The 113,037-nt window shown below is 69.6% G+C and carries 97 protein-coding genes and 12 pseudogenes (2 of these 109 only partly in view); 52 read left to right on the top strand and 57 right to left on the bottom strand.

What is annotated here, in order from left to right; translation table 11 throughout:
* The 4 genes and pseudogenes from Q3Y56_RS05120 to Q3Y56_RS05105 form a co-directional block, all read right to left on the bottom strand.
* Positions 1-264, bottom strand: a pseudogene (locus Q3Y56_RS05120) (FAD-dependent oxidoreductase); its annotated part reaches 87 nt to the left of the window's first position; the annotation flags it as partial.
* A 123-nt stretch (positions 265-387) separates the two neighbouring features.
* A complete protein-coding gene (locus tag Q3Y56_RS05115; protein WP_304465475.1) occupies positions 388-657 on the bottom strand; it encodes an alpha/beta hydrolase in 270 nt (89 codons plus the stop codon).
* A 248-nt stretch (positions 658-905) separates the two neighbouring features.
* Positions 906-1,238, bottom strand: a pseudogene (locus tag Q3Y56_RS05110) (IS5/IS1182 family transposase); the annotation flags it as partial.
* Between the two features lie 35 nt (positions 1,239-1,273).
* Complete coding sequence (locus tag Q3Y56_RS05105; RefSeq protein ID WP_304460774.1) at positions 1,274-2,608, bottom strand: glycosyltransferase family 2 protein; 1,335 nt, start codon at positions 2,606-2,608, stop codon at positions 1,274-1,276.
* 317 nt (positions 2,609-2,925) lie between these two features.
* Here Q3Y56_RS05105 and wecB point away from each other — a divergent pair, with 317 nt between their 5' ends.
* Positions 2,926-4,095, top strand: a complete 1,170-nt coding sequence (wecB, locus tag Q3Y56_RS05100) for a non-hydrolyzing UDP-N-acetylglucosamine 2-epimerase (RefSeq protein ID WP_304460773.1) — start codon at positions 2,926-2,928, stop codon at positions 4,093-4,095.
* 230 nt (positions 4,096-4,325) lie between these two features.
* Here wecB and Q3Y56_RS05095 read toward each other — a convergent pair whose 3' ends face one another.
* On the bottom strand, positions 4,326-4,496 hold the full coding sequence (locus tag Q3Y56_RS05095; protein ID WP_304460772.1) for a hypothetical protein: 171 nt from the start codon (positions 4,494-4,496) through the stop codon (positions 4,326-4,328).
* Between the two features lie 658 nt (positions 4,497-5,154).
* Between Q3Y56_RS05095 and Q3Y56_RS05090 the strand changes: the two genes are divergently transcribed.
* Positions 5,155-6,183, top strand: a complete 1,029-nt coding sequence (locus Q3Y56_RS05090; RefSeq protein ID WP_304460771.1) for a hypothetical protein — start codon at positions 5,155-5,157, stop codon at positions 6,181-6,183.
* Positions 6,184-6,758: 575 nt separating this feature from the next.
* Positions 6,759-7,232 carry a hypothetical protein gene (locus Q3Y56_RS05085; RefSeq protein ID WP_304460770.1) on the top strand — a complete coding sequence of 158 codons (474 nt, stop codon included), beginning with the start codon at positions 6,759-6,761 and terminating at the stop codon, positions 7,230-7,232.
* On the opposite strand, the gene Q3Y56_RS05080 is transcribed toward Q3Y56_RS05085, so the two are convergent.
* Positions 7,147-7,758 (bottom strand): RICIN domain-containing protein, encoded by a 612-nt coding sequence (locus Q3Y56_RS05080; protein WP_304460769.1) that lies wholly within the window; start codon positions 7,756-7,758, stop codon positions 7,147-7,149. The genes Q3Y56_RS05085 and Q3Y56_RS05080 overlap by 86 nt on opposite strands.
* 296 nt (positions 7,759-8,054) lie before the next feature.
* On the opposite strand from Q3Y56_RS05080, the pseudogene Q3Y56_RS05075 reads away from it, so the two are divergent.
* From Q3Y56_RS05075 to kdsA, 5 genes and pseudogenes are all read left to right on the top strand, one after another.
* Positions 8,055-8,710 (top strand): annotated as a pseudogene (locus tag Q3Y56_RS05075) (putative RNA methyltransferase).
* A pseudogene (locus Q3Y56_RS05070) lies at positions 8,707-9,206 on the top strand (IS5 family transposase); the annotation flags it as partial. The pseudogenes Q3Y56_RS05075 and Q3Y56_RS05070, both read left to right, overlap by 4 nt.
* Before the next feature lie 289 nt (positions 9,207-9,495).
* Positions 9,496-11,349 carry an asparagine synthase (glutamine-hydrolyzing) gene (gene asnB / locus Q3Y56_RS05065; RefSeq protein ID WP_304460768.1) on the top strand — a complete coding sequence of 618 codons (1,854 nt, stop codon included), beginning with the start codon at positions 9,496-9,498 and terminating at the stop codon, positions 11,347-11,349.
* 512 nt (positions 11,350-11,861) lie between these two features.
* The gene (gene kdsB, locus Q3Y56_RS05060) at positions 11,862-12,608 is read left to right on the top strand and encodes a 3-deoxy-manno-octulosonate cytidylyltransferase (RefSeq protein WP_304460767.1); all 747 of its coding nucleotides are present in this window, start codon (positions 11,862-11,864) and stop codon (positions 12,606-12,608) included.
* 26 nt (positions 12,609-12,634) lie between these two features.
* Positions 12,635-13,480 (top strand): 3-deoxy-8-phosphooctulonate synthase, encoded by an 846-nt coding sequence (gene kdsA, locus Q3Y56_RS05055; RefSeq protein ID WP_369696846.1) that lies wholly within the window; start codon positions 12,635-12,637, stop codon positions 13,478-13,480.
* 830 nt (positions 13,481-14,310) lie between these two features.
* Here the strand turns inward: kdsA and Q3Y56_RS05050 are convergent.
* The 4 genes from Q3Y56_RS05050 to Q3Y56_RS05035 all read right to left on the bottom strand — a co-directional run bounded on the left by Q3Y56_RS05050 (position 14,311) and on the right by Q3Y56_RS05035 (position 17,988).
* The gene (locus tag Q3Y56_RS05050) at positions 14,311-14,565 is read right to left on the bottom strand and encodes a helix-turn-helix transcriptional regulator (protein WP_304460765.1); all 255 of its coding nucleotides are present in this window, start codon (positions 14,563-14,565) and stop codon (positions 14,311-14,313) included.
* Positions 14,566-15,022: 457 nt separating this feature from the next.
* Positions 15,023-15,853 carry a glycerophosphodiester phosphodiesterase family protein gene (locus Q3Y56_RS05045; protein WP_304460764.1) on the bottom strand — a complete coding sequence of 277 codons (831 nt, stop codon included), beginning with the start codon at positions 15,851-15,853 and terminating at the stop codon, positions 15,023-15,025.
* Between the two features lie 418 nt (positions 15,854-16,271).
* Positions 16,272-17,111 carry a glycosyltransferase family 2 protein gene (locus tag Q3Y56_RS05040; RefSeq protein ID WP_304460763.1) on the bottom strand — a complete coding sequence of 280 codons (840 nt, stop codon included), beginning with the start codon at positions 17,109-17,111 and terminating at the stop codon, positions 16,272-16,274.
* Between the two features lie 79 nt (positions 17,112-17,190).
* The gene (locus Q3Y56_RS05035; protein WP_304465474.1) at positions 17,191-17,988 is read right to left on the bottom strand and encodes an NAD(P)-dependent oxidoreductase; all 798 of its coding nucleotides are present in this window, start codon (positions 17,986-17,988) and stop codon (positions 17,191-17,193) included.
* 152 nt (positions 17,989-18,140) lie between these two features.
* Here Q3Y56_RS05035 and Q3Y56_RS05030 point away from each other — a divergent pair, with 152 nt between their 5' ends.
* The gene (locus Q3Y56_RS05030) at positions 18,141-19,115 is read left to right on the top strand and encodes a UDP-glucuronic acid decarboxylase family protein (RefSeq protein WP_304460762.1); all 975 of its coding nucleotides are present in this window, start codon (positions 18,141-18,143) and stop codon (positions 19,113-19,115) included.
* A 36-nt stretch (positions 19,116-19,151) separates the two neighbouring features.
* On the opposite strand, the gene Q3Y56_RS05025 is transcribed toward Q3Y56_RS05030, so the two are convergent.
* Genes Q3Y56_RS05025 through Q3Y56_RS05015 form a run of 3 tightly spaced genes read right to left on the bottom strand, consistent with a single transcriptional unit; the run spans position 19,152 to position 22,847 of the window.
* Positions 19,152-20,147 (bottom strand): NAD(P)-dependent oxidoreductase, encoded by a 996-nt coding sequence (locus Q3Y56_RS05025; protein ID WP_304460761.1) that lies wholly within the window; start codon positions 20,145-20,147, stop codon positions 19,152-19,154.
* Between the two features lie 32 nt (positions 20,148-20,179).
* The gene (locus Q3Y56_RS05020; RefSeq protein WP_304460760.1) at positions 20,180-21,670 is read right to left on the bottom strand and encodes a sulfotransferase family protein; all 1,491 of its coding nucleotides are present in this window, start codon (positions 21,668-21,670) and stop codon (positions 20,180-20,182) included.
* Positions 21,660-22,847: a UDP-galactopyranose mutase gene (locus Q3Y56_RS05015; RefSeq protein WP_304460759.1), complete on the bottom strand. Its 1,188-nt coding sequence runs from the start codon at positions 22,845-22,847 to the stop codon at positions 21,660-21,662. The genes Q3Y56_RS05020 and Q3Y56_RS05015 overlap by 11 nt, the downstream gene beginning before the upstream one ends.
* Positions 22,848-23,878: 1,031 nt before the next feature.
* On the opposite strand from Q3Y56_RS05015, the gene Q3Y56_RS05010 reads away from it, so the two are divergent.
* Positions 23,879-24,724: a cyclopropane-fatty-acyl-phospholipid synthase family protein gene (locus Q3Y56_RS05010; protein ID WP_304460758.1), complete on the top strand. Its 846-nt coding sequence runs from the start codon at positions 23,879-23,881 to the stop codon at positions 24,722-24,724.
* Between the two features lie 983 nt (positions 24,725-25,707).
* Complete coding sequence (locus Q3Y56_RS05005; RefSeq protein ID WP_304465473.1) at positions 25,708-26,475, top strand: nicotianamine synthase family protein; 768 nt, start codon at positions 25,708-25,710, stop codon at positions 26,473-26,475.
* On the opposite strand, the gene Q3Y56_RS05000 is transcribed toward Q3Y56_RS05005, so the two are convergent.
* Both Q3Y56_RS05000 and Q3Y56_RS04995 read right to left on the bottom strand, forming a co-directional pair.
* The gene (locus Q3Y56_RS05000) at positions 26,456-27,433 is read right to left on the bottom strand and encodes an asparagine synthase C-terminal domain-containing protein (protein ID WP_304460757.1); all 978 of its coding nucleotides are present in this window, start codon (positions 27,431-27,433) and stop codon (positions 26,456-26,458) included. The two genes, Q3Y56_RS05005 and Q3Y56_RS05000, sit on opposite strands and share 20 nt — an antisense overlap.
* Before the next feature lie 145 nt (positions 27,434-27,578).
* The gene (locus tag Q3Y56_RS04995) at positions 27,579-28,214 is read right to left on the bottom strand and encodes an HAD family hydrolase (protein ID WP_304460756.1); all 636 of its coding nucleotides are present in this window, start codon (positions 28,212-28,214) and stop codon (positions 27,579-27,581) included.
* 64 nt (positions 28,215-28,278) lie between these two features.
* Between Q3Y56_RS04995 and rfaE2 the strand changes: the two genes are divergently transcribed.
* The 3 genes from rfaE2 to Q3Y56_RS04975 all read left to right on the top strand — a co-directional run bounded on the left by rfaE2 (position 28,279) and on the right by Q3Y56_RS04975 (position 32,660).
* Positions 28,279-30,381, top strand: a complete 2,103-nt coding sequence (rfaE2, locus tag Q3Y56_RS04985; RefSeq protein WP_369696710.1) for a D-glycero-beta-D-manno-heptose 1-phosphate adenylyltransferase — start codon at positions 28,279-28,281, stop codon at positions 30,379-30,381.
* Positions 30,378-31,373 (top strand): NAD-dependent epimerase/dehydratase family protein, encoded by a 996-nt coding sequence (locus tag Q3Y56_RS04980; RefSeq protein WP_304460755.1) that lies wholly within the window; start codon positions 30,378-30,380, stop codon positions 31,371-31,373. The genes rfaE2 and Q3Y56_RS04980 overlap by 4 nt, the downstream gene beginning before the upstream one ends.
* A gap of 96 nt (positions 31,374-31,469) precedes the next feature.
* Complete coding sequence (locus Q3Y56_RS04975) at positions 31,470-32,660, top strand: Gfo/Idh/MocA family protein (protein ID WP_304460754.1); 1,191 nt, start codon at positions 31,470-31,472, stop codon at positions 32,658-32,660.
* Positions 32,661-35,488: 2,828 nt separating this feature from the next.
* Here Q3Y56_RS04975 and Q3Y56_RS04970 read toward each other — a convergent pair.
* Entirely contained in the window at positions 35,489-36,430 is a 942-nt protein-coding gene (locus Q3Y56_RS04970; protein WP_304460753.1) for a hypothetical protein, read from the bottom strand.
* Positions 36,431-36,722: 292 nt separating this feature from the next.
* Here Q3Y56_RS04970 and Q3Y56_RS04965 point away from each other — a divergent pair.
* The 6 genes and pseudogenes from Q3Y56_RS04965 to Q3Y56_RS04940 all read left to right on the top strand — a co-directional run.
* Positions 36,723-37,136: pseudogene (locus Q3Y56_RS04965) on the top strand (SGNH/GDSL hydrolase family protein); the annotation flags it as partial.
* Positions 37,094-37,813 carry an acyltransferase family protein gene (locus tag Q3Y56_RS04960; protein WP_369696845.1) on the top strand — a complete coding sequence of 240 codons (720 nt, stop codon included), beginning with the start codon at positions 37,094-37,096 and terminating at the stop codon, positions 37,811-37,813. The pseudogene Q3Y56_RS04965 and the gene Q3Y56_RS04960, both read left to right, overlap by 43 nt.
* 101 nt (positions 37,814-37,914) lie before the next feature.
* Positions 37,915-38,463 carry a hypothetical protein gene (locus tag Q3Y56_RS04955; protein ID WP_304460751.1) on the top strand — a complete coding sequence of 183 codons (549 nt, stop codon included), beginning with the start codon at positions 37,915-37,917 and terminating at the stop codon, positions 38,461-38,463.
* A gap of 94 nt (positions 38,464-38,557) precedes the next feature.
* The gene (locus Q3Y56_RS04950; RefSeq protein WP_304460750.1) at positions 38,558-39,250 is read left to right on the top strand and encodes a response regulator transcription factor; all 693 of its coding nucleotides are present in this window, start codon (positions 38,558-38,560) and stop codon (positions 39,248-39,250) included.
* Positions 39,247-40,698, top strand: a complete 1,452-nt coding sequence (locus tag Q3Y56_RS04945) for an ATP-binding protein (protein ID WP_304460749.1) — start codon at positions 39,247-39,249, stop codon at positions 40,696-40,698. The genes Q3Y56_RS04950 and Q3Y56_RS04945 overlap by 4 nt, the downstream gene beginning before the upstream one ends.
* Complete coding sequence (locus Q3Y56_RS04940; protein WP_304460748.1) at positions 40,695-41,207, top strand: GerMN domain-containing protein; 513 nt, start codon at positions 40,695-40,697, stop codon at positions 41,205-41,207. Before Q3Y56_RS04945 ends, Q3Y56_RS04940 begins: the two co-directional genes overlap by 4 nt.
* Before the next feature lie 36 nt (positions 41,208-41,243).
* On the opposite strand, the gene Q3Y56_RS04935 is transcribed toward Q3Y56_RS04940, so the two are convergent.
* Positions 41,244-41,351, bottom strand: coding sequence for a PLDc N-terminal domain-containing protein (locus Q3Y56_RS04935; RefSeq protein WP_304460747.1), 108 nt, complete (start codon positions 41,349-41,351; stop codon positions 41,244-41,246).
* Between the two features lie 119 nt (positions 41,352-41,470).
* Between Q3Y56_RS04935 and Q3Y56_RS04930 the strand changes: the two genes are divergently transcribed.
* Positions 41,471-41,704, top strand: a complete 234-nt coding sequence (locus Q3Y56_RS04930; RefSeq protein WP_369696709.1) for an aldo/keto reductase — start codon at positions 41,471-41,473, stop codon at positions 41,702-41,704.
* 85 nt (positions 41,705-41,789) lie between these two features.
* Here Q3Y56_RS04930 and Q3Y56_RS04925 read toward each other — a convergent pair whose 3' ends face one another.
* Positions 41,790-43,190, bottom strand: a complete 1,401-nt coding sequence (locus Q3Y56_RS04925; protein ID WP_304460746.1) for an FAD-binding oxidoreductase — start codon at positions 43,188-43,190, stop codon at positions 41,790-41,792.
* 728 nt (positions 43,191-43,918) lie between these two features.
* Between Q3Y56_RS04925 and Q3Y56_RS04920 the strand changes: the two genes are divergently transcribed.
* A complete protein-coding gene (locus tag Q3Y56_RS04920) occupies positions 43,919-44,845 on the top strand; it encodes a hypothetical protein (protein WP_304460745.1) in 927 nt (308 codons plus the stop codon).
* A 113-nt stretch (positions 44,846-44,958) separates the two neighbouring features.
* Here the strand turns inward: Q3Y56_RS04920 and Q3Y56_RS04915 are convergent, their stop codons facing one another.
* Both Q3Y56_RS04915 and Q3Y56_RS04910 read right to left on the bottom strand, forming a co-directional pair.
* Positions 44,959-45,171, bottom strand: coding sequence for a hypothetical protein (locus tag Q3Y56_RS04915; RefSeq protein WP_304460744.1), 213 nt, complete (start codon positions 45,169-45,171; stop codon positions 44,959-44,961).
* A pseudogene (locus tag Q3Y56_RS04910) lies at positions 45,168-45,329 on the bottom strand (DUF4158 domain-containing protein); the annotation flags it as partial. The gene Q3Y56_RS04915 and the pseudogene Q3Y56_RS04910, both read right to left, overlap by 4 nt.
* A 525-nt stretch (positions 45,330-45,854) precedes the next feature.
* Between Q3Y56_RS04910 and Q3Y56_RS04905 the strand changes: the two are divergent.
* Positions 45,855-46,094 (top strand): hypothetical protein, encoded by a 240-nt coding sequence (locus Q3Y56_RS04905; protein WP_304460742.1) that lies wholly within the window; start codon positions 45,855-45,857, stop codon positions 46,092-46,094.
* Between the two features lie 120 nt (positions 46,095-46,214).
* On the opposite strand, the gene Q3Y56_RS04900 is transcribed toward Q3Y56_RS04905, so the two are convergent.
* The 4 genes and pseudogenes from Q3Y56_RS04900 to Q3Y56_RS04885 all read right to left on the bottom strand — a co-directional run bounded on the left by Q3Y56_RS04900 (position 46,215) and on the right by Q3Y56_RS04885 (position 49,926).
* Positions 46,215-47,513 (bottom strand): RNA polymerase sigma factor, encoded by a 1,299-nt coding sequence (locus Q3Y56_RS04900; protein ID WP_304460741.1) that lies wholly within the window; start codon positions 47,511-47,513, stop codon positions 46,215-46,217.
* Positions 47,514-47,545: 32 nt separating this feature from the next.
* Positions 47,546-47,896, bottom strand: coding sequence for a YciI family protein (locus tag Q3Y56_RS04895; RefSeq protein WP_304460740.1), 351 nt, complete (start codon positions 47,894-47,896; stop codon positions 47,546-47,548).
* Positions 47,897-48,726: 830 nt separating this feature from the next.
* Positions 48,727-49,335: pseudogene (locus tag Q3Y56_RS04890) on the bottom strand (LacI family DNA-binding transcriptional regulator); the annotation flags it as partial.
* Between the two features lie 288 nt (positions 49,336-49,623).
* Positions 49,624-49,926, bottom strand: a complete 303-nt coding sequence (locus Q3Y56_RS04885) for a hypothetical protein (protein WP_304460739.1) — start codon at positions 49,924-49,926, stop codon at positions 49,624-49,626.
* Between the two features lie 900 nt (positions 49,927-50,826).
* On the opposite strand from Q3Y56_RS04885, the gene Q3Y56_RS04880 reads away from it, so the two are divergent.
* Complete coding sequence (locus Q3Y56_RS04880) at positions 50,827-51,234, top strand: DUF4352 domain-containing protein (RefSeq protein WP_304460738.1); 408 nt, start codon at positions 50,827-50,829, stop codon at positions 51,232-51,234.
* 178 nt (positions 51,235-51,412) lie between these two features.
* On the opposite strand, the gene Q3Y56_RS04875 is transcribed toward Q3Y56_RS04880, so the two are convergent.
* Together Q3Y56_RS04875 and Q3Y56_RS04870 are read right to left on the bottom strand one after the other, a co-directional pair.
* The gene (locus tag Q3Y56_RS04875; RefSeq protein ID WP_304465471.1) at positions 51,413-51,769 is read right to left on the bottom strand and encodes a DUF2511 domain-containing protein; all 357 of its coding nucleotides are present in this window, start codon (positions 51,767-51,769) and stop codon (positions 51,413-51,415) included.
* 240 nt (positions 51,770-52,009) lie between these two features.
* Positions 52,010-52,468, bottom strand: a pseudogene (locus tag Q3Y56_RS04870) (transposase family protein).
* A 698-nt stretch (positions 52,469-53,166) separates the two neighbouring features.
* Here Q3Y56_RS04870 and Q3Y56_RS04865 point away from each other — a divergent pair.
* From Q3Y56_RS04865 to xdhC, 5 genes are all read left to right on the top strand, one after another.
* Positions 53,167-53,664: a nucleoside deaminase gene (locus Q3Y56_RS04865; protein WP_304460737.1), complete on the top strand. Its 498-nt coding sequence runs from the start codon at positions 53,167-53,169 to the stop codon at positions 53,662-53,664.
* Between the two features lie 293 nt (positions 53,665-53,957).
* The gene (locus tag Q3Y56_RS04860; protein ID WP_369696844.1) at positions 53,958-54,182 is read left to right on the top strand and encodes a helix-turn-helix domain-containing protein; all 225 of its coding nucleotides are present in this window, start codon (positions 53,958-53,960) and stop codon (positions 54,180-54,182) included.
* A gap of 526 nt (positions 54,183-54,708) precedes the next feature.
* Positions 54,709-56,190 (top strand): xanthine dehydrogenase small subunit, encoded by a 1,482-nt coding sequence (locus tag Q3Y56_RS04855; RefSeq protein WP_304465469.1) that lies wholly within the window; start codon positions 54,709-54,711, stop codon positions 56,188-56,190.
* Positions 56,187-58,604 (top strand): xanthine dehydrogenase molybdopterin binding subunit, encoded by a 2,418-nt coding sequence (gene xdhB, locus Q3Y56_RS04850; RefSeq protein ID WP_304460736.1) that lies wholly within the window; start codon positions 56,187-56,189, stop codon positions 58,602-58,604. The genes Q3Y56_RS04855 and xdhB overlap by 4 nt, the downstream gene beginning before the upstream one ends.
* A 1-nt stretch (position 58,605) precedes the next feature.
* Positions 58,606-59,415 carry a xanthine dehydrogenase accessory protein XdhC gene (gene xdhC, locus Q3Y56_RS04845; protein WP_304465468.1) on the top strand — a complete coding sequence of 270 codons (810 nt, stop codon included), beginning with the start codon at positions 58,606-58,608 and terminating at the stop codon, positions 59,413-59,415.
* 387 nt (positions 59,416-59,802) lie between these two features.
* Here xdhC and Q3Y56_RS04840 read toward each other — a convergent pair whose 3' ends face one another.
* A complete protein-coding gene (locus tag Q3Y56_RS04840) occupies positions 59,803-60,399 on the bottom strand; it encodes a TetR/AcrR family transcriptional regulator (RefSeq protein WP_304460735.1) in 597 nt (198 codons plus the stop codon).
* 123 nt (positions 60,400-60,522) lie between these two features.
* Here Q3Y56_RS04840 and Q3Y56_RS04835 point away from each other — a divergent pair, with 123 nt between their 5' ends.
* Positions 60,523-61,443 carry a TIGR03620 family F420-dependent LLM class oxidoreductase gene (locus Q3Y56_RS04835; protein ID WP_304460734.1) on the top strand — a complete coding sequence of 307 codons (921 nt, stop codon included), beginning with the start codon at positions 60,523-60,525 and terminating at the stop codon, positions 61,441-61,443.
* 79 nt (positions 61,444-61,522) lie between these two features.
* Here Q3Y56_RS04835 and Q3Y56_RS04830 read toward each other — a convergent pair whose 3' ends face one another.
* Both Q3Y56_RS04830 and Q3Y56_RS04825 read right to left on the bottom strand, forming a co-directional pair.
* A complete protein-coding gene (locus tag Q3Y56_RS04830; protein WP_304460733.1) occupies positions 61,523-61,984 on the bottom strand; it encodes a hypothetical protein in 462 nt (153 codons plus the stop codon).
* A gap of 768 nt (positions 61,985-62,752) precedes the next feature.
* A complete protein-coding gene (locus Q3Y56_RS04825) occupies positions 62,753-63,355 on the bottom strand; it encodes a hypothetical protein (protein WP_304460732.1) in 603 nt (200 codons plus the stop codon).
* A gap of 254 nt (positions 63,356-63,609) precedes the next feature.
* Here Q3Y56_RS04825 and Q3Y56_RS04820 point away from each other — a divergent pair, with 254 nt between their 5' ends.
* The 6 genes from Q3Y56_RS04820 to Q3Y56_RS04800 all read left to right on the top strand — a co-directional run bounded on the left by Q3Y56_RS04820 (position 63,610) and on the right by Q3Y56_RS04800 (position 68,752).
* On the top strand, positions 63,610-63,987 hold the full coding sequence (locus Q3Y56_RS04820; RefSeq protein ID WP_304460731.1) for a hypothetical protein: 378 nt from the start codon (positions 63,610-63,612) through the stop codon (positions 63,985-63,987).
* Positions 63,988-64,156: 169 nt separating this feature from the next.
* Positions 64,157-65,089, top strand: a complete 933-nt coding sequence (locus tag Q3Y56_RS04815; protein WP_304460730.1) for an aminoglycoside phosphotransferase family protein — start codon at positions 64,157-64,159, stop codon at positions 65,087-65,089.
* 23 nt (positions 65,090-65,112) lie between these two features.
* Entirely contained in the window at positions 65,113-65,361 is a 249-nt protein-coding gene (locus Q3Y56_RS04810) for a (2Fe-2S)-binding protein (RefSeq protein WP_369696708.1), read from the top strand.
* An 18-nt stretch (positions 65,362-65,379) separates the two neighbouring features.
* Positions 65,380-66,126, top strand: coding sequence for a xanthine dehydrogenase family protein subunit M (locus Q3Y56_RS04805; protein ID WP_369696707.1), 747 nt, complete (start codon positions 65,380-65,382; stop codon positions 66,124-66,126).
* Positions 66,126-66,365: a hypothetical protein gene (locus Q3Y56_RS33355; protein WP_369696706.1), complete on the top strand. Its 240-nt coding sequence runs from the start codon at positions 66,126-66,128 to the stop codon at positions 66,363-66,365. The genes Q3Y56_RS04805 and Q3Y56_RS33355 overlap by 1 nt, the downstream gene beginning before the upstream one ends.
* The gene (locus Q3Y56_RS04800) at positions 66,362-68,752 is read left to right on the top strand and encodes a xanthine dehydrogenase family protein molybdopterin-binding subunit (RefSeq protein WP_304460729.1); all 2,391 of its coding nucleotides are present in this window, start codon (positions 66,362-66,364) and stop codon (positions 68,750-68,752) included. Before Q3Y56_RS33355 ends, Q3Y56_RS04800 begins: the two co-directional genes overlap by 4 nt.
* Here Q3Y56_RS04800 and Q3Y56_RS04795 read toward each other — a convergent pair.
* From Q3Y56_RS04795 to Q3Y56_RS04785, 3 genes are all read right to left on the bottom strand, one after another.
* The gene (locus Q3Y56_RS04795; RefSeq protein ID WP_304460728.1) at positions 68,679-69,422 is read right to left on the bottom strand and encodes a hypothetical protein; all 744 of its coding nucleotides are present in this window, start codon (positions 69,420-69,422) and stop codon (positions 68,679-68,681) included. The genes Q3Y56_RS04800 and Q3Y56_RS04795 overlap by 74 nt on opposite strands.
* A 289-nt stretch (positions 69,423-69,711) precedes the next feature.
* Complete coding sequence (locus Q3Y56_RS04790; RefSeq protein ID WP_304460727.1) at positions 69,712-70,380, bottom strand: response regulator transcription factor; 669 nt, start codon at positions 70,378-70,380, stop codon at positions 69,712-69,714.
* Positions 70,313-71,671 (bottom strand): sensor histidine kinase, encoded by a 1,359-nt coding sequence (locus Q3Y56_RS04785; protein WP_304465467.1) that lies wholly within the window; start codon positions 71,669-71,671, stop codon positions 70,313-70,315. The genes Q3Y56_RS04790 and Q3Y56_RS04785 overlap by 68 nt, the downstream gene beginning before the upstream one ends.
* 288 nt (positions 71,672-71,959) lie before the next feature.
* On the opposite strand from Q3Y56_RS04785, the gene Q3Y56_RS04780 reads away from it, so the two are divergent.
* Positions 71,960-72,523, top strand: coding sequence for a heme-binding protein (locus Q3Y56_RS04780; RefSeq protein ID WP_304460726.1), 564 nt, complete (start codon positions 71,960-71,962; stop codon positions 72,521-72,523).
* Between the two features lie 209 nt (positions 72,524-72,732).
* Here Q3Y56_RS04780 and Q3Y56_RS04775 read toward each other — a convergent pair whose 3' ends face one another.
* Positions 72,733-73,710, bottom strand: a complete 978-nt coding sequence (locus tag Q3Y56_RS04775; protein ID WP_304460725.1) for a DUF5937 family protein — start codon at positions 73,708-73,710, stop codon at positions 72,733-72,735.
* A gap of 105 nt (positions 73,711-73,815) precedes the next feature.
* On the opposite strand from Q3Y56_RS04775, the gene Q3Y56_RS04770 reads away from it, so the two are divergent.
* The 4 genes from Q3Y56_RS04770 to Q3Y56_RS04755 all read left to right on the top strand — a co-directional run bounded on the left by Q3Y56_RS04770 (position 73,816) and on the right by Q3Y56_RS04755 (position 75,797).
* The gene (locus tag Q3Y56_RS04770; RefSeq protein WP_304460724.1) at positions 73,816-74,064 is read left to right on the top strand and encodes a hypothetical protein; all 249 of its coding nucleotides are present in this window, start codon (positions 73,816-73,818) and stop codon (positions 74,062-74,064) included.
* Positions 74,010-74,432: an isochorismatase family protein gene (locus Q3Y56_RS04765; RefSeq protein ID WP_304460723.1), complete on the top strand. Its 423-nt coding sequence runs from the start codon at positions 74,010-74,012 to the stop codon at positions 74,430-74,432. Before Q3Y56_RS04770 ends, Q3Y56_RS04765 begins: the two co-directional genes overlap by 55 nt.
* Positions 74,433-74,497: 65 nt before the next feature.
* Entirely contained in the window at positions 74,498-75,268 is a 771-nt protein-coding gene (locus Q3Y56_RS04760) for a hypothetical protein (RefSeq protein ID WP_304465466.1), read from the top strand.
* A gap of 97 nt (positions 75,269-75,365) precedes the next feature.
* Entirely contained in the window at positions 75,366-75,797 is a 432-nt protein-coding gene (locus Q3Y56_RS04755) for a RodZ family helix-turn-helix domain-containing protein (protein WP_304460722.1), read from the top strand.
* Positions 75,798-75,887: 90 nt separating this feature from the next.
* Here the strand turns inward: Q3Y56_RS04755 and Q3Y56_RS04750 are convergent, their stop codons facing one another.
* The 11 genes from Q3Y56_RS04750 to Q3Y56_RS04700 all read right to left on the bottom strand — a co-directional run bounded on the left by Q3Y56_RS04750 (position 75,888) and on the right by Q3Y56_RS04700 (position 87,322).
* Positions 75,888-76,490, bottom strand: coding sequence for a ClpP family protease (locus Q3Y56_RS04750; protein WP_014172690.1), 603 nt, complete (start codon positions 76,488-76,490; stop codon positions 75,888-75,890).
* Position 76,491: 1 nt separating this feature from the next.
* Positions 76,492-77,130: an ATP-dependent Clp protease proteolytic subunit gene (locus Q3Y56_RS04745; RefSeq protein ID WP_304460721.1), complete on the bottom strand. Its 639-nt coding sequence runs from the start codon at positions 77,128-77,130 to the stop codon at positions 76,492-76,494.
* Between the two features lie 357 nt (positions 77,131-77,487).
* Positions 77,488-79,299, bottom strand: coding sequence for an ABC transporter ATP-binding protein (locus tag Q3Y56_RS04740; protein ID WP_304460720.1), 1,812 nt, complete (start codon positions 79,297-79,299; stop codon positions 77,488-77,490).
* 33 nt (positions 79,300-79,332) lie between these two features.
* Positions 79,333-80,292, bottom strand: a complete 960-nt coding sequence (locus tag Q3Y56_RS04735) for a dimethylarginine dimethylaminohydrolase family protein (protein ID WP_304460719.1) — start codon at positions 80,290-80,292, stop codon at positions 79,333-79,335.
* 24 nt (positions 80,293-80,316) lie between these two features.
* Positions 80,317-81,081, bottom strand: coding sequence for a phosphatidylserine decarboxylase (locus Q3Y56_RS04730; protein WP_304460718.1), 765 nt, complete (start codon positions 81,079-81,081; stop codon positions 80,317-80,319).
* 195 nt (positions 81,082-81,276) lie between these two features.
* Complete coding sequence (locus tag Q3Y56_RS04725) at positions 81,277-82,326, bottom strand: amidinotransferase (RefSeq protein ID WP_304460717.1); 1,050 nt, start codon at positions 82,324-82,326, stop codon at positions 81,277-81,279.
* Between the two features lie 162 nt (positions 82,327-82,488).
* Positions 82,489-83,436: an AraC family transcriptional regulator gene (locus tag Q3Y56_RS04720; protein WP_304460716.1), complete on the bottom strand. Its 948-nt coding sequence runs from the start codon at positions 83,434-83,436 to the stop codon at positions 82,489-82,491.
* Positions 83,437-83,507: 71 nt separating this feature from the next.
* A complete protein-coding gene (locus Q3Y56_RS04715; protein ID WP_304460715.1) occupies positions 83,508-84,434 on the bottom strand; it encodes an NADP-dependent oxidoreductase in 927 nt (308 codons plus the stop codon).
* A gap of 391 nt (positions 84,435-84,825) precedes the next feature.
* Positions 84,826-86,097, bottom strand: coding sequence for an SGNH/GDSL hydrolase family protein (locus Q3Y56_RS04710; protein ID WP_304460714.1), 1,272 nt, complete (start codon positions 86,095-86,097; stop codon positions 84,826-84,828).
* 363 nt (positions 86,098-86,460) lie between these two features.
* Positions 86,461-86,865, bottom strand: a complete 405-nt coding sequence (locus tag Q3Y56_RS04705) for a hypothetical protein (protein WP_304460713.1) — start codon at positions 86,863-86,865, stop codon at positions 86,461-86,463.
* Positions 86,855-87,322, bottom strand: coding sequence for a copper-binding protein (locus tag Q3Y56_RS04700; protein ID WP_304460712.1), 468 nt, complete (start codon positions 87,320-87,322; stop codon positions 86,855-86,857). The genes Q3Y56_RS04705 and Q3Y56_RS04700 overlap by 11 nt, the downstream gene beginning before the upstream one ends.
* Before the next feature lie 160 nt (positions 87,323-87,482).
* On the opposite strand from Q3Y56_RS04700, the gene Q3Y56_RS04695 reads away from it, so the two are divergent.
* Together Q3Y56_RS04695 and Q3Y56_RS04690 are read left to right on the top strand one after the other, a co-directional pair.
* Positions 87,483-88,064 (top strand): RNA polymerase sigma factor, encoded by a 582-nt coding sequence (locus Q3Y56_RS04695; protein WP_304460711.1) that lies wholly within the window; start codon positions 87,483-87,485, stop codon positions 88,062-88,064.
* Entirely contained in the window at positions 88,057-88,746 is a 690-nt protein-coding gene (locus tag Q3Y56_RS04690) for a hypothetical protein (protein WP_304460710.1), read from the top strand. The genes Q3Y56_RS04695 and Q3Y56_RS04690 overlap by 8 nt, the downstream gene beginning before the upstream one ends.
* A 72-nt stretch (positions 88,747-88,818) precedes the next feature.
* Here Q3Y56_RS04690 and Q3Y56_RS04685 read toward each other — a convergent pair whose 3' ends face one another.
* Both Q3Y56_RS04685 and folE read right to left on the bottom strand, forming a co-directional pair.
* Positions 88,819-89,682, bottom strand: coding sequence for a dihydrofolate reductase family protein (locus Q3Y56_RS04685; protein WP_304460709.1), 864 nt, complete (start codon positions 89,680-89,682; stop codon positions 88,819-88,821).
* Entirely contained in the window at positions 89,669-90,379 is a 711-nt protein-coding gene (folE, locus tag Q3Y56_RS04680) for a GTP cyclohydrolase I (RefSeq protein WP_304460708.1), read from the bottom strand. The genes Q3Y56_RS04685 and folE overlap by 14 nt, the downstream gene beginning before the upstream one ends.
* A gap of 177 nt (positions 90,380-90,556) precedes the next feature.
* Between folE and Q3Y56_RS04675 the strand changes: the two genes are divergently transcribed.
* On the top strand, positions 90,557-91,795 hold the full coding sequence (locus Q3Y56_RS04675) for an NAD(P)/FAD-dependent oxidoreductase (RefSeq protein WP_304460707.1): 1,239 nt from the start codon (positions 90,557-90,559) through the stop codon (positions 91,793-91,795).
* A 90-nt stretch (positions 91,796-91,885) separates the two neighbouring features.
* Positions 91,886-93,172, top strand: a complete 1,287-nt coding sequence (locus Q3Y56_RS04670; protein WP_304460706.1) for a DUF418 domain-containing protein — start codon at positions 91,886-91,888, stop codon at positions 93,170-93,172.
* Positions 93,173-93,674: 502 nt separating this feature from the next.
* Here Q3Y56_RS04670 and Q3Y56_RS04660 read toward each other — a convergent pair.
* A complete protein-coding gene (locus Q3Y56_RS04660; RefSeq protein WP_304460705.1) occupies positions 93,675-94,520 on the bottom strand; it encodes a calcium-binding protein in 846 nt (281 codons plus the stop codon).
* A gap of 182 nt (positions 94,521-94,702) precedes the next feature.
* The gene (locus Q3Y56_RS04655) at positions 94,703-96,091 is read right to left on the bottom strand and encodes an MFS transporter (protein ID WP_304460704.1); all 1,389 of its coding nucleotides are present in this window, start codon (positions 96,089-96,091) and stop codon (positions 94,703-94,705) included.
* A 126-nt stretch (positions 96,092-96,217) separates the two neighbouring features.
* Between Q3Y56_RS04655 and Q3Y56_RS04650 the strand changes: the two genes are divergently transcribed.
* A complete protein-coding gene (locus tag Q3Y56_RS04650) occupies positions 96,218-96,874 on the top strand; it encodes a helix-turn-helix domain-containing protein (RefSeq protein WP_304460703.1) in 657 nt (218 codons plus the stop codon).
* Between the two features lie 119 nt (positions 96,875-96,993).
* On the top strand, positions 96,994-98,106 hold the full coding sequence (locus tag Q3Y56_RS04645; protein ID WP_304460702.1) for an ABC transporter substrate-binding protein: 1,113 nt from the start codon (positions 96,994-96,996) through the stop codon (positions 98,104-98,106).
* A 141-nt stretch (positions 98,107-98,247) separates the two neighbouring features.
* Here Q3Y56_RS04645 and Q3Y56_RS04640 read toward each other — a convergent pair whose 3' ends face one another.
* Positions 98,248-98,652, bottom strand: coding sequence for a RidA family protein (locus tag Q3Y56_RS04640; RefSeq protein ID WP_304460701.1), 405 nt, complete (start codon positions 98,650-98,652; stop codon positions 98,248-98,250).
* A gap of 170 nt (positions 98,653-98,822) precedes the next feature.
* Positions 98,823-100,832 carry a BTAD domain-containing putative transcriptional regulator gene (locus tag Q3Y56_RS04635; protein WP_304460700.1) on the bottom strand — a complete coding sequence of 670 codons (2,010 nt, stop codon included), beginning with the start codon at positions 100,830-100,832 and terminating at the stop codon, positions 98,823-98,825.
* A 143-nt stretch (positions 100,833-100,975) separates the two neighbouring features.
* On the opposite strand from Q3Y56_RS04635, the pseudogene Q3Y56_RS04630 reads away from it, so the two are divergent.
* A pseudogene (locus Q3Y56_RS04630) lies at positions 100,976-101,856 on the top strand (alpha/beta fold hydrolase).
* A 229-nt stretch (positions 101,857-102,085) separates the two neighbouring features.
* The gene (locus Q3Y56_RS04625; protein ID WP_304460699.1) at positions 102,086-102,760 is read left to right on the top strand and encodes a hypothetical protein; all 675 of its coding nucleotides are present in this window, start codon (positions 102,086-102,088) and stop codon (positions 102,758-102,760) included.
* A 92-nt stretch (positions 102,761-102,852) separates the two neighbouring features.
* Here the strand turns inward: Q3Y56_RS04625 and Q3Y56_RS04620 are convergent, their stop codons facing one another.
* Positions 102,853-103,440: a TetR/AcrR family transcriptional regulator gene (locus Q3Y56_RS04620; RefSeq protein ID WP_304460698.1), complete on the bottom strand. Its 588-nt coding sequence runs from the start codon at positions 103,438-103,440 to the stop codon at positions 102,853-102,855.
* Positions 103,441-103,623: 183 nt separating this feature from the next.
* Here Q3Y56_RS04620 and Q3Y56_RS04615 point away from each other — a divergent pair, with 183 nt between their 5' ends.
* On the top strand, positions 103,624-103,917 hold the full coding sequence (locus Q3Y56_RS04615; RefSeq protein WP_304460697.1) for a DUF6463 family protein: 294 nt from the start codon (positions 103,624-103,626) through the stop codon (positions 103,915-103,917).
* 292 nt (positions 103,918-104,209) lie between these two features.
* On the opposite strand, the gene Q3Y56_RS04610 is transcribed toward Q3Y56_RS04615, so the two are convergent.
* Together Q3Y56_RS04610 and Q3Y56_RS04605 are read right to left on the bottom strand one after the other, a co-directional pair.
* On the bottom strand, positions 104,210-105,682 hold the full coding sequence (locus Q3Y56_RS04610; protein WP_304460696.1) for an FG-GAP and VCBS repeat-containing protein: 1,473 nt from the start codon (positions 105,680-105,682) through the stop codon (positions 104,210-104,212).
* Between the two features lie 140 nt (positions 105,683-105,822).
* Positions 105,823-106,797: an aldo/keto reductase gene (locus tag Q3Y56_RS04605; RefSeq protein ID WP_304460695.1), complete on the bottom strand. Its 975-nt coding sequence runs from the start codon at positions 106,795-106,797 to the stop codon at positions 105,823-105,825.
* A gap of 133 nt (positions 106,798-106,930) precedes the next feature.
* On the opposite strand from Q3Y56_RS04605, the gene Q3Y56_RS04600 reads away from it, so the two are divergent.
* Positions 106,931-107,818, top strand: a complete 888-nt coding sequence (locus Q3Y56_RS04600; protein ID WP_304460694.1) for a TauD/TfdA family dioxygenase — start codon at positions 106,931-106,933, stop codon at positions 107,816-107,818.
* 175 nt (positions 107,819-107,993) lie between these two features.
* Here Q3Y56_RS04600 and Q3Y56_RS04595 read toward each other — a convergent pair.
* A pseudogene (locus tag Q3Y56_RS04595) lies at positions 107,994-108,784 on the bottom strand (ABC transporter ATP-binding protein).
* Positions 108,768-110,532: pseudogene (gene leuA, locus Q3Y56_RS04590) on the bottom strand (2-isopropylmalate synthase). The pseudogenes Q3Y56_RS04595 and leuA overlap by 17 nt, the downstream one beginning before the upstream one ends.
* A gap of 184 nt (positions 110,533-110,716) precedes the next feature.
* Here leuA and Q3Y56_RS04585 point away from each other — a divergent pair.
* Positions 110,717-111,466 carry a FadR/GntR family transcriptional regulator gene (locus Q3Y56_RS04585; RefSeq protein ID WP_304460693.1) on the top strand — a complete coding sequence of 250 codons (750 nt, stop codon included), beginning with the start codon at positions 110,717-110,719 and terminating at the stop codon, positions 111,464-111,466.
* Here Q3Y56_RS04585 and Q3Y56_RS04580 read toward each other — a convergent pair.
* Both Q3Y56_RS04580 and Q3Y56_RS04575 read right to left on the bottom strand, forming a co-directional pair.
* Positions 111,399-112,297 (bottom strand): annotated as a pseudogene (locus Q3Y56_RS04580) (aldo/keto reductase). The gene Q3Y56_RS04585 and the pseudogene Q3Y56_RS04580 overlap by 68 nt on opposite strands.
* Before the next feature lie 14 nt (positions 112,298-112,311).
* A protein-coding gene (locus Q3Y56_RS04575) for an NAD-dependent epimerase/dehydratase family protein (RefSeq protein ID WP_304460692.1) crosses the window boundary here: on the bottom strand, positions 112,312-113,037 show its 3' portion. 216 nt of this gene lie beyond the right edge of the window; 726 of the gene's 942 nt are visible here — the last part of the coding sequence; its start codon lies off the right edge, out of view; its stop codon occupies positions 112,312-112,314.

The following is a 113,037-nucleotide window of genomic DNA, read 5'->3' as shown; positions in this document are numbered from 1 at the left end:
GGCGCCGCCGTGTCCGTAGTTGTGGATCAGCGGGATGCCGTCTCCGCGGCGGTCCGATTCGACCTGTACCTGGGAGCGCGTGGGCCGGGCTCCTACCCGATGCTCGATGCCCCTCGCCTCCGCCAGCCGGGGATCGATCGCGGCGCAGCGTTCGATGATTCCCTTCGCCGCCTCCTCGTCATCCGACAAGTCTCCTTCGCCGTCGATCGCGGTGCCGCCCAGGACGACCGTGTCGCCGTGCGGGTAGAAGCAGACGAGGGGGCGACAGCCCCGTGTCCTCGGAGAAGAACTGCCTGATGCCGGGGTTCTCCACGACCACGTGCTGGCCGCGGATCGGACGCAGCATGGTGTCCTCGGCCAGCGCGGCCGCGCCCATGCCGGTGCAGTTCACGACGGCGGCCGCGTCCTCGAACTCGTCGAGTCGGCGATGCGGTCGCTGACGTGGCGAGCCACGGCCAGGCAGTCGTCGTACGCGGCGGGGAACGGGTGCTCGGGGGCGAGCCGGTAGCCGGGGCTGACCACCACCGCGTCCAGGTCCCGGCACAGGCGGCGGCAGACCCCGTTGTGGGTGTCGAGATCGCCGACGATGAAGCCGCCCCCGTGGATGAACACGATCGCTGGCGCCGTCCTCGTGCCCTGGGGCCGGTAGACCCGCACCGGCACCCGGCCAGGGTGCTGTCGTCCACCGAACTGACTGCGACGGGCGGCTGCGGCGCGACGGCAGCGACAGCATCCTGTTGCCCGCGCGTATCTCCTCAACTGTCGGGACGGCAGTGGGCGACGTGCCGTCCAGCCCGAACCGCTTCAGCGGCAACCACTTCGCCATCGCTCGGGCGCGCGTCTACCGCTGGTGCGGCTGGTGTGGCTGGTGTGTGGGCTGGCGGGCGGAGACGGACGAGGGTGCTTTGCCGCCTCGGCGGTCTGCGCGGCTGATCCCGGTGCCCGGGCATCGTGTGTTGGATGTGTCGTCGCCGCAAGTAGTGACGATTTCGGCGGGAGCTGTACGCCTCGTCGCCGCAGAGACGGTCCGGGCGCATCCGCGGGTGACCTCCAGCCAGGCGCGGGACGCGGATGCGGTCCAGGGCCGGGATCAGATGCGGGCATCACCTCACTGTCCGGGTGTGATGATCAGGATGGCCAGCGGGCGGCCGCCGCCGTCACTGGGCGGATGAACTGTCGTCGTGCCCCCGCCGTGAACGTCCGATCGCTTCGTCGGCACGATGCCGGGAAGGAAGACGGCACTCGGCGGTGGTGCGGGGGCGCCGCTGGCCGGTTACGGGGCCGCGGGCGCCCCATTCGTGACGGGCGTCTCCACGGCGCGTTCGGTTTTGGTCCAGTGCGTGCGCCGGGTGACGATCTGCCACAGGGCGCACCAGCTGGCTGCGAAGCTGAGGTAGACGCTCACCATGACGGCGGGAAAGCAGCAGACCGCCTTCCAGGCCGGCAGGTCGTCGGTGCGGCGCCAGTAGAGCAACGCTGAAACCAGGCAGCCGGTGAAGGCCAGGAACTGCCAGACCACGACGTTCAGCCACGAGGGGCCGGGGACGAGGTGGAGCATCCCGGTGCCGTCCCCTGACAGGGCGTTCAGGATCAGGTACTGCTGGAGGACTGAGCTGGGCAGGGTGATGAGGTACGGGACGAGCAGGTAGCCGGTGAGTTCCATGCGGCCTAGGACGCCGACGGACGGGCGGGCCCAGAGTTCCGGCAGGCGTGTGATGGCGCTCATGTGTCCGTGGTGCCATCGGGTGCGCTGGCGCAGCAGGCGACGGGGGTTGGTCAGTCCCTGCTGGGAGACGAAGGCTCCGGTAGTGGAGGTGACCGTCCAACCGCGGGCTGCCAGGCTGATGCCCAGGTCGAGGTCTTCGGTCAGGGAGTCCGACCAGGGGTACGTCCCGACGCTGTCGAGGGCGGAGAGCCGGCTGAACTGGCCGTTGCCACCCATGCTCACCGTGCCGGTGGCGATTCGGCCGAACTGGGTCAGCGCGCTCAGCGCCCAGAATTCGAAGTCCTGCAACCGCAGCGCCCAGCGGTGTCGGCCGCGGATGCGCACCGCCAGCTGTGCACCGCCTACCGTCGGCTCCTCGAAGAGCAGCGTCACCCGGCTCACGGCGCCCGGCGTCATCCGGCCGTCTGCGTCCAGCACGCACACCAGCACCTGTCCGGGATCCAAGCCCTCTTCCTTGGCGCGCTCGCGGACGGCGCCCAGCCCGGCGTTGAGGGCGGCGCCCTTGCCCTGTCGGGCGGCGGGCGGTGTCCTGCGGACCAAGGTGACGCGGTCGCCGTATTCGGCGCGCACGATGCGAGCGGTGGCGTCGTCGCTGCCGTCGTCGACGACGATGATGCGCACCCCGGGCTGCCCGTCGAGCAGGCAGTGCAGCGTGTTGCCGATGACGCGCTCCTCGTTCAGGCAGGGGACCAGGACGAAGACGCTCCAGTCGGCGGGCAGCTCGACGGGCCGCCCGTGCGCCGACCTCAGCTGCGCGCGCAGCGAGCCCTCGGCGCAGCGGGCGAAGACGATGCCCAGGATGAGGAGCGAGATGTTGTAGACGCCCGCGAACACGGTGACGACGACAGCAACATGCTGGATGATCGTGTCCACTGCGGCCACCGGGAGCCTCCCTGCAGGCGCCGCCCGGCCTGGAGAAGATCTCGCACTCGGCACCGCCTTCGTCGCTCTTGCCAGGCTGTCCGGCTACCCAGGACAGGTGCTGGATCCACTCCGGTGCAGCCTAGTTCGGCGCCCGACACGGACACCACCGACGCGCGTGTGCGTGCCCCGGCGCACGGTGTGCGCCCCGGGCGCGGCAGCCCTGTCGTACGCGGTGACACCACGTACGAGTGAACGTGCCCGGTCCCCGCTGTGCCTGGCGTGGGACCGGGGCAAGCTGACGGCACTGCCCGAAGTGGGCGGGGGGAGCGTGCGGCGTGAACGGTACTGGCAGCGCGAGGCGCATCGCCCTGGTCGTCGGCACCCGGCCCGAGGCAGTGAAACTCGCCCCGCTCATCCTGGAGTTGCGCCGGTGTGCCTGGTCCCGGCCGATGGTCATCACCACCGGCCAGCACGGCCCGGTGGTGCGCGAGACGCTGTCCTGCTTCGGCATCGGCCCGGATGTGACGCTGTCCGCGCCGCGCGGCGCGGACAGCGTCACGGAACTGACCGCCGGCCTGCTGAGCACGCTCGGCCCGCAGCTACGCAGACCGGGCACCCACGCGGTCGTTGTCCAGGGCGATACTTCCTCCGCCCTCGCCGGGGCGATGGCAGGGTTCTTCTCCTCCGTCCCCGTGGTGCACGTTGAGGCCGGGCTGCGCTCCGGCGACCTGCGCACCCCGTTCCCGGAAGAGGCACATCGCCGGATGATCTCCGAGGTCTGCGACCTGCACCTGGCACCGACGCACACGGCCCTGAAGAACCTGCTGGCGGAGGGCATCAGCGCCGAGCGCATCCTGGTCACCGGCAACACCGTCGTCGACGCGGTCGTCACCGCGAGCCAGCGCACCGCGGACAGCCGCGACATCCTGCCCGGCGACACCACGTCGCCGCTCGTGCTCGTGACGGCGCACCGCAGGGAGAACTGGGGTAAGCCGATCCGCCGCATCGGCGAAGCCGTCGCCGAGATCAGCCGCCGGCACCCGCGGACGACCTTTGTCGTGGCCGCTCACATGAATCCGGCGGTGCGGGCGGAGATCGAGGACTCGCTGCACGGACTGCCCAACATGCGGCTGCCGGGCCCCGTGCCGTACGGGACCTTCGCGCGGATCCTGGCCCGCTCCGCTCTCGCGATCACCGACTCGGGGGGAATCCAGGAAGAGGCCATCGCCCTCGGAGTACCAGTGCTGGTCACCCGGGACACCACCGAGCGCGTGGAAGGCATCAGCTCCGGCCTCGCCCGCCTGGTCGGCACGCACGGACCAGACATCGTGGCAGCGGCGGACAGAGAGCTCGCCCGCGCGAGGCCCCTTCCGCTCGGTGTCCGCCTGCGGGCGGTGGTGCGCGGCACCCCCTACGGCGACGGGCGGGCGGCGGCTCGCTGCGCGGCGGCCTGCGGCTGGCTGCTCGGAGAGTGCCCGCGGCCGCGAGGTCTGCCGGAACGGTAAAAGGCAAGGATTCGTCCTCGCTGGCCGGCGGCGTCTCAAGAAGCCACCATCGCCCGCTCTGGGCCCACTGCTGCGGGCACGATGACCAACTCATTGGCCACGGCTGTCTTGCCGGCCTCCAGGGCGACCGCTTCCACGGTCAGCGCGCCCGCCTGCAAGTACAGCGGCGCAGACTACGAGGGTGCGAAGACACCCGACGCCGGAGATGATGTCCAGGCGCCCGGTGGGCGTCACTGCTGCGGGCGGTCGGAGCCATTCGGAGCTTCCTCGGGCCCGGCCCGCAGATCACGGGCGGCCACGTCGTCGCCGAAGCGGACGAAGGGCCGGTAGCGTGCGGCCCGGAGGTGACACATCAGCCGCAGCGAGGCGCTCGCGGTCTCCCCGCCGGTCGGCGGCTGCACCAGCGACCACGCATCGCCGATGGCCGACTCGGCCAGGATTACATGACGTTCGGCCTCGATGTGATCGGCTTCCAGTAGGGCACATCGAGCAGGGCAGTGCTCCCCGTGTGACCGGATAGATAGCGGCGGACCACCAGCTGATCCAGGACCCCGAACTGCTGCCACGCTGCCGCGGCTGGCTGAAAACGCCAGGCGCCGGATGCCTCGGGGCCGCCGGGTCCCGGGCCTCCGGGTGTACTGCCCGAGCTCGTGTAGCACCCTCTGCCGGTCCGCCACGTACCGGCCGGGGAGGGGAGGGGGGAAGTGCTCAACCGCGGCGACGAGTATCCGCCGCCGCTCGGCGTGCCGTTCCCGGCCTAGCCCGTAGACCTTGTCGTGGAGGGTTACGGTGGGGGCCGCCGAGGTGTGCCGGCGCAACCGGACTTGCAGCAGCTCAAGGACGGCTTCAGCGCGTGCAGCGGCAGACGGGCAGACCAGCCCCATGGACGGGGTGGGTTGGGCGGGCGCGTCCGTGCCTTCGTCACTGGTCCTGGTGGTTTGGATCTCCTTCTCGGACACCGGCAGGTGCCCCGGGCAGGTCGCGTACTCCAAGGTGCGCGAAGAGAGGGGCGCGATGTCTGGACGTCGGTTCTCCGGGGGCGTGATCGGGGGCAGCGCCATGGATCTGGCGGCCTCGCTGCGTCCGCGGGAGCGGCCGGTGGTGGCCTTGTGGTGTCCGTTGCCGTCGCGGATGCATCCGGCGGTCGAAGTGCTCCAGGCCGAGTCGGACCGGTGGGCCGCGAAGTGGGGGCTGGCCCGCGATGAGGAGGAAGCGGCCCGGTTCTCCGCCATTGGCGCCGGCGAGTTGGCAGCCCGCATCGCGCCGTGGGGGACAGCCGTGCAGGCTCAGCTCGGGGCGGACATGCTGATGTGGCTGTTCGCGTTCGACGACGTGTTCTGCGACGAGGGGCAACTGAGCCATGACCCGGCGGGATTGGGGGTACTGATCGCCGACCTGATGCGGACGGCACAGACGGGAGTGGCGCGAGCCGACGAGCCGTTCATGAACGCTTTGGCCGACTTGCGGGAGCGGTTGGCCGGTCTGGGCTCAGGAGTGCAGGTGGGGCGCTGGATTACGACGCTGCGGGATTACCTGGCCTATCAGGTGTGGGAGGCAGGGCATCGCGTGCGGGGGACGTTTCCCTCCTTGGGCGCGTATCTGGTGGCTCGTATCTCCAACGGGTCGATGCCGGTGTGCGTGAACATGCTGGACGTGACCAACGGCTACGAGGCCCCATTACCGGAGCTGGAAGTACCGGCGGTTCGGGCGCTGTCGGAGATGTGCGCGGCCTTGGTGGGCTATGACAACGATCTGATCTCGCATGCGAAGGAATCGCAGCGCTGTGGTGACGGATTGAACTTGGTGGACGCGGTGGCCAGAGAGGGCGGGGGCTTGGCGGAGACCGTCGCGCTGCGGGACCGGGTGATGGTGCGCTACATGGACCTGCGGGAAGAGACCCTGGCCGGGGCGTCGCCGACGGTGGCGTCGTGGGTACGGGACCTGGACGGGTGGATTCGGGGAAACCTGGACTGGGGCATCGGCTCCGCCCGGTATTCGGGGTCCTCGGCGGTGGTGGGGACCGCGCCGACGTGCACGGATCGGACGCCGGTCGCGGGCGTGGAAGAGTGGTGGGTACTGCGGGGATGACCACGGCACACCGGGAGCGGGAAGTGGGCCGACCTCACGCTGGCCGCCGCCGGCGTCAGAGCCGCTGCCCCTCGCCCGGCCAGCAGCGTCGGCTCCTCCCACCGCGGGCAGAAGGCCGCTGACCGCCTCACCGCGGCGTTCCCGAACGCCGTCGTGGTCCACCTCCTGGGTGTGAGCAGTTGCGGTACGGGAAGTAGCGCTGAGATTGATCATGATCGTGGGCTGGGGTTCCTTGACGCTTCTGGCCCGGGATGCGTCCAGTAGTCCGGAGGGCGCGCGAAGCCGGTGTGCGCCGCTGTGACGGCCTCGCGGGTACGCCACCGGCTTCTCGTGCTGGGCGAGAGGCCGGTAGAGGCTGGACAGGCTCGGGTTCTGTCCCTTGTGCTTGCCGATGGGGATGATCAGGTCGGGCTGGATCTGAGCGTGACCAGGCCGAACACGATGTCGCTGTTTATGTGGACAGTTCAAGTTGATCTTCCTTCGGTGTGTCGCTCGGATCGCTGGCGGTGCGGTGTCGACCAGAGAAACCGCCCGCATAGAGTGAGATCTTCGATGGAATGGCAGGGGTAGCGACCGTGGAAATCACCGTCCAGTGGATACGGACGTCCTGGACGAAGCAGTCCCGGGGAGGAGAGGCTGCCGCACGTAGGAACGCGGCTCCGGTCGGCTTCGCTCTCCCCTGCGCGATGCCTTCTTTCGCACACGTGGTTCGCATGCATGAGCGGGACGGTTTTGAGCCGTATGACGGCCAGGAAGATGTGCGCAGGGTCAACGTCCAGATCCGGGAAGCCGAGGGCCGGCTACGAGTCCAGCCCCGGGTGGAGCCCCTGCTTGCCATTCCGCCTCGGCCGCGCAGGCCCCCAGCTGTTCACCTCGTCCCCGGCCAGTGGGTCCGCTGGCAGCTCAACTACCGCTTCAGCAGTACTTCGGGGATGCAGGACTGGTCGTACTGGATGGACACCTTCAACATCGCCTACGGCCCGGTGGACGCCAACGTGTTCTTGTCGGAGCCCACTGTGTACGTCGACGAGCGAGGACCGCTTCGGTAGCGCCACCATCGGATGAAGGCAGCACGCACTGGATGAACTCGCCTCCGCGGTACCCCTCGAACCGCACGTACGGCTGCCTCGGATCAGCGATGCCCTTGGCCGCGGCCTCGAACACACCACCCCCATCCAAAGCGCCCTTGAACGCGTCTGAGAACGCCCCGTCAGCGATCCAAGCACTGCGCCCCTGCTGGTCGGTGCGCGAACTGGCCTGCTCCAGGGCGGTGCCCGGGGCCGTGCTGTCCTCGCGCACGCTTGGCAGCAGGTCACTGTTGACCTTGGCCACCTGGAACTGGCCCTTGCCGGTCTCGGTCAGCTGCCACAACTGCGTCACCAGCAGATCGTCCCGGGACTCGGCCTGGCACTGCGGCACCGGAGAACCACTGCGCCGCCGGTTGACCATGATGTCCATCCGCAGACCGCTGCGCAGATTCCGCAGTACCCGGGCGTCCGGGCGGGCGGTGTGCGGCCGCGCATGCCACAGCTGGTGGTGCCGCTCCTGTCCTTCGCCCAGTTCCTCCTGCACCACCGCGTCATTGGCGTGTCTCCTAACTTGGCGGCGGCGCGAGGGGCTTTCGCGGAATCTCTAGAATCGTGGCGTGGCATTCATGAGCACCCCGCACTGCTGCTTCCTGTGATTGGGAGGCTTTGAGGGCGATGCCGGGCGGCGTCGCCCTCCTTGGTGTGCCTGCTGCGTGAACCACGTTCCCGGCGCTGCCCGTACCGAGGTGGCCGGACGCTGAGCCCGTTCCTTCCGGGGGCGGCGACTTTCGAAGCACGCGTGCAGGCACGGTCCCTTCCCTTCACCGTTGCTAGGAGTGCCTTGTGCCCGTGTCGCTTTGCCCTGCCCTCGAACTACTCCTCGACCTGCTGCGCTGCCCGAGGTGCCGCGCCCGTCTTCATCCCGACCGCGGCGCACTGCGCTGCCCGGCGGGCCACACCTTCAATATCGCCCGCCACGGCTATGCCAGCCTCCTGACGGGCACCCGCGCCACCAGCGGCGACGATGCTGCCATGGCCCGGGCCCGGGATCGATTCCTGGCCACTGGCAAGTACGGGCCCGTCTGCCAGGTCGTGGCCCGTCTGGCGGCCGACGCCGTGCCCGAGCAGGGCACAGTCGTGGACGTCGGGTGCGGCACGGGCTACTACTTGGCCGGCGTACTCGACCAGCTGTCTGGCGCCCGTGGTCTGGGCCTGGACACCTCGGTGCGCGCGCTGCGCTCGGCGGCCCGAGCCCATGAGCGAGCCGCCGCGGCGACCTGGGACGTCTTCCGTCCCTTCCCGCTGGCCGATGGGATGGCCGACGTCGTGCTGGACGTGTTCGCCCCGCGCAACCCCTCCGAGTTTCAGCGGGTGTTGCGCCCGTCCGGCTGGTGACGCCGAGCGCACGCCACCTGAGCCCTGCAGACCTGGACGATGACGGCCTCCTGCCCGACCAGGTCACCGTCTCCGTGCTGGCCACCGTCTACCGGCCTCGGTGACCACGAGCGGGCGCACGCGCCTGCTGACCGACGAGCAGTGGACACGCCTGGCGCCCTATCTTCCCCACGACACGGGGAAGGTAGGGCGTCCCTTCGCCGACCACCGCTGCATCATCGAGGGGATCATCTACCGGTACCGCACCGGCATCCCCTGGCGAGATCTGCCCGTGAGGCGTTCGGCCCGTGGCAGACGGTGTGGAAACGCCATCGCAGGTGGGCTGCTGACGGCACCTGGGACACGGCTCTGGCGCAGCTGACCGCCCAGGCGGACTCGATCGGCGGGATCGACTGAACGGTCTCGGTGGACTCGACGATCGACCGGGCTCACCAGCACGCGACGAACACGACCCGGCCGGAGACGGACGCTGGCGCCGCTACCTGCCGCGGCGAGAGCGAAGCTGCTGTGATCGAGCATGAGCCAGTGGGGCACGGAGTAGGCCGATCCCGCGGGGGCCTGACAACCAAGATCCATCACGCCGTGGACGGGACCGGCCGCGGCGCAGACGCCCGGCCTGCGCATCGGCCCTCAGGGGGACACAGCATCGTCCTGCAGGCGCTGGTCGCGACGTATCGCGAAGATCAGGAGACCGAAACGGGGCCACGAGCGCCGACACATGACGCAGCAGCCACAAGAGCCGTCCATAGCCTCAGCAACGTACGCCGGGCATCGCTGCATAGATAGGGGCTCAAGTTTCGGCAGACCGACTGCGTCTGGGGCGAAGCCGGTGGCCGGGGCGTGGAGGGTGATCTAGTGTCCCGCCCAGGGCCGGTGCGGGGAGGCGACGATGTGCGGTGTGGCGGGCTGGGTGGACTTCTCTCGGAGGCATGCCGGTCCGTCGTGGCCTGAAGTGGTGTCGATGACGGCGACGTTGGTACCCCGCGGTCCGGATGCGGTGGGGATGTGGTGCCGGGCCCATGTTGCGCTGGGGCATCGGCGGCTCGCGGTGGTCGATGTGGAGGCGAGTGCGCAGCCGATGGCCGTGGCCGTGGAAGGCGGCGAGGTCGCGCTGACGTACAGCGGCGAGGTCTATAACTACCGTGCCTTACGGGAAGAGTTGACTGTTCTTGGTCATAGCTTCACCACCCGTGGGGATACGGAGGTGGTGCTGCGCGCCTATCTGGAGTGGGGCGAGCGGTTGGTCGACCGCCTGGTGGGGATGTACGCGTTCGCCATCTGGGACGGCCGCGTCGAGCGGCTGCTGCTGGTCCGCGATCGCCTTGGGATCAAGCCGCTGTACTACCACTGCCTGGACGGCGGGCTGCTGTTCGCCTCAGAGACCAAGGCGCTGCTGGCGCATCCGCAGGTCGAAGCGGTCGTGGACGCGGACGGGCTGCGGGAGTTGCTGACGTTCTCCCGGACCCCGGGGCATGCCGTCTACCAGGGCGTCGAAGAGCTGCGGCCCGGCACGTCGCTCTGGGTGGACCGCTCAGGGCTCCGGGAGCGGACGTATTGGAGTCTCCCGGCATACGAGCACGCCGACGACGCCTCCGCCACAACCGCCACGGTCCGCCGCCTGCTGGCCCAGGCCGTCGGCGAGCAGCTGGACGCCGACGTACCGCTGGGCACGCTGCTGTCGGGAGGACTCGACTCCAGTGCCGTCACCGCTCTTGCTACGCGCCAGCAGCCACCTGGCGACGCGGGACTGTTCAGTTTCGCCACCGGCTACCAGGAGCAGGACGCCTTCCGCCCCACTGCGACCCGGCACAGCACAGACGCCCCCTACGCCCGCCTGGTCTCCGCCCACCTGGGCACCCGCCACCACGAGATCCTGCACCCGCCCGCCATGCTGGCCGACCCCCACCTGCGCGAGCGGCTGGTCCATGCCCAGGATCTGCCGCGCGGAATGGGAGACATCGACGGCGGACTGCTCCTGCTGCTCCAGTGGCTGCGCCCGCAGGCGACCGTCGTGCTCACCGGCGAGGGAGCCGATGAACTCTTCGGCGGCTACCGCTGGTTTCACCAGCCCGCGATCGCCGACACCCCCACCTTCCCCTGGGCCGCCGGCAACCGCGGCCGCTGGGCCCACACCGCCCCGCTGTACACACCGGATGTACGCCGTCTGCTCCAAGGAGACGCCTACCTGGCCGACAGCCATGCCACGGCCTGCGCCGAAGTCCCCCGCCCCGGCGGCGGGCCGGGCACGTGCACCGACGCCGAGCGCGCCGAGCACCGTATGCGCACCGTCACCTACCTGCACCTGACCCGGTTCCTGCCGATGATGCTGGAGCGCAAGGACCGCATCAGCATGGCCGTGGGCGTCGAGGCCCGGGTCCCGCTGTGCGACCACCGCCTTGTCGAGTACGTCTACAACGTCCCCTGGCGCATGAAGGCAACCGCGGGCCGGGACAAGGTCCTGTTGCGGGACGCCGTCACCGATCTCCTGCCCGCGGCCGTGGTCCAGCGGGCCAAGAGCCACTTCCCCTCCACCCAGTCCGCCGCCTACACCACCGCCCTGCAGGCCCAGGCGCGTACGCTGCTCGCTGACCCGGACCACGAGGTGTTCACGCTCTTCGACCATGCAGCCGTAGGCCGGGTCGCCGCGTGGCGACCGGGCCCCCACCCTCACACCGCACTGGAACGGTTCCTGGACACCGCCACCTGGCTCACCACCGTCCAGCCGCTCATCAAAACCGCCTGAGGCGTGGGCGAGAGCAAAGGGGCTCCGGAGCAATCGCGGCGGTCAGATCGATGAGCAGGCTCGCCAGCCGTACCACCACCTTGCATGCGGGCGTCGCGGACCGCGTTGACGGACATGGCGCGGGGTCGGTGGGTGTCGGCCTGCTCGGCCTCGCTGACGTACTGTCAGTCGCTGCCTCCCGGAAATCACTCGTCTGAAACCCGGCTGGGCACCGGCGACAGGCTGAAGCCCGACCGGAGGCCCTCGGCATGATGACCCGTCGCGTGGGGAGGGATGGTGCACGGGCCGACCCGGCGTGGATCTCCGCCAATGAGGGTGGCGACATCCGCGCCAGGGGGCGGCGTCGCGGCTGGGTGGCAGGGAAGGGTGGGAACGATCGTGCAGGAGTGTGGCCGCCATGTGGTTGCGTCGGATGCTCCCCCGACCCGGGTTTGGGCAGCGAGGCCGGCCTCTGGGCGGCCAAGGGCGGTGTGGCGGGCCGCAGGGCTGCAACGCGCTACCGGGGAGGCGGCATGACCGTGATCGTCATCCCGGCCCGGGCTGGCTCGACCCGCTTTCCCGGTAAGGCCACAGCGCCGCTCGGTGGCCGACCGATCGTGCAGTGGACCTACGAGGCCGCCACACGAGCACACAGCGCCAGGCGGGTCGTGGTCGCGACGGACTGCGACCGTATTGCCGAGGTGTGCCGGTCGTTCGGCGCCGAGGTGGTGGTCTCCCAGGGGGCGTATACCACCGGTACGGACCGGATCGCGGCCGTGGTGGCGCGGTGGGACACCGACTGCGTGGTCAACCTGCAGGGGGACGAACCCTTCATGGACCCGGATGTCATCGACCGGGTCGTCGAGGCGGTACGGGCCGGTCATCCGGTGGCCACGGCGGCGGGCCCCCTGGACGAGGCGTGCGGGAGGGACCCGAACCAGGTCACTGTCCTCACCGACCAGAGCCACCGCGCCCTGTACTTCTCCCGCGCCGACATCCCGTACCGGCAATCCGGTGTCGAATTCGAAGAGCTACGCGGCACTGGCCGGGTCGGCGCCCACCTGGGTATCTACGGCTTCACTCCAGCGGCGCTGGCCCACATCGCTGCCACACCACCCGGCATTCTCGAACGCAGTGAGGGACTGGAGCAGCTGCGGTTCCTCGAACTGGGTCTGCCCATCAAGGTGGTGCGTGCCCCGCGGACCCCGGTCAGTATCAACGTGCCAGCTGACCTGGCCGCTGCCGAGGAGACCGAAGTCGTTCGGAGGAGGTCGTGTTGACGGAGCTGGCCGCGCTGCGCCGGTGCATGGTGGCGGGGATCGAGTTCGGGAATGACCGGTCGGCGGTGATCCTGGGCGGGGTCAATGTCCTGGAGGACCTGGAGACCAGTCTGCGGGTGGGCGAGGTGTTCCGCACCGCCACCGACGAGCTCGGCCTCCCGTACGTTTTCAAGGCGTCCTTCGACAAGGCCAACCGGTCCTCGGCGCACAGCTTCCGGGGGCCCGGGCTCGATGAGGGCCTGGCGATGCTCGCTCGGATCAAGCGGGAGCTGGACGTGCCGGTGGTCACCGACGTGCACGCCGCCGAACAGTGCGCCCCGGCCGCCGAAGTCGCCGACCTCCTCCAGATTCCCGCCTTCCTGGTGCGGCAGACCGACTTGATCCACGCCGCAGCGGCCACCGGCCGTCCACTGCACCTGAAGAAGATGCAGATGATGGCGCCCGAGGACATGCGGACGGCCGCCGAAAAGTGCGCCCGAGTCGGGGCAGCGGGCGTCGTACTGTGCGAGCGCGGCACAGCCTTCGGCTACCACCACCTGATCGTGGACATCGTCGGACTCGCCCGCATGCGGGAGATCGGCCCACCGGTCACCCTCGACGTCACCCACGCACTCCAGCTACCGGGCGCCCTGGGCGATGCGGCGGGCGGGCGCGGCGGATACGCCGCGGAGTTGGCCCGCGCCGGCGTCGCCGTCGGCCTGGCCGGCGTGTTCATCGAGGCCCACCCCGACCCGACCCGCGCCCCGTGCGACGGCCCCTCGGCAACGGCCCTCGCCGATGTCCCCGGACTTCTCCGTCAGATCAAGCAGCTGGACGACCTGACCAAGGCAATGGATATATCAAGATCCAACAACTCCCAGAAGTACCGGTAGACCGTGGTGCCCACGGGGCGCTCGCCCCGGGTACAGCGCGCGGGCGTCAGCCCGATATGTCGGGTGCCAGAGGGCCGCAGCACTTTGCGGCCCAGGTAGCGGTGGCAACAGCGCCTCAGGCCGCTCCCACTGCGCGTCCGTCAGATCGCCACGGTCCATCCCGAGATCGTTCCACGACCTTGATCAACACCTCCCGCGCCTTCGGGTTGCCGGTGGTGTCGCCGGATGGGGCGGGCCGGCCGGGGAGCGGGGCTCCCCATGCCGGGATCAGTGTGTGCGGGGTGTTCGGTCAGGGTGTCGATGAGGTCTCGCACGGCGGGTTCGGTGGAGTGGGGGCGAATCGTTGCCGGAACTGATGGGCGAGGCCGGGAGGCAGGCTGCCGACGAGAGCGACGGCGCGACGGCACTGGGCGGCCAGTGTGCTGGTGGCCCGATCCAGCCATTCGCACAGCGCGGCGGGTGCGTGCGGCAAGGAGGAGCAGCCAGGTCCCGGTCTGCTGGTCGTAGCCGTGGGTGGTCAGGAGTCTGGCGACCAGCTGGTGTTCTGCGCGGGCGGCGAAGTACAGGGTCATCGGGGGTGGCCGATGTCGCTATCTCCTGGAGTTCGAGTGTTTCGATACGGGCTTCGATCCCGGCCAGGGTGTCGGGGGTGACGGGGCGTCCGTCGCGGGTGGGTGGCGGCTGGGGGTCGGCCAGGACGGCGAGTGACTTCCTGATCTGGGAGTCGAGGACGGGGCCGGTGACGGTGAGGTAGGCCCGGGGTCGCGCCTCGGCGAGCCGGGCCGTGCTGTGCAGGGCATCGATGGCGCCCTGGGGTGTCCACAGCGGCCTCAGCAACGCGGCGTCGTCGGTGGCCAGGTGCAGCCAGTGCGGCCAGCCGAGTCGCACACCTCCTCCTCGGGGACGTGGTGGATGCGGGCGATGGCGAGCTGTGCGGTGAGTTCGGGTTCGTTCCGCCCGGCCTCCCAATGCGAGACCGTATGGCGGGTCTTGACCATCCGTGAGCCGAAGCCGAGTTCGTCGTGGGCCCTGGCGATCAGCCTCGCGTAGCCGAGCTGGGAGAGGCCGAGCGACTCCCGTGCCACCTTCAACGGATACCGTGCTATGCCCGAGTTGTCAGGTCTCTGGCACCTTCCTTACCCATGAGTAATTGAATGGTCGTCGAATCGTAGAGATCCATTCCACGGAGACGTGCCAAGTAGGGCCAGTAGGACGCGCCTTAGGCGCCACTGAGTCCCTTGAGGTGTGGCGCAGCTCACATCTTCCTGGGTCTTGCGGGGTCGTTCCTACCGCCTGCCGCGGAAGGAACGGCCCCGCACCGGCAGACGCGACGTAGTGCCGTTGGACCTTGGGGCGGGAACAGCACTACGTCTTCTCCAACTGATCAGGAGGCTGCGACGGGTCTTTCGTGCACGATGCAGACGGCACGGTCAACGACCTGTGCAGCCACCTCGTCCCCGACACCTGACCGCTGCGCCAGCGCCCGCACGCCTCATCGTTCACGGTGTTCCAGATGGCCCGCCAGCCAGAGAGACTGTACGGCTACTGGCTGGGCCGGAGCATGGTACGGGGAGAGTCGACGACGACGGCGGTGGCGCCGAGACGAGTGCCGTTGCGCAGGTCGGTGGGGGTGTTGACGCCGAGCATGACGATCGGTGTGCGGCCGTGGGAGCGGAAGCAGCGCACGGATTCGGGTGTCCACAGCTGCGCGGTGACGGTTGCGTCGCCGGTGCCGAGGGTGAACTTCTCCTGAAGGCTCATCTGGCGTTTGAGTTCGAATCCTGCCCAGGCGCCGGCCGCGGGTGCGCTCCTGCAGGTGTGTTCCAGGGCGACTTCGGCCAGCCGCTGCCGTGTGGCGTCGCGAGACTCCGCCACCTGCGCCCCGGGGATCCGCTCAAGCAGCGAGGTGACCTGGGCATCGGTGGAGTACAGCCTGACGCGGTCCCACGCCTTCGTCGCGTCGAGCACGCGTGTCACGGCGTCGACGACATGCCAGGCGGGTGCCTGCTTGAGGTCCAGGTAGACCTGCTTGCCCGCAGGGACGGCCTCCAGAGCGGCCTCTAGTGTGGGAATGCGGACCGGGCGGGAGCGGTAGGGATAGGTGCCGTCGGGGCTTTTGAACGCGTAGCCGGCATTGAGGTCGGCCAGTTCCGCAAGGGTCTTACTGGAGACGGCACCGGATCCGTCGGTCAGGGCGGAGAGGTCAGCGGGCCGGTACAGGACGGGAACACCGTCCTTGGTCGCCTGCACACTCAGCCACTCGCCGTCCACTCCGGCCTTCAAGGATTCCTCGATGGCCAGCAGGGTGTTCTCGGGATAGTCGCTGGTGCCCGCACGGTGCGCGATGATCCACGGCTTCTTCTGCGCCCGCACGGCATCGGCGTCGTCAGCAGGTGCCGAAGCCCGAACGCTCCCCGTGAGTGTGGGAACGGCACAGACCACAGCCATGGCCGCAACGGCCAGGGCGGATCCGCGAGACATGAGCGACTGTGACCGGAGGAGGCGGGGCCCGGCCCCTTGCGTGTGGCCCACCGGCCTGGCGGGCCCGGGCTCGCTATCTGCCATGCGCGGATCATAGGGAGGGGCCGCGACGGCCGTCGACGGCGACATGCTCGCTGCGGCCACGCACCACCCTCGGGCTCCCGACCGCATTTTCGGCCGGGAACCTCAGCGTCCGGCCTCAGCACGAGCGGACGGCACGATGCGCGCATGGCGGATACCCCCCCCAGCTCCGAGCTTGGCTTCCAGTCGGAGGTGCGACTCCTCGTACGTGCGCTTCCTGATAGCGGGATCAGCTCGGTGGAATGTGCAACCGGGCGTCCCGCAGCTCAACGAACGGCTTGCTGTTGGAATGACCACCCATGAAGTAGTCAACGGTGGCTTGCTGACTGCACAGTACCGGCACGTCCTGTCGAACCAGTTCCTGGCTGAAGGCCAGATCCTCTGTGTAGCCCAATTGCTTCTGCTGCTGCGAGAAGCGCGTGGGGAACGGAATCTGTTCATGAAGGCTGGCTCGCACGAGGCACTCGCTCGTATCGACCCCGCGGATTTGGTCACCGACCCGGAGCGTGTCACGCATGACACAGGATCCTGGCTCGAATATCCCTAGGGCTCGCAAGCGCTCGTAGGAATGTGCGCGCTTGGCCGGCTCGCCGTACCACGGGTCTTCGCCATCCGGAACAAGCTCCACGCCTTCCTGGGTGAGCAGGCGACGCCAACTGTGTGCAACTTGCGCGGCCGGGTTCGCCCGGAGCAGGTCGACGAGGGATCTGAGGTGAGTGGGGTGGAAGACGTTGTCGTCGTCGAGGTGGGCCACATACTCCGCATCGGCCATCTTGATGCCCAGGTTGCGTAGGTGTGCCAAGCGCCCAGGGATGTACTCCAGCTCCTCCTGGGATACGCCGCCGAAATGAGATCGGCGCACATTGCGTATGGTGGCTCCAGGGAACCTGTTGGACAGCTCTTCGAGGTTTCCGGCATCGGCCAGGAAGGGACAGTCATCGCCCAGCACAATATGATGGACGGTGACTCCGACTTGGGCCTCGACCGACGTCATGGCTCGCAATAAGCGGTCCGGACGGTTCTTGGTTGGCGTGACAACGCAGACTCGTGGAAACTCTTCCCGGCCCATGAAGCCACCATATAGAGCAGGGTTGATCGAGTTTGAGTGGTGTTTGCGCCATTCGTCGCCGGGGTCGACGGGCCACGCTTCACGTGTGCCGAAGGGTCTGCTCCGTAGTGGCACGGTCGCCTCCCTGAAGCGTGCTCCCGGCCGAGGCTCCGTTCACCGCGCTGCCCGACACACAGGACTCGGCGTTGTCCAGGGGCACATATCCCAGGTCCGCACCGGCGGCGATATCCCAGAAACGGTGGGTGTTGGCAGAGACGGCATACGCGATCACGAAGCGCGCATCACCGGCGGTGAGAGCCGCCCGGATGAAGCCGAGACCGTCGCGTGGACTCAGCCACGTGGAGAGGTGCCGTGGCTCACTCGGTTTGTCCGTGAAACTTCCGATGCGCAGACACACCACGGACAGGCCGAACTTGTCCGCATACAGGCTCCCCAGTGCCTCCACCGCAACCTTGCTCACTCCGTAGAGCCCGTCCGGGCGCACGGGCATTTCCGGTGTCACGGTCTCCCCGACGGGATAGAAGCCGGTCACATGATTGCTGCTGGCGAGAACCACCCGCCGTAGTCCTTGTCGGCGGGCACCCTCCAGCACGTTGTGCGTTCCTCGGACATTCTCGTCCAGCAAATCCGGCAGCGGAGCCTCGTCGGGGATCCCACCGAGATGCACTACCGCATCCGCGCCGGCCAGGGCAGCTGTCACCGCTTCGCCGTCACGTAGATCAAGTTGGTGGATTTCCTCCCTCGGTGACTGCGCGGTGAGTTCCGCGCGGTCGATGAGTACCAAGCGCGACACCTCGTCGCGCAGACCGGCCCGCACAGCCGAACCGATCCTCCCGGCAGCGCCCGTGACTGCCACAGTCCCAAGTCTCACGCCCATGGCGGTCACTCTCCCGTACCGCACGGCCGTTTCCGAGCCAAGGGCCGATTCTGCCCTCTGGCTTGGCGAGGATATGGCGGTCATCCTGAGGGCCGAAGGCATCTCCTTCATCTTCGACATCGGAAGTGCGGGCATGAGCGAGGGGGGAGAGCATGTCGCAGCCGTGCGCGATCGTGGCGGGTGGGGCGGGATTCGTGGGGTCTCATCTGTGCCGTCGGCTCCTGCGCGAGGGCTACGCAGTTGTGTGCATGGACAATCTCCTGACCGGAAGACACCGGAACATCGCCGCACTCGAGTCTCTGGGCCCGTTCCGGTTCGTTCACTGGGACGTGACTCGGCGGATACGGCTTCCCGGCGAAGCGGAGGTGGTGTTTCACCTCGCCTCTCCCGCTTCCCCTGCCGACTATCTGCGCTATCCCCTGGAGACACTCGCCGCTGGATCGGCGGGCACACAGAACACCCTGGAGCTTGCGCGGGAGAAAGGCGCCCGATACATCCTGGCATCCACCTCGGAAGTCTATGGAACTCCCCAGGTCCACCCCCAGCCCGAGACCTACTGGGGCCATGTCAATCCCGTTGGCCCCCGCAGCGTCTACGACGAGGCGAAACGCTTCTCAGAGGCGCTGGTCACCGCTCACCGCGAGAGCTGTGGCATCGACACGGCCATAGCCCGCATCTTCAACACCTACGGCCCGCGGATGCGGAACACCGATGGCCGCGCCGTGCCCACCTTCATCGCGCAGGCCCTCAGCGGTCGGCCCCTCACGGTCACAGGCACCGGAGCGCAGACCCGTTCGCTGTGTTACATCGATGACTTGATCGAAGGGCTGCTGGCGCTGCGCGCGTCCTCGGTCGCCGGTCCGGTCAACCTCGGCAATCCCCACGAGATCACCATGCTCGGCCTGGCCCGCATGATCCTGCACGCGACCGGCTCGGCCTCCTCCATCACCTTCTCCGAACGGCCCGAGGACGACCCTGACATCCGCTGCCCCGACATCACCCGCGCCCGCAGGGAACTCGCCTGGGCTCCGAAGATCGGCCTCAGTGAAGGACTGGACCGCACGATCGCCTGGTTCCGGACTCATGCCGGCACGAGAGATGCCGTCGTGCGGACCACCATGTTGTAAGGACATGGGCTGTGCCGGTCCGGCCACCAGAGGGGCTCAGCGTGGAGGCTCGGCCAGGGTGGTGAGCGTGTGCTGTTCCATCCACTCCAGGTGGCGGGTCACTCCGGTGGTCAGGTCCACGCGGGGGCGCCAGGCCAGGAGGCGTCGCGCCTTGTGCGGGTCGGCCAGGGTCGTGCTCATGTCTCCGGGCTGCGGGGGCGCCGCAATGGTCGGTACCCTCGCTGCGGCAACCCGTTCGACGGTCGCCAGGAGCCTGGTGATGGATGTGCTGGAGCCGCCCCCGACGTTGATGACCTCGGCCCGGGCGGGGGCTGTGGCAGCGGCCAGCGTCGCTGAGACCACGTCGTCGATGTAGGTGAAGTCACGGCGGTTCGTTCCGTCACCGAATATGTGTATCGGGGCTCCGTTCAGCGCTGCCCGTAGCGCTCTGCTGATCAGCATGTCGGTGCGCTGGCGCGGTCCGTAGACGGTGAAGTAGCGCAGGGCCGTCACGCTGGTCGAGGCGTTGGGGCGCTGTGCATAGGCCAGACACAGTTGTTCGGCGGCGAGTTTGGTGATTCCGTAGGGCGACACGGGTTGGGCCGGTGCGTCTTCGCGACATAGGCCGTCGCCGACCTCGCCGTACACGCTGGAGGACGAGGCGAGGACCAGGCGGGGAACGTGCTGTCTGTCGCATTCCGCCATCAGCCGCTGGGTAGCTAGCACGTTGCAGGCGAGGTAGTCCGGAAAGGCCACCCCCCAGGACGGCCGGACGCCGGGCAACCCGGCCAGATGAAAGACGACATCGGCCCCTTCGACGGCGGGGGCCAGATCGTGGCACAACAGGTCCGCGTGAAGGTAGCTGAACCCAGGGTGCCGCAGACTCGTCCGGAGATTGACGGCGGCGGCGCCAAGGTCAGGGGGATACCGGTCGAGTCCGATGACCTGCGTGCCCTGGCGGAGCAGGGCGTCGGACACATGAGAAGCGATGAAGCCGGCGACGCCCGTGACCAGGGCACGGCGGGGCGCCTCAAGTGGTCGGGGAGAGTCCATCTGTCCTCCGGTGGTGGTGTACGAGGGTTCGCTCACAGCCGCTGACCCGGATGGCCGGGCGCGAGTTCGTGCTTCTCATCGGCTGTCTGCGGCTGCAGGCCGACACGGGGGAAAGAGTCGGCTGGCGCCCCGCTGTCGAGGAAGGGGGCGAGTTCGTCCCACCCTTCTCCGCCGGCAATGTCGAGTTCAAGGAGGTCGCCGGGGCGGCCGTGAAAGTGATCGCGGACGGCGGCGAGATGTTCGTCGTAGACGCGTGACAGGCGCTCGGCGTCGAATTCGTGGCAGCCGTAGACGGCGGCTTGCACATAGCGCTGGATCTCCATGAGGGCGGCCCCGCGACCGTCTCGCTCACGACCGGGCGATACCGACGCGGAGTGGTCCCGCCAGTGCTTCTCGATGGATGTGAGCCAGCTCTTCTTGTCCCGAACGGTCAGGACGAACTTTGCGCCGGCGTGGAGAGCGTCCAGTTCACGAAAACAGGGGACGGTGATCACGTCGGCAAGGCCGTCGTAATGGTCCAGCAGCGGGAAGCGCCCGTCTCCTCTGGCCAACGTGTCCCATGAGGACTGGTCGATGGGATAGTGCGCGACGTCGTAGCCGATCAGGTGCAACGCCATCCGCAGACTGCGGGTACCGGTGCGGGGCAGCCCCAGGCCGAACACCTTGCGCTTGCCCACCCCCTCACCTCGCACACCGCGGATACGTTCACCGGCTCGCCGGACCTCCCGCATGGTCAGTGCGGGGCGTTTCGGCAGGTTCATTGCCCGGACCTCGCGGTATGCCAGGTCCGGAAGACTCTCGATGTACTGCTGGACCGCGGGAGGCGGGGCGCCATGGGGGACGTGCGCCCGCGCGTGGGCGACGGCGGTGCGGGCGATGTCGTAGTCCGCGCCCTCGCCCCACCGCGCCATGGCGGCCTCGAATGCCGGACGCGTAGCCTCGGTGCGGCTCCGCAGTTCCCTGAGGGCGATCTTGGCGAAGATGTGGTCGTAGTGCTGGAAATGATCGTGCAGGATGTGGGCGCCCCTGTACTGCACGCTGTCCTGAATGCCGCGGAGTGCGAGGGATCGGCGGGTGCTCTCGGGACGCAGCATCCATGGGATGTGATCTCTTGGCGGTTCCATCCGCCGCATGCGCTCGACCACATCCGTCCGCGTGATGTGCACCCCACACGCGACGCGGCCCCGAAAAGGGTCCTGGACAAGGCAGTCGACAAAGGCGAGTTCATTGGCGTCGAGGAACGGGCGCAGGTCTTCCAGGATGAGGCAGTCGGCGTCGAGGTATACGACGTGCGAGGCCCTCTCGTGCCCGATCCTCAGCATCTCGTCGACGGCGAACCAGAACGGTCTCACGTTGTCGACGATGTACACCCGGTTCGGACGCAGATGCTTGATGGCCAGTTCCAGCGCCACGTCGGTGGTGCGTTCTCCCACGGTGCGCAGCACGAGATCGACGCAGCGCCCGCCGCGTGGCGAGAAGTCGCCATCCATGGCCCGTATGGCGCCTGTCGTATCACCGTTCATATGCTCTTCCTTCCCGGGTGTTCCGTCCCTTCGCACGCAGCTCCCGGATGACGTCGTTCGCACAGGACATGCCCTGGTCGAGCGCCACATCCTGGTTGATGTACTCGTAGTTCGCGAGCCGACCGCAGAAGAAGACGCTCATCCGGGTCATTTTCCTGATCTCTTCCTGGAGTCGTACGTTCTCGCGCTCGTTCCGTGAGTCGGTGGTCAGGACCGGATAGTGACGGGCCGGCGCACCTGGATACTCCTCCGTGACCACGGTGGCCGGAATCGACTGACCGGAGGCGTGCTTCGACTCCACAGTCCGCGTATAGGGAACACGCAGCGACGGGTGGTTCACGATGTAGCCCGGGGTCACGGTAGCGTCAGGATCCTCGAGAGGGATGTATCTGCTGACCGTTCTGATACCGCGCCATTCGAGTCGCCCCGGCCGCCCGGCGAACGTGTCCAAGGGCACGGTCAGCACGACGGCGTCATACGCCCGTTCCAGTTCCGGAAGATCGGCGGCGGCGATCTCCTGGCCGAAAGTGGCAGGTATCGGTCTGGTCATGCTCTCCATCACCTCCTGCGCATTGGGCAGTGGGAAGAACTCCCAGGTGTCCCGGAACAAGCGTCGATTCCCGTCCGTACGCAGTCCGAGACGGCTGGGGGCGAACGTGCTCGACAGATCGGATGGATGGCATCCCCACTGCTTGATGGTGTATCCCTCGATGAACAGCCGGTACAACGTCCGCCCCATGATGCTGACGCAATGGGACTCGAAGTCACGAGTGCACGGCGTCGGCGGAAGACCGGACAGTTCCTTCTCGATGGCCGGCCATACAGGGAGTACGTGAAGCTCTGCCACTTGTGGTGGCCAGGAGAGTGTGTACGGGTGCTCGTCGGCATCGTCCAGAAAGATCTGGGTCAGCCCCTTGTGCTCGTAGCTGTGACGCATGCCATGGCGCACCGCGAAGTCCTTCACCGCGGGTTTCGACGTGTGGAAGATGTGCGGTCCCTCGGGCTCGAACAGGACTCCGTTGACCGTGGCGCTACGCGAGTGCCCTCCCACCGCCATCGTGCGTTCGAAGATATGGACCCGCAGACCCGCGTCGTGGAGCAGGCGAGCTGCCGTCGCTCCCGACCACCCCGCCCCGACGACTGCCACCTGTGGACTTGCCGTCCCGGATGCGGACATGAATCTCCTCGATGTCGTCGGTTTGATTGCGACGGTGGACAGACCCGGCCCTCACCGTGACGGCAGGCAGTAGCGGCAAACCGGCGGGAAGCTACGCCGAGTTGTCCGTGCGGCGTCAGGCCGGTGGGGTAGCCCGGGTACATGACCTCCTGGTAAGGGTCCATCCGGGATGCCACCGTCTCCCACCCCCTCGGTCGTCAAACGCATGCCGATCCGGCGTTCGCCTGGTTGTCTACCGCGACACCGTCGGCGGCGGAAGGGCGGGCGGGCTCGGCGGCGTGTTATCCAGCCGTCTCCGGTAAGGCGCGTACGAGGAGGCCCTCATTTACGTCCTCTCCCCAGAGGCTGGCGAGCCTTTGCGGGTCAGGGCCGCTCGGCGGGTGTGAGGACGGAGAGCCGGGCCGTGTCCCTGTAACTGGACGAGGAGGGTGAAGCAAGCGTGACCGGGGGGAAGCCACGGGATGGCCACGATATCCCTGATCGGCATTCCAAAGGCGGATAGGGAGTCTCTCACTCGGAAATTGGAAGCGGTCAGGGACGACTTGCGGGGATCGGTGATGCGTTGCATGGCCCATTTCGCCACCCATTCGGGGTGTTGTGAGTGAGTGTGCGCAGTGCACGTCTGTGCCTGGTGACGCGATGCCGACTGCTGGACGTCATTGCGGCTTCCAAACGCTGAGACGGACTCGGGAGCGCGCAAGGGGGGACACGCATCAGTCCGATCCTGTTGCCGAGCTCGTTCTCCCGTTCCCTGTCCTGCGGCAGCCGCGTGTCGATGGGTATCAGCGCGTGTGGGCCGCGCCCTGGCCGCCATGGGGAAGGGGCCCCCGCAGCCCCCAGCGCCTCAGTGTGGCCTCGTGAGTCAGAGGGACGAGGCCACCGCGTGGCGACCGTCAGGTCGTCGCGCGACGTCTGTGCCTGATGCGCAGTGAAGGCGACGGGTGACTTGTTTGCGCTCTGTGGTGGGGGCGCCGAGTGGGGTGAGGCTGATCGCTGAACCGGACGAGCATCACCGAGTGAGGGAGACACCCATGCCGCACGACAGCACACCGGCCTCTGAGGACGCGACGCGCAGCTACTACGACAACGACGACGTCGACGCGTTCTACGACGCCGTGTGGGGCGGCGAGGACATCCACACCGGGATCTACGCCCATGAACACGAGGCGATAGCAGACGCCTCCCGCCGCACCGTCGAGCAGGTGGCGGACAAGGTGACCGACGTGCTCACAACGGAGAGCACCGTGCTGGACCTCGGGTCCGGATACGGCGGCCCCACCCGCTACCTGGCCGAGCGCTTCGGCTGCCGCGTCATCGCCCTCAACCTCAGCGAAGCCCAGAACCAACGCCACCGTGCTACCAATGCCAAGCGCGGACTGGACGGTCTCATCGAGGTCGTTACCGGATCCTTCCAGGACATCCCTTACAAGGACCGCCGCTTCGACGTCGTCTGGTCCCAGGAAGCCTTCTGCCACAGTGGCGACCGGGCACGCGTCCTCAGCGAAGCCGTACGCGTCCTCAAGCCGGAAGGCGCCTTGGTTTTCACCGACTTGATGGCCGCCGAGGACACCCCTGCCGAGGTACTGCGCCCCGCCGTGTCCCGCCTGGGCGTGGACGCGCTGGCCACGCCGGACTTCTACCGCCGCACCCTCACCGGACTCGGCCTGTCCCGCATCGACTTCGACGACCAAAGCAGCCAACTGGTCCACCACTATGTGCGCCTCACCGAGGAGACCCACCAGCGCGAGAAGGAACTGCGCGACATCATCAGCCCCGCCTACCTCGACCGCCTGCTCGGTAACCTGCCCCTCTGGGCGGCCGCGGCCCACCGCGAGCAGCTGCGCTGGGGCGTCTTCCACTGCCGCCGCGCCTGGTAGGGCCTTGTTACATGTCTGGTCAGGTCGGGGAGGCCCGTGTAGCCGTCTGTACTCGTACCCTCAAGCGGTTCGAGGAGGTTGGGCTTGCTCAGGCCGGGGCAGGTGGGGCCGGAGCAGCGCCGATACGCGCGGCCCCGGCGCCCGGCTGGTGCACGTCCTGCGCCTACGCGAAGCCTTAGCTGGAACGAGGCACCCGAGTACGCCAGAACTGATCGGTGTACGGGCCGAGCTCCTCTTGGTCGACTGCTCGGCGTGGCGGGCTGATCCTGACCGCGGGCCGCGGGCCAGGCAAGAGGGCCCGGGGGGAATCCGGCCAAGGGCTTCCTCTCATCTGTCCGCGCGCGCCCGGCCAGGGTGAGGCCGCCCGGAGACCGACCAGCTCGCCACAGAACTCGGCGTCTACGCGGAAGTGGCCGACGTGCACCCGCGGGTGCATAGCCGGGAACCATCGCCGGCGAGCCGGCACAGCGAGGGCGTGGTCCTGCACCGGCCTGTACGGCCTGTCGCCGGCATCGCGTGCGCCGGCCGGTGAAGCCGGGGAACTGGGAGAGGAGCATCTGCTCGATAGCCAGGTTCGGCCGCTCCACCTTGCCGTTGCGGTGCGGGGGTGAGTCCCGGCAGCGGTGCAGCACGACAGACGAACCGGGCCCGCCACTTCGAGGCCGTCTCCGTTGTGATCCCCAGCTCGCGGCCCCGCACACCAACTCGGCCAGCTTCGGCCCCGGACGCCCCATGCCCAACCGACGACGGATCAAGGACTCAGGACATCAGGGAGTGCCCGATGGGTCGCGTGGCCGCGGACAGCGCTCGCATCGTTCCGCGGGAGTGGAAGGCGGTGCGTGCTTGCCGCCGCGCTCCTGTCGGGTGACCATGCTGGTGTGGGTATCTCCCCTGACGGTCACGAGCCGGTCCGGCGAACGAGTGATGCAGCCGGCGTTTTCGTCGCACTCCGGGCTGTGGGCGAGCGCCTTGCTGCCACCGGGATGCGGCCCTCGCCTGATATGGAGTCGGCATTTGGCGCGTTAGTCCGATACTGCAGCTCAATGGAGGGCAAGATTTCCGCGGCAGATCTGAAGAGCCCTCACGCCGACCGGCTTTTCCGCTGGATGCGCTCCTTGTACGCGAGAAGTGAGGCCGAGCTGGAACGGCTCTGGGCACATCGCATCATCGCCGCCCGCGACCCCTGGGATGAACTGGGCGGATTCCCCTACCTGACGTACTACCGCAAGCTCGCCCGAGCTGAGCTGGCCGGAGCCGTCACAGTCGGTGCCATACGTCCCAAGGTCGCCATTGTCCTTGGCTCCGGACCCTTGCCGCTGACCGGCATTCTCCTTGCCCGCTACGGTCTGCGTGTCCTCCAAGTGGACCGGAATGCCGAGGCATGCGCGCTCGGCACCGAAGTCGTCAAAGCACTCGGTCACGATTCCATGGTGAGCACCACGCAGGCGGACGCAGTCGCCATTGACCGCCTGGCCGGTACGAACGACACCGACCTCGTTGTCCTCGTTTCACTGGCCGGTGTCGAGGTGGAAGAAAAGCGCGCCATCGCCCGCGCTCTCGCCCCTGTCCTGCGTCCGGACGCAGTCCTTTCGGCGCGGGGTGCGCGTGGTTTGCAGACAGCTCTGCGTCTTCCCGTCGAATCGGCCGACCTTGAGGGCTTCAGGGTGCTGCGGGAAATGCGCGCAGAGACGGGAGGAGTCAACTCCGTCCTGCTGGCCCAACCCTCCCGTATCACTGGGCAGCGGACGTGAGGTGAGCAGCCAGCCAGAACTGGATGGCAGCTACTTCCGATGCCTCCTGGCTCGTACGCGGGGCCCAACCCGCACTGGGACGCGGACCCCACTCCGTACCGGGAAGTCCACGCGCCTGCTCGCAGGCGGCGGCGAGCATGGCGTCGAGGATTCCGGCGGACCTCTGGATAGGGGACTTGGGTCGCCATGCCACATCCTCTGGAACGCCGAGTGCTGCCGCGGCCATCCGCAAGGGCACTTTGTCCCACGTGCGGCCCGCACTGTCCGTGCGCCACATCGCGCGGTAGTCGATCCGGCGGGTGATGGCGAGCAGGCCCGAATGCTGCATGGTGCGGCACCAACGGGCCGGTGCTCCAGAGTCCACGACTTCGCCGATGTTGACGGCCGGCCGGCGGTCGGTCCAGTATTTGCCCGCTTCCGCGAGGATGCCGTTGTCGAATTCCTCCTGGGAGCGTGCCGGCGGGTGACCGCCCATGGTTGCCGTATCCGCCCCTTCACCGGTGAGCACAGTCCCACGCCCCCGCAGGAAGGGGCCGAGCGCCATCATCGCCACTGCCATTCCGACAGACCAGGGGTCTGCTACGCCCAGCACTCTGGCAGCAGTTGCGGCGTGCCTGCCGGCGTCCTTGACGGAGAGCTGGACCGCCTCGTGGGCTACGTTGAAATGTCTGGCCACGTTCGCGGCAGCGGAGTCCGCCGGTGTGTCGCCGATCAGCACCGTCACAGCCACCGGGTTGCGTTCTGCGGCAGCGGCGAGCACCGCGGAGGAATCAGCTCCGCCGGAGAGCAGCACCACAGGGCGGCCAGTCGCCCTGGACACCGCGTCGTCGACCCGCGCTTGCAGCCATTGCGCGATCAGCTTGGCTGCGACGTCAGGAGCGCTGACATCCGCCTGCGGACGAGGCGGTGGCCAGGATGGGTCGTCGGCCGGGAACTCGGTCAGTCCTGCGTTGGCCAAACCAGTAGGCATACAGATCCCGCCATGGTGTGCGGAGTTGTGGTAAGCGACTTTGCCGCCGGTGCACGAGGATGCCAGGACCGGCTGACGCCCACAACGGGGAGAGGGCGTCAGCGGCCGTGCGGGGTGAGGTAGGCGATCTGGGTCAAGGCTTGGGAATGGAGGGCCTTGGCTCGCCAGTGCCCTGGGCACGCAGCGCGTGGTGAACGTGGGTGAGCGCGCCGGCTGTCGTAGTGCCGCATACGTCCGGAAGGCAGCCAGGGAGCGGGTCGGGTGCTGCGAGCGCGGTACGGGTGCCGGCCCGGCGGCCGGCTTGGATGTCGCAGGTGGAGTCGCCGATCATCCAGGATCCGGTGAGGTCGAGGTGGAGGTCGGCGGCGGCTCGCTGGAGCATCCCGGGCTGGGGCTTGCGGCAGCGGCAGACGGTTCGCAGGTGCCGAACCGTGCCTTCGGGATGGTGGGGGCAGGCATAGATCCCGGCGAGGTGAACACCGAGTCCGGCGAGGAGGTCGCGGAGACGGTGGTGCATCGCGGCCAGGGTGGGCTCGTCGAAGAGTCCTCGCGCGAGGCCGCTTTGGTTGGTGACGACGACCAGAGCCAGTCCTTGGTCTTGCAGGGCGTGCAGCGGTGGTCCGATGCCGGGCTGGAGGACGAGGTCTTCGGGGCGGCGGGGATAGTGGCGCGGCTCGGTGAGGGTGCCGTCGCGGTCGAGGAAGACCGCCCGTCGGGTGTGTCCGGCCCGGTCGCCGGTCAGGGGTGTGAGGGTGCCTGTCAGATCCACGAAGTCCCCTCCAAGAGCCCTGCGTGAAGGCTAGGTTGCTGATCGTAGTCGTTCTCGTCTGTTCTTGAGGGAGCTGTACGTGGTCGATCTCGGTCGTTCGCACACTCAGGCGCTCGCTGAGGCGTTGCCTCGCCTCGACACCGGCCGGCTGGGGGAGTGGGGGCAAGGGCTGGCGCGTCGGTTGTCGCAGGGCGCGCGCTTGCTGGCCGCGGGCAACGGCGGCTCGGCGGCCGAGGTGCAGCACTTGACCGCGGAGCTGGTGGGCCGCTTCCGGGAGGAGCGCGCGCCGCTGTCCGCGCTCGCGCTGAGTGCGGACTCCTCGTCGGTGACGGCCATCGCGAACGACTACGGCATCGAGGAGGTCTTCGCCCGCCAGGTCCGTGCGCACGGCAGGCGCGGCGATGCTCTGCTGCTGGTCTCGGCATCGGGCCGGAGCCCGAACCTGCTGAAGGCGGCCGAGGCCGGGCGCGAGCTGGGATTGGAGACATGGGCCCTGACGGGCCGGGGGCCGAATCCGTTGGCCGAGGTGTGCGACGCCGCGCTCTGTGTGGACGCGGAGGCGGTCGCGACCGTCCAGGAGTGCCACCTGGTGGCCGTCCATGTGCTGTGTGCGGCGGTCGACGCCGAGCTGGCGGCTCTTGCCGCCGGCCCCGGGCCGGGCCAGGCTGACCCCGGGCCGGATCAGGTCGACCCCGGGCCGGACCGACGGCCCGACCGCGGCGGCGCCGTTGAGGAAGCCGCGACGGCTGTGGCCATGGGCCGCGGCGGGGAGGGCCCTGTGCGGCGGCTGGTTGTGGTGGGTGATGTGCTGCTGGACCGGGACGTAGCCGGGGTTGCGGAAAGGTTGTCGCCGGAAGCGCCGGTGCCGGTGGTCAGCGGTGCACAGACCATCGAGCGTCCGGGCGGGGCGGGGCTGGCCGCGCTCATGGCGGCGCGGGAGCCCGGGTGGCGGGTGTCGCTGGTGTGCGGGATCGGCCGGGACGAGTCCGGGGCCCGGGTGCGTGCGCTGCTCGCGGAGGCCGGGGTCGAGATCCTGGATATGGCGGCGGACGGCGCCACCCCGATCAAGACCCGGATACGGGCGCGGGGTCGCACCATCGTCCGGATCGACGACGAACACGAGCCGGTGCGGCTCGGCCGGTTGCCGGACGCGGCACGGAGGCGGCTCGGCGCGGCCGCGGCGGTGCTGGTGTGCGACTACGGGCGCGGGGTCGCGGCCCACGCCGAAGTCCGCCAGGCGCTCGAGGCGGCGGCCGGGCTCTGCCCCGTGGTGTGGGATCCACACCCGAAGGGACCTGCGCCGGTGGACGGGGTGGCGCTGGCCGTGCCGAACGGGGACGAGGCCCGCGCCCTGAGCGCGGTCGCCGGTGGCCGGAGCCTCGTCGAGGACGTCCAGCGGGCCCGGGCACTGCTGGAGACGTGGCCGGTCAAGCAGGTGGCAGTGACCCGGGGCGGGGGCGGGGCTGTCCTGGTGGCGAGCGCCACGGGCCATCCGCTGGCGATCCCGGGCCGGCCGGCGGTCGGCGATACGTGCGGTGCGGGCGACCTGCTGGCCGTCACCGCGGCGATGATGCTCGGCGCGGGCAGGCTGCCGTCCCACGCCGTGGCAGCGGGCGTGGAGGCCGCGACCGCGTACGTCGCCGGCGGCGGCCCGGACAGCCTGACCCGCCCCACCGCCCCGACGTTCACCGCCCCGATGACCGAGAAGGGCGCTCTGGCGATGGCGCGACGGATCCGGGAAAGGGGCGGGAAGGTCGTAGCGGCGGGCGGCTGCTTCGATCTGCTGCACGGCGGGCACGTGTCGCTGCTCCAGCAGGCCCGGCAGCTCGGCGACGTCCTGGTGGTGTGCGTCAACAGCGACGCCTCCGTCGCCCGTCTCAAGGGGCCGTCCCGGCCGGTGGTCGGCGAACGGGAACGGGCCGCGCTCCTGGAGGCTTTGGCCTGCGTGGACGGGGTGCTGATCTTCGGCGAGGACACCCCCGAGAGCGTCCTCGCCGAGCTGCGGCCGGACGTGTGGGTCAAGGGCGGCGACTACGCCGGCCAGCGCATTCCCGAGAGCGATCTGGTGGAGAGCTGGGGCGGGCAGGTCGTCGTGGTGCCCTACCTGGAGGGCCGCTCCACCACCTCGCTGATCGCACGAGCGGCGCAGAAGGAGGGAGCCCGGTGACGGCGGCAGGGGAGGTGCTGGTGACCGGCGCGGCGGGTTTCATCGGCCGGCACACGGTGGCCGCGCTCCACCGGGCCGGATACGGCGTCACCGCCGTCGACCTGCGCCCGGCCCCTGGCCATCTGGTCCGCTCCGCGCGGTGGCGGCGCGGCGACTTCGCCGATCCCGCGCTGCTCTCCGAGGTCGCGGCGGGCCGGTACGAGGCGGTGCTGCACCAGGGCGGTATCAGTGATACCCGCGCGGTGGCGGGCCCGGAACTGGAGGAGACCAACACACTGGGCCCGCTGCGACTCGCGGAGGCATGCCGCAGCGGCGGGACACGGCTGGTGTACGCCTCCTCGCACTCTGTCTACGGGACACTGCGCCACCGCGCTCCGGTGGCCGAGGAGGCTGACGAGGACCGCGACCGCTGCTCGGGCCCGTTGAACCCGTACGCGTGGTCCAAGCTGGCGCTTGACCGGCAGATGCGGGAGCGGTTCGGGGACGGGCTGGACTGGGTGGGCCTGCGCTACACCAACGTGTTCGGCCCGGACGAGGACGACAAGGGCCCGATGGCGTCGATCCTGTCCCAGCTGCTGCGCCAAGCTGCCGACCGGGGCCGGGTGCGGGTGTTCGACGATTCGCTGACGGCCGCCCGGGACTACATCCCGGTGGAGACCGTCGCCGCCACGCTCGTACTGCTCGCCCGCCGGGGGGTGCCCGCCGCGGTCTACAACCTCGGGGCCGGACACGCGGTGTCCTTCGCCGAGGTGGTGCAGTGGTGCGCGCGGTTGTACCGCGAGGCGGGCGGCGGGCCGCTTCAGGTGCGGCTGGTGCCCAACCCGGTGACCGCGGCCTACCAGTACTACACCTGCGCTGACATGACAGCCTTCGACAAGGCCCTGCCCGACCGCCCCACGGTCGCCCCGCCGGATGTCGAGGCAAGGGCGACCGAACTGTTCGAGGTGCTCCGGCGAACGGAGCCGGGGACGATGCCCGCGTCGACCAGCTGACCGACGCCCGGCCCCGGGAGGTGTGGCGGAGCCTGTCCCGCGGGGCGTGCGTGTACGACTGCGACTCTTCAGTGAACTGGAAGGACGGGTCCGCCTGTGACCGACCTGCGTATCGGTGTCCTCGGCTTCGGCTTGCGAGCCGGTCTCGCCGTCACGGCCCACCGGCCAGGAGAGGGGCATCGGGTCACCGTCGTCGCCGATCCGGACCCGGCCGCCCGGGATCGTGCCGCCCAGTTGCTCCCCGGCGTGCCCCAGGTCACCGACCACCGCAAGGTCATCGAGGCCGATGACGTCGACGCCGTACTCGTGCTCACTCCCGACCACACCCACGCAGACCTCTCGTGCGAGGCGCTGCGTGCCGGTAAACCGGTGTTCGTGGAGAAGCCCCTGGAGGTGACCCTCGATGGGTGCGACCGGATCCTCCGTACGGCACGGGAAACCGGCACCCGGCTGTACGTCGGCCACAACATGCGGCACATGCCGGTCGTGACCCTGATGCGCGAGATCATCGCGCGCGGCGACATCGGCGAGGTCAAGACCGTATGGATACGGCACTTCGTCGGGCACGGCGGCGACTTCTACTTCAAGGACTGGCACGCGGAGCGGAAGTACACCACCGGACTGCTGCTCCAGAAGGCCGCTCACGACCTCGACGTGCTGCACTGGCTGGCGGGCGGCTGGACCCGGCAGGTCCAGGCCCTCGGCGACCTGATGGTCTACGGCTCGCTGCCCGACGCCCGGCGCGCACCAGGAGCCCCCAAGGGAACCGGCTGGCTGGCCTACGACGCCAACTGGCCGCCGCGCGGGCAGACCGGCCTCAACCCCGTCATCGATGTGGAGGACGTGTCGCTGGTCAACATGCGCCTCGACAACGGTGTGCTGGCCGCCTACCAGCAGTGCCACTTCACCCCCGACTACTGGCGCAACTACACCGTCATCGGAGACGGCGGCCGGTTGGAGAACTTCGGCGACGGGCCGGGCGGCGTCGTCAAGGTCTGGAACTCCCGCCGCTCGGAACACCGTACGGACGCCGATGCCGTCCACAAGATCCCGGACACCCAGGACCTGGGCGGCCACGGCGGCGCCGATCCCCTCATCATGACGGAATTCGTGCGATTCGCCCGGGACGGCGGCCTCACCCACACGTCGCCGATCGCGGCCCGGATGGCGGTGGCCGCCGGCATCGCGGCCACCGACTCGCTGAGAGACGGCGGTACTCCGCGCGAGGTCGCACCACCGGATGCCGGGCTGGCCGCATACTTCGCGGGAGGGCAGAAGCGGGAATGAGGGATCGGAGTGGGCAGGTGCCGGACATGGACGTGATGAGGGGCTTGAGGCACGGTGCCGGCGGCCCGTCACCCGCTGCCCGGCGCGGCCGACTGTTCATGGCTACTCGGGCGAGGTCCGGGGAGGTTTCCGCGCTGGGGATCAGGGCCTGTCCGATGGGTCGCTGCCGGATCGGTCACAGGACCTATCGGAGCTGACCGTGTACCTCGACGGCATGCCGACCACCGGGGGCCGCTTGATCGGGCTGGCTTGGCGTGGCTATGCGTAGAGCGTTCACGACGGGGCGTCACCGGCTCGGACCAGCGATGCGGTGTACGCCTCCGTGTAGCAACGGCTTCTGCCACATGGCGAGGGACCTGTTCCATCGCTGCGGACGATGGGGCAAATTCTTGCTCCGCTTCTCCGCCGCGTGATGTTCCATCCCGCCATGGAGGAGCTCAAGGTCATCGACTGAAGCGCCATCCGGACCGGCCCCGCAGCGGGTGCAGCCTGTTGGGTAGCTCCGGGAGTGCCTTCGGCGAGGGGGTCCCCGGACCGTGTTCCGCACCGCGGGCTGTGCAGTTCTCGCCTGCGCCCTTACCCATCAGTGCACAGGTCATCGCCGGCGCCCTGCTGGCCACCAGGTCGCTCCAGGAATAGGGCGTCGGCGCTGACCCATCTCGAAGCGGATGCGGAGGGTCGGCTTGCCGGCGCCCTTCTCCAGGTGTGAGGCGATCACGAGCGTGTAGTTGTCGCCCTCAGATCAGGCCCTTACAAACTCCGAACGCGTCAGGGTCAGCTCGCCCGGAACAGTACGCCCGTGGGCCTTGATCTCGTAATAGCGCCCGGTCGAGTCGTATGCGTCGGCGCCCACCCCCGACGCACCCCGCTGGTCGTACAGCTCGACACCCTGCTTTTGCAGGATCCGGCGGAGCGCCTGGATGACGAGCTCCTCCTTGTGGTGGTCTGCGTAGCCGAGCGGTGAGGCATGGCTGCGGGGCGGGGCCCCTCCGGGCCTGGGTTGGGGGAGTGAGATCCCGTGTCGGCGGGGCGAAGGCCCCGCCGTCCCCGGCGTACGGGCAGGGGCGCTGCCCGGTGTGGACGGCGTTCCAGTGCGGGTGACCTTGCCGGGCAGCACGTCGAAGTCGACCGCGTCTACCAGGGGCGCACGACCGGCGCGTGCTGCGGGCCGGACTGGGTGCCAGGTCCGGGGCTTCCGGGCGAGGGCGCGGCAGCGGGAGCTGAACCAGTGCGGGGCGGCGGGATGATGCCGGTCGAGTCAACGGGGATAGCCGGGCGGGAGCCCGTGCCCCCGCTGAGGGGCCGGCTTCCCGTTCGGCATCGGCGGGGCGGGAGCCCGCTGAGCACGTCGGCGCAGTTCTTCGGCGAGCCGCTGCCGTTCCTCGCGGTCCCGCTGCCCTGCCGATGTGAGCGCGGTTCCGGCCCCTGTCTCCACCAGGTGTTCCTCCCAAACGTCCCGCCAGCTGTGGCCTGCGCGAGACCGTTCTTCCGCGAAGTGGGCGGCGATGGCCGCGCCCGCACCCGCCTTGGTGGTCAGCGCCGTGTGCGAGTGCAGGAACAGCGTGTTGCGGCCGCGGTCGATCTGCGCGTCGACGGGGAGCTCGATGAGCTCGTAACGTGTCTCCCGGATCGAGGCGGATCCGCAGGCCGGGGAGCAGCCGGACCTCCAGTCCCGCCAGCCAGGTCCAGCCGGTGAAAGCCTCCGCCGTCCCGGGCTCGTCGCGTACCAGGAGGTCCTGGAGAGCGGCGACTCCCCGCCGGAAGTCCTCCGTGAGGCTCGCGTCGGCCGGCTGGTCCAGGGCTGCGTCCCCGGCCCCGTCTACGCCTCCGGTCCCGTACGTGACCTGGGCGCCCGCAACGTCCAGGGGCGTGACGTGCATCCGTGCGAACAGTGCCGTGAACTGCTGCACGTTCCCTCCTGGCTTCCACAGGGGCAGACGGCCCGCCAAGACCCGCGCGACCCCGGAGTCGGCCACGGCGAACACCGATCGGCCCTTGCCTTTGACCCAGCCGGTCGTGGTCCACAACGGCAGACTCCGCAGCCTGCTCCGCAGCCCCGGCGACATTGGCTTGTCGTCGGAGGAGATCACGTCCCGCAGGCGGCGTAGAGCGTCGAGCATGACTCTTTCGTGCTCGGCGTCAGGTGCCGCACCGGTCGCGGAGATCTCCTTCAGTACGTCGATGAGGTCGTCGAGCCCGGGTTCGGAGATACCCAGCACCTGCCACAGAGGGTCGACGTCCGCGCCGGTCAGGGTGAAGGGACGGAACCCGCGCAGGATCGCAGGTCCCTGAAAGCACTTGCCGGACTCCTTCCAGCCCTGGTCGGTCAGGACGAGGTCCTCGTACCGGAACTCGTTGCGGATCTGCTTCTCCACCGCCGTCTGGGTTGCGTCTGCCGAACGGTGCGTCAGACGCCGCGCCAGGGACTGGTAGACCAGTAGCGCCTCCGCCCTCAGGCTGTCCGGCACGTCGGTGTCGGTATCGGTGTCGTCGTCAGTGTGACGGTCCCGGAGCTCCCGCAGCCGTGCCATCAGACGCGGTACGTCGGGATCGCCGGAGACACCGAGAGCGGTGAGGACCTCCGTTCGGGCGTCGAGCGCGTGCCATGGGTGGTGCCGCCACCCACGGAAGCGTTTCGGTTCGCGCCGCACGGACGAGGACGCGTTCGGCGCCGCCAACGCGGTGAGCTGCGCTGTCCTGGCCGGGCCGCGTGGCCGAGACGTGCGGGACTTGTCGGCCGGCCCCGGCCCCGGCCCCGGCCGCGTGCGCGCTGCGCGCCGCCGGGGCCCCAGGTGGTGGCAGGGGATTGTGCGCTGCTCTATCCCTGTTTATCCCTGGCGTTTGACGAACGTCATCGGAACCGAGTTGCCGGGTGCCTGGATCAGGACGCGTGCCGGTATGAGGACCATCTTCTGCTTCTCGTTGCCGTTGCCGTCGACGAAGTCGAGCTTGTAGACGGTGTACCCGATGTACCAGCCGCCGTTGGCGCGTCCCTCGACCCACCCTGATACGCCGTCCGGGACGTCGTACTTGTTGGTCTGCTGGGTCATGGTCGTCCACTTGTTGGTGGTGGTGGTCGACTCGCTGTAGGTGAAGTTGAGCTCCGTGCCGGCCTTGTCGGCGCCCTCCGTCAGTTCTGAGCTGACCTTTCCGCCGACGGACCAGCCGCTGGTCTGGCTGGTGTCCTGGCCGACCGTGGCCTGGGTCGTGTAGTCGAACTGCGCCTTACCCATGACCGCCGACCCGCCCAGCATCTTCGGGTACGCCGTGTCGAGTACGCCGACGAAGCCGCAGGGCATCGGCTCGCCGTCGGGCTTCTCGCTGGGCTGGCCGCACATCGCCTTGGCGTCCTGGTTGCTCAGCCAGGGTTCCTTGTCGTCGCTGCTGCTGTTGCGGATGTCGGGCCCCTCGGTGGGGATGCTCCCCGGGAGGTCGAACCCGGTGCCCAGCACGGTCGGCACGTCCTTGAGCGCCTGGTCGTGCGGGTAGACCTTCTCGACGTCGGCGAGCTTGATCTTCTGCGAGTCCTGGCCGCTGGCCGGGTAGCCCTTGATGGCTTCCTTCTGGTTCAGGGGCGCACTCCTGCTGATGAAGTCGAAGACTTCCTGTTCGGTCTTGAGGTAGGTGTTGCCGTCCTCGGCCATGGCAGGCGCCGCCGTGCCGGCCAGCAGCGGCGCGGCGATGAGGGTGGATGCCACAAGTACGGCGGCGAGCCTTCCCGTTCGGCGCGGCGCCTTGTGTGCAGGGGTGGTGGTGACGGGTATGGTCATGTCCGTCTTCGCTTTCTTTGAGCAGGAGTTGTGTGGGGGAGGCCGCGCCCGTCCGCCTTTCAGACGCGCAGGAGCTCGACCGCTGCAGATGCGGGTAGCCGAAGAAGGGAGGCGGAATCGCGCCTCGCTTCGTTCCCCCGGATGTGTGCCGGCTGTGTGGAACGCCTCAGCAGTGGGTGCGGCCGTGGTGGAAAACTAGCGGCTGGGGGGCCGTCGCTGTGTGACTGCTCGTGGCTCATTGTGTGACCGGTAGATGACCGCCCGGTCGATCGTCTCTGTGCGCTGTTTGCCTGAGGACCTCGCGAAGAACATCAAGTCCTTCCGCCCGGACGTGATCGCTTACCAGGTCACCACCTACGACTGGGGCAGCGCTGACCAGCAGCGGGCCTCGTACGAGAAGCTTGTGAGGACCGCGCAGCGGGCGGGCGCCGAGCTGGTGATCGTTTCGGCCCCGCCGTTCAAGATCGACGATTTTTACAAGAAGTACGAGAGCGCGATTGCGAGCGCGCCGAAGGCAGCCAAGCAGGTTGCCGACCGCAGTGGCGGCAAGGTCCGGTTCGTCGACGCCTCCGCGCTGTGGGGCACCGACCCCAAGGCCGGGAAGGCCCAGCGCGCCTCCGACGGCATCCACTCCTGCCAGCAGGGTTCGGCCGCCTTCGCCAAGTGGTTCACGGAACAGCTCGGCAAAACCTACGGCTTCCCCCCCGGCTGTTCGGGGCGGCGTCCGTGCTGCTCTTCGCGCTTGAAGACGCGCCGTGGGTCGCGGCGCAGGCGCGCGCTTACGAGGGCACCGATACCCGGGCGTTCGCCCTACTGCTCGGTGCGCTGGCGGCTACGGCGTCGGTCCGGCGTATGGTCGCCCGCGTATCGGGGCGCACTGCGGACGGAGTGTGCGCTGTGCTGGCGTGCGGCATCGGCGCCGCATGCGTTCTGGCGGATGGTCAGAACGCGCCCGGCCTTTTCCGGGGCGGGCTGTTCGCGCACTCCTTGGCCGCCGCCGTACTGATCGCCCTTCTCGCCCATGCGCCGGACGGACACGCCGGCCGGCTCGCCGGCAGCGCCGTCCCTCGCCGGCTCGGGGAGCTGTCCTACAGCCTGTACCTGTGGCGCTGGCCGGTGTACCTGTTGCTGCCGCAGACGGTGTTCGGGATCGGCGGGTGGTGGCGCACCGCCGTGGCCATCGGGGTGTCGCTGCTGGCCGCCCGGCTGACGAAGGCCGGGGTGGAGGACCTGGTTCGGTTCCGGGCGAGGTGGGCGACCGGGCGCCGGGGCCTGCTGGCGCTCGCCGCCGCCCTCGCCGTGGCGGCGGGCGTGTGGGTGGCCGTACCGCGACCGCAGCCCGGTGCGGGGACGGTGGACATCGAGCGGCTGACGGCGCCGTAAGACCCGGGGTGTGCGGAGCCCGGGCGGCGTGCGGGGAGACTGGGCGCATGCCGATGAAGGGTGCACACGGGCCGAGCGGGCCGGGAAGGGCGCGGAGGGGCGTGGTGCGGAAGGCGCGGCCCGTGGCGGTGCTGCTCGCCTCCTGGGCGCTCGCCTGCTGCGGTGTCCCCGACACCCGGCCGGAGTCGTCGGGCGCGCCGGCCGGCGGAGGGCGTACGGTCGGCGCCGCCCGCTGGGTGCGGGTGTACTTCGTCGCCCCGAACGGGGCCTGGCCCGTCGCCCGCGCCGCGTCCGCCGGAGCGGGGCCGCAGGCAGCGCTGGACGAGCTGCTGGCCGGGCCGACCCGCAACGAGCGGAACCGCGGGCTCGTCACCGCGCTGCCGGCCGGGAGGCATAAGGTCCGGGCCACAGCAGCGGGCCCCGGAGCGGTGGACCTGTACCTGCCGTGGCTCGTGGTGGAGCTGGACGGCGTGGCGGTGAACCAGCTGGTGTGCACGGGCGCCGCGGCACCGGGGATCCCGGGCGGAAGACGGCCTGCCGATGTTGTCGTGCGCGTCTACGAGTCGGGAGAGCCCGGAGAGCCATGGAGGGTCAGGTGCGACGAGACCGGCACGGCTATCCCAGTGGAGGCGCCGCCGACGACCGGCTGACGCGCCGTCTGCGTGTGCACGTTCAGCTGGTATTCGCCATTTTGAGGTGCTATAGGGGGTGGATTTATCGACGAGTGAGAGGAGAGGCCGGCCCATGACGCGCGTCCTGTTGATCGAGGACGATCCCGGCGTGCGCCGTGGCGTCACGCTGGGATTGCACCGCTACGGTCACGAGACGGAGGGAGTCGCCACGGGCGAGGACGGTCTGGCATCGCTCGCACCGTTCGCGCCGGACATCGTGCTGCTCGATCTGATGCTGCCCGGCATGAGCGGCCTGGAGGTGTGCCGGCGCATCCGTGAGACCAGCCAGGTGCCCATCGTGATCCTCTCGGCCCGCGGTGACGACATCGACGTCGTGGTGGGCCTGGAGGCGGGCGCCGACGACTACATCGTCAAACCCGCGAGCAGCGAGGTCATCGAAGCGCGCATGCGCGCGGTGATGCGCCGCCTGGCACCCTCGCAGCCCCGCCCCGGCCACCGCGACCAGCCCCTGGTCTACGGTGATCTGGAGATCGACGGGATCGCGGTGCGCGTGTGCAAGCACGGCAGGCAACTCACCCTCGCCCCCTCCGAGCTGAAGCTCCTGCTCTTCCTGTCGGCCTCCCCAGGGCAGACCTACAGCCGTCAGCAACTCCTCGAACAGGTCTGGGAACACAGCTACTACGGCGACGCGCGACTCGTCGACGCGTGCGTGAAACGGCTGCGCGCCAAGATCGAGGACGACCAGCGCAAGCCACGCTACATCCAGACCGTGCGCGGCTTCGGCTACCGCTTCGGGCCGCTGTGAGACGCCTCCTCCCGCGGGGCCTGCGCACCCGCCTCGTCGTCGTCTTCCTCCTGGTGTCAGCCCTCAGCGCGCTCACGGCCGCCGCCCTCACCTTCCGCCAGGCACGGGCGGCCATCCTGGACCGCACCCGGGACAGCGCCATGCACGAACTACGCGCCCAGATCGGCTCCCTGGCCCCCGATCTGCCGTTCGCGCCCGCCGAGACGGACCTGCGCACCCTTGCGCTCCAGCTCGACCGGGGCGGCGGCTTCCGGGAGGACTGGCGCACCGCGGCCGCCTACCGCGGCGGCGCCCTCGTCTCCGCCGCGGGGCCCGCCCCCGTCCTTCCCGCCCCCGTCCTTCCCGCGCCCTTGCGGCACGCCGCCTCCTCGGCGCACACCGCCGTCGTCCAGCGTTTCCACCATGCCGGGGAACCCTGGCTGGCACTCGCTCTGCCGGTCACCCGCGAGGACCGCCCCTCCGAGCCGTCTGGGCTGGTCGTCTACGCGTCCTTCTCGCTCACCGAAGAGGAACGGGACGTCGCCACCCTCCTCTCCGCCGCACGTGCCGGCGCACTGCCCGTCGTACTGCTGGCCCTCGTCCCGGCGCTGCTCGCGGCCCGCCGCGTCCTGCGCCCGGTACGGCAGCTGCGCTCGGCCGCCGAGAACATGACCGCCGGCGCCCTCGACACCCGGATCCGCGTCACCGGCGACGACGAACTCGCCGACCTCGGCCGTACGTTCAACACCATGGCCGCCACACTCCAGGCCGACGCGGCCACGCTGCGTGCCATGGAGAGCAGAGCGCGCCGTTTCGCCGCGGACGTCTCCCACGAACTGCGCACACCCCTCGCCGCGATGACCGCCGTCACCGGCGTCCTGAACGAGGACGCCGGCTCGGGGCGGCTGGCCCCGGAGACCGCCGAGGCGCTGGAACTGGTCGCCGACGAGACGAACAAGCTCGGCCGCATGGTCGAGGACCTCATGGAGATCTCCCGGTTCGACGCGGGTGCCGCCGCCCTGGACCTCGACGAGATCGACATCGGCGAACTCGTCCGCAAGACGCTCGGCCTGCGGCACTGGCAGGACCGGGTCGGCGTCGACGTGCCGCAGGGGCTGCGCGCCCGTCTCGACCCCCGGCGCATCGATGTCGTCCTCGCCAACCTCATCGGCAACGCCCTGCGCCACGGCGGCCCGTCCGTACCGGTGGACGTCCGGGCCCGGACCCAGGATGACCGCCTCATCCTCACCGTCACCGACGGCGGCCCCGGCATCCCGGAGGACACCCTGCCCCACGTCTTCGACCGCTTCACCAAGGGTGACGCGGCCCGCACCCGCAGCGAGGGCAGCGGCCTGGGCCTCGCCATCGCCGCCGAGAACGCGCGCCTGCACGGCGGCACCCTCACCGCCGCCAACGCGCCAGGCGGAGGAGCGGTCTTCACCCTCACGCTGCCTCAGGAGCCGGCGTGAGGCCCCGCGCGGCGTGCGCGCCGCTACTCGCCCTGTGCCTGGCGTCCCTGACCGCCTGCGGCATCGACGACACGGGCCCCGCCCGTGCAGGAGCTCCCGCCTCCGGACTGCGCCGGACGCAAGGCCGCCCGGCCGCCACCGTGCACGTCTACTTCTCCTCGCCCCTCGGCCTCGAACGCGTCTCCCGCCTCGACAAACGCCCCAGCACCCTCCAGGCGGCCATGGACCGGCTCGTGGCCGGCCCCGACCGGGCCGAGCGCACCCGCGGCCTGGTCAGCCTCATCCCACCAGGCACCCCCGCACCGGCCGCCGTCACACCGCAACCGAGCACGGCCGACGTGCACCTACCGCCCGGCTGGACAGCCAACCGCACCGCCCTCCACCAGCTCGTCTGCACCGCCGCCGACGCCGCCGCCACCACACACGGCACCAAGCCGCAGGACACACGAGTCAGACTGCACCGCCCAGAAGGCGGGGAACCCACCACGGAAGTGTGCCCGCGCCCCTGACCTACGGCCCAGGCACCGTCGATGGCACTTTTGGAATCAGGCGATGCCTGCCCGGCGCTGGGCGTCGCGGCGACCGACGAGGAACCAGAGCAGGCTCCCGAAGAAGGGGGCCATCACGGCGAACGCGAGCCAGACCAGCTTCATCCCGCCGGTGACGTCGGACGGCCGGGGGCAGCAGCAGGACGAGTCCGTACGTCGGGTCGGCCGCGAGGCTGTACGCCGTATCCCTCATCCCGCCCGCGATCTCGGTCAGGAGGGAGGGGGTGGCGGTCGCCCTCGCCTGGACCCTGCAGAACCCCGACGTGACGGCACCGATCGTCGGCGCCCGGACCTCGGCGCAGCTGGAGGACAACCTCGGTGCCCTGGACGTCGCATTCGATGCCGCTCACCTGGCCCGCCTGGACGAGGCCAGCGCCATCGACCTCGGCTTCCCCCACGAGTTCCTGGCCCGCAACCGCAGCGCCATGTTCGGCGGCCTGAAGGTCGAAACCCGCTGAGCCGCGAGTATGCGCGCAAGGGCACCGAGATCAGTGGCCCGGCCCGAGTGGCGTTCGCCGTGGCGTTTGCTGGTGTGGCCGCCGGTCAGGTGGGTGGTTGGATCGACAGGGAGTGGTGGAACACGTTGCCCGGGTCCCAGTGGGCCTTGATCTGTTGGAGGCGTGGGTAGTTGTCCTTGTAGTAGAGGGTGTGCCAGGGCACGCCGGAGGTGTTCCATTTGGGGTCGGCCAGGTCGGTGTCGGGGTAGTTGATGTAGGAGCCGTCGCTGACTTCGCCGGGCACCGGAACGCCGCCGGTGTCGGCGTACACGTCGCGGTAGAAGTCGCGGATCCAGGCCAGATGGGCTGCGTCGTCGGATTCCTCGGTCCAGGTCGTCAGGAAGATGACCTTCATGACCGCGTCGCGTTGGGCGATGGCAGTGGCCTGTGGCGGTACCGCGTTGACCTGGCCGCCGTACCCGGCGAGCATCATGAGGCCGGTCGGGCTGGCGGTGGGGTCGGTCAGGTGCCGGTAGATCGTGGTGAGTTGGGTGTCGGTGTAGGAGCGGCGCAGGTAGCCGGCCTTGTTCTTGAACCGACGGGTGATCGCGTCGCCGGTCTGACCGGTGCCCGGCCAGGTCGTCGGGTGCAGCCACGGCATCGTGCGCCGGGTGTCGGTCGGCATGGTGCCGGTGCCCGCGGTCACCGCGGTCACCAGGTCGTTCACCAGGCCGTCGGCGTTTGGAATGTCGGCATCGACCCACACATTCATCATGAAGCTGCCCGCGCCGCGGTTCATGAGCTGGAGGACCGCGCACAGGGGCGCGTACGGCGAGCCGGGCTGGCTGTTGCGCTCGTGCCAGGTGCCGAAGTTGCGTAGCAGCGTGGTGAACGCCTGCTCGGTCATCTGCTGGTCCCAGGCCCAGACGAGCTGGCAGTCCAGTCGCCGGCGTGGGGCGGGCGGCAGCAGGTGGGAGGGGTCGCTGCCGGTGGCATCCGGCGTGCGCAGCCAGTATCGGGTGACCACGCCGAAGTTCCCGCCCCCACCGCCGGTGTGCGCCCACCACAGGTCGTGATGCGGGTCATCGGGCTCGCGGGTGGCCACCACCGCGCGGGCGGTGCCGTCGGCGTCGGCCACCACCACTTCCACGCCATACAGGTAATCCACTACCGAGCCGTACAGGCGCGAGAGCGGTCCGTACCCGCCACCGGCCAGATGCCCGCCGGCGCCCACCTCCGGGCAAGCGCCTGCCGGGATCGTCACCCCCCACCCCGTGAACAAGGTCCGGCCCACGTGCCCGAGCGTGGCTCCCGGCTGCACCGCGAACGCGCGCCGCTCGGCGTCGTAGCCGACCGCGTCCATCGGTGACAGGTCCAAGAGCATTCCACCCGCGGGGTCGGTGGTGAAGTTCTCAAAACAATGCCCGCCGCTGCGCGGCGCGACCCGCCACCTTGACCGCACCGCATCCGCCACCGCCCGCACCACCTGCCCGGTCGATCCGACCACGCGAATCTCCTCCGGCCGGCCCACGAACCGAAAGTTGTTGCCGCGCTGCAAGCTGTCATACCGAACATCACCCGGCCGGATCGTCACCGGCCCGAACGCGGCCGGCTCCGGCGCGGCGGCGCCGCCGGTCCTCTCGATCACCGACATGCAGCTTCTCCCATCGAAGGAGTGGGCGCCCCACAGATCACTTGTGACCAATGCTCACATACAGGGAGAGAGCCCACTCATTCAGACGGCTCCTGTGAAGCGGGTCAGGTAGCGGGTTCAGCACCGTCGGGACGACAGGATTTGAACCTGCGACCCCTTGCCCCAGAGACTGAAACCCAGTCCACTTCGCGCGGTCAGTCCACAGGGTCCGGAAAACATCCAGGTCAGAGGCTTGCCTGCGGCTGCGGTACGCCGGGTGGGTGACAAATGGGTGACACGTCGGGCCTGGTCTGTGAGGTCACCAGAGAGCCCGGGAAGGTCGGCTGCGGCCAGATGGGCGACCTGGTCGTTGAGGCGCGAAGCGCGTGCCTACTGTGACGGCGTTATGGAGTTCCGTCGAGGTCGGCACGGCGTCGTACTTTGGATTCTTGTGAGACCCTTCTGGCCGCCTAAAAAATGCGCTTCTCGCATTCAACGTCAACACTGGGTCGCAAGAGTGGCATTGTTGGAATCGGCATCCGAAAATTGCCCCGAGAAGGGGGTAAGACGGATTGTGGGAGATTAATCGATCGGAGTCCAGGATGCGTAAATTGTTCACGCGGCGCTGGATCTTTTTTGGGCTCATTGCGGGTGCCGTCGTCTGCTTCATCCTGGAACGCGTGGCATTCAAAAGTGAAGGGCTTTCTCATGACTTGTCGCATGCGGTAGGGGAAGCCCTTTTTGTTGCCTTCATCCTCGGTATTGCTGGGGACTTTTACCTGCGAGACAAATTCGGTGAAGATGTGATGCGACGCGCTGTTCAAGGCGTCATGAATGAGACGCTTGGCTTCCTTCGAGGAGAGCAGCCAGTCGAACTACGTAAAGCTGTTTACGGTTTCGCCGATCAAAGTGTCTACATTAACCGCACGCGCCTGCGCCTTAATTTCTCCTGGGCTGACAGGGGAAAAGTAGTTCGCCTCGATATCTCTGCCAGAGTTACGGGGACGTGCCTTGACGGTACTGGGTACCTTCCGAGGAGAACTCTTTGGGCATTATCTTCCGTTAACGGGTATCACACGAGTTACCTGCATTATTCCCTTCAATGCCCTGCCGCAGGCATCGATGTTGAAGAGTCTGGCGCCGATCTTCTTCCTTTCACCTCGACTTCGCTTCACAGGCTGGGTCTCAATCAGCAGGATCTGCTTACGGCGCACATCCCTCTCGGTGCAAAAATTCCTTTTGGTGAGTCGTTTGAGCACGGTCGCAGCTTCCAAACATTTCTTAATGCTGCTGGATTCATTCCCCTTATGCACTCAGACTTCGCGATTCTCTTCAGGCTTGAGTTGGCCGGTGAGGCCCTGCCTGATCTTGAGATTTCTGTATTTCACCCCGTGAGTGAGTCGGGGGAGCAGGAATGGCATTACGAGGAAGGGGACCCTGTTCCTGTTAGGGAATGGTCTGCTGTGACGCCCGGTCAAGCAACCATTGTCGCCTGGCGTCCCGAGGCGCCCATGGGAGCAGACTTGTAACTTTTCTTACATCTTTCGCAGCTCCTGTCCCTTATGGCCCCTCCTCATGTGACGGCAGAACGGCAACCCGCTACCGGTATCAGTGTGCACATGCCGAGGAACAGCTGAGGTGATCAGACGCCTTGCAGGTCCTGCCGCCGCTGTCGCGGTGATCGCATGACCACCGAGCTGAGCGGCGTCGACCTCGCGCGCCAGGCCCTGCTCGCCGCCCGGGAGGCGGCCAAGAAGAACGGCGCCACCCGCAAGGAGAAGCCGAAGCGGCGCGGCGGCACGGTCGTACGCCGCGACGGCCGCGAACCGCTCGGGCTCGGCAGCGCGATCAGCATGATGATGGGTCCTCGATCCCCATCTGCTCGGCCAGGTGCTCCACCACCGGCCACGGCACATTCAGCGGGTCCTCGCCCAGAAACAGGCCCACGTACCGCACCGTGCACATCTGGAGCGCGAACCCGAGCTGGTGATGCTGCGTACGCCGCAGCGCTAGATACTGGCTGTTCCGCTGGTCCCCAACGCCGGACCTCGCCGCTGGCCACGTCCAGGGCGGTCATCAGGGAAGCGGTGCCGTGGCGGCCGTATCCGAACTCCTGCCGCACAGCCTGCCCAGGGTGGGCGGGCCGCCCCGGATAGCGCCGGGAGCGGGCCTGGATCGCGGTCTTTTCGTCGATGGACAGCACGACACTGCCGTTGGGCGGGTCGCGGTACAGATCGCAGATGTCCTTGATCCGGTCCCAGAGGTCCGGGGTGTCGCGGCAGGTGAGCCAGCCGCGGACCTTGTGCGGTTGAGATCCAGCCCGGCAAGGATCCGTCCGACCTGGGAAGCGGAGATCGGCGCGAAGACAGTGTTGGCGATCTGGGCGGCGACGGTCCTGTGCGACCAGGTCGCCTCCGGGTGGGGCGCGGTGATGGTTGCCGTGGCCACCACCGCCACTCGCACCGCGGGCCCGGTAGGTGCGGGGCCTGCCCGAACGCCGTGTGTCACGCCCGCACTCACTGGCCTCAGCTGGCCGGGGTGACGGTCCGCTACCGGACCGGATTCGCCTACGTGGTCGGCGAGTTGAAGGACGGGGAGGCGCTTCCCTTGTGCCGCCTTCGCTTCACCGGCGCCCTGCATACCTGGGGCTTCGCCTTCTACCTTGCCAGCCGTGGCGGCTACGAGGGCAATGTCCTGCCCACCGGCCTGCCGACAGGCTCTCCCGAAGAGGCCCTGGACTGCGCTTGCGACCTCTACCTCGCCAACCCCACCACCTGATCACTGGGACTGCCCACTGAGGGCGACAGTCTTCAATGCTTCAGTTGGCGAGCCGCACCCGCCGCCGCATGAGCGGCCTCACCATGCCCGGGCAGGGTGAGGCCAACACCCCGTCGCTGCTCACCTGGAGGGTTCCATGCCGCTACTCGTCTCACCGGTGCGGCTGACCGTGTTCAGCCTGCGCCTCAGGTGGGTCCGTTCGGGTTCGGTGCCGGCCAGGTCGAGCGCTTCCCGGTAGGCCGCGGCTGCCTCGGGCAGTCGGCCGAGCCGGTGCAGCAGGTCCGCCCGGGCGGCCGGGTAGGGGTGGTAGCGGCGCAGTGGCGGCTCGTCGGCCAGCTCGTCGAGCAGCGCCAGGCCCGCCTGCGGGCCGTCGCGCATCGCCACCGCCACCGCCCGGTTCAGCGCGACGACGGGGGACGGAGTGAGCACGAGCAACACGTCGTAGAGGGCTACGATCTGTGGCCAGTCGGTGGACGCAAGGTCGACGGCCTCGTCATGGAGGGCGGCGATGGCGGCCTGCACACCGTACGGGCCGGGCGGTCCGCCAGTCAGCGCGGAGACCACCAAGCCGCGCCCCTCCTCGATCATCGTGCGGTCCCAGCGGCCGCGATCCTGGTCCTCGAGCAACACGAGCTCGCTGTCCGGACCGGTCCGGGCCTCGCGTCGCGCGTGGATCAGCAGCATGAGCCCGAGCAGGCCGGTGACCTCCCGCTCGGCGGGCATCAACCGGCGCAGTATCCGCGCCAGCCGGACGGCCTCCTCCGCGAGATCGAGCCGCTGCAACTGCGGGCCCGAGCTGGCCGCGTACCCCTCGGTGAAGATCGCATAGATGACCTGGAGCACCCCGGGCAGGCGCTCCGGCAGCTCATCGGCGCCGGGCACGCGAAACGGGATACGAGCCTCGCGAATCTTCTTCTTCGCCCGCACGATCCGCTGCGCCATCGTCGCGGCAGGGACGAGAAAAGCCCGCGCCACCTCGGGCGTCGTCAGCCCGGCCAGGCAGCGCAGGGTCAGCGCCGTGCGGTCCTCGGCCGCGAGGGCGGGGTGGGCGCAGGTGAAGAACATCTGCAACCGCTCGTCGGGCAAGCCGCCGTCGGCGTTCACGGTCGGGACGGGGTTGGCCCGGTCCGCCTCCACCTGCAGGACGGCGAGGCGGGCCGCGTATGCCTGGTCCCGCCGCAGGCGGTCGACGGCCTTGCGTCGCGCAGTGGTCAGCAGCCAGGCCCCGGGCCTGGCCGGAACACCCTCGGCCGGCCAGTGCACCAGTGACGCCTCGACGGCCTCGGAGGCGGCCTCCTCGGCCAGGTCGAGATCGCCGAAGCGGCGGACGAGGGAGGCCAGCAGCCGACCACGCTCCTCACGGAACACCCACTCCACGGACGCCTGGACAGACAACTGGTGGGATGACTCGATGGGCATGTCGGTTCCGGTATCTCCCTCGCCCTCCACTGTCAGGCCCCGAACTCGGCGATCGGACGCACTACGACCGTCCCGCTGCCGCGCGCGCCGGGACAGCGGGCAGCCCAGTCGAGCGCGACATCCAGGTCCGGCACGTCGATCACATAGAAGCCGCCGAGAACCTCGCGCGTCTCGGCGAACGGCCCGTCCATGACGGTCCGCTTGCCGTCCTGGCCGACCCGAACCGTCGTGGCGGTGACCAGGTCGGCCAGCGACTCCCCGGAAACCCAGATCCCCGCGTCCTTCACTTCCTTGTCATAGATCATCCAGTCCTCGACGCTGCACTCGGCGGCCGCGCCATTCTCGTCGATCGCACCAGCGTTGATCAGCAGCATGTACTTCATGGTCCGACTCCTGTCAGGCTCTGTTGATTCCTCGCGCGGCGGGTCGCCGTACATCATGACGACGAACGGGACGCGGTCGGATCGACACCTCCCCGAACAATTTCTCCGGGCCGAGCTCGGCAGCCATGTCCCTCGTTGCTTCCAGAAAGCCACTTGTCACTTGGCGGCAGCATCGGGATGTCGCACAGCACGCAGCACAACGCCGGTTGAGACGCTCAACCACAATCACCCCTCCACGAACTTCTGCGGCGCAGCACTAATAGTGCTTTGTCGGGTGTCGCTGACCTGCGACGATACGGCGGGGTCAGGTAGTGGGGTCTGCTCGGCGACCGCGCCGTTCGCCGCAGGTCGCAGGCGTGCCCCGAGGCCGTCGATCGCCGGGTTCACGGTCAACGGCCCGGACCCGACAAAGCACTACCAGGGTCTGCCGTCAAGTGATGCCCGAATCTTGACACCTTCCTGAAGCCAACCCGGCGCCCATCCGTCGGCGACAGCTTCGGCATGCCATCCGAAACGCCCGGGAACTGGGCACGCTCGCTCGCGCGCGAATGAGCAGAATCTCCGGTACGCCGACACCCGTGGTTGGCACTTGACGACTGCGCTCTGCAGCGCCGTATAGAGCTTGACGGAGGGAGGCGCGGGTCTGCGGGACTCTTAAAGTGGCGCAAAAGAGGAGAATCGGCGCGCGGCCGGGAGTCAAGGGGTCGCAGGTTCAAATCCTGTCGTCCCGACGGTGTTAACGCAGGCCAGGGGCCTGACTCCGAGAAGGAGTCAGGCCCCTGGCTCGTGTTCAGGGCTCCTTGGGAGAGTTCTGGGAGAAGATCTTGGAACTACGTTCCGGCGTATCGCTCGCGCTCCCGCAGAAGCCGCTCCAGCACCGGCACTGCCGAGGTCCGGTACATCGCCAGCCGCGCGTCCAGCGCCTCCTCCCACATCCGGGTGAGCCCCTCGATGAGACGGCGCCGCATCGCCGGCGTGATGTGGGAGTAGCGCGCCGAGACCGAGCCGTCGGTGTGTCCCATGCGCTCGTCCATGAGCACCTTCTCCGTGCCCAGTTCCTCCATGAGCGCCTTGTGGGTGTGCCGTAGGCCGTGCCGGGTCAGCCCGTGCCGGATCGGTACCCAGCACGCCTCCGCGCGGCCTTCGGCGTTCCGGCCGCGCACCGGCATGCCGGGCCACGGACCGGCGGAGACCGGCACGGGCCGTCGCGGGTATGGCGACTTGGGTGGGTACCAGCCCGTCGCGGCGGGTTCGAAGATCCACGTGGCGAATCCGGACCGCCGCCAATGCGCTCCCTCTCCGGTCGTCCCCGTGCGGCGTACGAAGCCCAGCTCGGCGATCGCCTTCTCCACTCGCTCCCGCGTCGCGTCGGCCACGCACCCGGGCCGGTTCAGGACGTTGGACACCGTGCCCGTGGACACTCCGGCGAGCGCCGCCACGACCGCGCCCGCGTCGGCGGGCTGCGGGACTCGAAGAGGGCGACGGCCACCCGCCAACTGTGCGCTGCCAGGGCTGCGGCCGAACGTGGCGAGAGGCCGAAGCAGCTTGAAGGACGCGAGGCTGACCTTCGACCACCACCCGTACCAGTAGTTGGCGCCTCTCTCCTGCCCCCGCCGCGTTCGCTTCCACCATCGCGGCGGGGGAAGAAGGCGTCCCGCTGAGTGGTGTAGCCGGTCGTGGTCCGGGAACACGCGGGTGACGATGGCCTCCGTCGCCCAGGTGATCCGCTACTGGATGACCTCGTAGATCTCCTTGTAGCCGGATACCGCGTTGCTGTTCAACGTATCGATCAGTGATTGGGCGTTCTCATCTGGATTCACGAAGAACGCTCGCTCCATGGTGAAGTACTGGTCGAGGCTGTCGAATTCCCATTGGCAGACGACCGTATCCATGGGACCGGCATAATCGACGTAGATTCGCCGGTTCGCGTACCCGGCCTCTTCAAACACCTTGGTGAGGGTCTTGAACGCCGCCACGATCTCCGGCGCCTTCCCGCGTTCAGCTTGGTAGACCTCGCGCATCATGTACATGACGTGATCCTGCTTTCCTGCTCGAGCAGTAATCGACTGGCCAAGCGCTATTTTTCATGCTAAGTCACCAAAATGCCGCCCGCATGCCGAGCGAGGTCCGGCTATCCGGGGTAATGGCCGGTGCGCGTCGGGTGGCTCCGGCGTGTAACTCGGCTGCCGAAGTCAGGTGCGCTGTGTCCTGTGGACGCACCCCCACGCATCGACGGTGAAGAAGAGCGTGTTTCTCTCGCGCAGTGGTCCCAATGATCAACCAGACGGTGCCCCCACAGGCCGAATGTGAACACTGTCGGCAGCAGGTGGAGTACATGGTTCGGCCGGTGTCCGAACACCAATGCCGCTTGCGTCGCCGTCCGCTCCTCGACCCGCCAGCCATACAGCACGTACTCCGCGACCGCGTTATCGAGAGCGGACGTCCGCTCGGCAGCATCCGCAGGTTTGGCGTTTGGGGGAAGCGGCGAGAGGGGCTGCCCCCACCGTTGCCACGGCAGGTTCATGTTCTTCGCGCTTCAACCACCCATTGTCGCCCATAGCCGCAGAATCACCTCCCCGCGCATCCATACCTCCACAGTGCCACCCAGCCGGCTTAACGGTGCTGCTTGACATTGAACCTTCAATCTCGTGGCGCTCTTATGCACTGCTCCGAGTGCGTGGATCAGCGGCCGGGGGATCGTGGTTCCTACCTCTGCTTCCGCGCTCCGCCGGGCGCTGTAGTCCAGGAGACAGTCGATGCGTCGTGTGCTTGCGCTTGCTGTATTGCTTGCCGCTGCGGTGGCCGCCTGCTCTGAGGATGAGAAGGTCACCGAAACGCCAGCGAGTAGTCCGTCCGAACACAAGACGAGTGGTACGGCGCGGAAGAGTCCAACGCCGACTCCTTCGCCGTCTCGCCCATCCGCTGCCACAGTGGGTGACACTCTCAACCTGACCGGCATCGAAGAAGGAGAAAAGCTTGCCGTTACCGTGGTCAAGGTAGTCGATCCAGCCGGCGCCAAGGATCAATTCTCCAGCCCTGAAGCGGGGATGCGGTTCGTGGCAGTTCAGTTCCGGCTGAAGAACACTGGATCTAAGGTGTACAGCAACACACCGGAAAATGGAGCAAAGGTGGTGGATGTCCAGGGCCAGCAGTTCGACTCGACGTTGACTGAAACAACCGCCGGCCCGAACTTCGCTGGAAGCACTACTATCGCCCTGGGTGACACTGCACTGGGGTTCATCGTCTTCGAGGTTCCGGCCGCTTCAAAGGTCGCCAAGATTCAATTCGCAATGAACAGTGGATTCTCCAATAACACTGGCCAGTGGAGTGTTCCGTGACGTCGAGAGTGCCGTTGCGTCATGTCCTGATGAGGAAGCGACGTAGTCACCGCCAGGCCAGTAGCCCGGCGTAGTTGCAAAGCCGCCGATCATGCCCCATCATAAGTCGCAGATCCGGCGTGCCCGGAAACAGATGCCCAAGGCCCCGCCACCACCTGGCCGGGGCTTTTCGCATGCCTCAACACAACCGTTGGCCGATCTCCAGCACCTCCGAGAGGCTCACCCGCAGCCCACTGCCCAACTCCGGGTCCTCCGCCCAGACCGGTTCCACCGACGGGAATCCAACCTTCTTAGCCGTACCGTTCAGGGCGTACTCCGTGCCGTCCACCATGAACGTCACGGCACCTTCACGACACCTCAAACCACCCTGATCCACGGTGAATGGCCATACCTTCACATCCCCTGCCGTCAGCCAGACCCTGTCCTTGATGGCCCCCTCGGGAGGCACCCCCGCCTGTGCACTGGCCGACGGTGACGGAGGCGGAGCAGTCGACGAATCGTCCTTGCTCTCACCACTACTGCACCCGACGACCATGACGGCTCCGGCCACCGCTAACAGGCCCAGGCCCCCGACACGCATGCCACGTCTGATCCGCTCTGCCATGCGGCACCCCCTCCGATGAGGGACACACCGTACGGGGAGGTGGCACCACATGCCCAGACGCGCAGGTTGGCGCATCTGCTCCACGCCCGGATGCCCCGAATACGCCGCCCGAGGCGGCCGCTGCTCAGACTGTCGACGCGCCGCCGAACGACGCCGAGGCAGTGAGCCTTTTCAGCGCTGCCGCTCCAGGGTGGGGACGGCGGCGGAGACTGACGACATTCGATTCGGGCTGCATCGTGCCCTGCGGAAGATTCGCCACGACTTGAGCCGTGCGACGCCGCGCTCGACCGGTGCCCGTGCCGCGGACAGCGCGCGGTTGACGGTTTGCTGGGTTGGCGTGAGGTCGCGGCCCGGCGGGCGTCTGAGGGGTGTCGTCACCCAGGCCCGGTGCACGGTCAGCAAGTAGGCTGATCACCGCGTTGGTGTAGGCGTGAGCGGTGCCCACCGAGATACCGAAGCCGACGGCGATCTGGGCGAGCGTGTCGTGCTTGCGCAGGTACATCAGGCCGACGAGCGCACGCTGGTGCGGCGGGAGTTTGCATCGTCGGTCACCCTCGCGGGTGACGATGAGCATGGTGACCCACTCGACCAGGGCATGGGCAGGTCGAGTGCGGCAGAATAGGGAACCAACGCGGCTCCTGTGCCTGTGGGTTGAGATTTCGAACACCTCCCCCAACGGCACGGGAGCCTCGTGCGTTGCGTATCCCGTCGGCGTCACCCGATTGGCGGCCGTGCTGAAAAGGCTCATTGACTACACCAGGGCCAGATCGGTTGTTGTAGGAACCTACGAAGCATCGGTCTTGCGCCACCCACATTTCATGTCTTCGGCGCCTGGCTGATTCCCTTCGGACGGCTGTGTACTGCTCGGGCAATCCCGAACGACGAAGAACTGGGAACGCCTTGCTAAAGACGCTGCCCGATGAACACATTGAGATCGCCTGGCCCGACCTCGGCATCACCGTCGCTGCGGAACTCGATGGCCGAAACCTGGCGGACGCGCTGTGGGAGCCCCCCGGCGCCCTGACCGAACCCATGCCCGTCACCCTCGTCGGGCAGATCTGCGAGGAAGACATGCGGGCCCGCTGGAGGCCTGGCGTGCCATCTGGGATGCCGTCCAACGCGGCGTCGGCGAGCCGCCCACCATCTCCGCCACCCCCACCGTCGTCAACGCCACCTGCAACGCCACCGGCCTGAACCTCACCCACACCCCGGTCTCCCCGGAACACATCTACCGCGTCTGACCGGACCCCCTGTTCGTGCGGGTGCCACCGTCTCCTCGACGGCACCCGCACCCCACTCCACCCCACCGTATTCGACAAGGAGCAACCGTGACCGTGAGCACCGCGACCATCGTCCAGGACGAGCAGGCATGGATGCAGCAGGCCATCGCCGTCGCCACCGACAGCGCGAACAGCGGAGGCGGTCCCTTCGGCGCCCTGATCGTCAAGGACGGCACAGTCATCGCGACCGCACACAACCAGGTCACCGCGACGAACGACCCGTCCGCGCACGCCGAAGTCAACGCGATACGCGCCGCCTGTACGGCACTGGGCACCTTCGTCCTCGAAGGCTGCACCCTGATCACCTCGTGCGAGCCGTGCCCGATGTGCCTGTCCACCGCCCTGTGGGCGCGCGTCGACCGGCTCGTGTTCTCCGCCGACCGCAACGACGCCGCGGCGGCTGGCTTCGACGACCGCAAGTTCTACGACCTGTTCGAGAAGAGGCCCCAAGAAGCGTGGCCCATGCAGGTCGTCCACCTGGACTTGCCCACCCGCACCGCGCCGTTCGACGCGTGGCTCGCGAAGTCCGACCGCGTCGACTACTGACAGTCGACTACTGACAAGAGCGGGAACCCGTGCCGATCCAGGGTCAACACACGCTGTACCACTCCACGGTCATCGAAGCCGACCCGGACACAGGACGGGCCGTTCCTCGGTCAGGGGACGGCGTCCCCGATTGACCGAGCGGTCCCGGATCTCGAGGTGCCGGATCGCCAGCATCAACCGCCGGACGCCGCGGCGACGGGGAAGCGGTGGCGTAACGGCCACGTCTCGTCCGGCCGGAACGTCGGGGCGCCACCCAACACAGCGGTGGCGCCCCGCCCGGCCCTTCGAGCCATCTGCGCGAGTCCGACCGGATCCACATCGCCGACCGGCTGCGCGAGGGCGCCACCGTCCGTGCGATCGTCGCCGAGCTGGGCCGCAGCCCCTCCACCGTCTGCCGCGAGATCCGCCGCCACCGGTACCCGGTCCATGGCCAGTACCGGACGTATGCGGCCCAGGCCCGCGCCGACGCCCGCCGGCCCCGTCCCAGTTTGGGAATATCGGACAGAACCCCGCTCTGAGGGACTTCATCCAGGACTACCTCGACATACGGCGGATCCCGGAGCGGATCTGCAGGCTCTGCGGACCCAATTCCCCTAGCGGCCGGAGATGCACCTGGTGCCGGCCGGCCAGGACACCGTGCGCGCGACCACCCGGCGGTGGCTCCCAGCCTCGAGTCCGATCGGCTCTCAAGAGACCGAGATGATCTCTTGACCCCGGTGACGCCAGCCACTACGTTGCGGTGAACGTCGACCCATAGCTACCGAGAGGAGGCGACCAGCGGATGTACACCAGCTCTGATCTCGGTCGCCTCGCCCAGTGCACGGTCTGGGTTCCGGGTCGGATCGCGCACGGCTGCTGAGCACGCCGTTCTGATGTGCCCGTCCGTGGCACATTCCGGGTTTCCCGTCACCACCTCTCGGCACGTCGCTGTCGCGCGCTGTTGTGCGCCCGCTCCTCTCACAGGGCGTGTCTGAACACAGAAAGCTGCCTGACATTGGCGAACACAATGAATCGACCGATCGCGCACCGAAACGAAGGCCTGTCATGGTAGCGGCGCGGATCACGGTCAACGGGGAAGAAGCACCGATTTCACCGGCTGCGCCGCACACCACAGTGCTGGATTTTCTGCGCGAGCGTGGGCTCACCGGCACGAAGGAGGGCTGCGCCGAGGGTGAGTGCGGCGCCTGTTCGGTTCTGGTGGCCCGTCCCGGGGTGAACAAGCCCACCGACTGGGTGGCAGTCAACGCCTGTCTGGTCCCGGTCGCGGCGCTCGACGGTCAGGAGATCATCACCTCCGAGGGTCTCGCCACCGCCGGCGAACCGGGCATGCCGCCCACCCTGCACCCGGTGCAGGAGGAGATGGCGGTCCGCGGCGGCTCCCAGTGCGGCTACTGCACGCCGGGTTTCGTCTGCAGCATGGCCGCCGAGTACTACCGGCCCGACCGATGCGCGCACGCGGACCTGGCCGACGGCGCGGACTCGGCCGAAAGCGTCGACGCCGAGCACGGTCCGAACGGTTTCGATCTGCACGCGCTGAGCGGAAACCTGTGCCGCTGCACCGGCTACCGCCCGATTCGCGATGCCGCGTTCGCCGTTGGTACGCCCACCGATGAGGACCCGCTCGCGCAGCGTCGCGAGCAGTCCCCGCCCGCACCGGTTGCCACCGAATACGCCCAGGACGACAGCGCGTTCCTGCGGAAGAGCACCCTGGCCGAGACGCTGGAACTGCTGCGCGAGCGGCCCGGCGCGGTGGTGGTCGCCGGTTCCACCGACTGGGGCGTGGAGGTGAATATCCGTTCCCGTCGGGCGGATTGTGTGGTCGCCGTCGACCGGCTTCCCGAATTGCGGGAGCTGCGAGTCGAATCCGATCACATCGAGATCGGTGCGGCGCTGACGCTCACCGAGATCGAGCGTCGCCTCGACGGTGACGTCCCGCTGCTTGCGGAGCTGTTCCCGCAGTTCGCGTCGCGGCTCATCCGCAACGGTGCGACTCTCGGCGGCAACCTGGGTACCGGCTCCCCCATCGGTGACAGCCCGCCGGTGCTGCTCGCGCTGGAGGCGTCCCTGGTCCTGGCGGACGCCGATGGTGAGCGCGAGGTCCCGCTGGCGGACTACTTCACCGGCTACCGGCAGAGCGTGCGCCGTCCTGGTGAGCTGATCCGCGCGGTGCGCATCCCGCTGCCGCTGTCGCCGACCGTGGCCTTTCACAAGATCGCCAAGCGGCGCTTCGACGACATCTCCAGCGTGGCCGTCGCTTTCGCGCTCGGCATCGAGGACGGGATCGTCCGTAAGGCACGCATCGGCCTGGGCGGCGTGGCCGCCACCCCGATCCGCGCCCTCGCCACCGAGGCGGCTCTGGAGGGCAAGCCGTGGTCGGCGGAGACGGTCGGGGCCGCGGCGCGGGTGCTGCGGGGTGAGGGCACGCCGATGGACGATCATCGCGCCAGCTCTCTCTACCGCTCCGCGATGCTCGGCCAGAGCCTGCTGAAGCTGCACGCCCAGACCACCGAGGCGGTGTCGTCATGAGTCATCTGTCCGAGCGCCCCGAGAAGCCTGTCGTCGGCGTTTCGATGCCGCACGAAAGCGCCTTCCAGCACGTCACCGGCACCGCGCTCTACACCGACGACCTTGTGCATCGCACCAAGGACGTGCTGCACGCGTACCCGGTCCAGGTCATGCAGGCCCGCGGCCGGATCACCACGCTGCGGACCGAGCCCGCGCTCGCTGTGCCCGGTGTGGTCCGCGTGCTGACCGGTGCCGACGTGCCCGGCGTCAACGACGCCGGGATGAAGCACGACGAGCCGCTGTTCCCCGACGAGGTCATGTTCTACGGCCACGCGGTCGCCTGGGTGCTCGGCGAGACCCTGGAGGCGGCCCGGCTCGGTGCGGCGGCCGTCGAGGTGGAGCTCGACGAGCAGCCCGCGCTGATCACGCTGCAGGACGCGATGGCGGCGGAGAGCTACCACGGCGCCAGGCCGCTGATGGAGACCGGCGACATCGACGCCGGCTTCGCCGACTCCGCGCATGTGTTCACCGGCGAGTTCCAGTTCGCCGGTCAGGAGCACTTCTACCTGGAGACCCACGCGTCCCTCGCCCAGGTCGACGAGAACGGGCAGGTGTTCATCCAGAGCAGCACCCAGCACCCGTCGGAGACCCAGGAGATCGTCTCCCACGTGCTCGGTGTGCCTGCTCACGAGGTGACCGTGCAGTGCCTGCGGATGGGCGGCGGCTTCGGCGGCAAGGAAATGCAGCCGCACGGGTTCGCGGCCGTCGCCGCGCTCGGCGCCAAGCTGACCGGCCGCCCGGTCCGGTTCCGGCTCAACCGGACGCAGGACCTGACGATGTCCGGCAAGCGGCACGGGTTCCACGCCTCGTGGAAGATCGGCTTCGACGCCGACGGCCGCATCCAGGCCCTCGACGCCACGCTGACCGCGGACGGCGGCTGGAGCCTGGACCTGTCCGAGCCGGTCCTCGCTCGGGCGCTGTGCCACATCGACAACACGTACTGGATCCCCAACGCGCGTGTCGCCGGTCGTGTCGCCAAGACCAACACGGTCTCCAACACCGCCTTCCGCGGCTTCGGCGGACCCCAGGGCATGCTGGTGATCGAGGACATCCTGGGCCGCGTCGCGCCGCAGCTCGGCCTCGACCCCATGGAGCTGCGCGAGCGTAACTTCTACCAGCCGGATCAGGGCCAGACGACGCCGTACGGGCAGCCGGTCACCCAGGCCGACCGGATCTCCACCGTCTGGCGGCAGGTCCAGGAGAACGCCGGCATCGCCGACCGCAAGCGCGAGATCGCCGCGTTCAACGCCGCGCACCCGCACGCCAAGCGGGCGCTCGCGATCACCGGCATCAAGTTCGGTATCTCGTTCAACCTCACCGCCTTCAACCAGGGCGGCGCGCTGGTGCTGATCTACAAGGACGGATCGGTCCTGATCAACCACGGCGGCACCGAGATGGGCCAGGGCCTGCACACCAAGATGATCCAGGTGGCCGCGACCACCCTGGGCATCCCGCTGCACAAGGTCCGCCTCGCCCCGACGCGTACCGACAAGGTACCCAACACCTCGGCGACCGCGGCCAGTTCGGGCGCGGACCTCAACGGTGGGGCCATCAAGAACGCCTGCGAGCAGCTGCGCGAGCGGCTGCTGCAGGTGGCCGCCTCCCAGCTGGGAGCGAACGCCTCCGACGTACGCATCGTCGAGGGCGTCGCGCGCGCCCTGGGCAGCGACAAGGAGCTGGCCTGGGACGACCTGGTGCACACCGCGTACTTCCAGCGGGTGCAGCTGTCGGCGTCCGGCTTCTACCGGACCGAGGGGCTGCACTGGGACGCCAAGGCGTTCCGGGGCTCGCCGTTCAAGTACTTCGCCTACGGTGCCGCCGCGACCGAGGTGGAGGTCGACGGCTTCACCGGTGCGTACCGGATCCGGCGCGTGGACATCGTGCATGACGTCGGCGAGAGCCTCTCCCCGATGATTGACATCGGTCAGGTCGAGGGCGGCTTCGTGCAGGGCGCGGGCTGGCTGACGCTGGAGGACCTGCGCTGGGACACCAGCGACGGGCCGAACCGCGGACGGCTGCAGACCCAGGCGGCGAGCACGTACAAGCTGCCGAGCTTCTCCGAGATGCCGGAGGAGTTCAACGTCACGCTGCTGGAGAACGCCACTGAGGAGGGCGCGGTCTACGGCTCCAAGGCCGTGGGTGAGCCTCCGCTGATGCTGGCGTTCTCGGTGCGAGAAGCGTTGCGGCAGGCCGCCGCCGCGTTCGGGCCGAGTGGGGTCAGCGTCGACCTGGCCTCGCCCGCGACGCCGGAGGCGGTGTACTGGGCGATCCAGGCGGCTCGCCAGAGCGACGCCTCCAAGAACGGTCACGCCCTCAACGGATCTGCCGTCAACGGCGAGGTCCGGGCCGCCACAGCAGCGTTGAGCGGTGCCTGACATGACGTGGGTCGCCGCGGTCGCACGGTTGCGAGCACGCCGGGAGTCCGGCGTGCTGGTGACCGTCGCGACCGTGCGCGGCCATGCCCCGCGCGACGCCGGCGCGAAACTCGTGGTGGGGCAGACCGAGACGTGGGGCTCCATCGGTGGCGGCAATGTCGAGGCCGTCGCGATCGATCGGGCCCGGGAGATGATCACCGCGTCCAAGCCGGAGCCGGAGCTGATCGATTTCGCCCTGAACGACAAGGTGACCAACCAGCATGGCGTGCAGTGCTGCGGCGGCACGGTCTCGGTGCTGCTCGAACCGCTGCCGGTGGTACGGGCGGTGGCGATCTTCGGCGTCGGGCACGTCGGGTTGGAACTGGCGCGCATCCTGGCCCGTCAGGACCTCGACCTCCACCTGATCGACAGCCGCTCCGACATCCTCACCGAGAAACGGCTCGACGTGCTGGCAGACGCGGTGGCGCAGGTGCACGTGCATCACACGCCCCTGCTGCCCGAGGAGGTGCTGGCGGAGTTGCCGCGCGGCACCCACATCCTGATCATGACGCATGATCACGCCGAGGACGCCGCTCTGTGCGACGCAGCCTTGCGCACCACCCACCTCGGCTCCATCGGGCTGATCGGATCGGCGGCCAAGTGGGCACGGTTCCGCAAACGCCTCACCACCGAGGGCGGCCACGACGAGGCCACCATCGATCGGATCAAGACCCCGATCGGGCTGGCCGACATCACCGGCAAGGAACCCGCGACCATTGCCGTGAGTGTCGCCGCCGATCTGCTGCGCAGCTTCGAAACCGAAGGGAACTGACTCTTCCACCGGGCCGACAGCGGCGCCCCGCGCTCGTGCGAACGCACATCTGCGGGGCACCCCTTCGGCACGCCTGAGCCCGTCACGTCCACGGGCATCGGCCTCAGTGCGCGCGCCGGTTCTGGTCGGAGTCTCACCATGTCACCTCGCCCAGGTCGGAGCCCATGCCACAGAACCTGTTCCCTGGAAGTCGGCAAGGCGGGCCGGACGAGCGTCGGATCACGAGTGGGTGGCGGAAACTTGTTGGTGGCAAAGCGACCGTGCGCGTCCACTGGGTGGTGTCCGGTGGGTCGCCGTGGGAACTGCGCTGGTACCCGCAGGACGCCCGAGGTTCCGAAGCGCACGGCCCGCCCCGACCGGCCAGGCCGGTGACGCTCCGTCGGCTGCTCAGCCGCCCGCGGGACAGGGCCCCGCGTGCACCGCGTCGAGGACCAGCCCGAGCAGTCGGCCGGGCTGGGCGGCGTCCTCGCCGCGGACCGTGGCCAGCGCGACCCCCACCACCAGCTGGATGAGGTCACCGGGGGCCAGGTCGCCTCGGGCGGTCCCCGAGCGCTGAGCCCGGACGAGCAGTGCGGTGGCCGCGTCCTCGATCCGCCGATGGCAGTCCACGCCCAGCATCTCCGGTTCATGGAGCAGCAGGGAACCGCCCAGCCCTTGGTTGACCCGGGCGTGCTCCAGGAAGGCGTGCAGCCACTCGGCGAGCGCCCGGTCAGCGGAGTCGGCGGTCAGCAGCCGCTCGGCATGCCCGCACAGCGTATCGATCCGGTCCCTGAGCACCGCCGCCAGCAGGGTCCGGCGGTTGGGGAAGTGCCGGTAGAGCGTGCCGGGCCCGACGCCCGCGCGCTGGGCGATCTCATTGAGCGACGCCTCGGGGCCGGACTCGGCGAAGACCGCACGGGCGGCGTCGACCAGGCGCTCGCGGTTGCGGCGCGCGTCCGAGCGGCGCGGCACCTCGGGCCCGGGCCGACTGTGCGCGGGCGTCATCGCATCCTCCTCCCTCACCGCTCGCATCGCGGCGGGCCGGGGTAGCCAAGCGGAGAGCTTCTCCGTATCGTACCGAAGTGGAAACGGAGAGGTTCTCCGGTACGTTCGTCCAGGGAGCATGTGATGACGCGCGACACACGGGGTGCGCTGGGCCGGGTCGGGATCTGGACCTTCGCCTTCGAAGGGCAGCCCGCCGGGCGGGTCCGCGAAGCCGCCGCGGAGATCGAGGAGTTGGGCTACGGAGCCATCTGGTACGGGGAGGCGTTCGGACGCGACACCGTGGGGCAGGGCTGGCTGCTGCTGTCGGCGACCCGGCGCATCGTGATCGCCTCGGGGATCGCCAACATCGCCTTCCGGGACCCGATCGCCATGGCGACCGCGGAGCGCACCCTCGGCGAGGCGTTCCCCGGCCGCTATCTGCTGGGACTGGGCGGACACCGGGTCGACGACACGGTCCACCACCACGACGGCTACCCGATGCCGGCCCGGGGCAGGGCGGTGACCACCATGCGCGGATATCTGGACGCGATGGACGCGGTCCCGGCCCACGGCCCCGTCCCCGACCCGACGCCGCGCCGGGTACTGGCCGCACTGGGCCCCAAGATGCTGCGGCTCGCCGGCGAACGCGCCTGGGGCGCCCACCCGTACTTCGTGTCGGTCGAACACACCGCCCGGGCCCGCGAGATCATGGGCCCGGACGCCTTCCTCGGCGTCGAGCAGGCCGTGGTCCTGGACACCGACCGCGCGCGGGCCCGCGAACTGGCCACCGAGCACGTCGCCGGGTACGTCTCCTCGGCACCCCACCAGGAGGCGAACGTGCGTCGCCTCGGCTTCGGCGACGACGACATCATCGGCGGCCCGAGCAGACGGCTGGTCGACGCCATCACCGCCTACGGAGACATCGACGCGGTGCGTGAACGCGTCCGGCACCATCTCGACGCCGGCGCCGACCACGTCTGCCTGCAGGTGCTGACCGCCGACCCGGCGGCGCTGCCGATGCCGCAGTGGCGGGAGCTGGCCCCGGCGCTGGTTCCGCGCGGCTGACGGTGACCCACCGGACACCCCCTGACAGGAAGGGGGTGGCCGACGGCACGACCGTCGGCCACCCCCGCATGGTCCCGCGTTACTCCGTGGTGGGGATCGGGCCCAGGTACTCCAGGGTCCAGGTCTCCTGGAACTCGGGCTTGGGCGCTACGAGTTGGAGCTGGGCGCCGCGGTGCCCGGCCCGCAGGGCGAGCCCCTTGTCCGACAGGATCTTGATTCCGCCGATGACCCGCTCGAAGGTGAACTTCGCCCACTCGGCGCGCGGCACGCTGTTGACGTAGAGCTTGTCCTCGGGGACGACGAGGCCTGCGGCGGGGTGGTAGGCGAGGTGGATCACGTACGGCGATTCGGGCGCGGGCTCCTGTTCGGGATCGGCGAGGTCGATGACCCACTCCTGCTCGATCGGAAGCGGGTTGAAGCGGTCGGTGATGACGGGGGCACCGTGCTTGACGGCGTACTCGGTGGCCGTCAGCAGGCTGGTGGGGCCGATGATGTGGGCGTGGATCTTGTACTTGCCGGGCTTGACCGGGATCGGAGCCATGTACGGGACTTCCTCTCTCACGGAGCGCGCCGATGGATGACCGGGCGCTGCCAGCACATGTCTCCACGATCGCGGCCGAATCGGTCACCACACAGGATCAGATGCGGCCAAGCCGATTACGGCGAGGACTGTTCGATCACAATTGCCAAGGCGGTGACCCGGGAGCACAGCGCACTGCCATAGCCGGTCTGCACCTTGAGCGGTCTCCTCCAGTGCCCGTGGGAGGTGAGCCCCCGCGCCGGGCCGCAGAGCCGTCGCGTGCCGGAATGACCCCGATGTGCGTTACAGCGCGGCGCGGTTGGCCAGATCGGAGCGCCCGGGGTCGATGACGCTCCAGTACGCGAACGAAAGCCAGCGTTTGCACGTGGTCAGGGACGGAAAAGGTGAGTCACCCATCGGCCGGCAGCGGAGTTCGACGGGGGGGAGGGTTCCACTGCGAGGGCGGTGCGGAAGGTCTTCACGGGGACGCCGCCCAAGGCGCGTTCGTCGAAGGAGAAGACGGGCCCGAGGCCGGGCGGGACGTCGGGGAGCAGGCGGCGGACCGGGCACAGAAAGCCGCTCCGTCCGCCTGGATCTGCGCTCAGAAGGCCGACTCCGATGACCTGCGCGCGTGGGCGCTGTCCACCCGCGCCAAGATCGCCTTCTGGAGCGGCCATCTCCATGCCGCCGTCGACCACGCCCAGCACGGCCAGACCTACAGCGGCCGCGGCCGCGGCACCGTCGGCACCCTGCTCGAATGGTGGCTTCAGGATCATTACGGGGCAACCCTTAGGAGGCGAGATGATCGCCTGGTTCCACGAAATCCCTGATGAAGGCCGAGCCGTCGCTGGGCAAGGCGGCCCCGTCTTCAGATCCCCCGGAGACCCCCAGGTCACGGCGCATCGCTTCTCTCATGGCGCCGACCAGGGACCAGAGCCCATGCTGGGATTCAGCAGCTGACCGCAGAGTCTCACCCGGACGGGCATTCCCCTGTTCCAGGCGCTTCACCTGCCCGTGAACCCGGGTCAGTCTCCCGTTCAGCTCGCAAGCCGGGGCAATCACGGCGTCGGGGGCGATCATCAGGGCCTCGGACCAACGGTCGCGGTAGGTGGCTTTGGCCTCTTCCAGGACCCGTATGTCCTCCTCCCCAGGGGAGCCGTCCCGCAGCACGTACAGGTGACGACTCAGCGCCGTTGCGAACTGCCGTGCATCACGGTGCAGTTCCGAGTAGCAGCGCCGCCTCAGTTCGCGGTTCTCGCGGGATTCCTGGATGGCCTGGGTCATCTCCAGCTCACGCCTCTTGGCCCTCTCGGCACCCCATTGGGTAAGGAGCGCGCCTCCGAGCGTGCCCGCCACACCCGTCATCGCAAGCAGCACCACTCCAACATCCATGGGGGCACCCTAAGACGTCGTCGCATTTGGCGTGATCGCTGGTGTTCTGGCGTGGCGACGGTGGAGCGTCTTGTCCCGGACGGATCAGGGGAGTTGTTCCAGCGGGTGGTACCGGGGGCGCCGGCATCGCAGCAACCCTCATCTGCTACCGCCGACTCCCCACATGAAGCACCTCGCAGGCCCTGCCTCATGACGCCGGGAGGCATTGCCTCCCGGCTTGGCCAGCGGCGTCGTGATCAGAGAGCCTGAGGAGCATGCTGCTGCCCCTCACCCATCTGAAGACCGATCTTCTCGAGGTCGTCCGCATCACCGATCCCGCCAGGCACCTCACCTCGGAGGACCTGGTCGGCGACGCTGTCGCGATCTGGGAGAGCGACCAAGCCCAGCAGGCCCTGACGCTGATCGCCGATCTACCAGGCAGCGAGATGTACCGCTGCTTCCTCCCTGGCTGGGGAATCCGCGCACACAGCTCCACCGAGCTGCTCTTCGAGGTCGCCTTCTGCTTCCGCTGTCACGGAGCGCGCATCTGGGGCCCAGACGTTCCAACCGAACAACAGGGCCAGACCTTCAACGCCGAGAGCCCTACCGCTCGTGAGCTACTTCGCCGATTTCGCTCCTGCACGCCGGAGTGACGCACAGGTCTCCCATCACCGGCAGGCTGCACACCCGTCGCCAAATGCAACGACGTCTTACTCCAGTTGTAGGTCGTGATCTTCATGGTCGGTGGTCTGTCTGGTGGCGGTAGTGGTCGGCTTGGGCTCGGCTGGGTGAGGGTGTGGGGGCGGCGCGTAAGGTGCCCGGATGGTCGGGATACCAGAGGCGTTCACGCGGAGCACTATCGAGCGTGAAGGGGAGCCGGGAGCGGATTGGCTGGCCGCGCTTCCGCGGATTGTGGAGGAATTGCTGGGGTGTTGGGGGTGCGTGCTGGATGGCGAGGCCATGCATGGGGGTGTCGGGCTCGTCGTGCCGGTGAGGCGGCGGGCCGAAGGGGCGGCTGTGTTGAAGGTGTCGTTTCCGCACCCCGGTAACGTTCACGAGCCGGACGCGTTCGAGGCATGGGGCGGGCGCGGAGCTGTCCTGCTGTACGAGCGCGACGACGAGCGTTTCGCGATGCTGCTGGAACGGGTCCGGACGTCGACGCTGGCGGAGGTCGAGGACGGCGATGAGGTGGTGCTGGTCGCGGGGCGGATCAATCGTCGGCTGGCCGTCCCCGCGCCGCCTGGCCTGCCCCGGCTGAGGCAGCAGGCCGATGCCTGGGAGGAGCAACTCCGCAAGGACGACCGGGAGCTGACCCACACACTGCCGCGTTACGTAGTGGACGCCGCCGTGGCGACCGTCCGCGAGCTGGGCCGTGTCCAGCCGGACCGCCTGATCCATGGCGACCTCCACGCCGGAAACATCCTCCCCGCCGACCGAGAGCCATGGCTGGCCGTCGACCCCAAGGGGTACGCAGGAGACCCCGCCTACGACGGCGGCACACTCCTCAAGTCGCGCGCGCTGACGCTCCTCGAAGCGGACGATCTACGTAAGGCCGTCCACCGCATCCTGGATATCTTCGCCGAGGCCGCGGAACTCGATCGCGAACGCGTCCAGCGTTGGGCCCTGTTCCATGCTGTCCAGGCTGCGTTCTGGGGTCGCCGCCACGGATTCCGTATCGCCCGCAGCGGACCACGATTGGACTGGATCACCCAATTCGCGGACCGCCTGGCGGAGTTGCTCACGGAGCGCGCTTAGCGCGATCTTTCCGCTGGAGGCTGGTGCGGGGGAGTGAAGCCACCGGTGATCACCGGTGTGCGAACCCCATGCAGGAGGAGTTCATCGCGCACGACGCCTTCCGGTGCGGCTACTGCACCCCGGGGCAGATCGTGTCGGCGGTCGCCTGCGTCCAGGAGGGACACGCCTCCAGCGACGCGGAGATCAAGGAGTGGATGAGCGGCAACATCTGCCGATGCGCCGCGTACCTCAACATCAGAGCGGCCATTCGCGCCGCGCGCGAGCGGGTCTGAGGGGGCTTGAAGATCGTCATGCATCCCATCAGCTATCTGCGGGCCGACAGCGTGGAGGCGGCCGTCCGTGCCGTCCGGGGCGACCCCGGCAGCGCCTTCCTCGCGGGCGGCACCACCGAGGTCGATCTGCTGCGCCAGCACGTCCGCACGCCGCGCCGCCTGGTCGACGTCAACCGACTGCCGCTCACCGGCATCGAGGAGCTGCCGGACGGAGGGTTGCGCATCGGCGCGCTCGCCCGGATGAGCGACACCGCCGAGTCGCCGACCGTACGGGAGCGATTTCCCATGGTCGCGCAGGCGCTGGAGCTGGGCGCCTCCGCGCAGCTACGCCATATGACCTCCATGGGCGGCAACATGATGCAGGCCGTGCGCTGCGGCTACTACCGGGACCACCAGGCCGCGTGCAACAAGCGCGAGCCGGGCACCGGCTGTTCCGCGCTGCTCGGCGTCAGCCGCGGCCACGCCGTCCTGGGCACCAGCGAACACTGCATTGCCACACACCCCTCCGATGTGGCCGTCCCGCTCGCCGCCCTCGACGCCGTCATCCACACCCGTACTCTGGTCGGCGAACGGCGGTACGCCTTCGGGGAGTTCTTCCTTGAGCCGGGGTCCACGCCGGACCGCGAACATCCGCTGGAGCACGGCGAGCTGATCACCGCCATCGAGGTGCCCGCCCTCCCGATGGCGCGCCGCTCGCTGTATCTCAAGGTGCGCCACCGCGGGACGCGTTCGCACTGGTCTCCGTCGCCGCCACGCTCAGCGTGATGGACGGGGCGATCAGCGACGTACGGATCGCCCTGGGCGGCGTGGCCACCAGGCCCTGGCGGGCCCACCGCGCCGAGGCCGTCCTGCGGGGCGCCCCCGCCACGGACGAGAGTTTCACGCGGGCGGCCGAGGAGGAGCTGGCCCCCGCTCTGACCACCCCCATGAACGCCTTCAAGCCCGAACTGGCACGGCGCACCATCGTCCGGGCACTCCGGACCCTCACCGGGAGCGCGTCATGAGCACTATGCCCGCCGCCTCCGACAGCACCATGCCCACCGCTTCCGACAGCACCACGCCCGCTGTCTCCGCCGGTCCCATCGGCCGCCCCCTGGACCGGGTGGACGGCCCGGTCAAGGTCATCGGTGCAGCGCATTACGCGGCGGAGATCCCGCTGCCCGGCCTCGCCCACGCGGTCCTGGTCGGCGCGCGCATCGCCCACGGCCGCATCACCGCCATCGACATCTCGGAGGCGGAGCGGGCCATCGGCGTCATCGCCGTCCTGACCCACGACACCATCGGCAAGATCGTTGGGCAGCCTCCTCTGGTCCCGTCCCTGGAGGGAACCGCCGCACCGGGCGAGACGTTCTTCCCGATGCAGGGCGACCGGGTCCACTACGCGGGGCAGCACGTGGCGATGGCGGTCGCCGACACCTACGTCCGCGCGCTGCACGCCTCCCGGCTCGTCCGCGTGGAGTACGCCGAGGAGCCCGCGGTCACCGTCATCGACCAGGGGAGGGACGCCGCCTACGAGCTCGAGACGGTCTTCGTCGGGTTCGTCCCCGGCCGCTCCGAGCGCGGGGACGTCTCCGCCGGGTTCGTCCCCGGGCGCTCCGAGCGGGGCGACGTCTCCGCCGGGCTGGCCCGGGCCGCCGCCATCGTGGAGAGCACCTACTCGTTCGCGGCGAACCACCACAACCCCATCGAGACCCACGCCGCCACCGCCTCCTGGGAGGACGACCGGCTCACCCTGTACGACACCACGCACGGCGTGACGGCCCCTCAGCACACCGTCGCCGCGCTGCTCGGCATCCCGCACAGCCGGGTCCGGGTCATCAGCCACTACACCGGTGGCAGCTTCGGGTGCAAAGGCCAGGTCTGGCACCACGCCACCCTGGCCGCGCTGGCGGCCCGCGCCGTGGGACGCCCCGTACGGCTCGCCGTCACCCGTGAGCAGATGTTCTCCTCCTGCGGCCACCGCGAGGAGCAGGAGCACCGTGTCACCCTCGGCGCCGACGACCAGGGGCGGCTCACCGCCGTACGCCACCACAAGCTCTCCCTCACCTCCCCGTTCGACGACTTCGCCGAGCCCTCGCTGGAACTGTCCGGCAAGCTGTACGCCTGTCCCGCATTCGAGCGCGTCTACCGGCTCATCCACGCGAACACCATGACCCCGACGTTCACCCGCTGCGCGGGCGTGGCCACCGGCCTGCTGTCGCTGGAGTGCGCCATGGACGAGCTCGCCGAGCGGGCGGGGATCGACCCGCTTCAGCTGCGGCTGCGCAACTACGCGGAGACCGACCCCGAGACCGGACGCCCCTGGAGCAGCAAGGGGCTTCGCGAGTGCTACCAGCGCGGCGCCGAGCGGATCGGCTGGCACCGGCGGGCCGACCCGCCGCAGCGGGACGGGCCATGGCTGATCGGGCTGGGCATGGCGACCGCGGCCTATCCGGTTTTCGAGCCGTACAACCCGGTGCGGGCCCGGGCCCGCATCCACGCCGACGGTACGGCCGTCGTCCAGGCCGCCGTCACCGACATCGGCACCGGGGCCCTGACCTCCATGACCCAGGTCACCGCCGAGGCTCTGGGCCTGCCGGTCGATCTGTGCCGGTTCACGGGTGGGGACACCGATCTGCCGCACGTGGCGTCGGCCGTGGGATCGGCAGGGGCGGGGATGGTGAGCGCGGCCGTACACACGGCCGGTACGGCGCTGCGCGACCAGCTGATCGCCCAAGCCGTGGCCGATCCCGGATCGCCACTGTACGGGGCGCATGTGAAGGACGTCGTGGTGCGGGACGGAAGGATGCGGCTGCGCTCCGCCCCGGAGACCGGCGAGAGCTACGCCGCGCTGCTGCAACGGAATCTCCTGCCGGACGTCGAGGTCACGGGAGCGTGGGGCCCGCCACCGCGGGACGCGCCCTGGGCGATGGTCACCTTCGGCGCCCAGTTCGCCGAGGTCGGCGTCGACCCGGAGCTCGGCCTGATCCGGGTCCGCCGGATGGCCGGCGCCTTCGCGCCGGGCCGGATCCTCAACGCCGAAATGGCCCGCAGCCAGCTCATGGGCGGCATGATCTGGGGCCAGAGCCAGGCACTCCTGGAGGCGACCCACATGGACACGGCCACCGGCCGCTGGGCCAACACCAGCCTCGCGGAGTACCTCGTACCGGTCAACGCCGATGTACCCGACATCGACGTCGACCTCATCGAGGTGGAGGACGCCGTCGTCAATCCGCTCGGAGTCAAGGGCGTCGGCGAGATCGGCCAGGCGGGGGTGGCGGCGGCCATCGCGAACGCGGTGCACCATGCGACGGGACGCCGGTTCCGCAAGATGCCGATCACCATCGAGGACTTGGTGGGAGTCGCCTGGCTACGTGCCCCTGAAGAAGTAGCTGGTACACGCCCTCGATGACGCGCTTGTCCCCAACGGTCTCGAGTGGTTTGACCGTGCTCACCGAGTCGGTCGCGGTCGTGCCGTCGGGGGGGGGCTGGGAGCGGATGGCCGTGTCGCGTTCCAGGTTGTTGGGCAACAGGAAGCCCTTGCTGACGTGGTTCATGACGACTTGACCGCGCCGGCCGTATGCGACGCGCTCGCGGGTGTCCGGATCGATGACCCAGAAGGTGGTCCAGGGGGAGGGCGGGTCGAAGGTGCACGGTTCGCCGTCGGCGAGCCCGGGACGTTCGCCCAGGGCCAGGGCCTCCAGCCACGTCGTGTGGACGGCGGGGTGGTTTCCGGGGGCGTGCAGGGCGAGCACGTCCCCGCGGCGGGTCCACACCGCCCGGCCGGTGCGGGCCGGCGGGTCGCGCCAGTCGTTCACCGCGCCGACCGGGCGAGCGGCCTGCGCGCTGCGGTACGCCTCGGCGGCGCAGGCGCGGATGCTGTGGATCGCCGTGCGGACGTTGGTCAGCGGGGTGCCGGACATGCGGCAGACAGCGGTCGCGTACTCGGTGGCGGTCGGGCCGGCCACGGTTCCGGTGGCGAACAGTTCGCCGGCGTGCTTCAGAGCGGTCAGGCGGTCCTCGGGCAGGGCCGCTGCCTTGCGCAGGGCGCTGATGGCCCGTGAGACGTACAGCTTGGGCACCAGGCAAGACTTGCGCGGCACGCGAGGCCGTACCGAAGCCGTCGGCTTCGCCGTGTCCGTCAGCGGCTGAGAACTCCTCACGCAATGCGGGTTTCAGGCGGCTCCGCGCCGCGAGAGCGATCACCGGCTTGATGCCTCGGGCCCACACCTGACGGCGGTAGCAGTCGTGATCCCAGCCGTGGTCAGTCAAGGATCTGCATCGGCCGCTGCCGGATGGGGTACCGACCGACGCCGTCGCGGTCCGCCGGCCCGACGGCGCCCACCACGCGGTCACCGTCGGCCGCCGGGGTCACGGCAGCAGTCGCTGCTCCTTGGCGACCGCGACCGCGCCCGCCCGGGTGTCCACTCCCAACTTGCCGTAGATCCGGCCCAGATGGGTCTTGACCGTGGCCTCGCTGATGAACAGGGCGCGGGCGATCTCCCGGTTGCCCAGCCCGCGGGCGAGCTGGCCGAGGATGTCGAGCTCCCGGTCGGTGAGGGCGGAGCGCGGCCGCCGCATCTGCGCCATGACCCGCTGGGCGACGGGCGGGGACAGCGCCGTACGGCCTGCGGCGGCGGCCCGGATCGCGGCGAACAGCTCCTCGGGGCGTTCGGCCTTGAGCAGATAGCCGGTGGCTCCGGCCTCGATGGCACGGGTGATGTCGGCGTCCGTGTCGTACGTGGTGAGCACCAGGACGTGCGGGGCGCCGGGCCCGGCCGCGGCGATCCGGCGGGTGGCTTCGATCCCGTTGATCCCGGCACCGAGTTGAAGATCCATCAGGACCACGTCGGGCCGCAGCACGGCGGCCATGGTGACCGCCTCCTCGCCGTGACCGGCCTCGCCGACGACCTCGATGCCGGGCGCGCTGCCGAGCAGCGCCCGCAGTCCCGCCCGTACCACGGCGTGGTCGTCACAGAGCAGGATCCGCACGGGGGCGGGCGGGGCCGTCGAGCCGCCGTCGGAGGGGGAGGCGGTCATAGGGCGGGCTCCAGGGGAGGGCGGCGGACAGGACGGTGCCCTCGCCCGGCGCGGATTCGATGGTGAGGGCGCCGCCGAGCTGTGCCGCACGGGCGCGCATCGCGGGCAGTCCGTGCCCCCGGCCCGCGACGGGGCGCGCTGCCCCGGCCGGGCGGGTCTCCCCGGCCGGGCGGGCCTCCGCGACCGGCCGGGGCCCGCCGGCGGCCGTGTCGAAGCCCCGCCCGTCGTCGGCGACGTCGAGCACCACCTGGTCGCCCAGGAAGCTCAGCGTCACGGCGGCGGTCGTCGCGCCGGAGTGCTCGCGGACGTTGGCCAGCGCACCCTGGGCGATGCGCAGCAGCGCGGACTGCACCCGGTCCGGCAGCGGGGCCGGGGCGCCGTCGAGGTGGAACCGGACCTCCAGTCCGGGGCCCCGCTCGCGCGCGGCGAGCAGCCGTAGCGCCTCGTGCAGCGGCACACCGCCCGCCAGCTCCGCCGGGGCCAGGTCGTGCACGAAACGGCGCGCCTCGGCCAGGTTACGGGCGGCGATCTCGGTGGCCGTACGGACGTGGCGGCGCGCGGTCTCCGGGGCGTCGGCCCAGGTGCGGTCGGCGGCCTGGAGCAGCATCTGCTGGCTGGACAGCCCCTGCGCCAGCGTGTCGTGGATCTCCATGGACAGCCGCTGCCTCTCGGCGAGCGTCCCCTCGCGCCGCTCGGTGGCGGCCAGCTCCTCCCGGGTACGGATCAGGTCGTCGATCAGCGCACGCTGCCGGGCGGCCTGCCGCTCCATGTGCAGGAAGACCGCCGTGGCGATGGCGGCCACGGCGGGTGGGGCCAGCAGCAGATACGGGTCGAAGCCGCCCGCGAGCCGCAGCTGGGCGCCGACGACGAACGCGGTGAGGAGCGCGACCAGCAGCAAGGCCGCCCGCACGGGCAGCGTGCGCAGCCCCGTGTAGAACAGCGGCACGGCGCACCAGGCGAAGCTCGGCGCGAGCAGCACGAGCACCACCCAGATCACGACGACCGCGCCGAACCGGCCCGGAAGCGGGGGCCGCCCGGCGCGCGACGGGGAGGGGGGCGATGGGGAAGGGGGCGACGGGGGAGGGGGCGACCAAGACCCGCCGTGCGGCCCGCGGTCCGTGGACTGCGGCCCGCAGTCGGTGGACTGCGGGCCCAGGACCGGCCCCAGCGCGTACAGCGTCAGCAGCGCGGCGCCGAGCGCGATGACCCAGGGTGTACGGGGCTCCCCGGGGTGCCGGAGCAGGAAGCGCGCCAGCGAGGCCCCCAGCAGCAGGAAGAACGCCGTATGCATCACCGGGCCCAGCCAGCGGGCGTCCGGATCCGCTGCCGGGGGTCTCTTGCTGCGCACGTACGTCTCCTTGCCGGGGCTCTCCCAGCAGTCGTAACCCGGGCCGGGAGCGTCCCGCATCAACCGATCGGCTGATGCCGGTATCCCCCATCATGCACGGCCGGGGCAGCCGGTACGCCGATGCCCCGGACCCCGCCCCGCTTCGAGGATGGAGCCACGGCGGACCGGTTCCGCCCGTGCCGGCCCTTCGTGCCGAGCCCGTCGCCCAGCACCGAGCCCCAGGAGCCCCCGATGAAGAAGCTGTCCCCGCGTGCCCGCATGCTGACCGGAGCCGCCGCCACCGCGCTGGTCGGCGCGGTCGCTTTCGGCGCCGTCTCCGCCACCGCCGCCCCAGCCGCCCCGGCCGCACCCCAGGCCGCCCCGGCGCGGACCGAGGCGGGCGGCGCGGATCTGACCCGGTCCACGCACCTGTCGGCCGACGCCGCCACCCGCGCCGCGCAGGCAGCCCTGCACGCGGCGGAGAAGGACGGCCAGAAGGTGTCCGTCGCCGTGGTCGACCGCAACGGCAACACGGTGGTCACGTTGCGTGGCGACGGCGCAGGACCGCAGTCGTACGCCTCGGCCGAGCGGAAGGCGTTCACCGCCGTCTCCTGGAACGCCCCGACCTCCGAGCTGGCCAAGCGCCTGGAGCAGGCGCCGAACCTCAAGGACATCCCCGGCACCCTCTTCCTGGCAGGCGGCGCACCGGTCAAGGCGGCCGGCGCCCCCATCGCGGGCATCGGCGTCGCCGGGGCGCCGAGTGGTGACCTGGACGAGAAGTACGCCGAGGCGGGCGTGGCGGCCGTCTCCCGCTGACCGCGGGGCGGCGGGGCGCGGGTGCGGCAGGGGCACCGCCGCTCCGCCGCCGCCGGGGGCCCGGCCCCGCCTGGAACCGGTCCCCACCACGTCCCGTCGGCGCCAGCCTCGCGTCCTGCCTGAGCCGCCGGTGGCCTTCGGCGATCGTCCAGCAGGTCTTGCGCGCCACGGCAACGCCGGACACCGCTGTCCGCGGACCGCCCACGCCCTCAGGGCACCCCGCACAGCGTGTGCCCCACCGGGGAGCGCTCGTAGAAGACCTCGCGTCCGCTGCGGTTGCGGATGACCAGACCGCTCTCGTGCAGCACCTTGAGGTGCTGGCTGATGGCGCCCGGCGCCATGGACAGCCGGCGCGCCAGGATGCTCGTGGTGGCCGCCTCGGTGAGGGCGACCAGGATCCGGGCGCGGGTGCGGCCGATGAGAGCGCTGAGCGCGTCGGTTGTGGGCACGGTCTCGTGCGACCAGACCGTGGCGACGCCCGGGGCGGGATACACCAGCATCGGCTGGTACGGCTCGGCCATCACCGTCGTGTCCGGCCAGTGGAAGACGCTCGGTACGAGGATCATGCCGTCACCGTCGAGGGGTCCGCTGCGCCGCCAGGCGCGGGTCCGCACGCGCAGGCGGCCGTCGTGCCAGGTGATGTTCGGGTGCAGGTCGTTGAACATCGCACCGGCGCCGTCGCGGGTCAGTTGCCGGGCGCGGCGCAGCACCTCGGACTCGAACAGGCCGCGGATCTGCGGCCAGAACGGGTCCAGCGCCGTGTCCCAGTACAGCCGCAGCTCGGCGGCCGCGCGGGCCACCCCCGCGGCCGGATCGGCGAGGAACTCCCGCACCGGCGGGGCGTCGGCGCCCGGAACCCGGGCCGCCTCGCGGGCGGCCTCGTCCGGGTCCGCCGCGGCGACCAGCTCCAACTCGGCGGTGACGTCCGGCAGTGGCCCGGCCGGGGGCGGGGTCAGGAAGTCGGCGATGTACGGGCCGAGCGGCACCAGCGCGCACAGCAGTCGCAGGTCCAGACCGGCGAGCCGGGGGCGCACGGCGCGGATCCACGGCAGGTGCAGTGCGTGGCGGCCGGGATCCCGCAGCGTGCGCAGACTCGCGACCGCCTCCGACAGCGGTGAGAAGGCGAACCTCAGACGCGCGAGGTCGGCGGAGGTGAAGTCGAACTCGGCGTACGAGGATTTAGGCACAGATGAAACATTTACGGGGCGGGGGCGTGCTGGTCAAACATCGTCGTCACGGCCGCCGAACGGCCGACCACCCATCAACCACCCGTAAGACCAGGGGAAATGACGATGTCGAACCCATTCCACGAGTCCCTCACCGCGGACAACGCCGCTCTGCTGCTGGTGGATCACCAGATCGGGCTGTTCACCGGCGTACGCGACATCGGCGTGGACGAGCTCAAGCACAATGTCACCTGCCTGGCCAAGGCCGCGCTGCGCCTGAACCTCCCCGTCGTCGTCACCACCACCGCGGCGGACGGCATGTGGGGACCCCTCATCCCGAGCTGCGGGCCGTACTGCCGGAAAACCTCGAGGTGATCGACCGGAGCACGGTGAACGCCTGGCACGACGACCGCGTCCGGAGCGCGATCGAGGCGACCGGACGCGACAAGATCCTCATCGCCGGGGTCTCCCTCGAGGTCTGCGCCGCCTTCCCCGCGATCGCCGCTACCGCCGCGGGCCACACCGCCTACGTCGCCGTCGACGCCTCCGGCACCTTCTCCGCGACCAAGCGGGAGACCGGACTTCTGCGGCTGCGGCAGGCGGGGGTGATCGTGAGCGACTACGCCAGTCTCGCCGTGGAGATCCTCGCCGACAACGCCCATCCGATCGCGCCGGAGCTGTACGCGGATCTGGACATGCCGTTCGCCACGCTCGTCGGACAACTTGCCGCTGTCCGCGGCTAGTACTCCAGTCAGAAATCGTTGCCTGAGCTGGTGGCCAGGTGGAGGCGGCAGTGACGTTCCCTGACATGTCGCGCGGTGCGCGTCTGACCGCCCATAGTGCCGTCTCCACATCCCTGGCCTTGTGCGGTGATCGCGCCCTGAGCAAGCTCGTGGACACGGCCGTGCCGATCGGAACCGGCATCGGCGGGACGTCGGCTCTGCTGGAGGTCGCCGGAACCCCGGTCTTCGTGAAGCGGGTGCCCCTGACCGATCCGGAGAGGCAACCTGAGCACCTCCGGTCCACGGCGAACCTGTTCGAGCTGCCCGTCTTCTGCCAGTACGGCATCGGCGGGCCGGGCTTCGGGGCCTGGCGAGAGCTCGCCGTGCACATCATGACGACGAACTGGGTGCTCGCGGCGGAATACGAGGGCTTCCCCCTGATGTACCACTGGCGGGTGCTGCCGGACTCAACGCCCCTGCCCGAAGAACTGGCCGACATCGAACGGGCCGTCGCCTACTGGGGCGGCAGATCGCAGGTGCGCCGCCGGATCCAGCGGCATCAGACCTACGACCGCTGTTACACCGCCACGTATCTGGTGAACTGGCTGGTCACCGCTCTGTACGGATATCAGAGGGAGGACCAGGAGGGTCGCTACGCGCTGGTGCGCGCCTACGCGGAGGGCAAGCGCCCCACCGGAATCCCGGAGGAGGCCGCGGCGATCCTCACCCGGCACGCCCCGATCGCCGCAGCGATGTCCGACTTCAACCGCAAGCTCCAGCGCCAGAGCAGGCAGACCCCGTACCCGCTGCAGGAAATCCGCCAGCTTGGCGGGATGTACAGCTCCTCCCTTCGCTGACGGACGCCTGGAGGCCGGCACTGGCCACCCGCACGGCTTCACCCAGGGCAGAACGCCGCGCCCTTCCCCCGGCGCCCCGGATCTCTAGGCTGAAGGGGTGAGTACTCATGCGCCGAACGACGCCCGCGTCATCCCCCTGCGCCCGCAGACCTCGCCGCCCGGTTCCGGTGGGGCGACCCGCGCCCCGCAGCGACCGGCGGGAGCCCCACAGACACCCGCGCCGAGGGAACCCCTGTGGCGCGACCTCGTCGGCGATGTGCTGCGGCGCGAGCGGCTCGCCCAGGAGCGCACGCTGAAGGACGTCGCGGAGGCGGCTCGGATCTCGATGCCGTACCTGTCGGAGCTCGAGCGCGGACGCAAGGAGGGCTCCTCCGAGGTGCTCGCGGCCGCCGCCCAGGCCCTCGGGCTCGGCCTCGCCGACCTGCTCTCGCTCGCCCAGGACGAGCTGGCCCGGTACGCCCGGAGCCGGGTGGGCCGGGGCCGCACGGCGCCCACGGCGCAGTACGACGGCCTCTGTCTCGCCGCCTGACCGAACCGGCGGCCGGTACGGACGGGGCGCACGGGGCGCACCACCGCCGTACCGGCCGGCTCGCCGGCCTTCGGCCACGGCCGCGCGGGGTCAGACGAACGCGAGCCGTCGGCTCAGCACCTCGTCGGCGAGCCCGTAGGCGACGGCCTCCTCGGCGGTGAGCACCTTGTCCCGGTCCATGTCCGCGCGCAGCGTCGCCACGTCGTGATGCGTGTGCCGGGACAGGACCTCCTCCACCTGCGAGCGGATGCGGACCATCTCCTTGGCCGCGAGGCTGAGATCGGAGACCGTCCCCTGCCGGCCGCCGCTGGCCGGCTGGCCGAGCAGCACCCGCGCGTGCTGGAGCACGAACCGTCGCCCGGGATCTCCGCCGGCCAGCAGCACCGCCGCCGTCGACGCCGCCTGACCGACGCAGAACGTGGAGATCGGCGCCTGCACGAACGTCATCGTGTCGTAGATCGCCATCAGCGAAGTGAACGATCCACCGGGCGAGTTGAGATAGATCGAGATCTCGCGCTCGGGGTTCGCCGACTCCAGATGCAGGAGTTGCGCGATGACCACGTTGGCGACCCCGTCGTCGATCTCGGTGCCGAGGAAGATGATCCGCTCGTTCAGCAGCCGGCTGAAGACGTCGTAGGACCGCTCGCCCTGCGCGGTCCGCTCGATGACGTAGGGAACCGTGTACGACCCCATGTCACAACCCCATCCGTCGGCGCGACGCGGCCGGGCGGATGTCGGCGAGCGACTCCACCACCCGGTCCACCATCCCGTACTCCCTGGCCTGCTCGGCCGTGAACCAGCGGTCCCGGTCGCCGTCCCGCCGAATCGTCTCCTCGCTCTGCCCGGTGTGCTCGGCGGTGATCCGCTCGATGGCCTTCTTCGTGAACTGGAGGTTCTCCGCCTGGATCTCGATGTCCGCGGCGGTGCCACCGATGCCCGCCGAGGGCTGGTGCATCATGATCCGCGCGTTCGGCAGCGCGAACCGCTTGCCGGGCGCCCCCACGGTGAGCAGGAACTGGCCCATGCTGGCGGCGAACCCCATCGCCAGCGTCGAGACCTCGTTCGGGATGAGCCGCAGGGTGTCGTAGATGGCGAGACCGGCGGTGACCGACCCGCCGGGGCTGTTGATGAACAGGCTGATGTCGGTGCGCGGGTCCTCCGCCGACAGCAGCAGCAACTGCGCGCACACACGGTTGGCCGACACGTCGTCGACCTGTGTGCCGAGGAGGACGATCCGCTGGGCGAGCAGCTGTGCCGCGAGATGGTCGTCGAAGCGGCTGGGCGGTGTGTCGCCCTCCTCCGCGCGCGGCTGGAGCGTGGTGAGTGAAGTCATCTGGTCTCCTTTGGTCTCCGTCGAGGCAGGGACGCCGTCGACTCCACTCTTGACCTCGGGAGATCCCCGGATGCGGTTTCTCTGCCCGCCGCAGATTCGCCACGGGCAGAGATGACGGACGCGGTGCCGACAACTGCCTGCGCGTCGTCGTCGCGATCAGGGCCGACTTCTACGGACGCTGAGCCGAGCACCGCGGCCGCTCGTCAGCGGCTTCGGCCGGAGGACTGATCGAGCGGTCTGAACGCGACCTCGCCCGCCGCTGCCTCCACCACATGAACCGACACCCCGCGGCACCTCCACACCGAACCGCTTTGCCGCCAGACGAGGGTGACCGCGGCGGTCTTCGGCGGGTCGGCCTCAGGCCGAACGTGTCGACGGCGGCACGTGGTCGTCCGAGGCGGCGAGCGCCCGGTAGAGAGGATCGGTGCTGAGAAGTTCCTGGTGTGTGCCCACCGCGCGGATACGGCCGTCGTCCAGCACGACGACCCGTTCGGCGTGAGCGGCGAGGGAGAGCCGCTGGGTGACCGCGACGACCGTGCGCGCCCTGGCGTTCTCGACGATGGTCCGCAACAGCACCCGTTCGCTCCGGCCGTCGAGCTGTGAGGTCGCCTCGTCCAGAAGCAGCACTTCCGCCTGGCGCAGCAGGGCCCGGGCCACCGCCAGGCGCTGCCGTTGTCCGCCGGAGATGGTCACGCCGCGCTCGCCGAGCGGAGTGTCCAGGCCCTGGGGGAGCGAGCCGACCCAGTCATCGAGCCCGACCGCGCTCAGCACGGCCGCGACCTCGGCGTCACCGGCATCGGAAGCCCCATAGAGAACGGCCTGGCGCAGGGTCGAGCCCAGGAGGGGCGACTCCTGCTCCACATAGGCGAGCCTTCGGCGCAGGTCGCCTCGGTGGAAGTGCCGTATGTCGACGCCGTCGAACCGGATACGGCCGCGGTCCGCGTCGACGAACCGCTCGATCAGGCTCAGCACCGTGGTCTTGCCCGCACCCGACGGGCCCGCCAGGACGGTCAGACCGCGGCCCAGGTTCAGCGACAGCCCCTTGATCACGTCCGTACTGTCATAGCCGAACCACACGTCCTCCAGGACGACGCTCCCCGCGCCGGGCTTGTCGCGCCGGTGTCCGCTCGGTGTGCCATCGGTGCGGGCGCCCTCGCCGTCCTCGAGAGCGGACTCCACCGGCAGCTTCCTGATCTGCTCGAGCCGTTGGACGGCGGCGAGGCCCGACGAGATGGAGGGGGCCGCCTCCGTCAACCTCTCCACCGGCTCCCGCAGATACATGGCGTACAGCAGAAACGCCACCAGACCGCTCAGCGTGAGCTGGCCGGAGGAGACCTGGAACGAGCCGATGCCCAAGGCCACCAGGAAGAGCATTTCCATCGTCCCGAGGCCGACCGCGTCCACTACGGCGGCCCACTTCGCGGTGCGCACCCCGGAGCGGTAGGCGGCCGCGGCCTCCCCGTTGATCCGTCGTCGCTCGTCCGGCTGGGTGGCAGACGCTTTCACCGTTCGGAAGGCGATCAGGACGCGTTGCAGTGCGGTGAGCATGCGGCCGATCCGGTTCTGGGTGTCCTCGGCGGCTTCGAAATGGCGTCCGATCGCCCACCACTCGACCGCCGTGGCGCACGCCAGCAGGGCGACCAGCACCAGAGCGAGGAGGCCGTTGATCGTCGCCATCAGGGCCAGCGCCGCGAGCAGCGCCAAGGGCGCGACGGCGCCGCGCACCAGTGCCTCGGTCAGGGTCTGCTGCAAGAGGGTGGTATCGCTGCCGACCCGGGACAGCAGATCACCGGTTGGCAGTCTCTCGACCTCCGTGACCTGGCCGTCCAGGATCCGGTCCGCTGTCTCCTGTCGGATCCTGAGTACCAGTCGCTGTCCGAGGCGTCCCAGCAGGAACACGGTGACAGCGGCCAGCGCCACGCCGACGACGGCGATCCCGCCCAGCGTGAGCACCGGGGTGGAGAGGTCACCGTCGTCCTGCAACGCGTCCAGTACCCAGATGACCACCAGCGGTTCCACCAGCACGGCGGCATTGGACAGCAGTTCCAGGATGACCAGACCCGCGAGCGCGGCACGGAACCCGTGTGTACGGCCCCACAGCGCCAAGACCGGGTTCTCGCTCCCACCTGCGGCGCCCGTCGGCCTGTCTGCCACGCCCGAAGCGGTCAATTTCCTCTCCTCGAATACACCGGCCACCGGCGGTCAGGTCAACTGGAACCTGTACGAGAACCGGTTGAGGTGCATCACCATGCACGACAGAAGAGCGCCGCCCTTGAGGTACTCGCTGAGATTGATGAGTTGGACCTCGAAGGCGAACTTGCGGGCGAGGTCCTCCAGCATCCGGTTCTTGAGGACCTCGGAGTCGTAGTCCTTGTCGCCGACTGCCAGTTCGTACAGGTGTGAGGCGTTGACGATGACGTTGTGCAGCCGGATCGAGTTGCAGACCCCCGCATAGGCGGCGTCGACTGGTACGTCGATGATCTCCGTGTGTCGCTCGAGCTCGCGCATCTCTTCCGGGGTGTAGAACTCCGTGCTGACCAGAGTCTGCTCGCTGGTGAGCGGGAAGACGGTGCAGTCGAGGTGGTACAGGTACGGATCGGTGAGCGCCAGCTTGACGACCTTCATGTCAAAGGTGCGCTCGAGCCAGTTGTACGTCTCCCGCTCCGACCGCAGCCCGTACCCCCCCACGTACACGTTGTCGTGCAGATGCTTCAGTTCGGCCTCACCCTCGAACTTGGTATCCGGCACATAGGTCCTGTACCCCATCGACCGGAAGAACCGGACTCCCACTTCGGTCTCGCCGCGCCGGGGTTCGCTGGTGAAGTTCGACAGCACCACAGTGTCGGCCCCGGGTACGTGCTCGAGGACGATGCCCAGATTGGAGGTGAAGACCAGATCCTGGAGGCCGTCGGTGCGCGGCGTCGGCAGAAGATAGACGAGCGCCTCACCGGCCAGGTACCTGTAGAGCGTGAAGAACTGGGCGTATGACCGAACATTGTCGGGCACCCGCTCCGCTTCCGACAGCTCCTCCATCCATGCGTTGTTGGCGACCTCTGTGGAATAGGAAAACGGTGCGTTCATCAGGAATGCCGGCTGATCGAGGAGCGTGGGATTTCGGGGAGGTGTTTCCTGCCGCTCGATGTCGAATGCATCGGATGTCATGATGAACCCTTCCGCTTTATGGCCTCATGCGGTCGCCCTGGTTGTGCGCCGGATCTTGATCAGTGGATCGAGACCTGCCTCCACGTGGCAACCGGTGGGTATGACGGGGGTGAAATCCCATTCCCCGGACAGGGGAACGATGAGATCGACCTGCGATCCGAAACGAATCTGTGAGAAGCGCTGGCCCTGCGTGAACTGGCAGTTCTGTTCCAGTCCGAACGGCGTGATCGCGTTGATGTCGTATTCGGCGACCTGGAGCACGTAGTAAGACCTTCCCAGAGTGGGGGCGTCGATCCGATTGACCACCCGCTGGTTGTGGTGGAGGTAGCTCGCCTTCCGGGTGTCGATCCGCAGATCGTCCAGGATCGTCCGCTCCGTCGGCAGCATGGGGAGGTTGTATGTGCGGATGGGGCTCAGGGCGCGGTAGGAGAGCCGGCCGGAGAACGGTATCCGGTTCACGTGGACGTCGAAGAAGGTCATGAATATGCCGACGACCAGGCTGTGTTTATCGTAAAAAGGATCCCGCAGCGCATGGCGCAACGTGTACGACCTGCCCTTGATGTCCAGCAGGTCGGCGTCCGCCTTGACTTCCTTCTGATACAGCACGATTCCGTCGGCCGGCGAGAAAAAGTAGGTGTCGTCGATGAACGTCGCGCGGACCGGGTCTCGGAAGAAATGGTTCTCGGACAGCCAGGATAGTGGCTTGTCCTGCAGCGGGCGCACGTCCGAGTCTATCCAAGCTTCGAGCGTTTTCACGATAATTCCCCGCCGTGAGGTGGGCACGGTCACGGATGTTCATCACGTGTCCGAAGGTTCCGGATGGATGCGCCTGTGTGGCGCATATGCCCACGGAGCGACTCGGTGTCCCCACTCGCAGTGCCCCGTGCTGGCTAATTTAGCATTTGCTTATGTATATTAACTATTTCACTGCCGCCTTGGGCTGTCAAGAAATAGCAGCTGCGCGGCCTGCCTCAGGCCAGTTGCCTAGCCGTCATGGCGGCGCAGGTCGAGGGTGGCACAGTGGAAGGAGCCGCCGAGGCTCTGAACATGTTGGAAGGGGCAGCGCAGGGGTGTGAAGCCCAACCCGCCGAGCAGGTCCGCCATGGCGTCGTCCGCAGCTTCGACCACCACCTGGTCCGGGCCCACGACGAGCAGGTTCATGTGGACCCAGGCGCTGGTCATGAACAGCGGCGGCCAGGAGCGGGGGGTGGGGGGCGGGGCGGCCACCAGGTGCCAGTCCCGCAGGGGCGAGCGGCGCAGCTGGTGCGGGGCGATGCGTTCGGGGTTGTACAGGGCCAGGCCCTCGCGCAGCGGGCACAGCGTGGCGTCGATGTGCATGGCGTGCGGATCGTCGGGTCCGACGAGGTGGACGCGGTGTTCGGGGCCGAGTCGCTCTTGCAGGTGGGCGACGCCGGACGGGTTGGTCACATGGCTGAGCTGACCGAGGACCACCTCGCCCAGGCGCAGGAAGTCCGCGGCGTCCCAGGCGGGCCTGGTGTTGTTGATCACCCAGCCGTCGCGGGATCCGGCGCCGTCCAACAGACCGCTCGTCTCCCGGTCGACACCGGCTGGCAGCCACCGGGCACCTTCCTTCACGAGCCGCTGGACAAGCGGCAGGTAGGCATCGTGCTCGCGCCTGCGGCTGCGCCAGGCCATCGGGGCCTCGATGATCCGCTCCCCGGTGACGAACAGCCCATCCCGGGGCATGGCGGAGCTGTAGCCTCCGAGTGCTGCCCAGTCCAGGCTCAGCGGCCGGTGCACGCGCACGCCGCGCTCCGTCAGGAGCGTGGCCAGTTGGTCGAGTTCCTGCTCAGCAGCGTGCACCACCTCGGCAGGAAACGGGTTTCCGGGGACGAAGCGGCTCCAGTGCTCACGCGGCATGGTGGCGCGCACCATCGCGGTGTCCTCGGCCGGGAACATCGCCCCGTGTGCGACGCCCACGACCACTTCGCGCAGGGGATCCCACTCGTTGGCCGCGTGGACCGGGGATGCGCGTGCCCCGTCCCGTATCGACTGTGGTGAGTGATGATCCACGTCACCATTGTGAACACTTCGTGGCCGGGGCCGCATCCGCACCGGTCAGCCAGGCTCGGGACAGCCCGCAGTTGTGCAGCGGCCCCGCTGCCGTGCAAGTGGGGCTAGGTGAGAGAAAACCCGCCATGGTTCGCCCCCATCGTCGCCCGCCTCTGTGGGGCACTACCCGGCCCCTGAGGCAGCGCGGGCCTCGCGGCGATAGCCACCGGGGGCCTGGCCGTACTCACGCTTGAACGCCTTCGCGAAGGCGTACTCGGAGCCGTATCCGGTCCGCGCGGCGACCGTGGTCAGCGGGGCCTCGGACTCGCGCAGGAGCTTGGCGGCGGTCGTCAGGCGCCAACGAGTCAGATAGGCCATGGGCGGTTCGCCGACGAGGGTGGTGAAGCGGCGGGCGAAGGCCGCGCGAGACAGCCCCGCCCGGCCGGCCAGCGACTCGACGGTCCACTGCGCCGCGGGGGCCTCATGGATGGCGGCCAGGGCCGGTGCGACGGCGGAGTCGCCGAGCGCGGCGGCCCAGCCCGCGGCGGCCGCGGGAGGCTGGTCGTCGAGCCAGGCGCGCAGGATGTAGAGGAGCAGCGAGTCGATCAGCGCGGGGACGATGCCGGTCGAGCCGAGTCGGGGGTTCTCCAGCTCCGTACCGAGGAGCTGGACCGCGGCGCACAGCTCGGGGTGCCGGCCGTGCCTCGTGGGCAGATGGATGACCTCGGGAAGCTGGCGAACGAGCGGGTGCGGACGGCCTTGGTCCAAGTGGTAGTTGCCGCACAGCAGGCTGGTACGGGGACCGTCGCCGCCGAGGGTGACCGTACCGATCGGTGTACTCGGCCGGTACTGGTCGGGCCGCTCCGCCTCGGCCGGCGTGGAGGGGCTGTCGGCGAGGATGTGGCCACGGCCGTCCCGCAGGAAGATCACGTCGCCGGGGCTCAGGGCGATCGGCTCCGCGTCGGAGGCGTTCTCGAGCGGGACCAGCCAGCACGTTCCGTACAGCACTACGTGGAAGCCGGCGCCGGCGACCGGGGGGAGGCGCAGGCCCCAGGGCGCGCGGCCCTCAGTGCGTACGGACGTGGGATGCCCGGTCCGCATGGAACTCAGCGCCTCGGTCAGGATGTCCAACGCCTTCCCCTCCTCCCCAGCTCCCCGCGACCAACGCCTGTCCTTGTCCGGCCTCCACCTTAGGAGGTCGCTCACGTGACGGTGAGGACGACCTTGCCCTGGACTCCGCCGGACGCGACCAGCTCATGGGCCTTGGCGGCGTCGGTGAGCGGGAACGTCTCGGCGACGTGCGGGCGAATGCGACCCGCGTCGACGAGTGCGGCGATGGCCTCCAGCGAGGCGTAGTCGGGTTCGACCGAGATGCCTGCGAAGCGCCGACCGGCGGCCTCGATCTCGGCGGCGAGCTCCTGGTTCCAGTGCTCCATGATGCTGACGAGGGTGCCGCCGGGCCGCAGGACGCTCAGGGCGCGGGTGCCCTCGGACGAGGAGTCGAAGACGACGTCGACATCGCGCACCGCCTCCGTGTAGTCGGTGGTCCGGTAGTCGATGACCTCGTCGGCGCCCAGGCCGCGCACGAAGCCGTGCTTGGGCTCACTCGCCAGGGCGATGACGTGGGCGCCGCGGGCCTTCGCGATCTGGACGGCGAAGTGGCCGACGCCACCGGCCGCGCGATGAATCAACACCCGCTGCCCTTCGGCCACCTGGGCCGCGTCGACCAGGCCCTGCCAGGCGGTGAGGGCGGCGAGAGGGATGGCGGCGGCATGCACGTGGTCGAGCGTGGCGGGCTTGCGGGCCACCTGCCGCGAGGGGACGGCAACGTAGTCGGCGTATCCGGTGGCGGCGCGGGGGAAGAACGGCATGCCGTAGACCTCGTCGCCCGGCTTGAACCGGGCACCCGGACCAGCCTCCTCGACGACGCCGGATATGTCCCAGCCGACGCCGAACGGCGGCTCGCCGAGCAGCGGGTACGCACCCGACCGGACCGCCACATCGACCGGGTTGACCGCGCTCGCGTGGACGCGGACGAGGACTTCGCCGCCGAGCGGGGTGGGGCGCTCGGTCTCGACGGTTTCGAGGACCTCGGGGCCGCCGAAGGACTTCTGGATGACTGCGCGCATGGGAGGGCTGCCTTTCGTTTCGTCCGGATCCTCGTTCGGCCGGCTCTTGATGTCTCCAACCTTAGGAAGATCGAACGAGCCGATGAATATCCTCCTGTCTTCGAAAGATGTCCCAGCGTCTTCCAGGTCGCGCACCCTGGCTGTCCGGGCGGCGTGCGACTGACGGCCCTGGTCGGCCTTCGGCTGGGCCTGCATCGGAAGTGGATCTTCAACGTCAACTCAACGGTGTGCCGGGCCCACCAGCATGCCGCAGGGGCGCGGGCCGCAGTTCGGCAGCTCGCGCCCCAGGCGCCAGCCATCGTCTTTCGGCTGGCGCCTGGGGGTGTTGAGAGGCCGAAGCGGTTGGCCAACGGCCCCGGTATTCAGCGGCCGGTGGCCGGCACCGCGCCGGTCAGCCGAGGTCGGCGATGCGCCGGCGCACCACCGCTTCGATCGCCTGCTGGCCCGGCAGGATCGGGTGGGCCTGCTGCTGCCCGCCGTAGATGTTGATCGGGTAGATCCAGGAGCGCCTGCTGCACAGTTCGTGCCGGTTCATCGTCTCCAGCACGGACACGTACTCCACACCGGCGCCGCGCGCCGCCCCGGCGAGCATCCGGTCCAGCCTGATGCTCAGCTGGTTCAGGCCGGCCCGCTCGTTGTCCGCCAGCCAGAGGCAGTTCTCGTCCTGGCTCCGGTTGGGAAACAGCCGCGGGTAGCCGACGATGACCACGGTGGCGTTGGGCGCCGTGTCCTGGATTCGCTTGTAGTCGGACACCAGCCTCGTGCGCAGGGCGTCGATCCTGGCCGCCGCCTGGGCCACCGTGCCGTCCCTGACGCAGTTGTGCAGGTAGCAGTCCTTGAGGATCGGGGCGAACCCGACGTCGTTGCCGCCCATGCTCATGGTGACGTAAGCGGGTTCGTCCGTGCCCTTGAGCTTGGCCAAGGACTCCAGCTGCGGAATCTCGCCCTTGAAGCGGCCGTTCAGCGCCGCGGTCGTGGCGCCCGAGCAGGCGATGTGCTTGACCCGCTTGAAGGACTGGTTGTTCTGGCCCAGCAGTCGGGGCCAGCCGCCGGCGCTGCGGTGGCAGCCGGTGCGGGATCCGGTGCCCGGGTCGTAGGGCGGGTTGGCCTCCCCGGAGGAGTACGAGTCGCCGAGTGCCGCCAGGACCTCGGGCTGGGCGTAGGCGACGTTGTCGATGGCGAATCCGGCGGCCTCCCCGGCCACCTCGTCGACCTGGAAGGAGGCGATGCCCTTGGCCTGGAGGGTGACGGAGACGATCCCGGTCCGGTCGACGACCTTCCTGGCGATCTGCTTGCCCTTGCGGTCGAGGGCGGTGACGGCCACCGTGCCCGGGGTGTCGATGTATCCGACGTCCAGCGAGAACTTGGAGACGGTGCGCGGCTTGCCGTTCTTCTTGACGAAGGCCCCCTGGATGCCACCGTGGAACTGGGGGCTGCCGGAGAGCACGGGGGAAGACGGGTTGGCCCCGTCCTGACTGATGAACGGGGTGCCACCGCCGCCGGATCCCGCGAAGACGATGCCGCGCGACTGGTACTGCTTGCTGATCGCGGTGTTCAGCGGGAACTCCGAGAAGGTGATCGTCTGATCCGCCTGTATCCGCGCCGCCCCCTCCCGGCGGGGCGCGGCGGCCGCCGGGGCACCGGGGCGGGCCGTACTGGCCATGCCGTCCCCGGCGGCCGGTGTCCGTCCCTCGCCGCCGCCCGTTCTCGCCGACTGCTCCGATCTCTGCTGTCTCTGGACGGAGCTGTCCGCCTGCGCCGCCCCGGCGGGGATCCCTAACGTGCAGACGAGCAGTACCGATCCGATCCAGGTCACTCTCCGATGAACCCTCATGGAAGGTCGTTCCCCCCTCTTCACTTACGCCCCACCCGTGGCATTGCACGGGGGCTCCCGCTCAATGAGGAGCGCAGTCAGCGTCGCAACTCTTGCGGCTATTGAGCGGTGATTGTTGCGAATTACGCCCTTGTGGTGAAGGTAATGTGGAAGTCGTGGATAAATGTCGTACTGGCGTGTAAACAATCCGGTTCATGGGCGAGGCGATTCGCTGCCGTGGGCGAGCAGGGCCAGCATCGCCAGCGTGAGGCATCCGGTGGCCTCGACCACGATGGTGGGCTTCACGAGTGGGGCGGCCAGAGACTCATGGAAGCCCAGGAGGCCGGACGTGAGGCTGATGAACAGCCCCGCCAGGGTTCCGGCCGTGAAGAGCGCTCCGAGGGCGGCGGCGACGGCAAGGTAGCGGGTGGGTACGGCCAGCAGTGCCACGGCGAGCAGCCCGGCGCCGATCGCGTTGAGCAGGAAGAGCACGCCGATCCAGCGCAGGTCCCGGTAGCCGTCGTCCCAGAGGTGGAGGTGTATCGCGCCCATCGCCGCGGTCAGTCCGGCTCCGGTCAGACGCAGGGCCGTGAGCACGACCGCCCGGTCAGTGGCCATCGCCCTTGGACGGGTTCTGGTTCATGGTGGCACCGCCCACGGTGATCTCGGTCTTCATCCCCAGGTCCTTGTGCCCGTCGACAGGGCAGTACACCTGGTAAGTGCCGTCCTTGAGGGTCACGTCGAGCTTCGCGGACTGGCCGGGGTCCAGGGTCCGGGTGCGGCTCTCGTCGCCGTTGCCCTCGATCTCCAGGGCGTGGTCATGGTGGCCGCTGTTCTTCGCGACGAACGTGTAGGCACCCGCCTTGAACGTCTTCTCGGACAGCGCGAGCTTGAAGTCGGTCATGTTCACGTCCACCTGGGTGGCCTGCTTGCCGCCCCGTGTCGGCGGTGACGGCGTGGTCGCTCCGTTCCCGTCGCCGTTCCCGCCTCCGCCTCCGCAGGCTGCGAGCACGCCGATCAGCACTCCGGCGGCCAACCCCAGCCCGGCGTTCCTGCGGGTGATTCTCGTTGCCATGGCTCGGCCCTCCGCGAGGTCTGGTTCCTGCTGTGCATACGGGCCGACCGCGCCGAGGGATTGAGGGGCGGAGGAGAAGTGAAGGACGGCGGAGAATGGGAGGGTGATTTCCCGTGGGCGCGGGGCAATCCCTTCCGCGAGGCCATCCGTATGTACGGATATGCGGAAAACGGGCTTCGCGCTCGGGCGCGTCCCGGACGAGGCGTTGCTGGCGGGCCTGGCGTCGGGCGATCCCGAGATCGCCGTGGCGTTCGTGCGCCGCTTCCAGCGCATGGTCTTCGGCATCGCGATCGCGGTGGTCGGCGATCCTCAGATCGCCGAGGACATCGCCCAGCAGACGTTCGAGCGCGCGTGGCGGCACGCCCAGGTCTACGACTCCCGCCGCGGGTCGGTGCAGACCTGGCTGATGACCATCGCGCACAATCTGGCGATCGACGCGGTCCGCGCACGTAAGCCCGCTCCCATCGCCCCCGAAGACCTCGACGCACTCCTCGGTGTCGTCACCGACACCCCTGAGCAGCGGGTTCTCGCCGACGAAAGCTCGTCCCGGATGCGAGCCGCGGTGGCGACGCTGCCACGGGAGCAGGCCCGCGCGCTGGTCATGGCCGCGATCTACGGGATGACCGCGCAGCAGATCGCCGAGTTCGAACAGATCCCCTTGGGCACCGCCAAGACACGGATCAGGACGGCGATGGGAAAGCTGCGGACGGTCCTCGGACCGGAGCGAGTCGATCATGACTGAGATGACCTGCCACCAGCTGAGAACCGTCGGCGCCGAGCTGGCGCTGGGCATTCTCCCGGGTCAGGAGCGTGCCGAGGCCATCGCTCACCTGGACCGTTGCCCCGGTTGCCGACAGCACGTCGAGCGGCTGACACTCGTCGGTGACGGCCTGCTGGGCCTTGTCCCGGGCAGTGAGCCGCCCGTCGGCTTCGAGACACGGGTGGCCGACCGCCTGAGCGTGCCACGGCCGCAGCGCCTGCGGCGTCGACGCCTACGGTTGCGGATCGCCGCGATCGCGGCCGCCGCCGCGATCGCCTGCGGCTTCGGCGGCTGGGCCATCGGCACGGCCATCGACCACGCGCCCGCCTCCGCGTCCCGGCCTGCCGAGCCGAACCGTACCTTTCTGGAGGCATCCCTGACCGCCGGACACCGCCCGGTGGGCCAGATCTTCGCCCACCCCGGATCACCAGGCTGGGTCTACATGTCCGTCGACCTCGACCGGCACAGCGGAAAGGTGACCTGCCAGCTGGAACACGTCGACGGGGCACCGCTGTCCATCGGATCGTTCCGCCTCGACGACGGTTACGGGTACTGGGGAGCACCGGCCCCGGTGGATCCGGCCACGATCTCCGGCGCCCGTCTGCTGGCCGAGGACGGCTCGGTCCTCGCCACCGCGAACTTCGCCCCCCAGCACCGCCCGTAGAGCCCCCCCAGCACCGCCCGTAGAGCCCCCCAGCACCGCCCGTAGAGGTGGGGCGGCACAACGGTCCGACGCTCAATCACGGCCGAGCAGAGCCCGCAACCGGTAACGCAGGAACAGGTAGGACCCCCGCCGTCGCGCGCTGATCAGGTCGGCTCCCTCGCGCCGGTTCGGGAGCAGTTCAAGACCGGCGATCAGCCCGTGGCGGATGGTGCCCGCCCGGCCTGCCAGTACGGGAGAGACGGTCAAAAACAGCTCGTCCAGGAGGCCGTCGCCGACGAGCTGTCCGAGGACGAGAGGGCCGGCCTCTGACAGGACTGCGGTGTGGCCGCGGGCGAGGATGGCGTCGACCACGGAAGCCAGGCGCAGCACGGGGCCGTCACCCAGGGGGACGACGGCGCAGCTCGTGGGGAGGCGCCCGGCGAGGCGGTCGGCCCCCGCGGTGGTGGTGACGATCAGGGCACCGGCCCGCAGTGCGGGGTGGTCGGTCGGCAGGGCGCCACTGGCGGTGACCACGACCAGTTCCGGCTCGGGAGGGCGGCTCCGCCGGAGCCGGAGCCGGGCGTAGTCGGCTGCGGCGGGCGGGTAGACGTGCTCGGGCGTCCAGCGGTGGTGCGGTGAGGCGCGCAGGGTGCCGGCTCCGATGAGGACGGCGTCGGCGCAGGCCCGTAGCAGCCCCATGAGGAATCGGTCGGCGGGCTCCCGTGCGCTGATGGTCGAGCCGGAGGAGGGGAATTCGGGGCCGAGCGCGACGACCCCGTCGAGCGAGGCGACGAAGTTGGCGTACAGGCAGGGCTCGGTGAAGCCCAGGTCGCCTCCGTAGAGCGCGGCGAGCGCCGGCGGCAGGCCCCACCGGGGCAGCCCGGGATGCTCGTACAGCGGCACCAACGGCTCGGTCCGCTTCACAGGTGCACCCGGTGCGGTATCAGGGGCGGCCACGTCCGGTGCTCCTCAGCCCGCACAGTTCGAAGAACTCGATCCTCAGCTGGTCCTCGGTGTCGTAGTTGCCGCGCCAGTAGGCGGTGCGGGTACTGGACTCGACCTCGCCGACGCCGCGCATCTGCGTGCACAGGTGCTGCGCTTCCAGGTGTACGGCGACGCCGTGGGGCAGGAGGATGCGTTCCAGTGCGTCGGCGAGTTGCTGGCCGATTCGCTCCTGTACCGAGAAGCGGCGGGCGAACAGCCTCACCAGCCGGGTCAGTTTGGACAGGCCGAGGATGTGCTCGTGGGCGATGTAGCCGACGTAGGCGGTGCCGAAGAACGGCAGACTGTGGTGCTCGCACAGGGAGAAGAAGGGGATCGGGCCCTCGACCACCTGGCTGATGCGGCAGTCCGGGCCACCGCGGCACTCGGTGGGGAAGGCGGTGACCAGCTTCTCGTCCCCCTCGTAGCCGCTGGTCGCTTCGAGGAGCGCTCGGAGGAAGCGGCCGGGGGTGTCGGCTGTCCCGGGTGATCCGTCGGGCATGCCCAGCGCCGTGAGGATCTCCTTCATGTACCCCTCGAACCGCTGCCACTGCTCGGGGGCGATGCGCCGGGGGCGGACGGCGGCCCATTCCTCGCTGTCGTATCCGATGTCGTCGCCGGCCAGGCCGCCGACCTTCGGCGCCCCGCCGGGTGATTGCTGCTGATCACTCACCTGTCGTCCCTCGCGGTCGGCCCCCGATCCCGCGTCCCGTACGCCGCGGCACACGCCACGCTTCGATGATCCGGTGACCGGACCGTCGGCGCACCCGGGGAGCGGCTCGACCTGCGCCGCCCCGGCTGATGGGTGAGGCTTGATCTGACGCACTGACGGCATCGAGGAGCACGCCTGATGGCACCACGGACGTTCGTGATCGTCGGAGCGAGCCTGGCCGGCGCCAAGGCCGCCGAAGCCCTGCGCGGGAACGGCTTCGACGGCCGGATCGTGCTCATCGGAGACGAGCCGGAGCCGCCCTATGAGCGGCCGCCGCTGTCCAAGGGCTACCTGCTGGGCAAGCAGGACCGTGAAACGATCTTCGTCCACCCGCCGCAGTGGTACACCGACCAGGACATCGATCTGCGGCTGCAGACCACCGTCACCGCGATCGACCGCGACCGCCGCGTGGTCACCGTCTCCGACGGGAAGACGATCGGTTACGACAAGCTGCTCCTGGCCACCGGCGCCGCCCCGCGCCGCCTCCCCGTACCGGGCGCCGACCTCGACGGCATCCTGTACCTGCGCCGCGTCGGCGACTGCGAGCGCATCCAGAGCACCTTCCAGACGGCCTCCCGCATCATCCTGGTCGGAGGGGGCTGGATCGGCCTGGAGGTGGCTGCCGCCGCTCGGGCCGCCGGCGTCGAGACGACCCTCCTGGAGGCGGACGAGCTGCCGCTGCTGCGTGTCCTGGGCCGGCAGATCGCGCCCGTCTTCGCCGACCTGCACCGCGACCACGGCGTGGACCTGCGGCTCGGGGCGCAGGTCACCGAGATCGTCGACGAGAGGGGAACCGCCGCCGGGGTACAGCTTGCCGACGGCACCCGCATCGACGCCGACGCGATCGTGGTCGGCATCGGCGTCGCCCCCAACACACAGCTGGCCGCCCAGTCCGGTCTGCACGTCGACAACGGCGTCGTGGTCGACGCCTCCCTGCGGACCTCCGACCCCCACATCTACGCGGCCGGTGACGTGGCCAACGCCCGGCACCCGATGCTGGGCAAGCACATCCGCGTGGAGCACTGGGCCAACGCCCTCCACCAGCCCGCGGTGGCCGCGCGGTCGATGCTGGGCGAGCCCGCGTCCTACGACCGCGTCCCGTACTTCTTCACCGACCAGTACGACCTGGGCATGGAGTACGCGGGCTATGCCGAGCCTGGCGGCTACGACGATGTGGTGGTACGCGGCGATCCGGCGGGACGCGAGTTCATCGCCTTCTGGCTGGCCGACGGCCGCGTACTGGCCGGCATGAACGTCAACATCTGGGACGTCAACGAGACAATCCAGCAACTGGTCCGCTCCGGCCAGCAGATCGACCGGGCACGGCTATCCGACCCGGACGTGCCACTGGGCCAGGTGCCCCCAGACGTGCCCTAGACGGAAGGCCGCGCACTCCTAGACGGAAGTCACGCGTTCCCAGACGGAAGATGGATGCCCGACTGCCGACTGTCTCCCTAGCGTCGAGGTATGACGGTCGACACCGAAGACGGGGCTCGCAGGACCCCGGCCCCAGCACCGCGCCGCACCGGCGTACGCCCTGCTGAGCGGGCCCTCGCGCCCGACCTCGCGCGCGGGATCATGCTGCTGCTCATCGTCCTGTCCAACACCGCGTTCCACCTGTGGAGGTCCGAGTACGGGCCCTCGGGGTGGCAGCCCGTGACCGGGGGATGGCTGGACCACACGGTGCAGTTCACGATGATCACGGTGCTCGACCTGCGGGTCTACCCGCTCTTCGCCTTCCTCTTCGGCTACGGCATGATGCAGCTCTTCCTGCGCCAGACCGCCGCCGGGACCAGCGAACGCGGCGCGGCCAGGATCCTGCGCAGGCGCAGCCTCCTCCTGATCGTCATCGGGCTCGCCCACGCCACCCTCCTCATGGCGGGCGACATCGTCGGCTACTACGGACTGCTGAGCCTCGCCCTCGGCTGGCTCTTTCTGCGACGGAGCGAGCGCGCCCTGAAATGGTGGATCGCCATCGGCGCCGCGCAACTGGTGCTCGTGTCCGCGCAGCCGGTCGTATCAGCGCTGCTCCAGGGCGAGTTGGGGTCGCTGGGGGACGCGGGTGCGGACCCGGGGGCCGAGGCGTACGGGGCGGACGAGAGCAGTTGGTTCGCGGCGGCCGGGACCCGACTGGAGACCGGCCTCTTCGTCACCTTCACCGCGGCCCCCTTCTCCCTGATCGGCGGAGGCTACGTCATCTTCCTGCTCGGCTTCTGGGCCGCGCGCCGCCGCATCCTGGAGGAGCCGGGCCGCCACTTGCCGCTGCTGCGCCGCACGGCGGTCACCGGCATCGCGGTCGGCTGGCTCGGCGCGCTGCCCGCGGCGCTCGCCCATGTCGGGGCGCTCGATGTGCCGGACGACGCACAGAGCGAATCCGGGGCGCTGACGGTGCTGCGGGAGGTCACCGGGTACGGGGCTGGGCTCGGCTATGTCGCGGTAGTGGCGTTGTTCGCGCATGGGTGGGGCAGGCGAGCGGCGGGAGGGGATGCGAAGGCCGCAGTGGCCGTTTCGGCCGTAACCGCCATATCCGCCGTGGGCAAACGGTCACTGTCGAGCTATCTCGCCCACTCGCTGCTCTTCGCCCCGCTGCTCGCGGCCTGGGGCCTGGGCATCGGCGCCCATCTGACCAGCGCCACGATGGCCCTGTTCGCGGTCGGGGTGTGGCTGGTGACGGTGGCCGGGGCGTACGCGCTTGAGCGCCGGGGGCGGCGGGGCCCGGCGGAGGCGGTGCTGCGGCGGCTGATGTACCGGTAGTCGCGCAGCTACCCCGCCTCTCCGGGATGGCGCCCACCTGGGGGGTGTCCGGGTGGGTCTCCGCGGCGACCCGTCGGACACCCGTACGGGCCCGACGCGGAGCGGCGAGCGCCGGGGGCGCACAACTGAAGCCGGGTCGCACCGCGAGCGCGGGCAGCAGCAACTCCCGTCTCGCTGCCAGCGTCACCGCTCAGGCTGCGGCGGTACGCGCCCTCAGTAGATTCCTCCGTCGCCAAAGACGGCACACCCGGGCCATTCCGATCGGCTTCGTCTGGAACGGCTCGGAAATCGTCATGTGCACAGCGAAGAACGCCCCGAAGCTTCCGGCGCTGCGTCACAACCCGGCGGTCGCCCTGACGATCGACACCGAGGTGCACCCGCCCAGGATTCTGCTCATCCGCGGTCGGGCCGATCTGGACGTCGTCGAGGGCATCCCCGATGAGTACTTCCAGATCGTCCCGTCCGGGTCCGGGACGGCCGGTCGGCGAGCGGAGGAACAAGCTCAGTCCTGGTGCACCTCGTTGCGGCCGGGGCCGCCGGAGAGCTGGTCGGTGTCCGGGCCGCCCCACAGGACGTCGTCACCGCTGTTGCCCCACAGCGTGTCCCTACCCGCCTCGCCGTACAGCTTGTCGTTGCCCTTGCCGCCGTAGAGGACATCGGCGCCGCCCCTGCCGTGCAGGGCATCGTTGCCGTCGTCGCCGTGCAGGTTGTTCTCCTCGCCGGTACCGGTCAGGGAGTCGTTCCCCGCTCCGCCGGAGCAGTCCTGCCCGCAGTGGGTGAGGGTGTCGTTCCCCGGGCCGCCGAAAGAGCCGAAGCCGAACGGACCGCCGCCGCCGTCGAGGCGGTCGTCGCCGTCGTCGCCGTGGAGCATGGCGGACGCGGACCCCTTGAGCACGTCGTTGCCCTTGCCGCCGTAGACCCCGGCCCATGCGTCGCTGTCCGGTTCGAGCGTCGCGGTGTCGTTCTTGTCGCCGAGGTCGATGTCGTAGCTGTCGGAGTCATCCGAGTTCTGCGGGATCTCGACCGCGCAGCGCACGACGGTGCGGTCGCCCTGCGTGGGGTACGTGCACTCGTCCGAGCTCGCCGCGCTCGCGTCGATGGAGATGTCGTACCGGTCGCGGAAGGTGAGGACGTAGTACGACTCGAACTCACCGCGGTGCTCGATCTCTTCGTCGACCGTCAGCGTGTTCTGCTGGCCGGGGGCGGCCTTGTACCAGAGCTCGCTGTCCTCGTGGACGACGGTGGCCGTGGCCCGCGGGGCTGCCTGGGCGGCCGGCGCCGCGAGGGCGGCTGTGCCGAGGGCGAGGGCGAGGATGGCGGTAGCAGCGATGGTGCTGTAGGTACGCATGCGGAAGTGGCCCTTCGGGGTGTCAGTGCGCCGTGGTGCTTGTGGTCACTGGGTTAGACCAGGGGTCCGCGAACGGAGTTGCGCCATCGATCATGAACAACGGCGGACCAGGCAGTGGCCGGGGCGTGGACAGCTCCGCGGGGACGACAGCCCTAACGGTGGGTTGCGGTGGGTCACGTGGCTCACCGTGCTGGTGGGGAGGCGGGGTCCGTGCTGGCTTTCTTCGGCCGTGATGTGTGAGCGACGACAAGGAGTAGTACGCCGCAGGTGGCGACCAGGATCCAGCCCGGGCGGGACGCGTGTGCGAGCTCCGTCGGGCTGGTGGCCGTGACCAGGCCACCGGCGAGAGCGATGCCGAGGGCGGAGCCGAGCTGCCGTGCGGTGGAGGTGATCGCCCCGGCCACGCCGGCTCGGGCGGGTGGCAGTCCGTTGACCGCGGTGTTGGTGATCGGGGCGTTGGCGAAGCCGAACCCGATGCCGATGAGCGAGTATGCGGTCAGAAGCAGGAGCACGCTCGTGTGCGGGGTGAGCCGAACCAGGCAGAGCCCGCCGACCGTGATGAAACCGCCGGCAAGGAGCAGCGGCAGCCGTGGTCCCGTGCGGCCGACCATGCGGCCGGACCAGGGGGCGCAGACGGTCGCTGCGATGGCCAGGGGCAAGGTCGCCACGCCGGCGGCCAGCGGTGTCCATTCCCGGGTGTGCTGCAGGTAGAGGGTGTTCAGCAGCAGTGTCGTGTTCAGGGCGATGAAGACGGCCACCGCGCCCGCGACGGAACCGCTGAAGTCCGGGCGCCTGAAGAGCCGCAGGTCCATCAGCGGCTCGCGTCGGCGGGACTCGACCCGCACGAATCCGGCTGTCGCCACGGCAGCCCCTGCGTATCCCGCCAGCGCCGCGGGCGACGTCCAGCCGATGCGCGGCCCTTCGATCAGGACGCCGACCACGACTGCGAGGACCATGGTCAGCAGGACCTGGCCGGGCAGGTCGAGCCGCCGGGCCCGCTGTGCCCGGGACTCCGGCACGAACACCGCACTGAGCAGCAGAGCGGCCGCGATGACGGGGGCGTTGATCCAGAACAGCGCCCGCCAGCCGAGCCCCGCGAGCAGCGCGCCGCCCGTGACGGGACCGGCGGCCATGCTCAGCCCGAACACTGACGCCCAGATGCCGATCGCCTGCGCCCGTTCCTTCGGGTCCGGCATCGCGTTCACCACGATCGCGAGCGCCACGGGGCTGAGCATCGAGGCGCCGATGCCCTGCAGAGCGCGGGCCGCGATGAGTACGCCCGCCGACGGGGCGAGCGCGCAGACCACTGAGGCCGCGCCGAGCACGGCCAGCCCGCACTGGAACACCCGGCGGCGTCCGAAGCGATCCGCCAGTGCGCCGGAGGAGATCAGGAGACTGGCCAGGACGAGGGTGTAGGCGTCCACGATCCATTCGAGACCGCGCGTGTCGACATCCAGGCCGCGCCCGATGGCCGGCAGACCCACATTGACGATGGTGGTGTCCAGGCCCACCAGGAACATGCTCAGGCAGCAGACGGCCAGTACCGTCCAGCGTCTGCGCGCAGTCAGCATGGGTTGAACAGGGTGAGTCGTCGCGGTCACGGTCTACCTCTGATGTCCGGGAACAATGCCCGGCAAGGATCGGACCGGGCGACGGCAGCAGCCCATCAATATTGCGAACACTGCAAAACTGGATCCATGAACACAGGATCCAAGGACGCGGAGCTGGAGCAGATTCTCGACGGCATCGGGCCCCGGCTGCGCAGGCTGCGCCGGGAACGGGGACTCACGCTCGAGGCACTCGCGGCCACGACCGGGATCTCCGTCAGCACACTGTCCCGGGTGGAATCGGGCAAGCGGCGTCCGACTTTGGACCTGCTCATCCCGCTGGCACGGGCGCACCACGTCGCACTCGACCAGCTCGTGGCGGCGCCGGCAAGCGGTGACCCCCGGGTGCACCTCCGGCCCCTGCACAAGAAGCGCGGCAGCGTCCTCGTGCCCCTGACGCAGTACCCGGGCCGAGTCCAGGTCTTCAAGCAGGTACTGGCACCCCGCCAGCCGGAACTGGTCACCCACGAGGGCTACGAATGGCTCTACGTCCTCGCCGGTCGACTACGCCTCATCCTCGGGGCGCAGGACATCACGCTGCGGCCCGGCGAAGTCGCCGAGTTCGACACCACCGAGCCCCACTGGTTCGGCCCCGCGGACACCAGCACCGTGGAGATCCTGCACCTGTTCGGTCCACGAGGAGACCAAGCCATCGTCCGCGCCGGACCGTCCACAACCGACCCCGCCCCGCCGACCACCCCAAACCCACCATCAACGGGCTCGATCGGCGGCGCGAGGGCCGGCTGACGGCCACGGGACGCGGCGCCGAAGCCGGCCATTCTCGGTTCGGCTACTCTCGGCGCCACTGACGTTCACTGCGATCCGGGCACACTGCGACCGCATCGTCACTCGGGAGACGCCAACGCATGAATACGCCACCATCGCCACCTGGAGCGGGGCGGACTGACGGAGCATCCGTCCAGATAGGCGCTCTCGTTCCGCTGACCCGGCCCGGCTGGGTCGAGGCAGGCCGACACTTGCTCGCTGGACTCGAGTTGGCCGTTCACGAAGTCAATGACGCCGGCGGGATCGTCGGTAGACCACTCGAGCTGGTGGTCCGAGACACCGCGGCTGATCCACACAGGGCCGCGGCGGCCGTGGATGAATTGGCCGGCCTGGGCGTGGCTGCCTTGGCGGGGGAGTATCACAGCGTCGTCGCTCGCGCCGCTGCTGCCAGGGCCGACGCCCTCGGCCTGCCGTTCCTCTGCTCGTCAGCGGTTCTCGACGCGCTCACCGAACAGCCAACGGAATGGGTCGCGCGCCTCTCCCCGCCGCAGTCCCGCGGCTGGCAGGTCTACGCAGACTTCCTCCTCAGCGCCGGCCACAGCCGAATCGCCGTAGCAGCCCAGTCGAGTGTCTACTGGGCATCCGGGACCCGCATTCTGCGGGACTACCTCGCTCCACGCGGCGGCACCGTCATCGAACTCGACATGACCGAGCGCACCCCCGCGGCCGTGTGCGACGAACTCGTCGACCATCGCGCGACAGCCCTCCTTCTTCTGGTGGGCCACCCGGAGCCGGCAGTGTCGATCGTCAAGTCCGTCCGTCGCGACCAGCGCCTCGCCGAGATCATGATCGGTGCTCCGGCCGGGCAACCGGAGTTCGCCGAATGGGCGACGTTGCTGGGCGACGACAGCGCCGCGATCCCGTTCTTGCGCTACCTGCCCGAGCGCCTCGGCCCACTCGGTGCACGAGTCGAGACGGCCCTCCGTGAGCGGCTGGCCGAAGCGCCCTCCTTCGTCGCCTTCGAGGGCTACGACACGGTCGCCGTCCTCGCCGATGTGCTGCGTGTCCATGGCGCGGACCGGGCGCGCGCAGCCGAATCCTGGCCGCGCGTCGCAGTCGAAGGCACGCGCGGGCAGATCCAGTTCTCCCGCACGCCAGGCATCAGCGTTTGGCAATGGGCTCGGACGCCGATCCAAGTCGTTGATCGAGATCCGGCGGAACCCGGTCGCTTTCGGATCCTCCACGCCAGCTGAGAGAGCACGGAGGTCCCAACGTGGCGACCGGCCCCGCCCAGACGGCGCCGGTCGCCATCGAGGGAGCCTCCCGCTACCGCGAATCACCGTGGCCGGGCCATCCACCGCGGGATCGGGCTGATGCTGTACGCGGCTGATCCGCTACGGCCGTACCGCCACCGCATCCACCTCGAACAGCATTCCCGGCAGCGCCAACGAGGCAACGCCGCTCAGTGTCTGGGCCGGCAGCCGGTCGCCGAAACGGGTGTGCAGCGCCTTGCCGAGGATCTCCAGCTTGTCGAGGTCGTGGTCGACAATGAAGGTACCGAGGCGGACCACGTGCTCGTATCGAAGGCCGACTCCCTCCAGCGCCGACCGCAGCCGGTCGAAGGCCAGGTCCACCTGGGTTGCGAAGTCGCCGGGCACCGGGGCACCGGTGGCGTCGGAGGCGTACTGGCCGCCGATGAAGACGAGTTCGCCGGGTGCTGAGACGGCGTGGCTGTAGCCGAACGGGGTCGGATCGTGGAGGGCGGCCGGGTTGGTGATCGTGCGCTGATCAGTCGTCATATCCGTTTCAACGTCCGCACTGACCCGCCCATTCCACCAGGGGCGTGTTGTCGGACGGTCCCGCTCCAGCCGCGACGCGTTGCCGACACGGGTCCTTTGGCAAAGACGCCGCTCGCCGAGTACGGCGCGGTCTGGTGTCTGGGCGTGAGTCGTTGGACAAGTTCGGGACGTCAGTCGAGGGCATCGGCGATGGTGGTGAGCCAGCGGTCTACGGGGCCGAGGGTGATCAGGCCGCTGCCCGCGCCCGCGAGTTCGCCCGCAGCCGGCAGGAGCCGGGCGTGAAGCTGCTCCAGCATGGCCCGGTCACCGAGCTCCAGCGCGACCGCGGCCTGTAGGCAGCACAGTGCCTCGTACAGCAGGTCGGCGGGCGGCTCCGGCAAGGCACGCAGCCGGGCGTGGGCCTCGGCGTCGCGGCCGGTGCGGAGCAGGATGAAGGGTTCGGCCCAGGGCCGGTACGGGCCCCAGTCCGCGGCCGGGGCGATGTGTCGGGCTGCCTCCCGCGCGGACGGGCTTCCGCCGGCCAGGTCCAGGTCCAGGTCCGGGCCCAGGCCCAGGCTCAGTTCCGCGAGGGGCAACAGGCCCTGCTCGACGCCGGGCATGCCGGCGCCTCCCAGCCGCAGGGCGGCGGCCCGGTATGCGGTCTGCGCCTGTGGGATCCGCCCGGTGGCAGCCAGTCGCAGGGCGCGGTACCAGTGAGTGAAGACGCCCACCAGTGGCCGTTCGTGGCGTTCCGCCAGCTGGTCGGCGGCGGCCGCGTGTTCGTCCGCCGCCGGGAAGTCGCCGAGCGCACTGCGTGCCTGTACGCGGATGAGGTGGCCGAGCACTTCGAAGGTTCCCAGGGCGTGCCGGGCGGACAGCGTGACCAGTTCCTCGCCGATCGCGTCCCGCCGCCGCGCGAGGCCGGCTCGGGTGCAGGACTGCATGAAGAGCCCGTTGAGGGCGAACGCCAGCAGCGTGGGATCGTCCAGGCTCCGGGCGATCTGCTCGGCCTCGCGTGCGGCCTGCGGGCCGCGCGGGGAGCGGGTGCCGCGCATCTCCAGGGCGATGGTGGCCAGCAGACGGCAGCGCGCCGCCTCGCGGGAGGCGCCGCCCGGCAGGGCGGCCAGGGTCCGCTCGGCGGCTGCGACGACCCGCCGCGCCTGCTCCGGGTCGTCGCTACGGGTCCAGATCGCGGGGACGTCGTAGGCACCGATGACCCGGGCGGTCAGTTCCGGGTCGCCGAACTCCTCGGCCGCGGCGATCGCCGCCAGGCGGTGTTCCTGGGCTGATCGCAGACCGTCGCCTCCGGTCAACGCGAGGTCGCGGAGCAGGCCGATCGTCGACTCCAGCCGGGCCCGGGAGCCTGCCGCGACGGTGCGGTCGTACGCCGCGGTCGCCCGCGTCCACAGCCTGGCCGCCGCCGTCGACGGTTCGACCGGAAGGTCGAGGCATGGATCCTGGGTGAGGATGTCCGTCTCCAGGCGACGCATCTGCGGGCCCGGATCCACGCCCAGCTCGTCGGCCAGCATGGCCCGGGCCCGGCGCAGGACGGCGAGCGCGTCCGCCTGGCGGCCGGTGCGGTACAGCGCCAGGGCCAGCAGCCGCCAGGCATCCTCGCGCCAGGGATGCTCGGCCAGGTGGGCATCCAGGTCGGGAACGGTCTCGGCGGCCAGCCCCAGGGCCAGTCGAGCGCCTGCCAGGTGTTCCACTGCCTGGAGCCTCAGCTCGGCCAGGCGGGAGCGCTCACCGCGGGCCCAGTCCTCCTGGGCGAACTCGGCGTAGGCCGGGCCGCGCCACGACTCCAGCGCCCCCTCCAACTGCTTCCGGGCATGCGCGGGGGCCAGCTTCGCGGCGGAGCCGACAGCCGCCTCGAACCGCCAGGCGTCCACGGCGTCCGGAGCCGCCCGCAGCGCATAGCCGGGGCCTTCCGTGATCAGCAGACGGGCCGGGGTCCGGGCCGGGCGGTCCGGCTCCAGGGCGCGCCGCAGCGCGGCGACGAAGGTCTGCACGGCACCGACCGCGCCTGGCCGGGGCTCGTCCCACAGGTCCTCCACCAGGCGGGCGACCGGGACCACGCGCCGGCGGGCCATGATCAGTCGGGCGAGCACCGCCCGGTGCCGCGGGCCCTTCAGCCCCAGGACGCCACCGGCGTCGTCCCAGGCCGTCACCGGCCCGAGCACACCGAAGGTGATCCGCTCCATCGTCACCGCCTTCCCTGCCTCGCCTGCGCCGCCTGCCTCGCCTGCCACGGTACGCGCTGACCCGATGCTGATTCGCGCGCGGCAGGCTCTGTGGTGTCCGCCGACCGGCAGACGCCTTCCGCATCCGACGAAAGCAGCACACCGTGGCACCGACCATCCCCGGCTTCGACTACCAGCGCGTCCACGTCGCCGACGGCGTCGCCCTCAACGCCGCAGTGGGTGGCTCGGGCCGCCCGCTCGTGCTCCTGCACGGCTTTCCGCAGACGCACCTGATGTGGCGGCGCGTGGCCGCCGACCTCGCGGCGGACCACACCGTCATCTGTCCCGACCTGCGCGGCTACGGCGCCAGCGACAAGCCCGCCGACACCGACGGGACCGCGTACTCCAAGCGCACCATGGCCGACGACATCGTCGCCCTGGCCCGCGCCCTCGGTCACGAGCGGTTCGCCCTGGCCGGCCACGACCGCGGGCCCTGGTCGCGTTCCGTGCCGGACTCGACCATCCCGACACCGTTACCCACCTGGCCTGCCTGGACGTACTCCCGACCCTGGACATGTGGCAGGTGATGCGCGGCACCAGTGCCGCCATCGGGTTCCACCTCTACCTGATGGCCCAGCCTCCGGGCCTGCCCGAGCAGTTGATCACAGCTGCCCCAGACGCCTTCTTCGGCCACTTCCTCGACATCTGGTCCCAGAACCCCGACGCCATCGCCCCCGACGTCCGCGCCGCCTACCTGGACGCCTGCCGCGAGGCCGTGCCCTCGATCGTGGCCGACTACCGCGCCTCCGCCGCCATCGACGTCGACCACGACCAGGCCGACCGCGACGCGGGCAACCGGCTGCGGATGCCCGTCACCGTCCTGCAGCAGGACTGGGGCGCCTTCCTCGGCTTCGACGCCCAAGCGCTCTGGTCCGCCTGGGCCCCGAAGCTGGCTCACACGACCGTCAGCTGCGGCCACTTCATGGCCGAGGAAGCCCCCGAGCAGATCACCGTGGAGCTCCGCAGACTCCTGGCTCGCTCCTGACCTCGGCTTGTCAGGGTGACGTTGGGATGTCGAGGGCCCATGGTGCCAAGTCCGGGCAATTGTCCGTGATTCGTAACGATCCGGTACGGGCAGCGGGGAACGCTCGGTTCCGAAGGCACACTTCCCAGGCACCGTTTCATTGACCGTGCGCATCACAACGTGCGCACAGCTACGGGGGATCTGTCGATGCGTGCGATGCGCAAGAGCATGAAGCTGTACCGCCCTGGGAGTGGCCGTCGCGGCGGCCCTGACCACCACGGCCTGCGAGTCGAGCGAGGGTGACGGAAAGGCCGATGGAAAGGCCGACGGCACGACGAGCGCGTCCGCGAGCGCGTCCCAGTCCACGGACGCGCCCTCGAAGCCCGACCCGGACAAGTCGGGCACGGCCGCCCCGACCAAGACCGGTGGCGCCAACTCCGGTGGGGGAAACGGCGGTTCGGGTGGCAGTAACGAGAAGGGCGGCAGGGACTACGCGGACCGGCAGACCCCGCCCGGCTCGGTCTGCGACAACGACGGTCAGGGCCCCTACGGGAAGATCGAGTCCGTCAACATGGGCGGCGAGAGCCCCTACCCGGTGATGGGCCTCGTCCTCGGCATGTACGAGTGCGGTGACGCGGGCCCCAACTTCGTGCCGACCAGCGCGACCGGGGCCGCGACGAACGTGCTCGTCGACGACGCCCGGCTCAAGGTGGTCGTGGGCGGCGAGCTCGCGAGCAAGCTGGGCACCAAGACGCCGGACGCCGACAAGTTCCTCGACCAGCTTGCGCTGATGGAAGACAACGGCGAGCTCAAGGGCCCCAAGGCCCCCGAGTTCTACTTCCAGTCCGACGCCGCGAACCCGGACGCCCCGGACGGGGATGACACCGAGATCATCTACCTGCACCAGATCATCGACGGCGACTGACGCCGGGTACGCATGCGTCGGACCCGACGCATGCTCGCGGCTGTCGAGGCGCGCAACGGGGAGAGTGACGGCTACGAGAAGAAACGGCCCTGTCAGCGCGGCTCGGCGGTTCCGCCGGGGTCGCTGTGGTGCCGGTCGGCCAGGGCGGTGATTCCTGCTGTGGCGGCGGCGGCGAGGTCGGTGACCATGGCGTCGTCGACGGGCAGGTTGAGGATGTACAGGGCGGACGCCAGGGTGCCGAGCAGCAGCAGGTGGGCCATCGCGGGGTCGACGGTCCCGGCCAGCTCGCCGCGGGCCACGGCCTGTTCGATGATGTCGGCGAAGGCGGCCTGTTCGGTGGCCAGGAAGGTGTCCTGGAACCGGGTATCCAGTTCGGGATTGACGGCAAGTTCGCTGATCAGGGCCGGTGCCAGCTGGCGGGCCGCCGGGGCGGCCATGCGGACGTGAAACGTGCGGACCAGCGCCAGCAGATCCCCGTGCAAGGAGCCGGTGCCGGCCAACGGAGGCAGCTCCTGCTCGTACATGGTGGCGGCGAACGCCATCTCGGCCTTGGAGGCGTGGCGGCGGTAGATCGCCGCCTTGCCCACCCCGGCGCGCGTCGCGACCTGGTCGACGGTCAGGGCCGGGTAGCCGACTTCGTCGATCAGCTCACGCGTGGCCTGCAGGATTTTGTGATCCACGCGACTGTCTCGGGGGCGTCCACCTCGTTGCCTTCTCGCTGTCATGCCTGCATTATACGGAACGAGAGTATCGAAACAGCGGTATCGAAACTGTACCTGCAGAGATCGCTGACCCCCGCTACGCAGAGGCCACCGCGATGGGAGTCGCACCGCGTGGCTTCGCGACAAGGACGGAGAACTCGGATGATCAAGTGGGCTGGCTGGATCATCACGTTATGCGGAACCGCCCACACGCTCGGTGCCCTGACGGTGGAGAAGGCCGCGCGCCACGCCGGGACATGGTTCAGCGGCGGACTGTGGAGCGAGGACTTCGCCGACATGAGCCCGGCGGGCAGCGCGTACTGGCTGAGCCTGGACAGCTTCGGCATACCGCTCGTCCTGATCGGCCTGACGGTGCTGTGGCTGGACCGCCGCGGCATCACCCCGCCGGCATTCATCGCCTGGACGCTGGGGGCTGGACCGTCGTCGACGCCGTGATCCTCCCGTTCACGCCCTGGCCGCTCTTCGCGCTCGCGTGCGCCCTGCTGCTGATCGGAGCCCGCCGCGCCCGCCACGACGAACCCGCGCCCCAGGCCGGGCTTCCACGAGCGTGAACATGGGCCGCGCCAGAGACAGGTGATATGTCGGTATGAGGCCCCCAACAGTGCGCACACCTAGTCGACGACGCCCGTGTCCTCGCGGGCAATGGACAAGGCCCAGGTCGCCGACCTGGGCCTTGTTCCGCTTGTCCCGCTGTCCCGCTTGTTTCGCCGACCGGCGTCGGTCGGTGTCAGCTCTCCAGCACCGATCCGAAGAACTTGTCGCGGTACGTCAGGCCGAACGCCTTCTCGTTGAACGTCATGGCACCGGACGTCGTCAGGCCCGAACCGCTGCCGCGCAGCACCCAGTCGGCGCCGTCGGAGTGGTGCACGCCGTCGTCGAAGACGTCCTCGCCCTGGGCGGCGACGGTGAGGTCCGCGCGGGAGTCGCCGTTCAGGTCGGCGAGACGCACGGCGTACCCGAACCGGTCCGCGCTCTCGGCCGCGCCGGGCACGCCCGCGGTGTCCTGGGTGAAGGACTGGGCGCCGGCACCGGTCACGCCGGAGGCCGAGCCCTTGAGCAGCCAGACCGCTCCGGCGCCGTCGAGGCTGCCGACGTCCTCGCCGGGCGCGCCCACGGCGATGTCCGCATAGCCGTCGCCGGTGACGTCGCCGACGGAGGCGGCGGCGCCGAAGGAGTCACCCGGCTCGTTGGCCCCCGGGACGCCCGCGGTGTCCTGGTCGATCAGGGTGGTGCGGGGGCTGCCCGGGATGCCGCCGGGGCCGCCGTAGTGCACGGCGAGGACGCCCGCGCCGGACGGGCCCGAGCCGCCCGTGACCAGGTCGTCGTAGCCGTCCCGGTCGATGTCGCCCGCCGCTCGCACCTGCGCGGCGTCCAGCGGCACGGTGGCGGGGTTCTCGGTGTAGGTCATGCCGTGGGCGCCGCCCGCGTAGTAGCCGAGCCACACGCCGCGATCGTCGTCGTTGTCGAGGTCATCGGCGCCGGACACGGCGAGGTCCTCGTCGCCGTCCCCGTCGAAGTCGCCCGCCGTGAGCGATCCCGTCCCCCGGGACTCACCCTCGGGGCCGGTGGTCAGCTCGGTCCGGGCCGGAGCCGCGGTCCGGGTGAACCCGTCCTCGAAGACCGACACCCCGGCAAAGCCCGCCACGGCGAGCTGGTCGCGGCCGTCCCCGTCGAAGTCACCGACCGCGAGCCCGGAGCCGTACAGATAGGCGGAGGACCCACCCGACGGGCCGTACACGGTGAGCGCGCCGTTGGTCAGCCCCCTGGGGCCGCCCCACAGGATCTGGACGATGCCGTAGTCGTCGTGACCCGCCGACTTCTCGGATGACACGCCGACCGCCAGATCGGTGTAGCCGTCGCCGTCCAGATCGCCCGCGGCGTAGGACGAGCCGAACCGGTCGTACGCCTCCGCCGAGCCGGGCACCCCCGAGGTGTTCTGGCTGATCATGGCGGAACGTCCGGTCGAGACGCCGGAGGCCGAGCCGTGGAGCACGGTCACCTGCCCCGCCTGCTGCTGCCCGTTCACCGTCGCCTTGGGGGTGGCGACGACCAGGTCGGCATAGCCGTCACCGTTGAAGTCGTCGTCGGCGGCGCTCCTGCCCACCGGCGCCGCGGTGGCGGGCGTGGCGAGGGTCAGCCCGAGGCCGCCGGTAGCGGCCACGACAGCCATGGCGGTGGCTGCCAGAAGGTTCTTTCGCAAGTCTGCTCTCCGCTTCAGAGGTGCAAATGCGTGCGAAGGAGGTGACCCGCGGGGCGGCGGAACGGTTGCCCTGGATCGTCACGCGATGTGATCAAGACCACGAAGCCCACGCCCATGTCGCGTATGCCATGTGCGGATCACTACCTTTCGAGCCGAGAGAGGTCAGGGGCTCGGGCTCCCGAGGCTTCCGGGATGGTCGCGCTGATCGAGCGGAGCATTGCGTCGGTGAGCTGCACCGTGAGCGCGCCGGTGTTCTCGTCGAGGTGTGCGCGGCGGCGCATGCCGGGGATGGGGATCACCGTGTCCCCTTGCGCCAGCACCCAGGCGAGCGCCAGTTGCGCCGGCGTGCAGCCGATGTCCGCGGCGCGTGTCCGTACGCGCTGGACCAGGCGCAGGTTGGCCGCGAGGTTGTCCCCCTGGAAGCGGGGCTGTCCGCGGCGGATGTCGTCGGCGGCCAGCTTGTCCACGGACGTGAGGGTGCCGGTGAGGAGGTCGCGGCCGAGCGGGGAGTACGGGACGAGGGCGACGCCGAGTTCGCGGGCGGTGGGAAGGACGTCCCGCTCCAGGCCGCGGGTCCACAGCGAGTACTCGCTCTGCAGAGCCGTGATGGGCCCTGCCGCGCACGCCCGGCGCAGGGTGCGGGAGTTGACCTCCGACAGGCCGAGGTACCGGACCTTGCCCTCCGTCACGAGTTCGGACATCGCCCCGACCGTCTCCTCGATCGGTACGTCCGGGTCGCGGCGGTGGAGGTAGTACAGGTCGAGGTGGTCGATGCCGAGGCGGCGCAGTGAAGCCTCGCATGCCCGCTTCGCGTAGTCCGGGGACGAGTCGACCCTCCGCGCCCGCGGGTCCGGTCCCCGTACGACGCCGAACTTGGTGGCGAGGAAGACGTCGTGTCGGCGCCCGGCGATGGCCCGGCCCACGAACTCCTCGTTGGTGTACGGGCCGTACATGTCGGCCGTGTCGAGGAAGGCGACTCCTGTGTCGAGTGCGCGGTGGATGGTGGCGACGGCTTCGGCTTCGTCGGTGGGGCCGTAGAACTCGGACATGCCCATGCAGCCCAGGCCGATCGCCGACACCAGCGGGCCGCCACGGCCCAGCCGTCTCTGCTCCACCCGTACCCCCTTTGAGAGCGCAGGGGGCCAGCCTAGGCCCGATGGGACGACAGGCGGACGGCTGAATTCCGCCTCCTCGCGCCCGGGTGGGTGCCTCTACTCTCGCCCTATTCGGTGGGAGGGGGACAGGATCGTGGGTCGCGCCACCATGACCGGCTGGAGCCGTCATTCCTTCCCCGAACCGGCGGCCTTTCGGCTGCCGTACGTCGCTGATCACGCGGAACTCGCGCGCCGAACGCGGAGAGCACTGCTGGACGGCCCCGGCTTCGCCGTGGTGACCGGCGTTCCCGTCACGACGATGCCCGTCCAGGACCTCCAGCGGTTCAGCGAGTCGCTGCTCGGCCACTTCGGAGTGCCGCTCCCTCAAGGACGGGGCGCGGACACCACTCGAGCCTGGCTGGTACGGGATGAGGGTGTCTCCGCGTACACCGACGGCCGCCGCTTCCACGAGAACGCCTATACGTCCAAGTCGCGCGGCTACCTGCACCTGCACAACGACCGGGCCGTACAGCCCTTCGGCCACGAGCCGGACTATCTGGCCCTGCTCACACACCGGCGAGCGCGGCAAGGCGGTGACACGCTCCTGGTGGACGGCTGGGCGGTCCACCAGGTCCTGCGGCAGGAGTTCCCGCGCGAGCTGGACGCGCTCCACACCCCTTTCCCCTTCGACCGGCGCCACGTCACGCCCGCGGGCGAATCACCGGTGGTGTGGGCACCGGTCTTCGAGGAACGCGGTAGCCGCGTGCACGTCCGGTGCAATGTCAAGCGGAACGAGACCGCGGTCGAGCTGACCGGGGCACCGCTGCCATCCGACCAGCGCGCGGCACTCGACGCCCTGCATCACATCCTCAGCCGACCGGAACTCAGGGTCTCGATCCTCCTGGAGGAGGGCGACTGCCTGATCACGGACGACCGCCGGGTGCTGCACGGCCGGACGGCCTATGAAGACCACGCCCACGCAGCACTGCGGCGCTGCCTGGTCCGCGTCATGCTCGCCGACGGCTCGGACGCTGACCGCTGAAGGCAACCATGGCCGTCGTCGACGATGACCGGATGTGGTCGGGGCGCCCCGATGTGCCCCTGGACGAGGACGCGCGCAGGGCGGCGGCCGCGTACCAGGAAGCCCTTGAGCGCCATGTCTCCCGGCGGGCGGAGCTCTCCTCGGGCGGGACGGCCCCGCCCGAGGAGGGGTGCGCTCAGCGTCTGGTCCGCACGGTCCAGCGTCCTTCGGTCCGGCTGAGCCGCACGGGGTGGTCGAAGCACGTGCTCAACTGGTCGCTGGTGAGGACGGAGTCGACGGGGCCCTGGGCGAGCGTGCGTCCCTCGCGCAGGAGCAGGGCGTGGGTGGTGCCCGGGGTAGTTCCTCCAGATGGTGGGTCACCAGGACGGTGGCGAGGGTGGGGTGGGCCTTTCGCAGGGTGTCGAGGCTGTCGATGAGTTGTTCGCGGCCGGCCAGGTCGAGGCCGGTGGCGGGTTCGTCGAGCAGGAGCAACTGGGGGCGGGGCATGAGCGCACGGGCTATCAGGGTGCGGCCGCGCTGGCCCTGGGAGAGGGTGGGCCAGCGGGCGTCGGCCTTGGCCGCCATGCCGAGGGTGTCGATCAAGCGGTCGGCGAGTGCCAGCTGTTCGGGAGTGGGGGACCAGCGGGGCACCGGCTCGATGCTGTTGGTGAGGCCGGTGAGGACGACGTCGCGGACGCGGAGCGGAGAGCGCAGCGGGTGGCGGGGGTCGACGTGGCCGACCGCGGAGCGCAGCTCGCGCAGGTCGACCCGGCCCAGGGTGCGGCCGAGCACCTGGACGGTGCCGCGGGTCGGGTGGCCCAAGGCGCCCAGGAGGGTCAGCAGGGTGCTCTTGCCCGCGCCGTTGGCGCCGAGTAAAGCCCAGTGTTCGCCCGGTCGTACGGTCAGGGAGATCTCCTGCAGGAGGGGAGTGCCGTCGCGGACCACGTCCACGTCCGTGACCCGGAGCACTTCATGCGCCGGCGCCATCACAGCCCCGGTTGACGGCGGCCAGCACGGCGTGCACCGAGGCGGTCAGTACGGAGGTGTCGCGGCCCGCGCCCCAGTGGAGGGTGCCGTCGGCCGTGCGGCATTGGACGTAGGCCATGGCGGTGCTGTCGGGGCCGGTCGTGGTGGCGTGCTGGCTGTAGTCGAGGACGTCGACCGGCAGCCCGGCTCCCTCAAGTGCCCGCGCGAAGGCGGAGAGCGGTCCGTTGCCCGTGCCCTCGTACCATCCGGCGCGCACATCGACGCCTTGCAGCCAGCCGCTGAAGCGGTGCTCGCCGGGAGCGGTCTGCTGCGTGCTCCAGGAGGTCAGGGTGAGGGGCCGTCCTGGCCGGGCTCCAGATAGGTGGAACGGAAGAGCTCCCACAGCTCCTTCGGGGTGGCCTCGCGACCGCTGTCGTCGGTGGCCGCCTGCACCGTACGGGAGAAGTCGGCGCGCAACTGCCGCGGCAGTTCCAGGCCGTGGTGGGCCTGGAGCAGGTGGGCGATACCGCCCTTGCCGGACTGGCTGTTCACGCGGATGACCGATTCGTAGGAGCGTCCCACGTCGGCCGGGTCGATGGGCAGATAGGGCACCTCCCACGGAGCCTGGGACTGCGGAACTCCCCACTCGGCTGCTCGGCGGGCGTGGTGGGCGAGGCCCTTGCTGATGGCGTCCTGGTGGGTGCCGGAGAAGGCGGTGTAGACGAGTTCCCCGCCGTACGGATGACGGGGGTGGACGGGCAGTCGGGTGCAGTGCTCGACCGTGGCGCGCACGGAGTCGATGTCCGAGAGGTCGATCATCGGGTCCACGCCCTGGGCGTGCAGATTGAGCGCCAGGGTGACCAGGTCGACGTTGCCCGTCCGCTCGCCGTTGCCGAAGAGGCAGCCCTCCACGCGCTGGGCGCCGGCCAGGACGGCGAGTTCGGCGCAGGCGACACCGGTGCCGCGGTCGTTGTGCGGGTGTACGGACAGGACGACGCTGTCGCGCCGTGTCAGGTGGCGGTGGGCGTACTCGATCTGGTCGGCGTAGACGTTGGGGGTGGCGATCTCGACGGTGGCGGGGAGGTTGTGGATCACCGGCCGGTCCGGGAGGCGTCCCACAGCTCGGTCAGTCCGTTGCAGATCTCCAGGACGAAATCCGGTTCGGTGAGGACGAACACCTCGGGGGAGAACTCGAAGCGGATGTCCTGCCCCGGCCGCGCGTCGGCCAGTCGCGCCATCTGCGCGGCGGCCTCCCGTACCAGGCCGTGCACCTCGTCGCGATCACGGCCGAGGACGACGTCCCGCCAGACGGGTGCGGTCGCGGTGTAGAGGTGCACCACCGTACGGGGCAGGCCGTCGATGGCCTCGAAGGTGCGGTCGATCAGGTCGCGGCGGGCCGGGGTGAAGACCACGATCGTCACATCGTCCGGCACGGCGCCGGAGGTGGCCAGGTGGCGCACGAAGTCGAAGTCCGTGCGGCTCGCGGAGGGGTAGGCAACCTCGATCTCCTTGAAGCCCAGAGTGACGAGCAGGTCGAACATGCGCCGCTTGCGCGAGGTGCCCATCGGTTCCGCCAGGGCCTGATTGCCGTCGCGCAGGTCGACGGGGACCCAGAGCGGGGCCTGGTCGATGCGGGCGGTGGGCCAGCGGCGGTCGGTCAGCGGCAGTTCGACCCGTTCGTGCGCGGCGCGATACCGGTGGGAGGGCATCCCGCTGGGGCGTTGCGGGTTCCAGGAGGGGACATCGGCAGTGCCGGCTGTGGTGGCCATCTTCGCTTGAGTTCCTTCGCTCGGTCGGGTGTCGACCGGCAGCACGGCACCCCGCGGCGGGGTGCCGGTCGCTCAGGCCCCGCCGCGGCAGCCGAGAAGAAGGAGACCGCGGAAGATCATGACGAGTACACTAGCCACAGCTCAGCTCCTCAGACAACCTGACTTCTGAAAGGCCCACATCGCAATGGCCCTCGGCCCCCTCCGCCCCAGCCCCCTGGTCGAACAGGCCACCGAGCAGCTGCGCACGCAGATCACCGAAGGGCACTGGCCGGTCGGCACGAAGCTGCCCGGCGAGACCACCCTCGCCCAAGCACTCGGGGTCGGCCGCTCCACGATCCGCGAGGCCCTGCGGGCCCTCGCCGGTGCCGGACTCGTCCAGCCCCGCCAGGGCGCGGGCGTCTTCGTCCTCGCCACCGAGGCGGAGGAGGACTGGCCCACGCGGCTGCGTCGGGCAGCCCTGTCCGACATCTACGAAGTCCGCATGCTGATCGAGGTGCAAGCCGCACAGCTGGCAGCCGAACGGCGCACCGATGCCGACATCGCCGCCCTCGACGCGGCGCTGGAAGGCCGCCGCGCCGCCTCTTCCGGGGACGACGCCGCTTTCGTCGACGCGGACATCGCCCTGCACGCCGCGGTCGTCGCCGCCGCACACAACCCCGTGCTCACCGACCTCTTCGGCGAGTTCACCCCCGTACTTCGGGAGGGCCTGATCGACCTCCTCGACCTGCTCGATCGCCGCTCCCAGGACCCCGACCCCGGCGACAAGCGCCACGCCGAGCTGGTCAGCGCCGTGCAGCGCGGCGACGCCTCAGCCGCCGCACGCGCCTGCCGGGAGGAAGTGGCCGAGACACTGGAACACCTGCGATTCAGCTCGGCAGCGCCGCCTCATGCAGCGCCGCCTCAAGACGCGTCAGCTCCGCCGTGCTCAGCGTGAACTGCACGGCCTGAGCGGAGTCCTGGATGGAGGCCGGGCGGCTGGCTCCCGGCACCGGGATCACCACCGGGGAGCGGGCCAGCAGCCAGGCCAGGGCGATCCGCTGCGGGCTGACGCCACGCTCGGCGGCGATGTCGTGGAAGGCGGTGCCTGCCGGGGTCGGGCCGGTGCGGCCGTCGAGGGAGCTGCGGGAGATGCCGCCGAGCGGACTCCAGGGCAGGAAGGCCAGGCCCAGCTCGGTGCTCAGCCGCAGCTCGGGCTCACTGTCGCGGACTGCCGGCGAGTACCGGTTCTGCACGGAGACGAGCCCCTCCCCGAGGATCGCGTGCGCCTCGCGGATCTGGGCGCAGGTCACGTTGGAGATGCCGGCGGCGCGGATCGTGCCGGCGTCGAGCAGCTCGCGCAGTGCGCCGACGGAGTCGGCCCAGGGCACGGCCGGGTCCGGCTTGTGCAACTGGTACAGGCCGATGGCCTCGACGCCCAGGCGCTTCGCGGAGGCCGCGGCGGCGCGCTTGAGGTGCTCGGGGCTGCCGGTGACGGTCCAGCTGCCGTCGCCGGGGCGGCCGCGGCCCCCTTGGTGGCGACCAGGACGCCGGAGGTGTCGCCGCCATAGCGGGCCAGGGCGCGCGCGATGAGGAGCTCGTTGTGCCCTGCCTCGCCGGCGTGCCAGTGGTAGCTGTCGGCGGTGTCGATGAGCGTGACCCCGGCGTCGAGGGCGGCGTGGACGGTGGCGATGGCTCGCTGCTCGTCCGGGCGGTGCTCGATGGACAGCGGCATGGCGCCCAATCCGAGAGCACTGACGGTGAGGTTTCCGATGCTGCGGTACTGCATGGTGACTCCGTTCCTCAGACGGTGGGGGCGGCGGATGTGGCGAGGGCTTCGGCGACGGCGCCGGGCAGCCAGTCGGTGGTGCGGGAAAAGGTGAAGCCCAGACGCTTGGCGCGGGCGTTGCTCATGGCGTAGTGGCGGTCGAGGGAGAATGGCGAGGCGGTCTCGCCCCGGGCGACGGTCCGATACACGGGCTGCCGTCCGGTCTGTTCGGCAACCACCGCACTCAGGTCGCGTACGTCGAGCAAGCCGTCGGAGCAGGCGTTGATCGGGCCGGTGAAGTCGGTGGCTGTGGCCGCCCACAGCAGCAGGTCCGCCAGTTCCTCGTGGTGGATGAAGACCGTGGGCAGTGCCTCAGCGTGCACGGTGATCTCCTTGCCCTGGGCAATGCGCTCGACGTAGTGCGCGAGCCGGCCGGTGAACTCCCGCGCGCCGCCGCCGAGCACGTGGGCGCTGCGCACGGAGGCGAACGCGAACCCGGCGGCCTGGGTGAAGACGGCCTCTGCCCGGCGCTTGCCTTCGGCGTAGTGCGCCTCCAGGTACGCCTCGTCGTGCCAGGGCAGATCCGTCGACACCAGCCAGGTGGCCGGGTCCACGGTCTCCTCCGGCACCGGGGTGCTCACCGGCACGGGCGCGAGCGCGGCGGTCGCCGGGTCATAGACCTCGATCGTGGAGGTCATGATGTAGCGCCGGGTACGGCCGCCGAAGGCACGGGCGGCGATGGCGGCCTGCACGGGGGTGTA

This window comes from Streptomyces sp. XD-27 (assembly GCF_030553055.1).
Taxonomy (GTDB): domain Bacteria; phylum Actinomycetota; class Actinomycetes; order Streptomycetales; family Streptomycetaceae; genus Streptomyces.
Note: the sequence above shows the minus strand (reverse complement) of the source record. Positions and strands in the feature narration are given on the sequence as shown.

What these genes read in the sequence shown, in the direction of transcription:
- Q3Y56_RS05090 (WP_304460771.1), top strand. Translation starts at nt 5,155, where the DNA reads ATGGATCTGGCGGCCTCGCTGCGTCCGCGGGAGCGGCCGGTGGTGGCC.
- asnB (WP_304460768.1), top strand. Translation starts at nt 9,496, where the DNA reads ATGTGCGGTGTGGCGGGCTGGGTGGACTTCTCTCGGAGGCATGCCGGT.
- kdsB (WP_304460767.1), top strand. Translation starts at nt 11,862, where the DNA reads ATGACCGTGATCGTCATCCCGGCCCGGGCTGGCTCGACCCGCTTTCCC.
- kdsA (WP_369696846.1), top strand. Translation starts at nt 12,635, where the DNA reads ATGGTGGCGGGGATCGAGTTCGGGAATGACCGGTCGGCGGTGATCCTG.
- Q3Y56_RS05040 (WP_304460763.1), bottom strand. Translation starts at nt 17,111, where the DNA reads ATGGGCCGGGAAGAGTTTCCACGAGTCTGCGTTGTCACGCCAACCAAG.
- Q3Y56_RS05035 (WP_304465474.1), bottom strand. Translation starts at nt 17,988, where the DNA reads ATGGGCGTGAGACTTGGGACTGTGGCAGTCACGGGCGCTGCCGGGAGG.
- Q3Y56_RS05030 (WP_304460762.1), top strand. Translation starts at nt 18,141, where the DNA reads ATGTCGCAGCCGTGCGCGATCGTGGCGGGTGGGGCGGGATTCGTGGGG.
- Q3Y56_RS05025 (WP_304460761.1), bottom strand. Translation starts at nt 20,147, where the DNA reads ATGGACTCTCCCCGACCACTTGAGGCGCCCCGCCGTGCCCTGGTCACG.
- Q3Y56_RS05020 (WP_304460760.1), bottom strand. Translation starts at nt 21,670, where the DNA reads ATGAACGGTGATACGACAGGCGCCATACGGGCCATGGATGGCGACTTC.
- Q3Y56_RS05015 (WP_304460759.1), bottom strand. Translation starts at nt 22,847, where the DNA reads ATGTCCGCATCCGGGACGGCAAGTCCACAGGTGGCAGTCGTCGGGGCG.
- Q3Y56_RS05010 (WP_304460758.1), top strand. Translation starts at nt 23,879, where the DNA reads ATGCCGCACGACAGCACACCGGCCTCTGAGGACGCGACGCGCAGCTAC.
- Q3Y56_RS05005 (WP_304465473.1), top strand. Translation starts at nt 25,708, where the DNA reads ATGCGGCCCTCGCCTGATATGGAGTCGGCATTTGGCGCGTTAGTCCGA.
- Q3Y56_RS04970 (WP_304460753.1), bottom strand. Translation starts at nt 36,430, where the DNA reads ATGACCATACCCGTCACCACCACCCCTGCACACAAGGCGCCGCGCCGA.
- Q3Y56_RS04950 (WP_304460750.1), top strand. Translation starts at nt 38,558, where the DNA reads ATGACGCGCGTCCTGTTGATCGAGGACGATCCCGGCGTGCGCCGTGGC.
- Q3Y56_RS04935 (WP_304460747.1), bottom strand. Translation starts at nt 41,351, where the DNA reads ATGAAGCTGGTCTGGCTCGCGTTCGCCGTGATGGCCCCCTTCTTCGGG.
- Q3Y56_RS04920 (WP_304460745.1), top strand. Translation starts at nt 43,919, where the DNA reads ATGCGTAAATTGTTCACGCGGCGCTGGATCTTTTTTGGGCTCATTGCG.
- Q3Y56_RS04915 (WP_304460744.1), bottom strand. Translation starts at nt 45,171, where the DNA reads ATGCTGATCGCGCTGCCGAGCCCGAGCGGTTCGCGGCCGTCGCGGCGT.
- Q3Y56_RS04900 (WP_304460741.1), bottom strand. Translation starts at nt 47,513, where the DNA reads ATGCCCATCGAGTCATCCCACCAGTTGTCTGTCCAGGCGTCCGTGGAG.
- Q3Y56_RS04895 (WP_304460740.1), bottom strand. Translation starts at nt 47,896, where the DNA reads ATGAAGTACATGCTGCTGATCAACGCTGGTGCGATCGACGAGAATGGC.
- Q3Y56_RS04885 (WP_304460739.1), bottom strand. Translation starts at nt 49,926, where the DNA reads ATGTACATGATGCGCGAGGTCTACCAAGCTGAACGCGGGAAGGCGCCG.
- Q3Y56_RS04875 (WP_304465471.1), bottom strand. Translation starts at nt 51,769, where the DNA reads ATGGTCGTCGGGTGCAGTAGTGGTGAGAGCAAGGACGATTCGTCGACT.
- Q3Y56_RS04855 (WP_304465469.1), top strand. Translation starts at nt 54,709, where the DNA reads ATGGTAGCGGCGCGGATCACGGTCAACGGGGAAGAAGCACCGATTTCA.
- xdhB (WP_304460736.1), top strand. Translation starts at nt 56,187, where the DNA reads ATGAGTCATCTGTCCGAGCGCCCCGAGAAGCCTGTCGTCGGCGTTTCG.
- xdhC (WP_304465468.1), top strand. Translation starts at nt 58,606, where the DNA reads ATGACGTGGGTCGCCGCGGTCGCACGGTTGCGAGCACGCCGGGAGTCC.
- Q3Y56_RS04840 (WP_304460735.1), bottom strand. Translation starts at nt 60,399, where the DNA reads ATGACGCCCGCGCACAGTCGGCCCGGGCCCGAGGTGCCGCGCCGCTCG.
- Q3Y56_RS04835 (WP_304460734.1), top strand. Translation starts at nt 60,523, where the DNA reads ATGACGCGCGACACACGGGGTGCGCTGGGCCGGGTCGGGATCTGGACC.
- Q3Y56_RS04830 (WP_304460733.1), bottom strand. Translation starts at nt 61,984, where the DNA reads ATGGCTCCGATCCCGGTCAAGCCCGGCAAGTACAAGATCCACGCCCAC.
- Q3Y56_RS04825 (WP_304460732.1), bottom strand. Translation starts at nt 63,355, where the DNA reads ATGGATGTTGGAGTGGTGCTGCTTGCGATGACGGGTGTGGCGGGCACG.
- Q3Y56_RS04820 (WP_304460731.1), top strand. Translation starts at nt 63,610, where the DNA reads ATGCTGCTGCCCCTCACCCATCTGAAGACCGATCTTCTCGAGGTCGTC.
- Q3Y56_RS04815 (WP_304460730.1), top strand. Translation starts at nt 64,157, where the DNA reads ATGGTCGGGATACCAGAGGCGTTCACGCGGAGCACTATCGAGCGTGAA.
- Q3Y56_RS04805 (WP_369696707.1), top strand. Translation starts at nt 65,380, where the DNA reads ATGCATCCCATCAGCTATCTGCGGGCCGACAGCGTGGAGGCGGCCGTC.
- Q3Y56_RS33355 (WP_369696706.1), top strand. Translation starts at nt 66,126, where the DNA reads ATGGACGGGGCGATCAGCGACGTACGGATCGCCCTGGGCGGCGTGGCC.
- Q3Y56_RS04800 (WP_304460729.1), top strand. Translation starts at nt 66,362, where the DNA reads ATGAGCACTATGCCCGCCGCCTCCGACAGCACCATGCCCACCGCTTCC.
- Q3Y56_RS04790 (WP_304460727.1), bottom strand. Translation starts at nt 70,380, where the DNA reads ATGACCGCCTCCCCCTCCGACGGCGGCTCGACGGCCCCGCCCGCCCCC.
- Q3Y56_RS04785 (WP_304465467.1), bottom strand. Translation starts at nt 71,671, where the DNA reads ATGCATACGGCGTTCTTCCTGCTGCTGGGGGCCTCGCTGGCGCGCTTC.
- Q3Y56_RS04780 (WP_304460726.1), top strand. Translation starts at nt 71,960, where the DNA reads ATGAAGAAGCTGTCCCCGCGTGCCCGCATGCTGACCGGAGCCGCCGCC.
- Q3Y56_RS04770 (WP_304460724.1), top strand. Translation starts at nt 73,816, where the DNA reads ATGTCGAACCCATTCCACGAGTCCCTCACCGCGGACAACGCCGCTCTG.
- Q3Y56_RS04760 (WP_304465466.1), top strand. Translation starts at nt 74,498, where the DNA reads ATGTCGCGCGGTGCGCGTCTGACCGCCCATAGTGCCGTCTCCACATCC.
- Q3Y56_RS04750 (WP_014172690.1), bottom strand. Translation starts at nt 76,490, where the DNA reads ATGGGGTCGTACACGGTTCCCTACGTCATCGAGCGGACCGCGCAGGGC.
- Q3Y56_RS04745 (WP_304460721.1), bottom strand. Translation starts at nt 77,130, where the DNA reads ATGACTTCACTCACCACGCTCCAGCCGCGCGCGGAGGAGGGCGACACA.
- Q3Y56_RS04735 (WP_304460719.1), bottom strand. Translation starts at nt 80,292, where the DNA reads ATGACATCCGATGCATTCGACATCGAGCGGCAGGAAACACCTCCCCGA.
- Q3Y56_RS04715 (WP_304460715.1), bottom strand. Translation starts at nt 84,434, where the DNA reads ATGCGCGCAGTCATCCAGAAGTCCTTCGGCGGCCCCGAGGTCCTCGAA.
- Q3Y56_RS04710 (WP_304460714.1), bottom strand. Translation starts at nt 86,097, where the DNA reads ATGGCCAGTACGGCCCGCCCCGGTGCCCCGGCGGCCGCCGCGCCCCGC.
- Q3Y56_RS04705 (WP_304460713.1), bottom strand. Translation starts at nt 86,865, where the DNA reads ATGGCCACTGACCGGGCGGTCGTGCTCACGGCCCTGCGTCTGACCGGA.
- Q3Y56_RS04700 (WP_304460712.1), bottom strand. Translation starts at nt 87,322, where the DNA reads ATGGCAACGAGAATCACCCGCAGGAACGCCGGGCTGGGGTTGGCCGCC.
- Q3Y56_RS04695 (WP_304460711.1), top strand. Translation starts at nt 87,483, where the DNA reads ATGCGGAAAACGGGCTTCGCGCTCGGGCGCGTCCCGGACGAGGCGTTG.
- Q3Y56_RS04690 (WP_304460710.1), top strand. Translation starts at nt 88,057, where the DNA reads ATGACTGAGATGACCTGCCACCAGCTGAGAACCGTCGGCGCCGAGCTG.
- Q3Y56_RS04675 (WP_304460707.1), top strand. Translation starts at nt 90,557, where the DNA reads ATGGCACCACGGACGTTCGTGATCGTCGGAGCGAGCCTGGCCGGCGCC.
- Q3Y56_RS04670 (WP_304460706.1), top strand. Translation starts at nt 91,886, where the DNA reads ATGACGGTCGACACCGAAGACGGGGCTCGCAGGACCCCGGCCCCAGCA.
- Q3Y56_RS04660 (WP_304460705.1), bottom strand. Translation starts at nt 94,520, where the DNA reads ATGCGTACCTACAGCACCATCGCTGCTACCGCCATCCTCGCCCTCGCC.
- Q3Y56_RS04655 (WP_304460704.1), bottom strand. Translation starts at nt 96,091, where the DNA reads ATGCTGACTGCGCGCAGACGCTGGACGGTACTGGCCGTCTGCTGCCTG.
- Q3Y56_RS04650 (WP_304460703.1), top strand. Translation starts at nt 96,218, where the DNA reads ATGAACACAGGATCCAAGGACGCGGAGCTGGAGCAGATTCTCGACGGC.
- Q3Y56_RS04645 (WP_304460702.1), top strand. Translation starts at nt 96,994, where the DNA reads ATGAATACGCCACCATCGCCACCTGGAGCGGGGCGGACTGACGGAGCA.
- Q3Y56_RS04640 (WP_304460701.1), bottom strand. Translation starts at nt 98,652, where the DNA reads ATGACGACTGATCAGCGCACGATCACCAACCCGGCCGCCCTCCACGAT.
- Q3Y56_RS04635 (WP_304460700.1), bottom strand. Translation starts at nt 100,832, where the DNA reads ATGGAGCGGATCACCTTCGGTGTGCTCGGGCCGGTGACGGCCTGGGAC.
- Q3Y56_RS04615 (WP_304460697.1), top strand. Translation starts at nt 103,624, where the DNA reads ATGATCAAGTGGGCTGGCTGGATCATCACGTTATGCGGAACCGCCCAC.
- Q3Y56_RS04585 (WP_304460693.1), top strand. Translation starts at nt 110,717, where the DNA reads ATGGCCCTCGGCCCCCTCCGCCCCAGCCCCCTGGTCGAACAGGCCACC.